85 protein-coding genes, 1 tRNA gene and 2 pseudogenes (2 of these 88 only partly in view) are annotated in these 115343 nt (G+C 40.9%); 46 read left to right on the top strand and 42 right to left on the bottom strand.

All coding sequences use genetic code 11. From position 1 onward, the window contains the following. Positions 1–462 carry the 5' end (the start) of a tRNA epoxyqueuosine(34) reductase QueG gene (queG, locus tag ACN222_RS24675; protein WP_044523338.1) on the bottom strand. 513 nt of this gene lie to the left of the window's left edge, so only the first 462 of its 975 coding nucleotides appear in the window; its start codon is at positions 460–462; the stop codon falls past the left edge of the window. 216 nt (positions 463–678) lie between these two features. Here queG and ACN222_RS24670 point away from each other — a divergent pair, with 216 nt between their 5' ends. Then, positions 679–1194: an orange carotenoid protein N-terminal domain-containing protein gene (locus ACN222_RS24670; protein WP_044522402.1), complete on the top strand. Its 516-nt coding sequence runs from the start codon at positions 679–681 to the stop codon at positions 1192–1194. Between the two features lie 218 nt (positions 1195–1412). After that, positions 1413–1835, top strand: coding sequence for a ketosteroid isomerase family protein (locus tag ACN222_RS24665; protein ID WP_010999066.1), 423 nt, complete (start codon positions 1413–1415; stop codon positions 1833–1835). Positions 1836–1850: 15 nt separating this feature from the next. Here the strand turns inward: ACN222_RS24665 and ACN222_RS24660 are convergent, their stop codons facing one another. The 3 genes from ACN222_RS24660 to ACN222_RS24650 form a co-directional block, all read right to left on the bottom strand. Next, the gene (locus ACN222_RS24660; RefSeq protein WP_010999065.1) at positions 1851–2291 is read right to left on the bottom strand and encodes a hypothetical protein; all 441 of its coding nucleotides are present in this window, start codon (positions 2289–2291) and stop codon (positions 1851–1853) included. Positions 2292–2536: 245 nt separating this feature from the next. Continuing rightward, on the bottom strand, positions 2537–3676 hold the full coding sequence (locus ACN222_RS24655; RefSeq protein ID WP_010999064.1) for an AI-2E family transporter: 1140 nt from the start codon (positions 3674–3676) through the stop codon (positions 2537–2539). A gap of 81 nt (positions 3677–3757) precedes the next feature. After that, entirely contained in the window at positions 3758–3949 is a 192-nt protein-coding gene (locus tag ACN222_RS24650; protein ID WP_084789121.1) for a hypothetical protein, read from the bottom strand. A gap of 180 nt (positions 3950–4129) precedes the next feature. On the opposite strand from ACN222_RS24650, the gene ftsH reads away from it, so the two are divergent. Then, positions 4130–6067 (top strand): ATP-dependent zinc metalloprotease FtsH, encoded by a 1938-nt coding sequence (gene ftsH / locus ACN222_RS24645; protein WP_010999062.1) that lies wholly within the window; start codon positions 4130–4132, stop codon positions 6065–6067. 951 nt (positions 6068–7018) lie between these two features. Beyond that, complete coding sequence (locus ACN222_RS24640; protein WP_010999061.1) at positions 7019–9004, top strand: DUF4114 domain-containing protein; 1986 nt, start codon at positions 7019–7021, stop codon at positions 9002–9004. A 74-nt stretch (positions 9005–9078) separates the two neighbouring features. Here the strand turns inward: ACN222_RS24640 and ACN222_RS24635 are convergent, their stop codons facing one another. Continuing rightward, on the bottom strand, positions 9079–10296 hold the full coding sequence (locus ACN222_RS24635; RefSeq protein WP_010999060.1) for a M20 family metallopeptidase: 1218 nt from the start codon (positions 10294–10296) through the stop codon (positions 9079–9081). A gap of 205 nt (positions 10297–10501) precedes the next feature. Here ACN222_RS24635 and ACN222_RS24630 point away from each other — a divergent pair, with 205 nt between their 5' ends. Beyond that, a complete protein-coding gene (locus ACN222_RS24630; protein WP_010999059.1) occupies positions 10502–11908 on the top strand; it encodes a glycosyltransferase in 1407 nt (468 codons plus the stop codon). 112 nt (positions 11909–12020) lie between these two features. Here the strand turns inward: ACN222_RS24630 and ACN222_RS24625 are convergent, their stop codons facing one another. Continuing rightward, the gene (locus ACN222_RS24625) at positions 12021–13988 is read right to left on the bottom strand and encodes a DNA polymerase III subunit gamma/tau (protein WP_010999058.1); all 1968 of its coding nucleotides are present in this window, start codon (positions 13986–13988) and stop codon (positions 12021–12023) included. Positions 13989–14265: 277 nt separating this feature from the next. Here ACN222_RS24625 and ACN222_RS24620 point away from each other — a divergent pair, with 277 nt between their 5' ends. Continuing rightward, the gene (locus tag ACN222_RS24620; protein WP_010999057.1) at positions 14266–14943 is read left to right on the top strand and encodes a hypothetical protein; all 678 of its coding nucleotides are present in this window, start codon (positions 14266–14268) and stop codon (positions 14941–14943) included. Positions 14944–15268: 325 nt separating this feature from the next. On the opposite strand, the gene ACN222_RS24615 is transcribed toward ACN222_RS24620, so the two are convergent. Then, positions 15269–15688 (bottom strand): DUF3775 domain-containing protein, encoded by a 420-nt coding sequence (locus tag ACN222_RS24615; RefSeq protein WP_010999056.1) that lies wholly within the window; start codon positions 15686–15688, stop codon positions 15269–15271. A 290-nt stretch (positions 15689–15978) separates the two neighbouring features. On the opposite strand from ACN222_RS24615, the gene ACN222_RS24610 reads away from it, so the two are divergent. The 7 genes from ACN222_RS24610 (at position 15979) to ACN222_RS24580 (ending at position 28762) form a co-directional block, all read left to right on the top strand. Continuing rightward, entirely contained in the window at positions 15979–18291 is a 2313-nt protein-coding gene (locus ACN222_RS24610; RefSeq protein WP_010999055.1) for an NACHT domain-containing protein, read from the top strand. A 297-nt stretch (positions 18292–18588) separates the two neighbouring features. After that, entirely contained in the window at positions 18589–19116 is a 528-nt protein-coding gene (locus tag ACN222_RS24605; RefSeq protein WP_044522391.1) for a response regulator, read from the top strand. Continuing rightward, positions 19109–19582 carry a response regulator gene (locus ACN222_RS24600; protein WP_010999053.1) on the top strand — a complete coding sequence of 158 codons (474 nt, stop codon included), beginning with the start codon at positions 19109–19111 and terminating at the stop codon, positions 19580–19582. The genes ACN222_RS24605 and ACN222_RS24600 overlap by 8 nt, the downstream gene beginning before the upstream one ends. Before the next feature lie 373 nt (positions 19583–19955). Continuing rightward, complete coding sequence (locus tag ACN222_RS24595; protein WP_010999052.1) at positions 19956–23777, top strand: CHAT domain-containing protein; 3822 nt, start codon at positions 19956–19958, stop codon at positions 23775–23777. A 283-nt stretch (positions 23778–24060) separates the two neighbouring features. Further along, positions 24061–25083 (top strand): helix-turn-helix transcriptional regulator, encoded by a 1023-nt coding sequence (locus tag ACN222_RS24590; RefSeq protein ID WP_190449741.1) that lies wholly within the window; start codon positions 24061–24063, stop codon positions 25081–25083. 143 nt (positions 25084–25226) lie between these two features. Beyond that, positions 25227–27803 carry a TonB-dependent receptor gene (locus ACN222_RS24585; protein ID WP_010999050.1) on the top strand — a complete coding sequence of 859 codons (2577 nt, stop codon included), beginning with the start codon at positions 25227–25229 and terminating at the stop codon, positions 27801–27803. Then, on the top strand, positions 27803–28762 hold the full coding sequence (locus tag ACN222_RS24580) for an iron-siderophore ABC transporter substrate-binding protein (protein ID WP_010999049.1): 960 nt from the start codon (positions 27803–27805) through the stop codon (positions 28760–28762). Before ACN222_RS24585 ends, ACN222_RS24580 begins: the two co-directional genes overlap by 1 nt. An 85-nt stretch (positions 28763–28847) precedes the next feature. On the opposite strand, the gene dndE is transcribed toward ACN222_RS24580, so the two are convergent. The 5 genes from dndE to ACN222_RS24555 all read right to left on the bottom strand — a co-directional run bounded on the left by dndE (position 28848) and on the right by ACN222_RS24555 (position 32315). Then, the gene (dndE, locus tag ACN222_RS24575; protein ID WP_010999048.1) at positions 28848–29249 is read right to left on the bottom strand and encodes a DNA sulfur modification protein DndE; all 402 of its coding nucleotides are present in this window, start codon (positions 29247–29249) and stop codon (positions 28848–28850) included. Between the two features lie 47 nt (positions 29250–29296). Beyond that, positions 29297–29644, bottom strand: a complete 348-nt coding sequence (locus ACN222_RS24570; protein ID WP_010999047.1) for a type II toxin-antitoxin system PemK/MazF family toxin — start codon at positions 29642–29644, stop codon at positions 29297–29299. A 5-nt stretch (positions 29645–29649) separates the two neighbouring features. Next, positions 29650–29892, bottom strand: coding sequence for a hypothetical protein (locus tag ACN222_RS24565; RefSeq protein ID WP_010999046.1), 243 nt, complete (start codon positions 29890–29892; stop codon positions 29650–29652). A gap of 32 nt (positions 29893–29924) precedes the next feature. Further along, positions 29925–31913: a DNA sulfur modification protein DndD gene (dndD, locus tag ACN222_RS24560; RefSeq protein WP_010999045.1), complete on the bottom strand. Its 1989-nt coding sequence runs from the start codon at positions 31911–31913 to the stop codon at positions 29925–29927. Positions 31914–32060: 147 nt separating this feature from the next. Next, the gene (locus ACN222_RS24555) at positions 32061–32315 is read right to left on the bottom strand and encodes a hypothetical protein (RefSeq protein ID WP_044522388.1); all 255 of its coding nucleotides are present in this window, start codon (positions 32313–32315) and stop codon (positions 32061–32063) included. 123 nt (positions 32316–32438) lie between these two features. On the opposite strand from ACN222_RS24555, the gene ACN222_RS24550 reads away from it, so the two are divergent. Further along, entirely contained in the window at positions 32439–32681 is a 243-nt protein-coding gene (locus tag ACN222_RS24550; protein WP_010999044.1) for a helix-turn-helix domain-containing protein, read from the top strand. On the opposite strand, the gene dndC is transcribed toward ACN222_RS24550, so the two are convergent. After that, positions 32678–34366, bottom strand: a complete 1689-nt coding sequence (gene dndC, locus ACN222_RS24545; protein ID WP_010999043.1) for a DNA phosphorothioation system sulfurtransferase DndC — start codon at positions 34364–34366, stop codon at positions 32678–32680. The genes ACN222_RS24550 and dndC overlap by 4 nt on opposite strands. Before the next feature lie 157 nt (positions 34367–34523). Between dndC and ACN222_RS24540 the strand changes: the two genes are divergently transcribed. Next, on the top strand, positions 34524–36122 hold the full coding sequence (locus tag ACN222_RS24540; protein WP_010999042.1) for a DGQHR domain-containing protein: 1599 nt from the start codon (positions 34524–34526) through the stop codon (positions 36120–36122). Here the strand turns inward: ACN222_RS24540 and ACN222_RS24535 are convergent, their stop codons facing one another. From ACN222_RS24535 to argF, 9 genes are all read right to left on the bottom strand, one after another. Continuing rightward, positions 36123–37064 carry an HNH endonuclease gene (locus ACN222_RS24535; RefSeq protein ID WP_010999041.1) on the bottom strand — a complete coding sequence of 314 codons (942 nt, stop codon included), beginning with the start codon at positions 37062–37064 and terminating at the stop codon, positions 36123–36125. Positions 37065–37077: 13 nt separating this feature from the next. Next, positions 37078–37548 (bottom strand): DNA phosphorothioation-associated protein 4, encoded by a 471-nt coding sequence (locus ACN222_RS24530; protein WP_010999040.1) that lies wholly within the window; start codon positions 37546–37548, stop codon positions 37078–37080. Positions 37549–37656: 108 nt separating this feature from the next. Continuing rightward, entirely contained in the window at positions 37657–38208 is a 552-nt protein-coding gene (locus tag ACN222_RS24525) for a Uma2 family endonuclease (RefSeq protein ID WP_010999039.1), read from the bottom strand. A 65-nt stretch (positions 38209–38273) separates the two neighbouring features. Then, positions 38274–38840: a Uma2 family endonuclease gene (locus ACN222_RS24520; protein ID WP_010999038.1), complete on the bottom strand. Its 567-nt coding sequence runs from the start codon at positions 38838–38840 to the stop codon at positions 38274–38276. Positions 38841–38967: 127 nt separating this feature from the next. Further along, positions 38968–41040 carry an AAA family ATPase gene (locus ACN222_RS24515; RefSeq protein ID WP_010999037.1) on the bottom strand — a complete coding sequence of 691 codons (2073 nt, stop codon included), beginning with the start codon at positions 41038–41040 and terminating at the stop codon, positions 38968–38970. After that, positions 41037–41210: a hypothetical protein gene (locus tag ACN222_RS24510; RefSeq protein ID WP_011318987.1), complete on the bottom strand. Its 174-nt coding sequence runs from the start codon at positions 41208–41210 to the stop codon at positions 41037–41039. The genes ACN222_RS24515 and ACN222_RS24510 overlap by 4 nt, the downstream gene beginning before the upstream one ends. A 327-nt stretch (positions 41211–41537) precedes the next feature. Then, on the bottom strand, positions 41538–43016 hold the full coding sequence (locus ACN222_RS24505) for a DNA phosphorothioation system restriction enzyme (RefSeq protein WP_010999035.1): 1479 nt from the start codon (positions 43014–43016) through the stop codon (positions 41538–41540). A gap of 119 nt (positions 43017–43135) precedes the next feature. After that, positions 43136–43741, bottom strand: a complete 606-nt coding sequence (lexA, locus tag ACN222_RS24500; RefSeq protein ID WP_010999034.1) for a transcriptional repressor LexA — start codon at positions 43739–43741, stop codon at positions 43136–43138. Positions 43742–43887: 146 nt separating this feature from the next. Next, a complete protein-coding gene (gene argF / locus ACN222_RS24495; protein ID WP_010999033.1) occupies positions 43888–44808 on the bottom strand; it encodes an ornithine carbamoyltransferase in 921 nt (306 codons plus the stop codon). Positions 44809–45093: 285 nt separating this feature from the next. On the opposite strand from argF, the gene ACN222_RS24490 reads away from it, so the two are divergent. Continuing rightward, positions 45094–45165 (top strand) — tRNA-Thr (locus ACN222_RS24490). A 144-nt stretch (positions 45166–45309) separates the two neighbouring features. Next, positions 45310–45948 carry a histidine phosphatase family protein gene (locus ACN222_RS24485; RefSeq protein ID WP_010999032.1) on the top strand — a complete coding sequence of 213 codons (639 nt, stop codon included), beginning with the start codon at positions 45310–45312 and terminating at the stop codon, positions 45946–45948. 102 nt (positions 45949–46050) lie between these two features. Here the strand turns inward: ACN222_RS24485 and ACN222_RS24480 are convergent, their stop codons facing one another. Next, positions 46051–47706: a sensor histidine kinase gene (locus ACN222_RS24480; RefSeq protein ID WP_010999031.1), complete on the bottom strand. Its 1656-nt coding sequence runs from the start codon at positions 47704–47706 to the stop codon at positions 46051–46053. A gap of 646 nt (positions 47707–48352) precedes the next feature. Between ACN222_RS24480 and ACN222_RS24475 the strand changes: the two genes are divergently transcribed. The 4 genes and pseudogenes from ACN222_RS24475 (at position 48353) to ACN222_RS24460 (ending at position 55083) form a co-directional block, all read left to right on the top strand. Continuing rightward, the gene (locus tag ACN222_RS24475; protein ID WP_010999030.1) at positions 48353–49057 is read left to right on the top strand and encodes a mobilization protein; all 705 of its coding nucleotides are present in this window, start codon (positions 48353–48355) and stop codon (positions 49055–49057) included. 439 nt (positions 49058–49496) lie between these two features. Continuing rightward, positions 49497–49712, top strand: a complete 216-nt coding sequence (locus ACN222_RS24470) for a hypothetical protein (protein ID WP_010999029.1) — start codon at positions 49497–49499, stop codon at positions 49710–49712. Positions 49713–49916: 204 nt separating this feature from the next. Next, positions 49917–51122 (top strand): glutathione S-transferase family protein, encoded by a 1206-nt coding sequence (locus ACN222_RS24465; RefSeq protein ID WP_010999028.1) that lies wholly within the window; start codon positions 49917–49919, stop codon positions 51120–51122. A gap of 21 nt (positions 51123–51143) precedes the next feature. Beyond that, positions 51144–55083 (top strand): annotated as a pseudogene (locus ACN222_RS24460) (DEAD/DEAH box helicase). A gap of 308 nt (positions 55084–55391) precedes the next feature. Here the strand turns inward: ACN222_RS24460 and ACN222_RS24455 are convergent. Together ACN222_RS24455 and ACN222_RS24450 are read right to left on the bottom strand one after the other, a co-directional pair. Further along, on the bottom strand, positions 55392–55643 hold the full coding sequence (locus ACN222_RS24455; RefSeq protein ID WP_010999025.1) for a hypothetical protein: 252 nt from the start codon (positions 55641–55643) through the stop codon (positions 55392–55394). Positions 55644–55861: 218 nt separating this feature from the next. Continuing rightward, the gene (locus ACN222_RS24450) at positions 55862–56881 is read right to left on the bottom strand and encodes a tRNA-dihydrouridine synthase family protein (protein ID WP_044522386.1); all 1020 of its coding nucleotides are present in this window, start codon (positions 56879–56881) and stop codon (positions 55862–55864) included. A gap of 561 nt (positions 56882–57442) precedes the next feature. Between ACN222_RS24450 and ACN222_RS24445 the strand changes: the two genes are divergently transcribed. The 4 genes from ACN222_RS24445 to ACN222_RS24430 all read left to right on the top strand — a co-directional run bounded on the left by ACN222_RS24445 (position 57443) and on the right by ACN222_RS24430 (position 64174). Beyond that, a complete protein-coding gene (locus ACN222_RS24445; protein ID WP_231865492.1) occupies positions 57443–59851 on the top strand; it encodes an EAL domain-containing protein in 2409 nt (802 codons plus the stop codon). Positions 59852–60457: 606 nt separating this feature from the next. Continuing rightward, positions 60458–62209 (top strand): sensor domain-containing diguanylate cyclase, encoded by a 1752-nt coding sequence (locus tag ACN222_RS24440; RefSeq protein ID WP_044522385.1) that lies wholly within the window; start codon positions 60458–60460, stop codon positions 62207–62209. 22 nt (positions 62210–62231) lie between these two features. After that, positions 62232–63650, top strand: a complete 1419-nt coding sequence (locus tag ACN222_RS24435) for a carotenoid oxygenase family protein (RefSeq protein WP_010999021.1) — start codon at positions 62232–62234, stop codon at positions 63648–63650. Positions 63651–63772: 122 nt separating this feature from the next. Continuing rightward, entirely contained in the window at positions 63773–64174 is a 402-nt protein-coding gene (locus ACN222_RS24430; RefSeq protein ID WP_044522383.1) for a fasciclin domain-containing protein, read from the top strand. 82 nt (positions 64175–64256) lie between these two features. Here the strand turns inward: ACN222_RS24430 and ACN222_RS24425 are convergent, their stop codons facing one another. Then, positions 64257–66287, bottom strand: a complete 2031-nt coding sequence (locus ACN222_RS24425; RefSeq protein WP_010999019.1) for a BamA/OMP85 family outer membrane protein — start codon at positions 66285–66287, stop codon at positions 64257–64259. A 139-nt stretch (positions 66288–66426) separates the two neighbouring features. Between ACN222_RS24425 and ACN222_RS24420 the strand changes: the two genes are divergently transcribed. Then, complete coding sequence (locus ACN222_RS24420) at positions 66427–67797, top strand: lipid-A-disaccharide synthase-related protein (RefSeq protein ID WP_010999018.1); 1371 nt, start codon at positions 66427–66429, stop codon at positions 67795–67797. Positions 67798–67819: 22 nt separating this feature from the next. Here the strand turns inward: ACN222_RS24420 and ACN222_RS24415 are convergent, their stop codons facing one another. The 3 genes from ACN222_RS24415 to ACN222_RS24405 form a co-directional block, all read right to left on the bottom strand. Beyond that, on the bottom strand, positions 67820–70435 hold the full coding sequence (locus tag ACN222_RS24415; protein WP_010999017.1) for a chloride channel protein: 2616 nt from the start codon (positions 70433–70435) through the stop codon (positions 67820–67822). 105 nt (positions 70436–70540) lie between these two features. Further along, positions 70541–71851, bottom strand: coding sequence for a TldD/PmbA family protein (locus ACN222_RS24410; RefSeq protein WP_010999016.1), 1311 nt, complete (start codon positions 71849–71851; stop codon positions 70541–70543). 258 nt (positions 71852–72109) lie between these two features. Further along, complete coding sequence (locus tag ACN222_RS24405) at positions 72110–72970, bottom strand: Tab2/Atab2 family RNA-binding protein (protein WP_010999014.1); 861 nt, start codon at positions 72968–72970, stop codon at positions 72110–72112. 141 nt (positions 72971–73111) lie between these two features. On the opposite strand from ACN222_RS24405, the gene ACN222_RS24400 reads away from it, so the two are divergent. From ACN222_RS24400 to ACN222_RS24375, 6 genes are all read left to right on the top strand, one after another. Then, the gene (locus ACN222_RS24400; RefSeq protein ID WP_010999013.1) at positions 73112–74578 is read left to right on the top strand and encodes an aminotransferase class I/II-fold pyridoxal phosphate-dependent enzyme; all 1467 of its coding nucleotides are present in this window, start codon (positions 73112–73114) and stop codon (positions 74576–74578) included. 170 nt (positions 74579–74748) lie between these two features. Further along, complete coding sequence (locus tag ACN222_RS24395; protein WP_010999012.1) at positions 74749–75207, top strand: DUF3592 domain-containing protein; 459 nt, start codon at positions 74749–74751, stop codon at positions 75205–75207. Positions 75208–75299: 92 nt separating this feature from the next. Continuing rightward, positions 75300–76175 carry a DUF4349 domain-containing protein gene (locus tag ACN222_RS24390; protein ID WP_010999011.1) on the top strand — a complete coding sequence of 292 codons (876 nt, stop codon included), beginning with the start codon at positions 75300–75302 and terminating at the stop codon, positions 76173–76175. Between the two features lie 203 nt (positions 76176–76378). Next, positions 76379–77911, top strand: a complete 1533-nt coding sequence (locus ACN222_RS24385; RefSeq protein ID WP_010999010.1) for a SagB/ThcOx family dehydrogenase — start codon at positions 76379–76381, stop codon at positions 77909–77911. Further along, positions 77865–78047 carry a hypothetical protein gene (locus ACN222_RS24380; RefSeq protein WP_149028801.1) on the top strand — a complete coding sequence of 61 codons (183 nt, stop codon included), beginning with the start codon at positions 77865–77867 and terminating at the stop codon, positions 78045–78047. Before ACN222_RS24385 ends, ACN222_RS24380 begins: the two co-directional genes overlap by 47 nt. Positions 78048–78346: 299 nt before the next feature. Further along, positions 78347–79909 carry an NAD(P)H-quinone oxidoreductase subunit N gene (locus tag ACN222_RS24375; protein ID WP_010999009.1) on the top strand — a complete coding sequence of 521 codons (1563 nt, stop codon included), beginning with the start codon at positions 78347–78349 and terminating at the stop codon, positions 79907–79909. 61 nt (positions 79910–79970) lie between these two features. Here ACN222_RS24375 and ACN222_RS24370 read toward each other — a convergent pair whose 3' ends face one another. From ACN222_RS24370 to ACN222_RS24340, 7 genes are all read right to left on the bottom strand, one after another. After that, positions 79971–80999 carry a sensor histidine kinase gene (locus ACN222_RS24370; protein WP_010999008.1) on the bottom strand — a complete coding sequence of 343 codons (1029 nt, stop codon included), beginning with the start codon at positions 80997–80999 and terminating at the stop codon, positions 79971–79973. 15 nt (positions 81000–81014) lie between these two features. After that, entirely contained in the window at positions 81015–82163 is a 1149-nt protein-coding gene (locus ACN222_RS24365; protein WP_010999007.1) for an FIST signal transduction protein, read from the bottom strand. 248 nt (positions 82164–82411) lie between these two features. Further along, positions 82412–83743 (bottom strand): hybrid sensor histidine kinase/response regulator, encoded by a 1332-nt coding sequence (locus ACN222_RS24360; protein ID WP_010999006.1) that lies wholly within the window; start codon positions 83741–83743, stop codon positions 82412–82414. Positions 83744–84220: 477 nt separating this feature from the next. After that, positions 84221–85444 (bottom strand): hybrid sensor histidine kinase/response regulator, encoded by a 1224-nt coding sequence (locus ACN222_RS24355; RefSeq protein WP_010999005.1) that lies wholly within the window; start codon positions 85442–85444, stop codon positions 84221–84223. Between the two features lie 137 nt (positions 85445–85581). Beyond that, entirely contained in the window at positions 85582–88395 is a 2814-nt protein-coding gene (locus ACN222_RS24350; protein ID WP_126987344.1) for an ATP-binding protein, read from the bottom strand. A 421-nt stretch (positions 88396–88816) separates the two neighbouring features. Then, a complete protein-coding gene (locus ACN222_RS24345) occupies positions 88817–90613 on the bottom strand; it encodes a WD40 repeat domain-containing protein (protein WP_237087541.1) in 1797 nt (598 codons plus the stop codon). 357 nt (positions 90614–90970) lie between these two features. Continuing rightward, positions 90971–91354, bottom strand: coding sequence for a hypothetical protein (locus tag ACN222_RS24340; RefSeq protein WP_010999002.1), 384 nt, complete (start codon positions 91352–91354; stop codon positions 90971–90973). Positions 91355–91645: 291 nt separating this feature from the next. Here ACN222_RS24340 and ACN222_RS24335 point away from each other — a divergent pair, with 291 nt between their 5' ends. From ACN222_RS24335 to ACN222_RS24315, 5 genes are all read left to right on the top strand, one after another. Beyond that, entirely contained in the window at positions 91646–92632 is a 987-nt protein-coding gene (locus ACN222_RS24335; protein WP_010999001.1) for an alpha/beta hydrolase family protein, read from the top strand. A 25-nt stretch (positions 92633–92657) separates the two neighbouring features. Then, positions 92658–93335 carry an SDR family oxidoreductase gene (locus ACN222_RS24330; protein WP_010999000.1) on the top strand — a complete coding sequence of 226 codons (678 nt, stop codon included), beginning with the start codon at positions 92658–92660 and terminating at the stop codon, positions 93333–93335. A gap of 132 nt (positions 93336–93467) precedes the next feature. Next, positions 93468–93779 (top strand): glutaredoxin 3, encoded by a 312-nt coding sequence (gene grxC, locus ACN222_RS24325; RefSeq protein ID WP_010998999.1) that lies wholly within the window; start codon positions 93468–93470, stop codon positions 93777–93779. A 223-nt stretch (positions 93780–94002) separates the two neighbouring features. Beyond that, positions 94003–94446, top strand: a complete 444-nt coding sequence (gene tadA / locus ACN222_RS24320; protein WP_010998998.1) for a tRNA adenosine(34) deaminase TadA — start codon at positions 94003–94005, stop codon at positions 94444–94446. 113 nt (positions 94447–94559) lie between these two features. After that, positions 94560–95423, top strand: a complete 864-nt coding sequence (locus ACN222_RS24315) for a lysophospholipid acyltransferase family protein (RefSeq protein WP_010998997.1) — start codon at positions 94560–94562, stop codon at positions 95421–95423. Here ACN222_RS24315 and ACN222_RS24310 read toward each other — a convergent pair whose 3' ends face one another. Next, positions 95424–97535, bottom strand: coding sequence for a S8 family serine peptidase (locus ACN222_RS24310; protein WP_010998996.1), 2112 nt, complete (start codon positions 97533–97535; stop codon positions 95424–95426). Between the two features lie 175 nt (positions 97536–97710). On the opposite strand from ACN222_RS24310, the gene ACN222_RS24305 reads away from it, so the two are divergent. Then, positions 97711–98289, top strand: coding sequence for a hypothetical protein (locus tag ACN222_RS24305; RefSeq protein ID WP_010998995.1), 579 nt, complete (start codon positions 97711–97713; stop codon positions 98287–98289). 581 nt (positions 98290–98870) lie between these two features. Then, positions 98871–99982 (top strand): IS630-like element IS895 family transposase gene (locus ACN222_RS24300; RefSeq protein WP_096637129.1). Its coding sequence is split into 2 segments (ribosomal slippage): positions 98871–99375 and positions 99375–99982, totalling 1113 coding nucleotides; the frame shifts between segments, so codons are not numbered across the junction. Between the two features lie 86 nt (positions 99983–100068). Here ACN222_RS24300 and psbA read toward each other — a convergent pair. The 3 genes from psbA to ACN222_RS24285 all read right to left on the bottom strand — a co-directional run bounded on the left by psbA (position 100069) and on the right by ACN222_RS24285 (position 106113). Then, entirely contained in the window at positions 100069–101151 is a 1083-nt protein-coding gene (psbA, locus tag ACN222_RS24295; protein ID WP_010998994.1) for a photosystem II q(b) protein, read from the bottom strand. A gap of 373 nt (positions 101152–101524) precedes the next feature. After that, complete coding sequence (locus tag ACN222_RS24290; RefSeq protein ID WP_010998992.1) at positions 101525–103024, bottom strand: MBOAT family O-acyltransferase; 1500 nt, start codon at positions 103022–103024, stop codon at positions 101525–101527. Between the two features lie 89 nt (positions 103025–103113). Continuing rightward, positions 103114–106113 (bottom strand): DUF1574 family protein, encoded by a 3000-nt coding sequence (locus tag ACN222_RS24285; RefSeq protein WP_010998991.1) that lies wholly within the window; start codon positions 106111–106113, stop codon positions 103114–103116. A gap of 216 nt (positions 106114–106329) precedes the next feature. On the opposite strand from ACN222_RS24285, the gene ACN222_RS24280 reads away from it, so the two are divergent. From ACN222_RS24280 to ACN222_RS24250, 7 genes and pseudogenes are all read left to right on the top strand, one after another. Beyond that, positions 106330–106563, top strand: a complete 234-nt coding sequence (locus ACN222_RS24280) for a hypothetical protein (RefSeq protein ID WP_010998990.1) — start codon at positions 106330–106332, stop codon at positions 106561–106563. A gap of 105 nt (positions 106564–106668) precedes the next feature. Then, on the top strand, positions 106669–109749 hold the full coding sequence (gene ppc / locus ACN222_RS24275) for a phosphoenolpyruvate carboxylase (protein WP_010998989.1): 3081 nt from the start codon (positions 106669–106671) through the stop codon (positions 109747–109749). A gap of 68 nt (positions 109750–109817) precedes the next feature. After that, entirely contained in the window at positions 109818–110072 is a 255-nt protein-coding gene (locus ACN222_RS24270; protein WP_010998988.1) for a hypothetical protein, read from the top strand. Between the two features lie 147 nt (positions 110073–110219). Further along, the gene (locus ACN222_RS24265) at positions 110220–111230 is read left to right on the top strand and encodes a hypothetical protein (protein WP_010998987.1); all 1011 of its coding nucleotides are present in this window, start codon (positions 110220–110222) and stop codon (positions 111228–111230) included. 544 nt (positions 111231–111774) lie between these two features. Next, positions 111775–112962, top strand: a complete 1188-nt coding sequence (locus ACN222_RS24260) for a tetratricopeptide repeat protein (protein WP_010998985.1) — start codon at positions 111775–111777, stop codon at positions 112960–112962. 14 nt (positions 112963–112976) lie between these two features. Next, positions 112977–113269: pseudogene (locus ACN222_RS24255) on the top strand (type II toxin-antitoxin system HigB family toxin). Positions 113270–113281: 12 nt separating this feature from the next. Then, on the top strand, positions 113282–113662 hold the full coding sequence (locus ACN222_RS24250; RefSeq protein WP_010998983.1) for a helix-turn-helix domain-containing protein: 381 nt from the start codon (positions 113282–113284) through the stop codon (positions 113660–113662). A 38-nt stretch (positions 113663–113700) separates the two neighbouring features. Here ACN222_RS24250 and ACN222_RS24245 read toward each other — a convergent pair whose 3' ends face one another. After that, entirely contained in the window at positions 113701–114276 is a 576-nt protein-coding gene (locus ACN222_RS24245) for a Uma2 family endonuclease (protein WP_010998982.1), read from the bottom strand. Positions 114277–114439: 163 nt separating this feature from the next. Continuing rightward, on the bottom strand, positions 114440–115343 hold the 3' portion of the coding sequence (locus tag ACN222_RS24240) for a pyridoxal phosphate-dependent aminotransferase (protein WP_010998981.1). It continues 263 nt past the right edge of the window; only the last 904 of its 1167 coding nucleotides appear in the window; the start codon falls outside the window, past its right edge — the gene reads right to left on this strand; the stop codon is at positions 114440–114442.

Below are 115343 nucleotides of genomic sequence, written 5' to 3'. Positions count from 1 at the left end.
ATTTTTCGCTATCCAGCCAATCCCGGCTCGTTGCGCCCATACTTTATCTTGCACTGGCCCGGTATCTGCATAGTAACGAGCTTGAATACCTGGGTCTAATGATTGCAACCAAGTTGTTAGCGCTTTGAGCTTTTTGTGCATCACCTTGTGATAGTCCCTTCCCCAGCCATAGCGAGAGATTTTGGCGTATTCTGCACCCTGGGGACGTTGGTTTGGGGTGTAGTAATTAAGAGCGACGCACACAAGCGATCGCGCTTCTGGCATGATCAAGCTTATATCACTGCGCTTTGGGTTATTCATCCACTCCATATCAGCGTGATAACCCAGCTTTATCCATGCTTGCAGTCTCTCGGTTTCTGTATTTTTACTTTCATTTACAGCAGCAATGCCGACCTTGTGGAAGCCTATCTCTTTGGCCTTTGCTTCTACCACACTGCTGCTAACTATGGAACAGTAGTTCATTTGTATAACCAAATTTTGCCAAAATGGCACCCCTCCCATTATACATAAGTTAGTCAAGACTTAGGTTCAATATTTTCTACTCAATCCATTTGTAAATTTTATTTGCCGATTGTTAAGAAATAATGCAACATAGATGCAAGAGGACAAGCAACCCAGAGTGATGCAAGCCTCCCACTGATTCGCAAAGTATATAAACCCATCGACTGTGGTGCAATCATGACATTCACTTCTGATTCCGCTTCAACCCGTTTTTCCCAAGCTTTCGGTATCCAAACTGGTGATGCTGTTGCTTCTACCATTACTGTATTTCAAGCCCTGAGCATAGACGACCAGTTGGCAGTACTATGGTACGCTTACACCGAAATGGGACGTTCTATTACACCAGCCGCTACAGGTGCAGCTCGTTTACAATTGGCTGAAGGTTTGTTAAACCAAATCAAACAGATGTCTCATGCAGAACAGTTACAAGTAATGCGTGACTTGGCTGCAAAAAATAATACTCAAGTTTCTCGCTCTTACGGTATCCTCAGCAATAATACAAAGTTGGCTTTCTGGTATGAATTATCAGAATTAATGGTTAAAGGTTTCGTTGTACCTGTACCAACAGACTATAAAATCTCTCGTGATGGCTCTCAAGTATTAGAAGCACTGAAGGGATTAGACTTTGGTCAACAAATCACTGTTCTCCGCAAAGTAGTAGCTGATATGGGTGTTGACCCCTTAGCTGATTAACCATCTACCAATATCTTTCCAACCTCAATGTCATACCAGATTTAGTTCCTAGATATTTATTTAGGAACTAAATCTTACTTAAGTAAGAGTGTCTGTTATGGGTAATACATCCCGATAGCAGCTTTTTTTATATTTACTTTTACATTTAAATTCAGGTTTGTAGTCAAGAAATTAGTTTTGACGACCTGAAACTTTATAGTTTACATACGGGAAATTTTATGAAAGCTGCTGAGTCTCTCCCTAATATCCAGATAAAAAGTATTGCAGGAATCACAGAGCCAACGATCTTACAATATTTTGCTACCCTCAACGCTGGAGAATTTGCAGCCACCGCCGCGTTATTTGCTGTTGATGGCGTAATGTATCCACCGTTTGAATCTGGTATTGTGGGGCCAGATGCGATCGCTGCCTACTTACAACAAGAAGCGCAAGGTATCAAAGCTGAACCTCAGCAGGGACTGGCTGAAACCTCAGAAGACGGACACACTCAAGTACAAGTTTCTGGTAAAGCCCAAACTTCTTGGTGTGGTGTAAATGTCTTATGGCTATTTACTCTTAACCAAGAAAAACAGATCATCCACACCCAAATTAAACTCTTAGCTTCTCCCCAAGAGTTACTGGCTTTGCGTCGTGAACAGTAGTCTTGATTAATTACTTTAACTTTGGGTGACAGTTGCGGCTTGTAGAGAACGTAGCAGCATTTTTCTTCCCAATTCAACATCTGATGGCGCACATTGCCAATCGGGGTGCGCTGTCATCAATAAGCTATCCAAAGTCTCTTGATCAAACAAATGCCAAACAGGAGCATTGTTGATTGTAGCTTCTATGGCATAGCAGTTAATTCCAACACAGTGAAGGGTGCAAGCGCTGGCAATTCTCACCAAAGTCATTTTGTCCCCTGGTTGCAAAGCGCGAAACTCCCGGATAGCTTGTCTCAGTTCACTCATCGTAGAAACCATTAACCCAGGCAAAGCTACGGTGAGATTTTTATCTCCATTTACCATAACCCAGTAATGCCGACTGGGGTCTATTCCCTCTAACCAAGGTGATTCATCATCAAGGCGATAGCGTGGTGATAAACAAAACAAAGCTTCCATTGGTATCGGTGAGTTACGACTTTGGTTTTACTTAAAAGGATTTCCCACTACTCTGCATAACACTAAGAATACAAACGTGGCTTTATGCTTTAAATATCTAATAAGTTCTACCTATAAATCAAATAAATTTAGCAAAAGTTATTAACTTACTTAATGTTCCGTAATGTTTGGACGATTAGGAGATAGAACAAAGCGATCGCCTATCATAAAACTAATAAGCGATCGCTTCATATTAGCTGAACTAACTAATCTTCCTGAGACACAGTGTCATCAGTAGGTTTATTAGCTTGCTTATCATCTGACCAATGATCATCTCCTTCAGAATAGTGAGAAACCATGACTAACTCAGACTCTTGTGAGTGGTCATGTCCCCATTCATCTAAAACATCTTTGATTAAGACTTCTTGCACCCAGATTTTGGCGACAACAGTTAGGGGTAATGCTAAGAATAAGCCTAAAAAGCCAAAGAAGGTGACAAAAAATAGCTGGGAAATTAAGGTCACAGCTGGAAGTAATGAGACTTGTTGCGCCATGACTATTGGCGTGATAAAGTTGCTCTCAGCTTGTTGGATAATGAAGTAAAGAATCAAGACCGCAACAACTTTCCACGGACTATCTAAAAGTGCGATCGCCATTGCTGGGACAACACTTAAGGTAGGGCCTAGATTGGGAATCAGATTCAAAAATCCGGCTAAAACGCCTAAAGCTAAGGCTGCTTTTACACCTAAGATTGACAAGCCAACGACACTCATCAGTCCGACTACACCCATCGCAATCACCGCACCTGTTACCCATCCCTCCAAAGAGACTTCGCACTGATCTAAAATTCCATCTACCCGGCGGCGATAAAAGGAAGGGAACAGCCGCACAAATACTTTGCGGTAAGCGATGGGGTCAGCTAGCAACATTCCTGTTAAAACTAGCACTAGCAAGACCTTGAGAACTACTTCCAGTGAGCCGGAAACAATGGCAAAAGAACTCCCCAAGACCCTATTAATAAATGGTTGTGCTTGTTGGATCAGACTATTCAGATCAGGAATGTAAGGGACTAACTGGGCTGGGATGCGCGTTCTCAGTTCGTTAATCCAGGCATTGAAGCGCTCAAATCCTTGGGGAACTCGATAGGTAAGTTCATTAAACTGCTCGGCAAAAGGTGGGACAATCAGCCAGAAAAAACCGACGACAACAGCGAAGAATATAGCCACAGCCAGCATCACCGCCCATCCCCGTTTCATCCCAGAACGTTGGAAGCGTTTGGCCAGCCGATTTAAAGTAGTGGCTAAGACAACTGCGGCAAACATTAGTAGAAGTACTTCCTTAATTTGCCACAATATATATAGAGAAAGAATTAAGGCGATTAAGCCGATCCATTGACCAAGGTTCACAGGCTGACTCCCAGCTGTAGATGTGATGCAAATTACACACAATCCCAGGCTGATTTTAGCAATTGAGCCTGGATTATTTAGTTAACTTTGTTTTTGTGTTTGGAATCGCCAGAAAAGAGCGATCGCCAAAATTATAGTCGGTGACAAAACTAAAATTAGAGCATTGGTTACTGTTGCCGGAATCGGCCACATCGGCGCTACATATTTAATTGAAATTGATATCAAAGCTGAGATTATCAGCAACTTGAGAATAAAACTTAGCTGATTTTCCATATAAGTACGGCAATACACATTTTCAGGCGGGTATCCACTAATTTAAGCGACCCTATCAAATCTTTACAATAGACCTAAGAGTACACAAAAGTTTACCAATATTAGGAACTGGGAAGACGCAGGGAAGCAAAGACAACTGACAACTGACCAATGACTAATTTAAATTGAGGTTACATCAAAATGCCTGTTGAAACTGATAAAAAAAATTCCATTAAACCACCAAGGTTACGGCAATTTGGCGGCAGTTTCCTAATTCTGCTAACTTTGCTGTTATTGCTTAACTTTATTGTTCCCAGTTTTTCTGGCCCTCGCTTGCCACAGGTTCCTTATAGTGAATTTATCGCTCAAGTACAAGCTGGTAAAGTAGACAAGGCGATTGTGGGGGGCGATCGCATTCAATACTCGATCAAAACTCAAACCCCCGATGGTAAAGTCGTTGACCAAGTATTTGCTACCACACCAGTAGCTATTGATTTGGACTTACCAAAGATTCTCCGCAACAATAATGTCGAGTTTGCCGCACCACCACCAGACCAAAACGCCTGGATTGGAACCCTACTAAGTTGGGTAGCACCACCATTAATTTTCTTTGGGATTTGGGCGTTTTTAATTAATCGTCAAGGTGCTGGCCCGGCTGCATTGACAGTTGGGAAAAGCAAAGCCCGGATTTACTCAGAAGGTAGCACAGGGGTGAAATTTCTCGATGTGGCTGGGGTCGATGAAGCCAAGGCGGAATTAGAAGAAATTGTTGATTTCTTGAAGAATGCGACTAAGTACACAAATTTAGGTGCGAAAATTCCTAAAGGTGTTTTGTTAGTCGGCCCTCCGGGGACTGGTAAAACATTATTAGCGAAGGCGATCGCTGGTGAAGCTGGTGTACCATTCTTCAGTATCTCTGGTTCAGAATTTATCGAGTTGTTTGTTGGTGTCGGTGCGGCGCGTGTCCGTGACTTATTTGAGCAAGCCAAAAAACAGGCTCCCTGCATCGTCTTCATCGATGAGTTAGACGCATTAGGTAAATCTCGCGGTGGTGCTGGTGGCTTTGTTGGTGGTAACGACGAACGCGAACAAACCCTCAACCAGTTGCTCACAGAAATGGATGGCTTTGATGCTAATACAGGTGTAATTATCATCGCCGCTACCAACCGTCCCGAAGTTCTAGACCCTGCTTTGCGCCGTCCTGGTCGCTTTGACCGTCAAGTCGTGGTTGATCGCCCTGATAAAATTGGTCGAGAAGCAATTCTCAAAGTCCACGCCAGAAATGTGAAATTAGCTGATGATGTCGATTTAGGTAACATCGCTATCAAAACTCCTGGTTTTGCCGGTGCAGATTTAGCTAACCTCGTCAATGAAGCAGCACTGTTAGCCGCAAGGCAAAATCGCCAAGCTGTTGTGATGGCTGATTTCAACGAAGCTATTGAAAGGTTAGTGGCTGGCTTAGAAAAACGTTCTCGTGTCTTGAATGAAACCGAGAAGAAGACTGTCGCCTATCACGAAGTTGGTCACGCAATTATCGGCGCATTAATGCCCGGTGCTGGTAGAGTTGAGAAAATCTCTGTTGTTCCTCGCGGTGTTGGCGCTTTGGGTTATACAATTCAAATGCCTGAAGAAGACCGCTTTTTGATGATTGAAGATGAAATTCGCGGTCGAATTGCTACTCTGTTGGGTGGACGTTCGGCGGAAGAAACAGTCTTTGGTAAAGTCTCCACTGGTGCAAGTGATGATATTCAAAAAGCCACGGACTTAGCAGAACGCTACGTCACTTTATATGGAATGAGTGACAAATTAGGGCCAGTAGCTTTTGAGAAGATTCAACAACAATTCCTCGAAGGTTACAGTAATCCTCGCCGTTCCATCAGCCCAAAAGTGGCTGAGGAAATCGACCGCGAAGTGAAACAGATTGTGGATAATGCTCACCACATCGCCTTGAGTATCCTGCAAAATAACCGTGACTTGTTGGAAGAAACTGCACAAGAACTTTTGCAAACAGAAATTCTCGAAGGTACTGCACTTAGGGAACGCCTCAGCCAAGCTCAAGCACCAGAAGAACTGCAAGAATGGTTACGGACAGGTAAGATATCGGAAGATAAACCCCTAATGCAAACACTTCTAGTCTAAGAGGTTGTTTTAAAAGTAGTTAGCTGTGATTTTAACCACTCATCGATCCACCTAAGAAAACTTTCTGTTTTCTTTCTCCCTTCTCGTAGTTGCGCCTCCATTGGAGACTCACGTTAATTCAATCAATCATAATCAGTTGCTGAATACATAGAAGAAATCGTTAATTAATTATCTTCTATGTATTCAGTAATTGTCTTTCTATGGTAACTATTGATGGAAATAGATATTTTACAAAAACACCGTATATGTAATATAAGTAGAGCAGCGTAGATAATTAAAAGTTTGTAGTAAGAACTTTATTTCTCTCTGCGAGACGCTCCGCGAACAAAACAAGACTAAAGTCCTTACCACTAACTCAATCCTATTGTTTTTATATTATTTAACATAGTTGTTTTTTTCAAGTCGTTCTACTTAAGCCTCACCAAAAATTCTTTAATGAAACCTCACAGATAATATCGAGATTTCTATAAAATCTTCATTGAAGACATAAATACCAAAAGTTGGTAAAGAATAAACTGAGAGATAGCTTGCCCCATAAAGGCGCAGTGGCTCCCCTACGTGTATTTCAGAAATAGAGTATGAATCCTATAGTAGAATTACGTTCAGCAATTAAATAACTTAAGTTTTACCTAGCCTAATTTATTCTTATAAATACTTAGAAACATATAAATCATTCAATTAATCTCGCCTAATGCTGTGTGTTATCACTTGATTTCTTGTTTTTATTAAGCCTAAAAATGACCATAATCCCTTAAATAAGATATATTTTGCCAATCCAATACTGGATTCTTAAAGAGTGAAAGAAAATACCTGTAAAACCTAGTTACTCAGACAGAAGTTGAGTTACAAATTGATTAAGCGAAACATTTTTGAACTGAATAATACTTCTAAACGCAGAGGTTAATTATTTGTTCACTTAACAAAAATATCTGTATTTTAGGCTGATCAATCATGAATCTTGTAACTCAAAAAGCCATTTTGGGATTAATTACCACTGCTGCATTAACTGGTACACTCGCCTCTATAAAACCAGCAACTGCCACCACTCAAACTACAACTTCTGCCAATGTAAAACCTATTCAAGTAGCTATTAAAGAGGCTCCTGAGGCTATAAAAAAAGCTCAGGAGGCCGCTGATGCACTCAAAAAAGCAGAAGATGATCTCAGTGGTATTATACGATCCACAAACAGAGCAAAAAGTGACGCGAATAGTCGCCTGAATAGAGCCGAACAAGATTTTACCCAAGCGGATGCAGGTTTCCAAACAGCTCAAACAGCATTAAATACTGCAACCAATAATCGCAATAATGCTCAAAACGCATTAAATACTGCAACCAATAATCGCAATAATGCTCAAAACGCATTAAATACTGCAACTAATAATCGCGATAATGCTCAAAACGCACTAAATACCGCAACCAATAATCGCAATAATGCTCAAAACGCACTAAATACCGCAACCAATAATCGCAATAATGCTCAAAACGCACTAAATACCGCAACCAATAATCGCAATAATGCTCAAAACGCACTAAATACCGCAACCAATAATCGCAATAATGCTCAAAACGCACTAAATACCGCAACCAATAATCGCAATAATGCTCAAGCAGAGGTTGACACTGCTACCAGAAATCTAGCTCAAGCTCGAAGAGGAAATTCACAAAAAGCCATTCAAAATGCTATTAACGCTCTAAATCAAGCTAATACTAGATTAAATACAGCCAATACTGCATTGAACACCGCAACCAACAACTTTAATACGGCCAATACTGCATTTAACACTGCAAACAACAACTTTAGTACAGCCAATACTGCATTTAACACCGCAACCAACAACTTTAGTACAGCCAATACTGCATTGAACACCGCAACCAACAACTTTAATACAGCTATAGCTGAACTTGATCAAGCCAATACTAGATTAAATACAGCTAGAAATGATTTCAACACAGCTAACAGCAACTTTAGTAGAACTGGGAATGAGTTGAATACAGCTACGAATAACTTCAATACAGCAAATAATACCTTTAATACAGCAACTACCAATTTCAATAACGCGAGTAGCAGACGCAACACGGCTGAACAAGCCAGAAATCAGGTTAGAGAGGAAACTAGATTAACCATCGAGAACGCTGACAGCATGGTTAGAGATGCTCAAGGCTTGAGAGACCAGGCTAAGTTAGAAGCTGATAACGCTGCTAAGATTTCCCAAGAAGCACAGGAAGCGTCTAAAAAAGCTAATGATTGGAGTACATTAACAAGAAACACAATTCAAGATAGATCACAAGACCAAAATTTCCAGTCTTTGCTTCCCCAGTTTCAAGCATTGGTGCAACGAGAGGGTGTAGAAATTCCCGCAGAACAAATTCAAGCCCAAAAACTAGACTTTTCACAGTTGTTTTTAAAAAATACTCACAATGTGCGAGTTTGGTTTCTCAACGAAGGTGCTGGCTACAGAAACCAATTGGCTTATGAAGCTGTTAAAGGTAATCAGTACAACAATGGAATGATTTTTGAAGACGTTTCTTGTCTAAGTACGCGAAATAAATGCGCCTCAGGTAATTCCGATGGTGTTCTAGATATTGGTGACTTTGTAGACCTGGGTACAATCAGAGGTGGTACACAACTCAACTTCTTACTCAAGGGAGATGGATATAATAACCCTAATGGGCATATCTATGGTGCCGATTCATCACTCAACCCAGATGGCATACAACACATAATGGCTTGGACAGTCGGTGATTATTTAATGATGGGTTTTGAAGATTTATTTAACGGTGGGGACAAAGATTATAATGATGTGATGATTGTTGTTGATTTCGGTAAGAATAATTTCACAACAAGACGAGTACCAGAACCTTCGGCTACATCTGTGATCATGGCTTTAGGGACAGTTGGTATGTTCAAGGTACGTTCCCGTCGCAAAAACAAATAGGTTTGGCAGAGTTCAAAGAATAATTTTTGATGACGAGCGGCAAGTGAGTTAAAACTCTAGCTTGTTGCTTATTTTTATTCATTAAAAAACTTCTCCACACACCGGACAAATATTTCTACACCCATTGCCAAAGCAGTTTCATCAAAATCGAATCGGGGGTGATGGTGGGGATAGGCTAAATCTTTGTCTGGGTTAGCCGAACCGAGGAAGAAATAACAACCAGGAACCTCTTGCAAGAAGAAAGACATATCCTCACCCCCCATAGTTTGACATTCCGGCACGATACCAATGGGAGTTTCGATCAATTCTTCAGCTTGCGATCGCACTAATTCCGCTACGGTAGCATCATTAATGACTGGGGGATACAATTCAGTATATTTGAAGTCATATTTTGCGCCATGACTTTGACAAATACCAGCAATCACTTGCTCAATTCTTTGCGGAAAAAAACCTTGAAACGTAGGATTAAAATACCTGACAGTTCCTTTCATGGTGGCTGTATCGGCAATTACGTTATGTGCTGTTCCCGCATGGAGTGCGCCGACCGTCACTACTGCTGAATCAATGGGGTTGACATTACGCGCGATTATTGTTTGTAGCGCGGTGACAATTTGCGCCGCCACCACCACAGAATCTATAGTTTGATGGGGGATTGCACCATGTCCACCTTTGCCGAAAATTGTGCAGTCAAATAATTCTACCGCCGCCATCAATGCGCCACTGCGGACACCTACAGTTCCCAAAGGCAAATTATTCCACAGGTGCAACCCAATAATGGCATCAACATCAGGATTTTTCAGTACCCCGGCTTCAATCATGGGCTTGGCGCCCCCTGGGCCTTCCTCCGCAGGTTGGAAGATAATTTTTACAGTCCCAGCAAAATTTTGACGATGCTGTTGTAAATAATAAGCTGTGCCGAGTGCGATCGCTGTATGTCCATCATGTCCACAAGCGTGCATCACACCATCATGCTGTGAACAATAAGGTACTTCGTTGAGTTCTTGAATTGGCAAAGCATCCATATCTGCTCGAATTGCCAAGACTTTAGCGCTGGGTTTTTCGCCTTTGATGGTAGCCACTATTCCAGTTTGAGCAATATTTGTTTGATGCTCAATTCCCCATGCTTGTAACTTACTTGAGACAAAGGCAGCCGTGAGTTTTTCTTGAAAACTTAGCTCTGGTTTTTGATGCAGTTGTCGTCGCCATTCAACCAACTGGGGTTGCAATGAACGGATTGCTAACCGCACACGGGATAAGTCAACTGACGCGGGATTGGGAAAGGTGGAAACCATTACGGCTTAGGTAGATAAGGTGGGTGATTTTCCCAGTCTATCGTTATCTTAATAGTTATGGAAAAGGCACAAGCAGGGGGAACAGGATATACTGACCACTGACCCACGACTAACGAATGATAGTGATAAAGGAAGTTACTACTAAGAAATATTAAAATCTCGGTTAAAATAGGGCAGCATTAGCTTTTTTTGGATCAAGTAACTTATGCCAGCGAATTCCTGGCCCGACAACGATTCCTACAAAGAGCTTGATCCACTCAATTCCTTGTTGTCTGACGTATCAACAACAGAGGAATCAGTAGTGGAAACACGGGATTTGTCTCTACCATCCCGGTTTCAAGGACGTAGAGGGAAAGCTGCTCTAGTTTTAACAATCGTCTGGAGTGGCACGATCGCTCTACATTTGGTTTCCTGGGGTTCTATTTTTATACTAGGGTTGACTACCGTTTTAGGTATTCATGCTTTAGGAGTAGTTTTTGCTCGACCCCGCCACTATCAAAAAGAGATTCAGGGTAGTTTACCTTTTGTATCTATATTGGTAGCCGCGAAAAATGAGGAAGCTGTCATTGCTAAATTAGCGAAAAATCTTTGTAATCTGGAATATCCCAACGGGCAATACGAAGTTTGGATAATTGATGATAATAGTACCGATAAAACACCCCATATCCTAGCAGAACTGGCAAAAGAGTACGACAAACTAAAAGTCCTCAGACGTTCAGCCCAAGCTACTGGTGGTAAATCAGGGGCGTTAAATCAGGTTTTACCATTAACTCAAGGTGAAATCATCGCCGTGTTTGATGCTGATGCTCAAGTGGCATCAGATATGCTACTCCATGTAGTACCTTTGTTTCAACGGGAAAAGGTGGGGGCGGTGCAGGTGCGAAAAGCGATCGCCAACGCCAAAGAAAATTTTTGGACAAAGGGGCAAATGGCGGAAATGTCGCTGGATATTTGGTTCCAGCAACAGCGTACAGCCCTGGGAGGAATCGGTGAACTGCGAGGGAATGGTCAATTTGTGCGCCGCCAAGCCTTGGACAGCTGCGGCGGTTGGAATGAAGAAACAATCACTGATGATTTGGATCTAACTTTCCGCCTGCATCTTGACAAATGGGATATTGAATGCTTGTTCTATCCAGCCGTACAGGAAGAAGGCGTAACAACGGCGATCGCTCTTTGGCATCAGCGCAATCGCTGGGCGGAAGGTGGCTATCAGCGCTATTTGGACTATTGGGATTTGATTCTCAAAAACCGCATGGGTACGCGGAAAACTTGGGATATGTTGATGTTCATGCTGACAATGTATATCTTGCCAACAGCAGCAATTCCCGATTTATTAATGGCTCTCACCCGTCATCGTCCGCCAATGCTAGGCCCAGTAACAGGCTTGTCTGTCACGATGTCTGTCGTCGGAATGTTTGCTGGTTTACGGCGCATACGACAAGAACAAAAGTTTCAAGTTCATACCCCCTTTGTTTTGTTACTACAAACAATGCGCGGCACATTATATATGCTGCACTGGTTAGTAGTCATGAGCAGCACCACAGCGCGGATGTCATTCCGACCCAAGCGCTTGAAGTGGGTAAAAACTGTGCATACAGGGACTGGCGAATAGTCCCTACGGGAAATTCAAAATGCAAAATGCAAAATTCAGTTTGGATTTTGCATTTTTTTTGTTAGTTGTCCATAGTCAATTTTCTGTCCCCCTACCCCCTGCTTCCCCTGCCTTATTCATCGTCTAAATCTGATTCCTCTGCCCATTCAGATGTAGCCATTTCTGATAATCCTTCGCCATCGTCGGTAAATCGGATGATTTGCCCATCAAAGAATTTTGCTAGACGTTGGGCAGCGATCGCCACTTCATCGGTTTCCCACTCAAGTAGAGGTGCTTTGTTCTCTGTTGGGGGTGGTGTTTTTGCCCCTCCTGTACTTGGGGAGACGGGTGTAGTTTTTGGATTTGGGGCGGGTGCGGTAGGCTGTGGGGGAGGTGTAGTTGGCTTTTGGTTGCTGTAGGTTGGTGATGGTGGCTGTTGTACGGTGGCAGTACCGTTATGACCATTACCGTTACCGTTGCTGTTACCATTACCATTACCATTGGCTGGCGCTACTTTCCTGACTGTAGAGGTGTTTGATGGGTTACCTCTTTCTAAAGTTACCTGAATTTCACGATTAAAGGTCTGTTGGAAAGCTGCCGTAATCATAGGTAAGTCTGACTTAACTTTGTCATACCACGCAGCTTTGACACCAATACGAGCCACAGCACCTGCAAAATCGATGAGGTAACACATTTGACCCAGTAAGGCGCGTCTGGGGATTTGCTGAATATTACTGAGTACTTGCTGCCAAATTTGAGCAAAGTCATCTTCTGAGGGACTGGGGATTGGGGACTGGGAAGCAGGGGAAGATGTAGCTTTAACTTCCTCTAGGGTAGGGGATGGAATAGATGGGGGTGTGTCGAGGGTTTCTTGGTGGGTGGTGGCTTGTGGGGGTGGAGGCGGAGGTGGGGGTTGTGGAGATGGGTTTTGTGGGGACGCTTTTGGGGAAACTTGCTGTGGTGCTGGGCGCTGGTTGCTTGGTGTCAGGGCTATCGCTGCGGGTTGAATATTGGCGCTTGGTAATAATCCTAGTAATGTCACCTCTAACCATAAACGTGGTTGAGTGGTGTGTTTAATTTGTAGTTCTGCTTCTTGTAAATGTTTCTGCCCTAGCAAGATTGTACTTATGGGCAAAGATTGGGCGGATTCAACTAGTGCTTTCCATGTTTGCTGAGTACAAGCGACTAAATTATGACGATTGGGTGCGGTTTTGGCTATGAGTAAATCGCGGTAGAAGGCGGCTAGGTTTTGCAGAATGGTTAAGGGTTCTCGACCACGATCTAAGATTTGCCTGGTAGAGTCTAATACTAATTCTGGGTTATCTTGGGCGATCGCTGCCAATAAAACTAACAAATCTTGTTCGCTGACTGAACCGACTAAATCCCATACTTGCTCTGGTGTGACTTCGTTGGGTAATAAGGCTAATTGGTCGAGTAAACTTTCCGCATCTCGTAATCCACCTTGGGATAACTGAGCTACTAAGGTAACTGCTTCTAGGGAAATATTAATATTTTCTTTTGAGGCGATCGCACTTAAGTGCTTCACCATCGCCTCTAGTTGAATGCGCCGAAAATCAAATCTTTGACAACGAGAAATAATTGTAGGTAACACTCGTTGGGGATCGGTTGTCGCTAAAACAAAAACTACGTGTCTCGGTGGTTCTTCTAATGTTTTCAGTAGCGCATTGAATGCCGCACTACTGAGCATATGACATTCGTCGATTACATACACTTTATACCGACACTGCACAGGGGCGAATTGGGCTTTTTCAATTAATTCGCGGATATTATCTACACCAGTGTTACTGGCGGCATCAATTTCGATTACGTCCAGGGAGTAGCCTTTGGTGATTCCCTGACAAACATCACAAACGCCACAAGGTTCAGCCGTGGGTTTGTCACTGTTGAGACAGTTGAGGGATTTAGCCAGAATCCGGGCGCTGGAGGTTTTACCTGTACCTCTGGGGCCAGTAAATAGATACGCTGGGGCTATTTTAGCTGTACGGATAGCATTTGTGAGTGTGGTAGCGATCGCCTCTTGCCCCACTAGTTCAGCAAAATTCTTTGGACGATACTTGTGGTGCAGGGGTACGTAAGACATGGGTGAAAAAAGTCAATACCTTCTAGGGTTGATTTGCTAAGTTGTTGTGCTTTAAATTTACTTACACCCAATCATGAGAATTTTTGCCCCCAAAGAGTCTGACCATTTTGAATCGTGAATGAAGTTAAACCATTTTAAACTTTGCCACTCATCTTGTGAGCTGTGGCATACCCTAGAAGAGACTGTGAAATTCACTTACATATATTTACTTGGCTAAGGCAATAGTGCGCTTTGCACCCGCTTTAGGCGGCTACAATCTTAGGGGACACAATAGTAAATGGTACAGCAAATGCTCAGGCGGCTAGTCCAATGGCTTAAAAGCTTTTTTCAAGGCTTGTTTGGTGGGGGTAGGAAACAGACTGCGGTGAAAACTAGTCCTAACGTGACAAAACAACCAGCTCCACCCCTGGGTGATACAGATTTAGAATTTCTGTTCACTGAACTTCTCGAAGGAGTGCATCAGGCGCGGGGCCAGGCTTGGGCTGTAAAGTGGCTGCAAAAAATTGAGCATCGTGTGACAACTGCACAATGGGTAGAGTGGTTAAGGCGTTTTGGCGAAAAATTACTAGCATCCTCCTCACCAAATAATGAATTAGCAGCTCGATTAGTCCAACTGGGAGAATTGGGCGTTGGGGAACTGGGAGATGTTGCCTACGATATTGGGATGCAGGTCTTGAGCCGCAATCAAGGCGAACCAATTTGGGAATATGATGGCCCAGATGGTGATAGTACTGATGTATTATATCCAGAGGAAACTATTTCCGCAACTGAGGAAAACCCAGAAGGAGAATATCAAACGGTTACTCTTGAACAGTTATTTGAGATGCTGCAAGAGGATGAAAACTTACGCCAACAGATTGCAGAACAGCTAGCGATTGAAACAGATGATCCCCAAGTTATTGTAGAAGCACTGATGAATCAATATTATGCGGCTAGTCAGCAAGCTACAGAATGAATTGGGGAAAAGGGTATAGGGGTGTAAGGGTTTCAATCATTTATACCCCTACACCCTTTTCCAAACCCTTGATCTTTCGTTTTCATGCGTAAGTCCTATAAATAAAAGCCACCAAATTAAAAATTCGGTGGTGAACTTAAACCCGCCTTTCTCAAAAGCTTCAGGCGTTTGATGGAGCAGAGGAACAAAGGGAAAAAACCTGTACAAAAACTCTCCACTCCACAAGCGCTCAATTGCAGTTTGTAGTGAAAAATCCCGGTTAAACGCTTGCTTTCTCTAGTCGCAGCATTACACCACAGCCTTCCTCCTACCTTTCTGGATAAATTTAATTGTTCCAGAGGTGATGATTTATTTTTTCTAGCCCGGAGCGAAGATACTTTGCTAGGAAAGATTTTTCGATAATATAGCTTGTTGCATAGTTGTCAGGTATGAGATGTACTGCTTGTGCAATTAAATTTTGAAAGTCTTCTGGTTGTTTGCAGGAAGCATATTGACCAAGCCATATCAGAGCTATCACTTGACCTTTTTCTTCTGGAGAAAATCCGTCTATATATTTATGTAGTACTCTAGCTGATGTTCTTCCAGTTGTTTCAAATTCTTCTAAATAATTAGACAATTTGTCTATAAAAGTTTCTGGAATATTTACTTCCCCAGATGGTTGATCTGATTGCTTTGAATAATAAATTAGTTCAGTCAACTCAATGATTTTATTTACTTTATTAAGTAATAAAAAATTTATATTCATCTTCAAACTCAAGTCTTAATGAAGAAGGACAAATATAGAGAAGCTTTTAGTCTGTACTTCATAGAGCATGACAGATGAATGTTTGAGATTATGTATTGTTAAAAGTTTGAAATGTATAAAATTAATGTATAACGTTTGAATTTGTCACAAAAGTTAAAAATTTTTAAAGGAATTCTGATACTTTTGTATGATTTTAAGTGAGTAGAATGGTAGAAACACAGAAAAAAATGTAAGGTTGTATATATTAATAAAAGTTTAAGTTTGTAATTTGAGGAGCAGGGTTTTGCCTTATGGTCAAGCGATCGCTCCAAGCATCACAGTTAGGAATACAACAGGCAAAAACAGCGTTTGCGCGTAAGGGGTGGACTCAAGAAAATTTAGCCATTGAAGTCAACTTAAAAACTCGACAGCCAATTTGGCGATTTTTTAGTGGTCGTCCAGTTGAACGTCTGACCTTTATTGAAATTTGTTCGGTTTTAGAATTGAATTGGCGGGAGATTGCTGCTAACCCACCAGCAGAATTTGGCGAACGAGAGGAAATAGCCCAGCCCTCTGTCTTGGATATCGATAGATTAGTGCAGCAAGTGCGATCGCAACGCTTTGACAAGATTCAATACCAGTGTGGTATTTTGCAATTATTGGACATCAGCCATCCTGTGGCGATCGATGACATATATATAGATGTGAATATTTTGGAGTTAATTGCTAGTCAACAGTATTTAGAAATTACTGATTTGCAGAACCTCGACCCCAAAGAATTTGATCGCTTTGGCTTAGGTGAAGTATCCCAAAAACAAATACCCAGTATGCAGGCGGTTGAAACATACTCCAAGCTCAGGGTACTAGGTAAACCGGGGGTAGGTAAAACTACTTTTTTACAACATCTCGCCATTCAGTCTAACCAAAATACATTTGCAGCTCATCAGGTGCCAATCTTCATCACACTGAGGAATTTTGCGGAAGAATCTAAAGTCACCCACGAGTTCAGCCTATTAAACTATATCCGCCAGGAGTTTATCACATCGGGAATTTCCGATCCCACAGTTATAGAAACCTTGCTGAATGCAGGTAGAGTGTTACTTTTGCTTGATGGCATGGATGAAGTCCTCAACCAACAAAGCAATGCTGTCTTAAGTGAAATTCGGCGATTTTCCGATAAATATCACAAAAATCAGTTTGTCGCAACTTGTCGAACAGCCTCTCAAAAACTTGTACTCAGAGGCTTTACCGATGTTGAAATTGCCCCATTTACCTTAGAACAAATCATCGCCTTCGCTCAAAAATGGTTTGTCGCCTTTACCAAGACTAATACTGAAGATGGTCAGGCACAATCTGTTGAGTTTATCGAGAAACTAGAGTTAGATGAAAACTGGCAATTTCGCCAACTCGTTGTTACACCCCTGTTTCTGCATCTTGCCTGCTGGGTGTTTCATAGTCAAGAAAAATTCCCCATTAAACGCACGGACTTTTATAAGCAAGGTTTAGACCTGCTGTTGGGTAAATGGGATGAAGCCAGGGGTATAGAACGGGATGAAGTTTACCGAGGGTTTTTGTTACCACAAAAGCTCAAGTTATTGAGTCAAATTGCCGCCGCGACATTTGAGAAAGGTCAATACTTTTTTGAACAACGTGTTGTTGAGCAATACATTGCTGACTATATTCAGAATCTCAGTCATTTACCGATGGATGGAGAGGAACTGCAAATAGAAAGCGAAGCAGCGCTCAAAGCAATCGAAGCTCAACATGGGTTACTAGCAGAAAGAGCTAGGGGAATTTTCTCTTTTTCTTATCTGGCGTTTCAAGAATATTTTACGGCTAGAAAAATAGTTGCTAGTCATAACCTACAAGCTTTAGAGCAAGCCTTAGGAGGATTGGTTAGTCATATCACCGACCCCCACTGGCGCGAAATCTTTTTGTTGACAGCTACCATGCTCCGGAGTGCAGACGGCTTGGTACAGTTGATGAAGCAACAGATTGATGCACTAGTCGCCCAAGACCCTTATCTACAAGAGTTTTTGACTTGGGCTAGCCAAAAATCTCGTACTATTCCCACTCAAACCAAAGATGCGACAGTTCGCGCTTTTTACCTGGCCTTGAGTCGGACTCCTCATATATCTTCTCACTTTGCCCTAGCCAGCAGCCTCGACCAAGGGATGTTTTTGGATGCAGCATTAGATGACCTGCTGTTAGAGTGTGCAATTGATGGGAACCAGGACTTTGCCCACTTCCACACCTGTGGAGATGCGCTCTCGAACATTTTGGGTATTGTTCTAGATGTTGGACTTCATAAATCCCTGGAAAAACTTGCTGAACAGTTGCCGAATTCTCGTCAAAATCAACAACGGTTTCGGCTATGGTTGCAGACTAGTTATTCAGCCTGGGCTGAACAATTAAAGATCACGATTACTAATTATCGCAATATTAATCATCAGTGGCAATTTAGCCCAGAGCAGCAGCAAGTACTACAGCGCTATTACGATGCCAATCAATTACTACTCGATTGTCTGCATAGCAACTGTGAAGTGACTGCTGCTATCAGACAGGAAATTGAAGCCACCTTATTATTGCCTCAAAAAGAACTTGAGGATAGGGAATGGCAATAGGGAACATAAAGAACTTCGTGAACGCTCAGTCAAAGGCTGAAGCTCATGGGCAACGGGTGTTATCTATCTGGAAGTACTAAAAATACACATGAGTTTGAATAAGTTTTGTGTTGTAGTTAATCAACTAATTCACGAAATCAAACAGTACCAAATCATAGTACAAGAAGTAGATATTTCCTCTGCATGATTCAAGTGATATTTACTACTTTTGATTTCGCCACCTACTGATTTACCACCTTTGTGATTACGTTTTTTTATTTCCTTTGGCTAGTGGAAATCCTAATTGCAGGTTTTGTTATGAATCCAAATACTGCTTCTACTTTTAATGTTGGGATACTCAAAGGTGTGCAGATACTCATTGTAGATAATGATATTGATAGTGGAGTGCTATATACGCTTTTGCTCAAAGATGTTGGGGCAACTGTAATCACAACAAATTCTATTAAGGAAGCATTAAAAATCTTGATTCGCTTTGTCCCTCACATTGTCATTTGTGAAATCAGATTCTTAGGTGAAAGCATTTACATTTTACTAAATAAATTGATGGCAATGGAAGCAGGTAGTAGGAATCATATTCCCATTATTGTAACTTCAACCTGTATCAAAGGGACTATTGAGGAAATTCCAGAGATAGAGTTTGAAGGATATTTAATCAAACCTATTGACCTAGATAAATTAATTGTCCTGATACAGAATTTATTACCATTTGGTAGTAATCATTTATTTACTGACGTACTACAACACTCATTTATTAATGACATGGTAGTAGCAGATAGCTCATTAACAGGAATGCAAATCTCATCTTTGAACAAAGATCATGAATAACATACTTGTGTCAAATTGCCCTAAGAATACGCATTTTATAGACGATATTAGAGACTTAAATGTTTTCAAAGAATTAACAATTTTGATGGTGGATGATGATGAGAATATGCGGTTTTTAATTGCTGAGATTTTTGAAATCTATGGAACTAAGGTGATGACAGCAACTAATCCCTTAGAAGCATTTGAGTTAATTAGAAAAATCAAACTTGATCTGTTGATTAGCGACATTAATATGCCAGAAAGAAATGGCTATTGGTTAATCCAACAAGTCAGAACGCTGACAGATTCAAAAAATAGAGAAATTCCGGCGATCGCTTTTACTGGGGATGCTGGACTTAACATACAGAAAAAGGCTATTGCTGCTGGATTTCAAACGTGTATCTGCAAGACTTCAACCATAGAGCAATTAGTCACAGAAATAACAAAACTGCTGAAGCCTAGCTGGAAATTAAGGCGTGAGGAATAACGAGAAAAATCTTGATTCCCACAATAATTATTTACACCGACCTACCTATGTGTATTGCCAACCGTATCATGGTTACTGTAGAGACAATAGACCGACATTAACGGGTGTTGCTTACCAGCAAATGACTGCGAATATCGGCAAATGCGGACAAAAACCATTGGCAGAGGTAGGGAAACATTGTTAAGAATATTTAATATTAATTCTCAAACATAGGATTTGTAGGGGCGTACAGCTAGCTGTACGCCCCTTCTACACATAAATATGAAAAACTCTATTAATTTTAGTGGATTTCACGTAAATCATGAATTATCATGAGTTGTTCAACACAGCGATCGCTACAATCTAGGGTAAATAAAATTTAAGAGTATGGCAAATGCTCACTCGGCTATTTCAGTGGCTTAAAACTTTTGACAAACACCCTGTTGATGATCCACAAACTGATTATTTCCAGGGTGTCAAGGAACAGGTGGCAGAAGAACCACCTGAGCTAACTAATGGGGATCTAGAACTGTTGTTTAATCAGTTGCTGCAAGGTGTGAATCAAGGGCGGGGGCAGCAGTGGGCGATTAGGTATTTGCAACGGATGGAAGACCGCATTAGTGTTGAGCGCTGGATAGATTGGTTGTTGGTATTTGGGGAAAAATTACTGATGTCACCTGCACCAAATCATCATTTAGGTAAACAAATGGTGACTTTGGGTGAACTGGGGATTGGCAAGGTGGGAGAGCTTTCTTATGATATTGGCATCCGTTTACTAGACAGGGAATTCATAGAAATAAATGACGTGAATGAGGAGACAAAAGCACCATCAACTACAGTTCCCGAAACTAGCGATAATCTTCCAGATTCGCCAGGACAGGAATTAATCCGCCATCTCGGAGATTTATTATGGGAGTCAAGGGAAGCAGAAACGGCTACTACCCAAGCAAAATTAGAGATTGTTGATGAAGATACAATCACAAGCTTGCAAGAACTGAGTTGGGAATATCACGCAGTCCCCACTGCCTCAGTCGATGAAGATACAATCGAAAATTTGCAGGAATTGAATTGGGAATATCACATAGCTCCCACTGAATTAGTGGATGACAACATCATCGAAAATCCACCAGAACTTAGCTGGCAAGAGCAAACAGCCCCAACTGATGTAGTTGATGCCACTACAAACTTACAAGAACTAAGTTGGGAATATCAACAAGCAGAATTTACAGCACCACCTTTACTGATGCCGGCCCAAGAAGATGTCATCAGTAACTTAAGCGAACTGGTATTAGATTATCGAGAACAAAACTCAGCAGCCATAGTCTCAACCCAAAGTAATTGGGATGAGTCTTTAGTCAATTTAGACCCCAATGTTGCTTACACTTTGGATGAGTTAATGGTGCGGTTGGATCAAAGTGCCAATTTAGTCCAACAATTGGCGGCAAATTTGACCGTGCAGACTAACCAGCAGCCACCAGCTATTATCAATGAACACTCAAATGCTTTTGTCAAGGCACAAGAATTATTTTACCAAGGGTTGCAGCAAGCTAAACAAGGTGATTTGTTAGGGGCGATCGCTAATTATGAGCAAGCCATTCAATTAAACCCCAGTTCCTATGAATACTGGTTTAATCGCGGTTTAACTTTATTCCATTTAGAAAGGTTTGTGGAAGCGATCGCCTCCTATGACCAAGCGATTGAAATTAAACCCGATTACTACAAGGCTTGGTATAACCGGGGTGGGACTTTGGGGCAGTTAGGACTGTATGAGGAAGCGGTGGCCTCACTCAAACAAGCGATTAGTATTCAGCCTGATATGCCAGGGGCTTGGTCTAGTAAAGGTTGGGCAGAATTGAAGTTGGGGCAAATTGGGGAAGCTATTGCGAGTTACGATGAAGCCCTACTTTTATCACCGGAAGACCAAGAAAATTGGTATTACCGAGGTATTGCCTTAGGTGTAGATGAACAATACGAAGCGGCCATAGATTCCTACGATAAAGCTTTAGAGATTCAACCAGATTTCCATGAGGTGTGGATTGACCGGGGTGTAGTTCTATTTAATTTAGGACAATGGTCGGAAGCGATCGCCTCATGGGATCAAGCTTTATCAATTCAGGCAGATTTTTACTTAGCTTGGTATAACCGGGGTGTAGCTTTAGAAAATTTAGGTCGTCGTGCAGAAGCGATCGCCTCTTATAAGCAAGCGATAGAAATTAAGCCAGATTTTCACCTCGCCTGGTACAACCAAGCTGTGGCGCTATTTTATTTAGAACGATTTTTAGAAGCGATCGTTTGTTATGACAATGCTTTGCAAATCAAGCTGGACTATTGGGAAGCTTGGATTGGTCGTGGGACGGCTATTGGTAATTTAAATGAGACAGACACACCACTAAATTTATTGACTACCATAGCTGCCGATAATTCCACCTTAAAGCAGGCTGGCTATGAAGGTAAATTAGCTAGTTATCAGGAAGGTTTAAAACATATTCGCCCAGACACCCACCCAGAAGGTTGGGGAAGATTACATCTGGCGATCGCTAATAGCTATTATGAACAAGGTAAAAAATATTCTACATCCCGTAACTATTGGCGCAAAGCTGTAACCGAGTACAATCAAGCCCTATTAACCCTCACAAGTGCAGGTTTTCCTCAGTTACATTTAGAAGTTCTCCAATCTCTTGTGAAAGCATTGCTAGGACTGGGACAAACAACACAAGCACAAGAATTTCAGCAACGCGGCTCAAGGTTATTACAACAATTCCTGAGTGAACCAACTCGCACCGCAGAAATTAAAAAACAACTGGCACTTAAATTTGCGGGGTTCGGACAATTAGCCGTTGACGTAGCTGTAGAATATGGTGATTTGGTAGAAGCTTGGGAAATAGCAGAACAGGGCAAAAATGCTTGTTTAACCTGGCTGTTATGTGGTTGGAACGCAGATATTCAAGCACTAAATTATCGTGCAGTTCAACAATTACTGAATCCCCACACCGCAATTATTTACTGGCATATTAGCCCAGTCGCCTTACACACCTTTATTATCAAAGACCAAGCCCCCTCACCAATTCTTGTTTTTACACCAGTCCAAGATTTAGGGGCAATTAACGCCACACCTCTGCAAGATTTACCTCTACCCGAAGCTACCAGACGACTAATTGCTTTTGAAAATTGGTTAGAAGATTGGCAGCAAAACTATCAAGATTATCATCAACAAGCCCAAGACCAACAAAGCAAAAGTAATCATCCTTGGCGGTTGGAGATGGAACACAAGCTATTGCAGCTAAAAGAGATTCTGGAAATTGACACCATTCAACAAGAACTGGAAGATATTACTCAACTAATTTTGGTTCCCCATCGTGATTTATTTAGAGTGCCTCTTCATTGCTTGTTTCAAATCTCTAACTCCCCAGAAACAATACCAATTGCAGATATCGCCTATCTTCCAAATATTCAAATAGCTTTATCAGGAAAACAAGCCAATATTGGCCAATTTGTCAATCAAACATTATTGAGTGTTGAATATCCTGATAATACAGCTTACCCGACCTTGAGATTTGCTAACCTGGAAGCCGAAGTTGTGAGCCAGATGTTTAACAATCGTCAACGGCTCCAAGGTGGAGAAGCTACTAAAAATAATTTTGAAGATGCCTTCTTTAGCAATTATAGTGTGTTGCATTTTGCAGGTCAGGCAATTAATAGGTTAACAGATCCGCAAAGATCAGAATTAGCCCTAGCAGGTGAAGATAAATTCACCTTGGCAGAAATCTGTGAAACAAATTTATCAACTTATAACTTAGTAACTCTCTCCACTTGTGAAACTGTAACTAACACTAACCAAGTAACTACCAGTGAATATGTAGATTTAGTCAGTGCATTTTTCTACAAAGGTGTTTCTCAAGTAGTTAGCACTCTCTGGACTGTAGAATCATCAGCCAGCGCTTTAGTCATCATTGAGTTTTACCGCCGACTACAGTTAGTAGAATCAGCAAGTACAGCTTTGGCTGAAGCTACAGGTTGGCTGAGAGAATTAACGGCATCGGAATTAACACAGTGGTATGAAGATTTACTCAACAACCTTGACCCGCAAGAGTTAAAGCTTAGAGCTTATTTAGCAACGCATTTGTATAGAATTAGCAAAATGCCTGCTGATAAAAATCTATATTCTCATCCTTATTATTGGGCAGCTTTTACAATTACTGGCAATCCTAATAAGTAGGTGGGTGTGAATATTTATCATTTGGATTAGGTTCCGTCGAACATCACGTTGCCTTAGCAGTAAAATCGTGTCCTTTAAAGTATATTTTATAGCATCTGGTCTACTTACCTGTTGCTTCTGTTGATTTACTAAGGTAATTAGCGTATATTTATTGATAATAATTACTATTTGTTTATCCAAGCTGTTACTAGTTTGGAAGAGCGTTTCGGCACAATGTTCTTGACCCAAGAATATCTGGCAATTCTAACTATCGTATCTGCTTAAAATTCCTAGATCATTAAAGATGTATATATTCACTGAAAAACAATATGACGAACTATGGGAAGAAAGTATCAAAACCAACGGCAAACTATTATTAAACCATGATGGCTTTGATGAAATTTACCAATTGGAAAATAAGTTTTTTAGTGAATTAACTTACACAGTTGAGCTACGTCCAGGATTGACATTAATTGTAGCCGATGCAAGACAGCATCAAAACTTAAAATATTGGAGTATTCACGCTCATCCTTACCCATTAATTTCTAAATTTCATCTCTCTGGTAATTGTCGGACAGTTACCCCAGTAATGAAAGAGATTCCTGATGATTATATTGAGCAGGTAGGCAAAAACTATTTATTTTACTTACCTAACGTAGATGAAATTCACGATTTTACAGCAGCAGAGACAATTCTATTTATCACCATCCAGATAGATATGGAAGTATTTAAAAATTTTAGTCAAGATTTTGCATCTTTACCTGCTCCTTTACAATCATTAATCAATAAAAATTATTTGCCAAGGTTTCATTACACTGTCGGAGAAATCACACCAGTGATGTTTATGGTATTGCAGCAACTCCTTAAACCTCCGTTTCAAGGAATGATGAAACGGATGTATTTAGAAAGTAAAGTTTTAGAATTATTAGCACTGCAATTAAGTCAGTTTTCCCATCACGAACCAGCGATGACAGCAGTGGCAAATTTACGACCTGTAGATATTGAAAAAGCCTACCATGCTAGAGATATTATCATGCGTCAGTCCGAAAATCCACCATCGTTGTTGGAGCTAGCGCAATTAGTTGGTTTAGGCGATCGCAAACTGCGTTACTGTTTTCGAGAAGTGTTTGGGACTACGGTATTTGGTTATTTACATGATTACCGTATGGAGCAAGCAAAAATGATGTTAGCTGGTAGTAAAATACAAGTTGCGGAAGTAGCGAATGCTGTCGGCTATTCACATTTAGGTTATTTTGCCAAGGCTTTTAAGCAGAAATTTGGAGTTTCACCTAAAGAATTTCAATTTGGCAAAAAACAATTGAGTTAATATCATCAAAATTTTAAAGTTTTTGTGACAAGCCGCTTCAGTGACAAAAAAATGCAGCTCTACAGATAGACGGAACTATCGCAAACCTCGTAATCTAACTCTACTGAGGTAATTGAGAATTTTTATCTATTGGTGTAGGAGTTATGCAAAAATCTTTAGTGGCTTTTGGGTTATGGCATAGGCAACTATGGATTGTAGCTTTAGTATTACTTGCGTCTCAACCTGCTGCGGCTAATACAAAGTCAGAAAATGATCAACTTAACGCAACTAAGGCGCAATTGTTGGTACAAGCACCAACTAATTCTCCTGGGGAGGCGATCGCTATTACGGGAGTAAAAGCCAATTCCACAGATAAAGGTGTGGAGGTAATTTTAGAGACAACCCAAGGGGATAAACTGCAAGTCACCAATCGCAGTACAGGTAATAATTTTATTGTCGATATCACTGGCGGACAATTACAACTAGTCAATGGCGATGCTTTCACGTTTAAATCTGAAAAACCAATAGCGGGAATCACAGAGATAAATGCGACAAATATTGACAGTAATACTGTGCGGGTAACGGTGGTAGGAGAAACAGCTTTACCGGCGGTGGAGTTATTTGATGGAGACGAAGGATTAATTGTTGCTGTGACATCTGCAAAAGTCGCAATGCAACCACCAGAAACACCAGCAATTCCAGAGCAACCAGCAGCACAGCCAGATGAACCAATTGAGTTGGTGGTGACGGGAGAGCAAGATCAATATCGAGTACCAGCAGCTTCAGTGGGAACTAGAACCGATACACCACTACGGGATATTCCCCAATCAATTCAGGTTGTTCCCCGACAAGTTCTCCAAGAGCAACGAGCCACACGCTTAGGTGATGCGTTGAGAAATGTGAGTGGTGTTAACCCTACCAGAGGATCTGGGGACAGAGCAGATTCTTTTACAATTCGCGGCTTTGAGATTTTTAGTGGTAACGTCTTAAATAATGGGTTACCCGATCGCACATTGACGGAAACTAGAGATTTATACAATGTAGAAAGGGTAGAAGTTCTCAAAGGCCCAGCTTCCGTATTATATGGTTTAGGCAACCCAGGCGGCACAGTAAATATAGTCACTAAACAGCCCCTAGCTAACCCCTTTTATAATATAGAAGCCACAGTGGGAAACTATGATTTATATCGAGGTGGTATTGATTTTTCCGGGCCTTTAAATGATTCCAAAACACTTCTATATCGTCTCAATCTTGCCTATCAGAATTCTGGCAGTTACATTGATTTTGTTGGTAATCGGTCATTCTTTATTGCACCTGTAATTAGTGCAGCACTCGGCAAAAATACAACCTTGACTTTTGAGGGTGAATACTCCCAGAAAACCATTGATTCTCGGACAGTTGTTGTCTTACCAGCCGTTGGTACAGTGTTACCTGGGCCAGATGGTCGTCGGATTCCGCGTAATCGCACAGTCTATGAACCAGAAGGCGATACTCAAATCGAAACCACCCGATTAGGGTATCGCTTAGAGCATCGATTTAGCGAGAATTGGTCATTACGAAATGATTTTCGCGTCACCTTTGAGCATAATGCTGATAACAATCAAGCGTTCTTTCTTGGTCTTGACGCTGATAATCGCACTGCCAATCGTAGCACTTATAGTTCAGAAAGTGATTCTAATATCTATAACCTAACAACAGATATATCGGGACGCTTTTTTACTGGCTCAATTGAACATCAGTTATTGTTTGGTGTCAATATGAGCCGATTTGATAACTTTAACAATTTTGGCATCGATTTAGCAGAATTAACCCCACTTGATATTTATAATCCTGTCTATCGTCAGCCAATTGTTGGTCGAATTGATGCAGTCTATGAAGATAATTCTCGTTTGACAGATACGCTGGGTATCTATATTCAAGACCAGATTAAATTTGCTGAAAACTTCCAACTGTTGTTAGGTGGTAGGTTTGATTTATTTACACAAAAGAATAAAAATTTTTTAGATAATACCACTGAAATTCAAGCGGGTGATGCCTTTACACCTCGCGTGGGTATTGTTTATAAACCCATTTCCGCCATTTCATTGTACGCTAGTTACAGTCAGTCTTTTAACCCCACAGAAGGTAGATCGGCGGATGGGAATCTATTTCAACCAGAACGGGGTACTCAGTATGAAGTTGGTGTCAAAGCCGATTTGAATGACCGAATTTCCAGCACTCTTTCCCTTTATAGGTTGACACGTTCCAACCTTTTAACTACAGATCCCAATAATTCCCGCTTTTCTATTCAAACGGGTGAACAACGTAGTCAAGGAATTGAATTTGATATTGCTGGAGAAATATTACCAGGATGGAAAATTTTTGCTGGCTATGCCTACACGGATGCAGAAATTGTTGAAGATAATACTTACACGTCTGGTAATCGTTTAACTAATGTTCCTGAACATAGCTTTAATATCTGGACAACTTACGAAATTTCATCAGGAGATTTCAGAGGATTGGGGTTTGGTTTAGGACTATTTTATATTGGCGATCGTGCGGGAGATTTAGACAATTCCTTTGAAGTACCCAGCTACCTCCGTACCGATGCGAGTATTTTTTACCGCCGAGATAGACTCAGATTTGCATTGAACATGAAAAACATCTTTGATACAGACTATTTCGTCTCTGTTACCAATAGAGATTTCGTGTTGCGAGGCGATCCATTCACCATCTCAGGTACAATTTCTTGGGATTTTTAATGCGTAATTCCAAATTTTTACTATTCCTGCTGACAATAGTTGTGGTTTTAGCGATCGCAGCTTGTAACCACAACATACCCCAGTCAGCAAAAAGCCAAATAGCCACAAGAACCGTTAGCAATACTTTAGGTGAAGTGAAAGTTCCCCTAAAACCGCAGCGAGTTGTTGTCTTAGAAGAAAATATAGTTCTCGATTCTGTACTGGCGTTGGGGATAAAGCCAGTTGGTGTGGCGTATTGTCGGGAATGTGAGGAAAAATTTCGAGGTATACCCAGTGATTTACTTGCTGATGTTCCAGTGGTAGGAAACATTGGAACTCAGCCTTCCCTAGAAAAAATTCTCAGTTTAAAACCAGATTTGATTTTGGGGTTAACTTGGCTCAAGAGTTCTTACAAACTGCTTTCCAGCATCGCACCTACTGTACTAGTTGATTTTACTACTATGTACGATTTTAAAGAAAGACTACGATATGTAGCCCAGGTGTTAGGAAAGAGCGATCGCGCCGAAGAACTCCTGACTCAGTATCAAAATCGCATTCAAAAACTACGACAGCAATTAGGAAAACAATTAGAAACAAAAACAATATCTGTAATTTATCTTGCAGGTTCAGCAGATATTTTCTATAGCTACAGACCAGATTTTATTACTTATGGGCAAATTCTGAGTGACGTTGGATTACAACTAATTCAGAAAAATCAAAAACAACTAGAGTTAACTTTAAGTATTGAAGTTTTACCCAAATACGATGCAGATATTTTATTTATTATGACAGAACATTTGAGTCAAGATTTTAAATCTGCAAATCCCGACTTTTTATCTTTCCTACAAAAGCCTATTTGGTCAAAACTGAAAGCTGTTCAGAATAAGCAAGTGTACAGGGTAAATTGGACTGTCGGGGGGGCGATGGGAGCTAATAGAATAATTGATGACCTCTACAAATATCTGGTCAACACACCTTAAATTATCACCAAAGGGCGATCGCCTGGAAGATTCAGAGCATCATATTTCGAGTCAACCAGTGCGACGGCTACATCAATGTCAATCACTAACTCATATCATTTTTATCTTTGATTGCTAGCTCAATTAAGTCTTCAATTTTCTTGATATTTGGGTCGCCTGCTAAGTAACCGATACCACGATGTAAATGTAGGCGGAACTGGGTTGCTAAAGTTTCTTTATCTGTGGAATAGCCATCATTATGACAGCGTTGCTTCAGGGCGAGGAGGAGAACATCTGAGATTTCGCCGCCAAAAACGCGCCATGTCATTTCGACGTTGCTATCTTGGGGAATGGGGACAGGGGAAGGTGGAGTGGTTTCGGCGAGAGAACGACAAAAAGCCCAACGACAGAGGATATTCCATTGGTCTATTTTAGTATTGCGGCGGAGTTTTAATAATTGGTCTTTAGCAGTTTGCGAGAGTTTAATTCTTTCGATGGGCGATTCCATAGTCTTTGTTAATAATTAAGTTTTACAGAAATTAAGATGGTTTTTGGTCATAACCCCAAACAGTAGCGAACAGCAGTTTCAACCTCCAGCATTTTGGATGCTGAAAGCTTACCTGATGGGTCAGTGGGAAAGCGGTTGGGGTCTAAAGAACGAATTTGAAAACATAGGAATACTGTTTCTATAACTAACCCACTGTCACTTGGTGAAACCCGAATATTAGTTGGATAATCGCGCTTAATATTTGTGCCTTTTGTCCCTACAACTACAGTAATAACTAAAGGTAATTGATTGATAGCATCTGTAGATAAAACTAAAACAGGTCTTGCTCCCGCCTGTTCTCTACCATGTACTGGATTAAGATTGACAAAATAAATTTGTCCTCTTTCGATGCTCACAGTTTTTATAAACCATCCATTTCTGTAGAATTAAATTCGTGATTAATCAAACTAATTTCTGTCTGCACTTCCAAATCATTAGCCATTGCTGCTAGTTGTTCATTCATATATTGCATATCAGTAAATTTATCTGATGTTTGTTTCCTTGTTTGCACTTGCTTGGTAATGCGTTCTAACAGCCATTCTAGTTCTGCTAATGACAGCGTACGTATATCACGCTCTATAGCTTGTAAATGTGGTGATAGCATAAATTACTATTTGCTCAACTTTACGGCAATATCTACCAAAAATATTGATTTTCTACTATCTTTGTTTGACGAGTAGCTGAATTATATTTTAAAAGATATTCACGGGCGATCGCCTCATTACTCCTTAGTGTTTCTACTTCCTTTTTCCCGATTTCAGTATCGGTAGATAGGCGAATTACTTGATGGCTGGCGGCAGGAAAGTACTTTTCTACTAGGTTTTGGCGGTGGGAGGAGTCAAGTCTACCGAGGGGTGTATCGATAGCTACAGGTAAACGCAGACCAGAGACTTTGGCTAATCCCCAGAGAAAGGCGATCGCTAGTAGTTGTTTTTCCCCTGCTGACAGGCGATGTTTGGGAACAGGTTTACCATTGAAATCAAACAGAGATAAGGCAAAGGTTTTAGTATCAATAGTCAGGCGATATACTAAATCTGATTTATGCAGTAGATAGAGGAAACAATTTTTTACTTCTTCCTCTAGTTTGTTGAGTTTTCGTAGAGTTAATTTTTCCCGAAAAACCTTCAGTGTTTCTTGAACTTTAGCGGCTGAAGTAATAATGTGTCCTCTATTTTTAGTATCAATATTTTTATCAGTATATTCTTTCAATTCCTTCTTTGTTCGTTCAATAGAGTCTGCTAATTCTGATGAAATACGACGAGTTGTTTCAAAATTAGCCTTAGCTTGAACGACTTGATTTTGTGCTGCTTCTACAGTTTCGCGTAGCTTTTGATAAGCTTCTGGTTCTGCTGCTGTCTGCACCTGTCTAGCTAAGACAATCAACTCTTCTTCTATACTTTTGAGATTAGTTAATTGCTGCCTGGCTAAAATTTGAGCATTTTGTAAATAATATCTGGTATTATCTAACTGACTTAAACTTTCTTCATCAGCTAATAACCAAGGTGCTTCTGCTTGGGCGTAACCTGTATATAAATTATCCACATCTTCCACTAAAAAAGATTGGATTTTATCTACCTGTTCAGAACCAATTGCTAATTCACTTAACCATTGCAATAAGCGTTTATCTCGCTCAAGTAAAACATCTCTAGCTAATTGTATCTGTTGATAGCGAAATTCCTTTGCTCCCTGAGTTTGTAATTGACTCAATAAATTAGGAATTAACGCCAAAGGTAAAACCTCAGCCGCTAATTCACACATTGACTGTCTAATATTCTCGGCGGCGCTAGATTTTTCCTTTTGTTGTTGTTCTAGCTGATTGCGTTCGGCAGCAATCTTACCACCTTCAGAAACAAATTTATCTAAAGCTTCTCGCTGTATAGTTTCTAACTCTTCAATTTCATTTTTAAAAGTTACTAACTTTTCCTCTATAACTTGATAATCTTCTTGCTGTGATTTTAACCTCTGCTCAATTTCTTCCAGTTCAGCTAAATCTTTAGTTTCAGCCAGTTCCTTACGTTTGCGATTGACCAAAATTTCTAAATCAACAGCTAATCTGTCCGCCAATTCTAAACCCAACAATCCACGAATAGCTTCAATCACAATTTGTGGTGGTGTCTCTTGTTCTGCCAGTTCTTTAACTTGTTCCCCATCAAATAAAAATAAATTAGAAATACCCAAAGGGAGAAGATTTTCTATATAGTCATCCCAGATATTCACCAGAGAATCCACAGGCCAGGTGTCATCATCACCTAAAATCCCTAGTGCATCCTTACCATCTTTAGGGTTTTTTTCCCAAGTTCGCACAATCCGATATTTTATCGGTTTATCATCTTCAATATGTTCAAAAAGCAATTCAACCCGCGTTTTTTCCGTAGGATTAGCTTGACTATTAACGCATTGAGTTAAGAAATCACCATAACTTAAATTGCCACGGGTAGAACATTGGGCGCGTTGTCCATATAAAGCCAGGCGGATAGAGTCCATGAGTGTGGTTTTTCCACCTCCATTCATCCCCCCTAATAGAATAATTGGGTGAGGATTGTCTTCACTTCTGGGGTCAAGATTGATTACTTGTCTCCCAGAATAGGGGCCAAAGTTTTGTAGAACGAGTTCGAGAAATATCATTAATTTATGTTCAACCCACAGTGATGGGTTTAGTATGTATAACTGCAATTTTTATCTCTGTATCTCTGTAGGTTAGAAATCATTTTCACCACGGAAACACAGAGAAGTAAGGTTAGGTTGGCATTGCCCACGTTACCACTTTTTAAGTTAAGTCATCGCAATATGCCTTGTTAATATACTCATCACTTCACCAGGGTTAGAACTAGGTAACAAAGGACTCCATTCGTTAACTTGAGCAAAACCCAGTTTGTAGAGTGTGAGAATTGTGTTGTTGACACCTGTTTTGGTTCCGAAAATTACTACTTTTACAGACTCTCTGGCTGGTGTCGTTTCTGTTGATTCATCCGATGAAACAAGGGGTGTAGGAGTTAGAAAGGTATCTGCCAAGAAGCTTTTAGTCATTGGGATTCAGATGTTTTCCTAAATAAAACGTATTGTCCCTTATAAGGGACATAAGTATATTACACCTTTTGTCGCTTATACGGCACATTTACTTAGTCATAGGCCTTTGACACAATCAGAGGCATGGGAAAAGCAGGAAAGGCGCTGAAACAGGTGTTAGAAATCTACGGCATCAGCCAAAACAAGTTAGCGGTAACAATGGGAACTGGGCGCTCCAATGTTCATCGTTGGGTAAATGAGATAATGGACCCTGTAGCTGATGCAGTGCTGGAAATTCGGGATGCGCTGAAGAAAATTAATCCAGCCGCAGCAGAGGAGTTTATCAGGTTGTACTTGGGAGATGGTGACGACGATGAACCAGCTTAAGGCTTTGTCTCTTTATTTTTGAATTTCTTATTTGCCCAAGCTTTCGCCTTAGCACCTGATTTTGTGGTACTGGTTTCATCACTTGGTGTATTAGGTGCGTTTGTCATTAAATCAGGCGCGCTAAAGTCTGCTAAAGTTAACTGCTTGACTTTTTCAATATCACCTTGTTCAACTGCTGTTTTCAAATCTCGTTTTAAATGAGCATTTTTAACTGCTTCATCCTTAGAACGAGAACTGGTAGCAAAACATTTTTCTAAAGTTTCGTAGATTCCCACACGACGAGACATTTTCCGATACTGGCGTTCTGTGTCCAAAAGTTTCGCCATCAGTTCCAGGTGCATACCATCACCTGCACAGATTTCTTCTAATACAGACCATTCATCGCTACCTAGTAAACTCAGGTCTGCACCAGGACGCGGGTCTTTGAATTCTTCACCAGTTATCTCTTGATAAATGCGGGGTAAGCTGTCATCAAATTCGTGTTTTTCTTCTAACCAAATACGGCGAATTTCGCTCAGTTCTTCTAGAGATATCAAAGTAATATCGCGCATATTTTCTGGTGCTGTGCGGCGAATGTAGGTTTGTGCTTCTAATAATCGTTTTAACCAATATTCGCGCGAATCTTTAGTATAAGGCCCATAAATTGGCTCAACGCGAGTTTCTCCATCCTTATGGCGCTCAACTAGTTGAACCTCCCCGCGAAGACGGCGAAAGTCTCTTTTATCTTGGTCATTCTCATTATCTAATTCATTACGGATATCTAATAGAGGCTGCATCCATTCTTTTTCTTCATCATTCTGAATCATCGCCTCCATCGATTTATCTTTATTAACAATTGTACAAACCCAGCATCCAAACCGAGAATCGCCACAACTAGGGGTAGAAGTATCAACAACTAAGGGGCATTCATTATCGGCTGTTGCTCCTCTATACATAGAAAATAAATCTTTATTGTTGTAACCCCAAGGATTTTGCCACTGATTAAGATAAATCCAAACTTCATCTGTACGCCAATCTTCTAGAGGACTATAAATAAAAGAATTTGGTAGGCTGGCGCTATTGTATAGTAAGGATTTAGATGAAATTAAATTAGAATTGAGACGTTCCCTGAGACTGCCTGCTTGATGTTTTTCCATCGAGATAGCACGTTTTACACTTTCATTTTTGCGCGTACCTAAAACAAGAATGACTTCCCCTTTGGCTCTGACTACATCACGAATAAATCGGTTAGAGGGATGAATTTTTAGGCGGTCTGTACACCAACGAAATTTTCCTTTTGGCGCTGGATAACCTTTACCAATCAAGCTCACCCAGAAAGTTTCTTTTATCTCTGGCTGTAGTAAATGGGGTTCAACTGGCATTCCTTGTTTTTTAGCAGCCACAGTCATTTCTTTGAGAGAATTTCGTACCCAAGTAGCAACAATAGGATTCTCTACTAGGGTATCTGTGGTGATAACGTATATTGTTTTGTTCCGCCTTTCTGGCGGTAGAGATGATATGGCATTCCAAACGAGCTGTAAAGTAGCAGTGCTGTCTTTTCCACCTGAATAACCAACAACCCAAGGTATCGCATCTAAACAATACAATTCTTGAATTTCAGTAGTCAGAGCTTGGATATACTCCACTAACTCTGCTACAGTACGTTTTTGCTGACCTTTATTTTCTGGCTGTTGTGTTGTACTCATTGCTTCCTACCTGTGAACATTCGGGCGTTACCGCGTTTTTTCTGACCCAACGAATGGAATGCGCGGGTTGCCAAAAAGTTTTTAAAAACTGATTAACTAGTATCTAACTTTTTGGAAAATATAGCTACACTACAAGACTAAGTTTTTAAAAATTAATATGAGAGATACCGCATCTGACCCAACTGCTGATATTGCTAGAGATTACTTAGAGCGAGAAGACAAGGAAAAACAGGTACTAGCTTTACTTTTGGACAAGTTTTTACAGAAAGAAGACCAAATTCTCGTTCAAAAAACCGAGATGGGGGGTATAGAGGCTTATATCGGGTCTGTCACGCTGGAATGGTTTGCAGGTAGGGTTCACTTTGCCTCTGGTCTACCTCTGCTGCAAAAAAAGTATAATGCAGAGACTGATAACGTCGAAATTGACGCGGATAGTATTGACGAAATCCAACAGCGTCCCCTTGACTGGTCACGTCAAGCGCCACTTGTTCAGTATTTAGCAGCTAGAAAAAATCATAAGTTTCCACCAGTCCTAGTGGTAATTAATCAGTCTTGGGTAGATAAGCACAAAGCTGATGAGTGGGATAGTGAAGGATGTGCGAGAAAGTCTACTACTGATTTTACACCCCTGGATCAAGATGGTAAGGTCGGCTTGCTCAATGTGTCTGAGGATAACGTCAGCATTTACGCATTAGATGGACAACATCGATTAATGGGAGTGCAGGGGTTGATAGAGTTAATCAAAACTGGCAAACTCCAGCGATACAAAAAGGATAAAACGGCTGATGATAGTTTTATCACGGTGTCAGATTTGCTAGAGCAGTATCAAGTAGACCCTGATTATTTACAAAGTTTACCCAAAGAAAAAATAGGTATTGAGTTCATTTGTGCGGTGAATGCTGGGGAGACTCGCACCGAAGCAAGGCGAAGGGTAAGGTCAGTTTTTGTCCATGTTAACTTAATGGCTGCACCGTTAACTAAAGGTCAGTTAGCACAGCTAAACGAAGATGATGGTTTTGCAATTGTGGCGCGAAAAATTGCAGTTACTCATCCGCTTTTGGAACAAAAACCAAATCGTAACCCCCGCGTTAATTGGAATAGTGCAACAGTTGCAGCAAATTCCACAGTTTTGACAACTTTGCAAGCATTGCAAGATATGTCAGAAAGATACTTGGGTCAAAAATTCCCACACTGGAAACCTTTTGAGAAAGGTTTAATTCCTATGCGTCCAGAAGATGAGGAAATTGAGGAGGGAATTGCAGAATTCACCAAACTCTTTGATAACTTGGCAAGCTTACCTAGTTATAAGATTTTGGAACACGAAGATACACCTATTTTAAGACGCTTCAGTTTTGAAAAGGGCGGTGGTGAAGCAAATATACTTTTTCGTCCTGTAGCACAAGTGGCTTTAGCGCAAGCTTTAGGATTTTTAGTTTTTAAAAAAGGTTTGTCTGTAGCCAGCATTTTTAAAAAGTTACGCAAGTTTGACCAGCAAGGGGGTTTTACTGGTATGGAATACCCCCAATCTCTGTGGTATGGGGTATTGTATGACCCTAATAAAAAGCGAGTGCAGGTTTCAGGAAAGGAATTGGCGACGAAGTTATTAATTTATATCCTTGGCGGAATTCAAGATTCTATGGAACGTGCTGAACTTCGTAAAGCTTTGGCTAATGCTAGGACTGTAGAAAATAAAACAATTGGGTTTAATGGTGAGTTAGTTGAACCAAAGGAGGTAGGGCTTCCGCCCGTCTTGTAACTACGCTTGAAATACATTTTGGCGATGCCATTGCAGGGATTCTAACTCTGGTAAATATTGCTCCTGATTTGGTAGGAGTAGTCTTTCGCCATGAAAATCTTTCATGGGTTTACTGTGGGGGGATATTTCTTGTAATTCTTTGCTAACAATGATTTTATACTGCTCATCCACAGTAAACCAACCACGATCAAAAGCCCAGTGGTGATTTTTGCAAAGAGCAATACCATTATGGATTCTACTGTCATAGAATTGTGCAAATGGTTTGATGTGTGCGCCATCCACAATATTTTGATTTATGGCTTTAGTCACTCTTAAACCACAAAATGCACATTTGTAGTCATAAACGCGAACAATAGTTTTTCGGAAAAAAGCATTTCTAATAATTGCTTTTCTACAACCCCATTTTGGATTATTGTCTAAGTTTATTGAGCCAGATGATGTTTCTGTAGCTAAGTCAGCATCTTGAAAAGATTGATTAATTTGTAACATCTCTTCAAGTTCATCCTGTTGTTCTTGAAAAAACGTTGTTACCAGTGCATCAATTAATTCTTGTCTGGGAGACTCATCTTGTAAAAAATTGAATAGTTCTTTATCAAGATAAGCATATTCAACAGCTTCTTTCAGCTTATTAGTTGTTTTTGGTTGTAATCCATTAAATTCGGGCTTAAATACTAAGTGCCAAAACCCATCACTCTGTAAATGAAAGAACGGATAGTGTAAACCACCTTTATAAGATTCAGAACCTAAGATACTCCAATAACGAGTAAATGTTTGAATTAATTCTTCAGAAACTCGAATTTGATTATCAGTAATAAGTCCTTGGGTAATCAAATCAATTACCGTTAAAACTAAAATTGGTTTATATTGAGCATTACCACGCTTGCGAGTACTACTTACATTTAACTGAGAAAATGACTGGCAATAATAATCTAGATTTTTCATATATTAATTTGAATTAGGGTAAGAATTTACTTAAATCAAATTCTTCTTCTAATGTTTCTTTATTATCTCTCTCGGAAATTAAAAATAAGAGAATCCGTTCTGAATAATCAACGGAACCACGTAATTCATTTTCTAATATTGCTAGTCCTCCGTTGGCATATTCTTCAAATATTTCGGTACGTTTATCTTCATACTCTTCTTCTCTGGAAGAAATTATTTCTATATCATGTGTTTCATTGACGGCTAATAATTTAATGATTAGCTCATGTCCTAATGATGCAAAATTTTCTTGGGGAATAGGGGAAGGTTCCCTTTTAGTCGTTTCACCAAGCGGAACTCGCTTTTTATATTTAACGCCCAATGCGGCTGCAAATACCATAACTTCTACATAGGTATGAAAAGGCCCGGTTGTGTCTTTTGATGCTAAAAGCGATTTCACCAACTCAGCCTTATCTTTAGCAACCCTGATTCTGTTTGCAGCCATGACTTGAATATCTACTTTGTTGCTATTTTAACCGAAGGGTACGCGTGTTACCTCTTATATGTTTATACCAAGTAAAAGAGCGATGGGTTGCGTCTACGCCCACACAGTCTACATAAACAAATTATCTACTGGCATAAACCATCCTGGTAATGCAGGTTCAGCTTCTGCTACTTCACCACGATGATAAACCTGCGTTTGTTCTGGGTTGTCAGCACGATACACTCTAATCACTTCCTCTTTGAGTACATCTACGTCCCACACTACCAAAGTACCAGCCGCAAAATAATCACGACGTTTTTTTGCCATTTCTTCCTCGGCTTTATCCCCATAATCATTTTCACTTCTCACTTCAACCGCAAACACAGGCGCACCATTCAGAAACTTTCCGCCTGTAGGTTGTCCACGATAAAACGCAGCATCAGGACTTAACGAACGTCGATGAGGAAGATTAATCAAGAAACCAACATTATCGGGCAAAGCGTAACCGCTTTTTGTCAGACGTTCATAGTCCCGCAGACTTGCATAAATTTCACCCCCAGCACGTCCTGGTAAAAATCCAGTTGGAGACATCAACACTAATTTTTCATTGACAATTTCTGCTTTACAATTGTCAGGTAAGCTGTACAATTCTTCAATATTCGCCTCAGTTTTGATATTCATCAACCACCTAATAAGAAGTGCAGATAATTTTAATCTAACAATCTCTCCTCATTTCTGCGTAAAAATTAACCCAAAAATACATCCTCATAAACCAGAGATATGGGAAAGCGAAAATCAACACTCTGCAAATAAACCTCATTTCCCTCTTCGTAAGAATACAACTCCCAAATACCATTTTCATTTAATCGAAAACAATCTAAATTGATTTTTTCTGCATCAATTAGGACGTATTCTTTTAAGGTTTGAATGCGGCGATATTGCTTAAATTTAGCACCTCGGTCGTAAGCTTCCGTACTTGGAGATAAAACTTCGACAATTAGACAAGGATACTGAAGAAATTTAGTGGCTTGTTTATCTCTTTCATCACAACTCACAACAACATCAGGGTAATGAAACGACATACCCTCAGATACTGCTACTTTCGCGTCAGACATAAAAGCACGACAGGAACCACCGCGTACATGGCTTTTTAATGCTGAGGCTAAGTTTAAAGCAATAGTAGTGTGAGGAAGAGTTCCCCCAGTCATGGCGAAAACTTCACCATTGACATACTCATATTTAATATCTTGGCGTTCTTCCCATTCCAGATATTCTTGAGGAGACATATAATTCCGGTCTGGACTTGCAACCATAACCAACTCCTTTTTTTCAAATGCACTAATAAAAACTCTCCGCGCTCCTCCGCGTTTAAAAACAATAATTATGCACCCATCTTCACGAAGAATCGCTATAAATAACCTCTCAAAATTGTGCTGAATATCACCACTCCCTCTCTACCACTATCACCTCAGTATATTCAAACTCATTCGGGCTTTGTTTCACCAAAGGAAATCTTCCCCCACTCAATTCAATATAATCTTGTTCACAATCTGGCTTAGAAGAGTAGTAAGTCAGCACGTATTCCCTACCAATTCTATCTGTCATCTCTGTTTCCACTTCTCCCCGCCATTGAGTTTTTGTTACTAACACTATCAACTGATTAGCCAACTCAGGTAATGTTTGAGCAATGCGCCGACGATAGGTTTCATCTAAACTCCCAAATGGTGAGTCCATGACGATGGGAAAAGTACTGCTATCAGGTACCGTTAAGATTTTGCGTTTTTCGCTCCAGTCTCTGACTTTATCAATAATACTGGCAATAAAAGATAAACTGAGAATTTGGTTTTCACCAGTAGAGGCTGCAACTGATGCTTCCATCCCTGATGTACTTTCTACCAGAGTTAACTCATATTTATCGCTAATTTTAGGTACATAAGGCGTAAAAGATACGGAGTTAAATATCTCTTGCAAGCGCTTTTCTAATTGCAGTCGAAACTGATTTTCTTGCCGATTTCTGACTTCTGTTAAGCGTTCAATTGCGTCTTGTGTGGCGTTAATCCGTCTTTGAGCTAATAACTGCTTTTCTTCATTGAGCTTTTGTTTAGCAATTTGTTTAACTAAAGCATCAATATCAGCCTGTACATGAGAAATTTCTTGCTGATTTGCACCTTGTTCTCTATTTAATTCATCAATTTTACTTTCAATCTCATCTAACCGCTTTTGTAAACTGCTAATTTCTTCGTTAGCGTCTTTGCGTAAGCGTTCTTGAATAGTTTCTAATTCATTTTCAACTTGAGATATATTTTGACGTAACTGATTGATTCTCGCTTGTTCCTTATCAACTTCTTCCCAAAATGCGATCGCTTGCTTATCGATTTCGTCTACTTGGGCGCTCATACGAATTGCTGTTTCTTCTACAGCCGAGGAACCTGCTTGATTTAACCAGAGACTCACATTTGTGTGAGCATGATTACCTTCATGTAAGTCTGCACCACAAATACAGCGTTGGGATTTTAATAATTCATGAATAAATTCCCGCGAAATTCCCGCAGTTAATTCACCTTGTTGCTTAAGTTGATTGATGATCGTCCGAAATTGGGCTGTAGTATCTGACAATAATACTGTGTAACCCCGTGCGGAAATAATCTTTTTTAGTGCTTCTCTAGTTTGTCTGAGGCTTTCTTGATTTGAGTTTTTTTGATTTTCTAATTCTTGTCGTCTCTGTTGCAATTCCTTAGCAGCACTCAGTTCTTGTAAACGGTTACCTGTTTCTTTCTTAAAGGTTTGCTGATATTCTAATTCTTGCTTAATTTCTGTTTGTCTGGTGTGAATGCGTTCAATCTCTTGTTCTAGTTTCTCTTGTTCACGCAAAAGCTGCTTAATCTCGGAATCCCCAATTGCTTTTAACTCATTTTCTAAACTTTTTTTAGCTTCACCCAAATGTCTGATAGAACGGTTAATTACTTCCACACCCAAAAAGATTTTAGTAGCTTCAGCAATTTCCGCTTTTTTATCAGAACGCACGATTTCTTCTATGCGTTCGCCGTCAAAGAAAAAGTATTGATGTAAACTAACTGGTAAAATCTGCCCAATGATTTCTTCTGGTTGCTGGCTTGGGTAATACCATCTACCATCATCCCCAGCTACCTGCATGAGTAATTCTGTTTTACCTATGGCAAAGTCGGTTTTATTTTTATAGCCTTTACACTGGCGTTTGACGTTGTAGCGTTTACCTTCGTGTTCCCAGTTAATCTCTACCCAACATTCTACAGCTTGTCCAAGTTTAGCTTCGGCGATCGCTCGTTTATTAACTAGTTGTTCTATCGAGGCAAAAGCTGCACTAAACTTCTCATATAATACCCACGTAAAGGCATTAAGTAAACTAGTTTTACCTGAGCCATTATTCCCATGAATTATCGTAGTGTTGAGAACATCTCCCCCAGCGATAACTATCTCCGGTGTTCTGCCATAAAAAGAGCGAAAATTGCATAGTTTAATTGAAGTCAGCTTCATTGCACCGCTTCCTTCACAATTGTCAAAATATCATCATTGATTGGGCTATTGCTTTTTTTATCTAGTCTGTTTTTTTCCAAATGCCATACCCGTTCAATAATTTGCCGTACCTCCGGCGGTGCATTAATAATTGGCTCCTGAACATCATCAATATTTTGCTCTTGAGACATCTTCATTGGGCAATAGGTTATGCTTTATTTTAGCCCCCTGCATCGTTGATTTCACCTCAGTAAAGCCACTATTACTCTTATCTTTAATTTAGGCGGATTATGCTCGGAAGATTTTAAATGTTTTTGATAAAAATGACCGTATTTCCGTGCTGTTTACTGATATACTTAATTACATAAATTCAATATTGATCATGATGGATTTTTTGTCGTTTTAAAAATTTCACTCACATTCCATTATAATCAATATTATTCTCGCATATTGACTACAAATATTTTCAGCCAGTGAACAAAATTTTACAAAATTAACAATAGAAGAATGAGTAATGACTAAACATCCAATAACCCATATCGCTTTTGTAAATCCAGCAACTTGATGCGAGCTTCTCCAGCATTATCAGCTAAATCGGCAAACTCCACAAAGCGCCGCAACTCTTTTCTTAACAAATTGCGTTCAACTTCTATGGTTTCCCTATCCAAATCTGGTGGTAAAACAATCATGTCGTAGATAGTCGCCCTTTCCTTACTAGGATGAGGACGTAAAACCCTACCCCGTCGCTGAATAAACTGACGAGGATTACCAGAACTTGATAAAATCACGGCAGTTTGAATTGCCGGAATATCCACCCCTTCATCTAAACAGCGAATTGCCACCAAACCTTGTAATGCGCCACTTTCAAATTGACGACGTAAAACTTCTCTTTCTTGTAAAGATGTTTGCGCTGTGTATGTACTTACCTTATACCCTAATTCTCCGCCCAGAATTTTCGCCACAGTTTTGAGTTGATGGAGTGATGAACGCTGTCCTGTTTCTAATGAACCATCACTACAATAAAAAAGTGTGTGAGTGGTTTCCCGGCGAGTAGCCATTAATTGACGTAAAGCTTTGAGTTTATTTGCTGCTGCACCAATTAATCTAGCGCGTTGCATTAATAAAGGCTTTAAATCTTCGTTGTCTTCAAAATTAGGTGATTCGCCATTATTCCGTTCTCTATATAATAGCGATCGCCCGATGCGTTTAGTTAGTTTCAAGTAAGCAATACTTTCAGCCTCAGTTAACTCTACTAAGATGGGATAATATAGATAATGCACCAAAGCACCTTGAGCGATCGCATCCCGTAAAGTAAACTCTGGTTGTAAAACTGGGCCGAAGTAATCAAATAAAGATTGCGTACCACCATCATCAAAATATCTTTCTGGTGTCGCCGATAAAGCCAGTCGCAAACCCACCCGCCGGGGTAAACTTTCCTCTAACTTAGGTGCGCCTAAATTATGGGCTTCATCACCAATAATTAAAGTCTTAGCCGGAAAATACTTGAGTTGTGACTGGAACCCATCCCCAATTAACGTGGAATTGGTAGTAATCACAGTCACAAAGCCTTGAGAACCAGAACGCAGATTGTAAAGTTGGGTAGAAAGTTGACTTTGCCAACTGCGTAAATTCTCAAAGGCTAATATCGGTTGTAAATTAAACTTCTCGCATTCTCGCGCCCATTGTGTCACCAAATGACGATAGGGACACACCACCAACAACACCTGTAAGCTAATCTGCTGGTATAACTCGCAAGTAATCGCCAGTGCAGTTATAGTTTTCCCGCTACCAGTCGCCATCTTCAGCGTTCCTCGGCCATTGTTCGCAAACCAGTTAGTCATAGCTTGACGCTGATACTGGCGCAACTGCACAGATAACGGCATTCTAGGACACCCTGGTAATGGCTGAGTCTGATAACTACCTTGACTTTCCCTGACAAATGGTAATTTGAGCCGGAAAGCAGGAAATTGCTGCACTGGTGCTTGCTTCAGGTACATAATACCAATTCAAAATTCAAAATTCAAAATTTCTAGGGATTGAACATTGACAAGATGAGAAGGATGAGGGAAACAAGGTAGGTGAAATTCTTCCCCATCTCCCCCCAGTCTCCAGTCATTCACATATAACCGCGCCACACACCAACCAGAGAACCTTGCACCTCTACCTGTATGGCTGCAACTTCAATGGGGTTATATTTGGGGTTGGCTGGTTTAAGAGTGATGCGATCGCCACTTCGATAAAAACGTTTTAATGTATTACCATAACCATCCACTCTGGCAGCGACGATAGTACCATTTTTTAATTGATCTGGTTCGGGAACTGGGCGCAAAAATACCAAATCCCCATCGGTAATTAAATCTTCAATCATGCTGTCACCAGTTACCCGCAAAGCATAAGTTTGAGCAGGTAAAACGAAATTAGAAAAGTCGATATGCTCGACAGCATCAGTGAATGGTTCTATTAAACCACCTGCGGCGATCGCTCCCAAAACCGGCACACCTTGCTTAATAGGTTGTAAAACTCGAATTGTTCGGGCTTTACCTTCAGTCCATTCAATGTATCCTTTCGTGCGTAAATGTTCTAAACGACTTTGGATAGGTGCAGGTGATTTTAAATTCATCGCCTGCATCATCTGACGAATTGAGGGCGAATGCTGGTGAATACGGATATATTCTGCCAGCCATTCATAAAGTTCTTGTTGCGCTTCTGTTAGGCGTTCCATAAAATAATAGGGAGGATAAATATAAATGTCCCTAGAACATTAGTACTACAAAATATCTCTAATAACAAGATAAAAATAAAAATTTAAAAGGCAAAAGAAACATAAGTTACTGTTCTTTTGCCTTTTTATTTTCGACCTTTAACCGTTCACTCTGCCCCTAAGATACTAGCAAGCAAAGCTTTTTGAACGTGCAATCGATTTTCCGCTTGTTGCCAAACTCGTGATTGAGAACCTTCGATTACTTCTTCTGTAATCTCTTCACCACGATGGGCTGGTAAGCAATGTAAAACAATTGCATTTGGTTCAGCCAGACTTAATAACTGCTCAGAAATTTGATAAGGTTGGAAAATAGGAAAGCGATCGTCTGCTTCTGCTTCTTGTCCCATACTCGCCCAAACATCAGTGTAAAGTACCGATGCACCTTTGGTTGCTAAGTCTGGGTCATTAGTTAGGAGGATTTCCGTTTTCCCATCAGCTATTGCTTGTGCTTGTGCGACAACTTGCGGATTTGGTTCATATCCGCTAGGAGTGGCAATTCTCACATTCATCCCCGCCAAAGCACAGCCAAGCATCAAAGAATTGGCGACATTATTGCCATCACCAACATAGGTCAAAGTTAGCCCAGAAATTGAGTCAAAACATTCTTGCACAGTTAATAAATCCGCTAATATCTGGCAAGGATGTTCTAAATCAGTGAGTGCATTAATTACAGGAATTTTCGCATACTCAGCAAAAGTTGCTAACTCCTGCTGTTCAAAAGTGCGAATTGCCAAAACATCCAAATATCGCTCTAATACTCGTGCAGTATCTTGTACTGGTTCTCCCCGACTAACTTGAGTCACATTCGGATTGAGATCAATTACTTGTCCACCCAGTTGGTACATCGCCACAGTAAAACTGACTCGTGTCCGAGTTGAAGCCTTAGAAAATAACAAACCCAATACTTTATTACACCGCAACTTCAACTGTTGCGATTTCAATTGGGTCGCCAATTGCAGAAGTTCCTGAAGTTCTGTAGGAGTCAAGTCTGCCAGACTTAACAAATCTCGTCCTAACAATGCTGCCATGCTTGTTATCTGTTAAATAACAATTATAAATCTCTCTTCCTTTACCCAGTCAAGCAAAAAACTACAGTTACCCTGAACAAAAAGAACCCCCTCACCTACCCGTAAGGAGTTGATGAGGAATTACCCATTTCTGTGTTTTTTGGTAGGTAAATTCACAAGGAGGGCTTCTTTTCCTCTTGCCAATCCCCTTCCACCAAGCCAAATTAAGTTGCTCTAGAGGTAGACAAATAAATTACTTGTGATATAATTAAAAATCGGTAAGTGCGTTAAAGCAATTACTGAGTTGCCAGCATAGCACAGTGGTAGTGCATCCGACTTGTAATCGGAAGGTCGTCGGTTCAAATCCGACTGCTGGCTTTAACAAAATAATGTCGCAAAAGCTGTTGTACATTAAAAGTTTGTGGTTGATTGACTTTTTTGGTTGATTACTTTGTCCGGCTGTTACATACTCAATTGTGAGATTGATGGTAGTTTATTTTTGCACAGACTCCTTTATCCCATATGACACTCAATTTATATTTACTGCGACATGGAGAAACTACTTTTAGTCAAAGTGGTAATTTCTGCGGTAAAACTGATGCAGACTTGACCTCTGAAGGGGTGCAGATGGCAGAGAGTTTTGCCGATGTTTATCAAAAACTGAAATGGGAAGCGGTTTATGCTAGCCCGATGAAGCGCACAATTGCCACAGCCAAACCATTTTGTGATGCAATTGGTATGGAAATGCGGTTGCGTGACGGACTTAGAGAAGGTAGTTACGGCGAATGGGAAACCAAAAGTAAATCCTTTGCCCAAGAGAATTACGCCCAAAACTATGTAAAATGGTTGACAGAACCCGCTTGGAATGCACCAATAGGTGGAGAAACGGCGGTAGATATTGCAAACCGTTCTATGCCTGTAATTGCGGAAATTCAGGAAAAATATCCCCAAGGTAATGTCTTAGTAGTTTCCCATAAAGCCACGATTCGGATTATGCTTTGCAGCTTACTAGGAATTGATTTGGGACGCTATCGCTATCGGGTGAATATTTTGGTCGCGTCGGTAAGTATGGTAAAATTTGACGTTAATGGCCCTTTATTAGAAATATTAGGCGATCGCCATCATATACCCGATCATATTCGCTCTCGTCCGGGAACATAACAGTCTCTACTAGTAGTTTGCCCAGAAATTATCAGACTTGTCCGAAAACTCCAAAGCCCAGGGACACCTATTTCTAGTGCGACAATTTTTAAATAGCGACATCTAATTCGTGAATCTAGATAAATTCTGAATAATAGGAATTTCAATCACAAATTCTGTACCTTGTTCTTCAATAGAATTACAATACAGCTTTCCAGTATGCTTCTCCACAATAATCTGGTAACTAATTGATAATCCTATACCCGTACCTTTACCTAGTGGCTTAGTGGTAAAAAATGGGTTAAACAATTTGTCACGAATATTTTCTGGAATACCTATACCATTATCAATAATCCGAATTTGTATCCAAGATTCATCAATTTGATGAGTGCAAATCCGAATCATAGAAGGGCTATTCTTCATTCCATCATCTGTGCGTTGCCAATTATATTCATGTAAAGCATCTATGGCATTAACAAGAATATTCATAAATACCTGATTGAGTAAACCAGGATAACATTCAACCAATGGTAATGAAGCATATTCTTTGATGAGCAAAATTTCTGGATGTTTGTCTATAGCTATCAATCGGTGAGATAGAATCATCAAAGTGCTATCAATTCCTTCATGAATATCGACTGATTTAATTTCGGCTTCGTCAAGTCGAGAAAAATTACGTAGGGATTTAACAATTTTCTCAACTCTATCAGTGCCATATTCTATAGAGTTGAGGATCTTGATAAAATCTTCTTGGATAAATTCTAAATCGATATCGTTAATTTGTGCTTGGAGAATATCAGGCGGTTGGGTATAATACTCTTGGTAACTCTGGATTAGATTTAATAAATCCTGAGAATATTCTTTGACATAACTAACGTTGTTTTTAACAAAAGTAATCGGATTATTTATTTCATGGGCAATACCAGCCACCATCTCACCCAAAGATGACATTTTTTCAGTTTGAATTAGTTGAAGTTGCGTTTGTTGTAGTTCTTGTAATGTTTGGGTTAGTTGATCATTTTTATATCGCAACTCTCTTGCCCTTTTTTCTACGCGCATCTCTAATTCATGATTGAGATCCCTTAGTGTTATTTGAGCTATTTTACTGGTTCTTAAATAATTTTTTAATAAACGTAATACCAATAACCATGAAGGTATAAGAAAAGCCAAGCTAGTAACTGAGCCACCAATTGACCATAATAAATATATTTTATATTTTAAAATTCTTTCATCTATCAGTGTAGCGATCGCTTGATTTATTTTATTAACACCCGATGCGTACTTTCGTTTCTCCGATTCATATTTTGAGCTTAATAAAAGTGACCTCGCCGCTAATGATTGACCTTTTCTTACTAAATCAAAAGACTGATATTCCATCTCCACTAAACGTTTATTCGCCAAATCAGTTTCCTTAGCATCTTGATTATTATAAACTTCGGGCGCAAGTTGAATAGATTCTTTAATTACTGCATCTAATAAAGGTTCAAATTGACGATATCTTCTTTCCCACATAGAATTAGCTGTAACAGCATTCATGCGTGCTGACATTGTCAGAACTTCATCATAATAAGTAATTTTTTCACTAAGACTCTGTAGTCTTAATTCATTTTTGATAATACTATTGAAATCATTGTAAGCTTGCCAAGTAACCCATGTTTGTGGCAAAAATAATACGAGAGTTAGTACCACTGTGATAGTAATTAACTGAGATGGCAGCAGTTTAAATGGGAGACGCAGCAATTTTAAAAATATTGATTTAATATCTAGCTTCTGAAACATAGTGAGACTATATATTAATTTTCGTAAAATACTTAATCTAGATTAATAATTGGTAAATATCTGAATCTGATTTGATTCCTAAAAATACAAGATTTAATAGTACATGAGAACTATATTGAGTTAAAATCCGCATAACCCAATGGAAAATTTTTTCGACCTATTTTGATCATGTTATCTGAATCAGGCTACGTTAGCGATCGCATAACCTAGAAAAGCTTTGATGATCGTACTTTAATTTTGGCGAACACGCTACAAATAGCTAATTTTAGACAAAAATCAAACCAAATGTTTATATTTTCTATGTACATACTTGTCCTCCGTGTTTTCTCTCAACTTTGACAAGGAAAAAGTAAAACCAAGGAAGTGCAAGAAATGGAAATCAGAAGGGATAGTGAAGTTATGTTACACAGATGAGCTAAATCCTGAATTTGAGATTGCCTCAGGCTCAACTATAGACACTATGATATGGTGGGCATTGCCTAGCATACAGATACTTCGATTTGTTCAAGAATCAAATCGGATTCTTATACTAAGCTATAACGTCAGCTCAAGATGATATTTGCATTGTGCGGCAAATTTTTGGTCAACATTAACCCTGATAAAATCAGGAAATCAATACTAGGTTTAAAGATAAAGAGGTGCAACTATGCCAACAATTCATTTGATAGATGGAGAAAAGGGAGGGGTGGGAAAGTCTTTAGTAGCTAGAACAATGATTCAGTATTGTCTGGATAATAATATGCCATTTGTACCTGTAGAAACCGATAGGTCAAATCCAGATGTAGCTGGAGTATACAAAAGTATATGTCAGTATGCAGTATTTACAGAGGATGAAAGGCACGCAGATAAGGCGGATAAAATCTTTGAGATAGCAATGAATAAAACGGTGATTGCTAATCTTGCAGCACAATCTCATAGAGCAGTTAAGGGATGGATTGAGAAGAATCATTTAATTGAACTGGGAGAGTCTCAAGGGGTAGATTTTTGTAAGTGGTTTGTGTCAACAGGGGGGTATGACAGTCTCAATCTATTTAAGCAGTCTGTAAATAGTTATGGTGGCAAAGTTCCTCATATATTAGTGAAAAATCTCGGCCTATGCGATGACTGGGAACACGTAAACTCAGATGCAACAATCCAAGAGGTAGTAAAAAAATATAATGTTAAGGCTATAGATTTTCCCAAACTTGCGTATAAAGAAAGAAATATAATAGACCAGCATAGATTAACGTTTGCAGATGCACGAGAGTATAAAGAATTTGGCATCATCAGCAAACAGAGAGTGGTAAATTTTCTCAAGCTTGCCTATGCTTCTTTTGAAACCGTGGGTATTTGGTATGAAGAAGTTAAATGATGGAGCAACACAAGTAATCAATATCTGTTTCCCTTAAATCACGGCAATTCGTGAAATCCTCTCCACTCAGGGAGGATTTTTTTGTGCAGGGATTTTTATCTACACATCAGAAATTTAAGATTTATTACTTAAGAGAATTTGCTCATGGTAAAAATACCAATTATCAATGCTTTCATTAGTTTGGGACGGAAATACAGTAGATTTACTGAGATATTTTATTCCGTATTCAGATAAACTCTATTAACTCTAAGTTATTACTTACTTAGTTTTACATACTACTGCTCTTTCTGAAATTGCCTAATCATTGCACCTACTCGTTAGGTGCATTTGTTTTGTCAGTGACTTACGCAAGGCACATAAGTAGTCTTTGAAAAATTTGGGCGTTGCTGATTAGTTTTTCAACGCAAAGGTACACGAAGGTTAGCGCCAAGTTACGCAGATGTTCTCTAAAGATTATTTGCCATATTCCAGAATTATCAAAAATTGGGGTGAAACCCAACAAAACCAAGGATTTTTCGTGTTGGGTTACTCTACGAGAAGGCTGCGCCTACGTTCCTCAACCCAACCTACTCGTAAATTTATCAACGCCTTCACAATCAAGGATTATGAATTTTTATTTAACGAGAGTAATAGAAGAGCGTTAGGCAGTATTTAACTTCTTGACAAATGTAACGGTAGAACTATGCAAGGATCTTTGTTGCTGGCTGAATTTTAGTTGTGTCTTAAATCTTAGTAGCATGATAGTATTTTACAGCCAAGTCCCGACATGATCACCACAAATACTCAGTTGTGCCACTTAAGATTAAATGTGAGTATTTGTGAGCAATAGTGAGCAAATGAATAACTAGCTACTAACCCTATGACTATCGCACCCTTAAGCTGGCAAGAACTAGAAACCCTCACGGACTATCAAATAGATACTGTTAATGGTCTTACCAACGCTAAAGCAAGGTTGCGTTTGTTTGGTCAGCCCGAATCTGAGGTACGGGTAACGTTGTACCGCGATAACCATGCTTGGTGTCCTTACTGTCAAAAAGTTTGGTTATGGCTAGAGGAAAAACAGATCCCCTACCGCATCGAAAAAGTGACAATGTTCTGCTATGGAGAGAAAGAAAGTTGGTACAAACGTAAGGTACCATCAGGTATGCTCCCGGCGATTGAGCTAGATGGACGGATTATTAAGGAAAGCGATGACATTTTGATCGCTTTGGAAAAAGTTTTTGGGCCGTTGAGCCAAGGAATGGAAGACCGCACGGTGATTCCTCTACGGCAATTAGAACGACTTTTATTTAGAGCTTGGTGCGCTTGGCTGTGCTATCCAGTAATTTCTCCTCAACAAGAAAAACGCAACCGAGAACAATTTATCACAGTGGTGGCTAAGGTCGAGGAGGCTCTAGGTCTTACCCCAAGCCCTTATTTTCTAGATAGCTTCGGCATCGTTGATGTCATTTTTACGCCTTATGTAGAACGAATGAATGCGAGTCTTTACTACTACAAGGGCTACTCACTGCGAGAGGAAAACCCTCGCTTAAACGCATGGTTTGCGGCAATGGAAAGCCGACCGACCTACTGCGGTACCCAGAGCGACTTCCACACCCATGTACATGATTTGCCGCCCCAGATGGGGGGGTGCTGGGAAAACGGCGAAACTCAGATGCTGATCAATAAAGCGCGGGTGGATCATGGTCCTTGGTTCGGGCTACCAGATGTTACTTATCCAGAACCGGAAAACTCCCGCATGGAAGCGCTTCAACGAACTATCGAACACCGGATTAATATTATCCGAGTCAACCCCTTAGATGATAAATTGTTTGATCAAGCCCTACGTTGTGCTTTAACACACATGATGACAGGGGTTGACTGTGTACCTCCATCGGGATCTGATGTCGCTCTACGATACTTGCGCGATCGCATTAGTGTACCGCGAGATATGTCCATTTACGCAGCCAAGCGATTGAGGGAATCGCTGGAGAGAACCGCAGCCCTTGTGGGTGATGGGCAGCCAGAACCAATTCCCACTAAACATCGACTAGATCAAAACCCGTCTAACTTTGTCAGAAATTGACACTTAAAGACCTGAACTAATATGACTGATTTTGCATCTAATTCTTCCCAAATACAAACAAAACTACTTGCTAAGAAATATTTTGAGTTACACCCTTGCGTACAAAAAATTATCCAATTGTTTGCGGTAATTTATGCACCCATAGACAAAAATTCCTTCATCAGTTGTCTTAGTAAAACAGGCGCGTTAGATGAAAATAATAGACCTTGGGTTACTAAAACCCTCAGTTCGCAAATTGATAAATTGGTAAAATCAGGCTTATTAGTACAGGAAAGTAGGTTAGGCCCTGAATGTCATCCGTTACTCACAGAAATTGCAACTCGTCATGCTGTACAAACCGGACAGTTTGAAATCCAAGTTATGGCAGTTGAGGAAAAGCTACCCATACGGAAGCACTGGCAAAACGAATCTCGGATGTTCCAAAGCTTAAACCAGTGTATCAGAGAAATCCGCATAGGTTTTTACCGTAAAGACCCAGATTTTATTAATAAGCAAATTGAAGACTACCAGAAATACAGTTATAGCCAAGAAAAATTAGCCATAGAAAAGATATTAGAGCAGATATGCAATAATCCATTTGACGCAGATTGGCTGCATACCCTACCGCAAGGATTATTTGAAAGCTGCATATCTAGTATCCTGCTCAATGCCACATTAAAATTGTCTGCGTCCGAAGATGCCTTTATGCTGCTGGAAGCAGAATGCTCTACAGATGGAGAACATCGCTCAGATTATCTGCACTTGATTTTAACAGAGCAATTGCTGTTACGGGGTTGTAGCCAAGAAGCACAAGAGAGCCTGGAGCAGATATCTGATGAATATCAAAATAACGCTGCTGTTTATTGGGGTTGGTTGTGTTTTCAGATATCATCAGCGAGATCTCTCTGGGGGGCGGGGGGGGGCGGGGGGGGAGCGGGGAAGGGCGGCGCGGCGGAACGGCAAATATATTTCAATACTATAGGCGGCTTATTTTTCATCCTAGCACTGTTAAAAGATGGTTCAGCACAACGCCTGCGGGAAGCAGAAGAGTATGCCAATTTAATTGCGCGTCAATCAGAGCATTGGCTGAATTTTATTTATGCCAGGCTGAAAATGGTGTTGCAAGTTCACCTTGGTGATATTACCCAAAAACAATTTGTAGTCAGTTCGCATATTTCTTCCGTGGAAGAAGAAAATAGCTTACAAACATTGTTTTGTTCATTATGTCTTTACTGGATGGATGCGGATAGTGCCAAAAAACGCTTACCGAATTTATTAGAGCCATTATATAGGCGATCGCTCGCCTCCGGTCACCACTGGTTGGCAATGGAAACGGCAGAACTCCTCTCTCGGCTCAAACCCAGTAGTAATTATGATCAACATTAATTACATCACACCCCAAGATATGCGGGTATGTAGTTGTATTGAGACATACGGCGATGGTTCCTATTATGGCAAAGTTGAGTATATGTTCAACGAAAAAGCCATCTGTGCCTTAATTGGACACCCGTTAGTTTTTTGGGAAGATACCCCCAATGTGCGTGTAGAAATAGTCAAAGGAGAACCGGAACTACTAGTCAAAAAAGAAAAACTTGGTCGTCTCACCTTGGAATTTTCTCCCAAGTTACCACCATCACAGAATATTCTGAATATTAAAGAAACTCCAACCCGTATTAAAGTCATTGAAATTACTAGTGAACATCGACGGATTACAGAGATCCTTGGTAAAGATAATAAATTAAATGTGCCGGCGATCGCCGAAAAACAAGTTTTGGCAGCCATTAATGCTGTCTCAGGCATCGTCACCGTGCATTCTGACATCGGTGGCGGCTCAGAAGGTGCAGAAGAAGTACCCGCCCAAACGCTCCCCCATATTCACCTCTTACCTGCCAATACGGGCTTGAAAGTCACCCTTTTATCCCGCCCCTTTGCCCAAGGAGGCCCCTACTACCGTCCTGGTGCTGGTGGTGAGACTGTCATTGCCGAAATTGACGGCAAGCGTCTGCAAACCAGACGCAATCTGCCGGAAGAGAAGCAACTAGCCAAAAACGCTGTAGCCGCCTGTCCTAGCTTGACTCGCACGGAAGAACGAGATGGGGAATGGCTGATAGAAGACCCAGAGGAATGTTTAGAATTGCTGCTAGAATTGCAAGCATTGGGAAGCAGCGTAGTCATGGCATGGCCAGAAGGCGAAAAACTGCGTGTTAGCCACCAAGCAGACCTGAAAGACTTTAATTTATCAATTCAACGTCAACAAGACTGGTTTGCGGCTACTGGTGAGTTGAAATTGAATCAAGACCTCGTGCTGGATATGCAGCAACTCCTAGCACTATTGGAGAAAACCCCCAGCCGTTTTATTCCCCTTGGTGATGGTCAATTTCTGGCTTTAACTCAAGCTTTTCGCAAACGCTTGGATGAATTGCGGTTGTTTTCAGAAAAACACAGTAAAGGTATCCGGTTTCACCCACTGGCAACATTAGGGTTAGAGGATTTTGTCGATGAGGTGGGTAAGGTAAAAACAGATAAACACTGGAAAACACATATCCAGCGTCTCCAGGAGATGAAAAACCTCCAACCCGAATTACCATCTACATTTGGGGCGGAACTACGTGACTATCAAATGGATGGCTTCTGTTGGCTGGCGCGGCTAGCTCATTGGGGTGTAGGCGCTTGTTTGGCAGACCAAATGGGACTCGGTAAGACGGTGCAAGCCTTGGCTGTTATCCTGAGAAACGCCCATGAGGGGCCAAGCCTCATTATTGCCCCCACGTCTGTGTGCATGAATTGGGTAAGTGAAGCCCAGAAGTTTGCCCCAACCTTGAATATTATTCAATTTACTGGTGCTAACCGCCAAAAATTACTGGATGGTTTACAACCCTTGGATATGTTGGTATGTAGTTATGGTTTATTGCAGCAAGAAGAAGTAGCGCAAATGCTCTCTGGGGTACAGTGGCAAACCATTGTTTTAGATGAAGCCCAGGCAATCAAAAATATGACCACTAAACGTTCCCAGGCTGCCATGAACCTAAAAGCTAATTTTAAGTTGCTGACTACTGGGACTCCCATTGAAAATCATCTAGGTGAGTTGTGGAATTTGTTCCGCTTTATTAATCCTGGGTTATTGGGTTCTTTTGAAAGCTTCAATCAACGCTTTGCTATCCCCATTGAAAAATATCAGGATAAACAAGCACGTAATAAACTCAAAAAACTGATTCAACCATTTCTGTTACGACGAACAAAAAATCAGGTGCTAGAAGAGTTACCTTCCCGCACCGAAATTTTACTTCATGTGGAGTTGAGTCGGGAGGAAAAGGCATTCTATGAAGCATTGCGTCGTCAAGCGATATCTAAACTCAGCGACAGTAATGCAGAAGCCGGAAATAAACACTTGCAAGTTTTAGCTGAGATTATGAAACTGCGTCGTGCTTGCTGTAATCCCAGCCTCGTTATGCCTGACACTGAATTATCCAGTTCCAAGTTGCAACTTTTTGGTGAGGTACTAGGTGAACTGCTGGAAAATCGTCATAAGGCATTAGTGTTTAGTCAATTTGTTGACCATCTGCACATTATCCGAAATTACTTGGATAAGCAAGGTATTAATTATCAATACTTAGATGGCAGCACTTCCGTGTCCGAGCGCAAAAAACGGGTGGATGCGTTCCAAGCAGGGAACGGCGATGTCTTTCTCATTAGCCTCAAAGCTGGAGGTACAGGACTCAATTTAACTGCCGCCGATTATGTCATCCATACAGACCCCTGGTGGAATCCCGCCGTGGAAGACCAAGCCTCAGACCGCGCCCATCGCATTGGGCAACAACGCCCGGTGACAATTTATCGCTTAGTAGCAAAGGATACTATTGAAGAAAAAATTGTAGAATTGCATCACCACAAGCGAGATTTGGCAGATAGCCTTTTAGAAGGTGCTGATATGAGTGGCAAGATATCAACAGAAGCTTTGTTACAGTTGATTAGTGAAGGGTAAGCTTGATCAGCATTCGCTTGTTTGATGTTTCTAGGGCTTCTGAAAGCTTCCATCTCAGATGTTAGGTAAAATTTACCATTTTCCGGCGTTGCTGATTATTGGGATGATTTTTGTCGGGCTACGCCCCGCTAACGCTAACACGCATTCGCCGCTAGGCGTTCCGCTTGCGGTAGGCGCAAAGACGCATTCGCTGAAAGCGTTCCCGTTCGCGTTAGCGTCTCCGTACCCTACGGGAAGCAAGCTACGCGCAGCGTCTCCGACAGGAGAAGGAGAAGGGTAGAGTCGATATTCTGCTTTGTACAAAAGTCTCAATTCATCCCGCATTTATGCAACGCCGCAATGTCGACAAGATATGCGTTATCATCTTGTTTGGGTATAATCTGCAACTGTTCTCCTTTTGTGGTCTCTAAGATAATCTCTAACCCTTTATCTATAGAATTAATCTCGACCCCCGTTACCTCCACAATTTCTTGATTGGCAATCAGCGATCGCACCAACATCTCTGCATTCTGTAACGGATACTGGAAATCACTCCCTCGCAGGATTTCCCTAGCCTGCACGGGTATTTTCTGTTGTATAGCTGTCGCCAGTAGTGTTAGGACATCAATAGATCATACAACCTAGACACAAAAAGACTTTTCACCCAGTCCCCAGTCCCCAGTCCCCAATACCCAGTCCCTAGCTATATATTTATCTCAGAATGCTGTATTTCCTTTGTTGTTTAGACATCAATTAACCCTTGCTGAGTGGGGAGAATTACCTTCACGGCGGGGCGTAATTATACACCTGAGTAAGGTGCTAGTGCTAAAGTTTGCGTCAGATCACTAAGCAGAAAGCGATCGCAGAGGTTAAACATTTCTAACTCAGTCTGCGTACGTCGCATCAGTCGCAGGAACTGACCTTCAGCATCAACACTCAGGGCAATATAATTGAGGAACATTTTCAGGTAGCCTACGCGCGATCGCTCTGGCATAGTTGCGGCTGTAGGGGTTTGCCATAAACGATCAATATAGTTGCGTACCTCAACTAAAGGAACAGGCGTGATCGTCTCTCCTTGTAAAGCCTGGCGAATTTGATTAAATAACCAAGGATTTCCAATTGCCCAGCGTCCCACCATCACCCCCGCCGCACCTGTTCGCTCAAGCACTTCTAGGGCAGTTGTCGCGGAGTGAATATTGCCATTAGCAAGTACTGGACAATCAACCCGTCTCACCGCTTCCGCAATCAAATCATATTTCACTGCCCCGTGGTACATATCTTTCACTGTGCGACCATGCAAACTCAGCAAATCAATGTTGTGGCGATTGACGATATCGAGAATTTCGTAAAAGGTGTCTGTGTTTTCAAAGCCTACGCGCATCTTGACCGTCAAAGGGCGATCGTTCACTGCTTGGCGTAGTTCTTCCAAAATCTGCTCCACTTTAGCTGGTGAGAGCAGCAATCCACCCCCGACATTTTTACGATAGATTCTCGGTGCTGGACAGCCCATATTCAAATCGACTCCAGCGATATTATAGCCGCAGAGTTCCTTAGCGGTTCTCACTAAGTCAGGAATGCTTTCCCCAATCATTTGGGCAAAAACAGGGCGACCCGTATCGTTTTCGGTAATGGCTGAAAGAATACCGCGATTGAGGCGTGAGGTATCATTCACGCGAAAATACTCCGTAAAGAAGTAGTCAGGGCTGCCATAGTGGGCAATGACCTTCATAAACCAGAGGTTTGTCACATCCTGCATGGGTGCAAGAGCGGTAAGGGGTAGGTCTTTCTGAAGCGATTGGGGAAGCGATACCTGGGACATACATACACATTCCAGCGATCGACAAAACATAACTGTATCAATAAATGGTTACTGTGGTTCCAGTTTTTTGTCTACCAATTAGACAGGAAGTTTGATTTTAGTCTTCGAGTTAGCAAAACAATGAGAATTTCGATGAAAAAATACTTTTCGTATGTAAACCGGACGAAAAAACTAACCCTTTAACTCTAGCGATGGTAACACCAGTTTTTGCCGTAAACATTTTACTCTAACATTTTAATATCAAGCAAACAACATCCCTAAAGGGGTGTCTATTTAATTCATCTGTAATATATAATACTTCACTTAGATATAAATTAATAACTTATGTCTGTTTACAAGCCTACGTGAGCTAGTAGGTTTTGTTTGATTTTACTGTCATCATTAAATACTACTAAGATTCAAATAAAAATTCTTGAAAAGAAAATATTGAATTAACTGCGACATCTTATCATATATTTTTATTTGATTTTATTAAATAATTACTTTTTAAAATAGGCACGAAAAATGAACTGGTCTATTTACAAAAAAAATACCAATATTTTTGTAGTAGCAGTAATAATCATGTTTATTATTGGTGTTGCCTCTTATCTCAGCCTACTGGAGTACAGAAAAAACGCTCAGTCAGTAATACACACCCGTGAAGTACTCGAAAAAACTCAAGAATTAATAGCCCACGTAAGTGATGCCGAAACTGGACAACGAGGTTATCTCCTCACGGGTAAACCCGCATATCTAGAGCCTTATCATAGGGCAACTGATGAGATTGGTCAAAAAGTAAAACTTTTAAGCCAATTGACTGTAGATAACCCCAGCCAACAAGAACGAATAACTACCCTTAAGCCTTTAATTAGTAGAAAATTAACTCTGCTGGAACAGACAATTAAATTAAGGAATGATGAGAAGTTAGAAGCTGCTTTAAAAATAGTTCAAACGGATGAAGGACAGCAGCTGATGGATAAAATTCGGCTGGTTATTAAAGCTATAGAAAATGAAGAAAATAATTTATTGCAACAGCGTTCAATACAAACAAGCGACAGTGCTTATCGCACTACCTGGCTGACTATTTCCTGTAGCATAGTAGCTGCTAGTTTAGTTAGTTCAGCAAATATTATTATTAATCAAGAACTTACTAAACGCCGACGCATAGAAAAATCCCTCCAACAAGCTCATGATCAATTAGAAAATAAAGTTAAAGAGCGCACCTCTGAAATTATCAAAACCCACGATAAACTAAAATCTGAAATCCATGAACATAAACAGACTTTAGAGACATTAGCCCATAGTCAAAAACAATTCAAAGCTGTAGTAGAGAACACACCGGATATCATTGTCAGGTTTAATCCTCAATTGTGTTATGTTTACGTCAATCCCGCTATTGAGAAAGTTACAGGGATATTAGCCCAAAAATTCATCGGTAAGACTAACGTAGAGTTGAATCTACCACAAGAAATTTGTCGAATATGGGATTATAAACTCCAGCGAGTTTTCAAAACTGGGCAACAGACTGAGTTTGAAAGCAATTTACCTACATCCTGGGGGACAAAATATTACCATACTCGTCTTGTTCCTGAGTTAGCTAAAGATAGTTCAGTAGAATTTGTTTTAAGTATCGCTCGTGACATTACTGCTCTCAAGCAAGCAGAAGCGAAATTAATTCATGATGCTTTTCATGATTCACTAACTGGACTGCCAAATCGTGCCTTATTTGTGGAAAGGTTGGAGCGATCGCTAGCAGTAGTAAAACGTCATCCAGACTACAGATTTGCTGTTCTATTCCTCGATGTGGATCGTTTTAAAGTTGTCAACGATAGTCTTGGTCACATGATTGGCGATCAATTGTTAAATGCGCTGGCACGCAGGTTAGAAATGTGCCTGCGTGCTGGAGATACAGTTGCCCGTATAGGAGGAGATGAGTTCACGATCTTATTAGATGATCTCAAAGACTTAAATGATGTAACAAATGTAGTTAACAGAATAAATATGTCTTTGACAGGAGCCTTCAACCTCAGTGGACACGAAGTATTTAGTACTATCAGCATTGGTATCACTTTAAGCACAAATACTTATAATCTAGCTGAGGAGCTTATCCGTGATGCCGACATTGCAATGTACCGTGCTAAAGCATTAGGAAAAGCCCGCCATGAAATCTTTGATTTTAGTATGTACAGCCAAGCTGCCCAGCTACTACAGTTAGAAATGGATTTACGACGGGCAGTTGAACGCCAAGAGTTTCAGGTTCATTATCAACCAATTGTTTCCCTAGAAACCTACAAAATTATCGGTTTCGAGGCTCTTGTACGCTGGCAACATCCTCAACATGGGCTTGTTTCTCCAGAAAGGTTTATTTCATTAGCAGAAGAAACTGGGCTGATTGTGCCGATTGGTTATTGGGTGTTACGCGAAGCTTGTCGTCAAATGCGGGCTTGGCAATTGGAATTTACTACTCATCCACCCTTAACCATCAGTGTCAATATTTCTAGTAAACAGTTTTCCCAACCCAATTTGATTGAGGAAATTCGCAAAATTCTGCAAGATACGGGTTTAGAAGCCAGTAGTCTCAAGTTGGAGATTACGGAAACCGTACTAATGGAGAACCATGAATCAGCCACTGCTATGCTTTTGCAATTGCAGCAGATGAATATTCAGTTACACCTAGATGATTTTGGCATAGGTTATTCATCTTTGAGTTACCTGCACCGGTTTCCCTCTAGTGCATTGAAGATTGATCGTTCATTTGTCATCAACCTTGGTGCTGATGAAAAAAACTTAGAAATTGTTCAGGCGATTATTTCCTTAGCACTTAGTCTAAATATAGATGTCATAGCAGAGGGTGTAGAAACAATGGAGCAATTAAGACAGTTGCAAATAAAAAAATGCAAACACGCACAAGGATACATTTTCTCCCAGCCACTGGATAGCCAGTCGGTAGATACATTAATCGCATCAAGCTTGCCCTTTAAGCTCAATTAATCCCTGTTAGCTTCGTCTGATTTGATAAAATCTCTCTAGATATAGTTATCGAAACAATCGGGTCTAAAACCTCGCATTTTAAGGCGAAAAGTTTTTGGATCGAGGCATAAATCCCCGTTACAAAAACAGCATTCAGCATAGCTGCCTCCTGCCTTCGTTAAATTATCAGTACAATGGCAGATTGAAAAAAATGAATAAAATGCAATCTCAATATATATGTTGAATTACGTGCAGAAGTTCATCATTCATTAAAATAGAAATTAAAATAGATGAGTCGAATAATAAAAAAGTATTTCATCAATTCAAGGTGATTGCTAAGAGGTTATTTATAAAGTAAAAATCAAATTTCTGTAGGGGAGTCAGTGCGTTGCGGATGTTTCCTCCGTTGTAACAACTGGTGTTGTTTTAGGCACGGATTTCGATATTATTAGTCATAAAAAAATGAATTTAAGCGCTTAATGAAACGTGTTATGTAGCAGTGCGTTAGGCTGAAGCCATAACACAACGGTAATAAAGCGGAAAGAATATCTACACCGCGTTTTGCCTCCCCTACTTAATATTTACTTTATAAATAATCTCTAATAGTATTGCTATCTTAAGTGACTAATGAAAATTATCTACTGGAATTTTATAATCGCTCATGGCATTACTGCATTTTCATACTTTGGCATCCCCATAGTAATAGCGGTTTTATTTGGCAAAACTAAAGCAACTGTCCCTTCTAAATTCTGGCTAGCCTTTTTCTTATCAGGCGCATTCGTACTATTTTGTGGATTTCATCACTTTTTGGCGATTTTTGAGCAGCATATGCCAGTGTCCTCCCTGCACTTAGGCATACTCAATATTATGGCGTTTATCTCTTTATCTACATTATTGTGCCTGATGCCAACCGCTTATCAAATTGTAGAGTTGATTGCCAAATTTCAAGGAGATGCCCGCGAGCTTCAGCGCAGCCAGCAGATGCAACAGCTATTTTTAGATCAAGGCCCATTTGGAGCTTATATCAAAGATGAGCAATCTAGAGTGCTTTACTACAACAAAGAAATCCAGTCTAGATTTTTGGTGGGGCCAATTGAATGGCTAGGTAAAACAGATAGTGAATTCTTGCCAGATCCAGAACAAGGGCGGCTGGTAATGGTAAATGATCAACTCGTTTTGAAAACTCTACGCCCATTGAAGTTGATTGAAGAAGTCAAGACACCAGGTAATGAGAAACCATATTACTGGCTATCTTTTAAATTTCCGTTTAGTGACCATGTTACGGGAGAGCGTCGCATCGGAGGCATTAGCATAGATATTACAGAATCGGTAGAAGCGCAACGAGTGATCGCGGATTTGAGTCGGCAGTTAGAAGAAAAAACACTAATATTAGAAGCAAAAAATCAGCAAGTTACATATTTGTCAGATATGGTGAATATGCTCTATACTTGCGAGTCTGAAGATGAAGTATATCAAGTGGTATCTTTAACTTTTACTAAGCTTTTTCCTAGCGTGAGTGGTTGTATCAACATAATTGCTAATTCCAAGAATTATGTTGAGATGAGAACTTTTTGGGGAAGCGAAAAAAAGAGTAAAGAGGTATTTTCACAATCAGAGTGTTGGGCATTACGGAGAGGTAAATTAAACCTGTTATCACCTCATAACCCAGGACTGATGTGCAGTCATTTAATACATCCTGTTAATGGTACACATTTGTGTGTTCCATTGTTAGGACAAATTGAAGTAGTTGGGTTTTTACACATTCATGCCCTGGAAGAAATCGGCTCAGAAGAACAACAAATTGCTGAGATAATTGCTAGATATTTAGCTTTTGCGCTCAACAATCTCTTAATGAAACAACGTCTAACCCATGACAATTTGCGGGACGGGTTAACTCAACTATTCAACCCTAGCTATATGCAAACCATAACAGATCAGAGGCTAGCAGAAGCTGAACGGTTGGGACAATTTCTTGGCATTGTTTTTCTGGATATTGATAACTTTAAATCTTACAACTCTCGCTATGGTCATTTAACTGCCAACATTGCTCTCAAGGCATTAGCAAAACTACTTTTAACATCTATTCGCTCTTTTGACATTCCTTGCAGATGGGGTGGTGACGAATTTGTGATTGTGATACCTAATGTTACGATGGAGACACTGATTGAGCGAGTAGAGCAACTAAGAGCAGATATTGCTCAAATGCAGTTCAAGGATGGTGATCAGATCCTTGAAAGTATCACCGCAACTTTTGGCATAGCTATATCAGAGCCTGGGATTACTGTTAAGGATTTATTGAGTCGAGCAAATCAGGCAATGCTTGAGGCCAAGCGAACAAAAAAGAATCAGGTTGTTGCATACAGAAACGCCGATAATTAAATCTCTTAAGTTAGCAACTTATATGCAGATAGTTGATAAAAGGTCAAATAAGAAAGCCTGGGCAAGTGCATTAACTGAACCAGCAAAAGAATTTCCGCTTACTCAGTTAACCATTATCTCTGGTAACATCCCTGAAGGATTACGGGGTACACTCTACCGCAACGGACCTGCACGGTTAGAACGGGGAGGGATGCTTGCAGGACACTGGTTTGATGGCGATGGAGCAATTTTGGCTGTCAATTTTACCGATGGAGGTGTTCATGCAACTTACCGCTATGTACAGACTGTTGGCTATCAAGTGGAAAACACCGCCGATAAATTTCTGTACGGCAACTATGGGATGACTGCACCAGGCCCCGTTTGGAATCAATGGCGCAAACCAATTAAAAATGCTGCCAATACTTCAGTCCTAGCATTACCAGATAAACTTTTGGCATTGTGGGAAGGTGGAAGACCTTACGCTTTAGATTTACAGACTTTAGAAACCTGGGGCGAAGATAATTTAGGTGGCTTAACTAATGGATTAACTTATTCTGCCCACTATAAGCAAGACCCCCAGACCAAAGAAATTTTTAATTTTGGTATTAGCTTGGGGTTAAATGCCAAGTTGAATGTTTACAAAAGTGACTCTACAGGTAAAATTATCCAAAAATCTGCATACTCCCTAGATGGTCTCCCACTCATACATGATTTTGTTTTAGCAGGAAAGTATTTAATATTTTTTATTTCCCCTGTGCGGTTGAATATGTTGCCTGTATTGTTGGGGACTAGCAACTATAGTGATTCTATGCAGTGGCGACCAGAATTAGGGACTCAGATTTTAGTTATTGACCGTGAAAGTTTATCTTTAGTGAGTCGAGGGGAAACAGAGCCTTGGTATCAGTGGCATTTTGCTAACGGTTATGTAGATGCTAGTGGTGCAGTCATTGTGGATATTGCCCGTTACAAAGATTTTCAAACTAACCAATATCTCAAAGAAGTAGCTACTGGTCAGACTCACACACCTGCTCCAAGTACACTGTCACGGGTCAATTTACATCCCCAATCTGGTAAAGTAGCCGCAATTGAACAACTGTTAGATAGACATTGTGAATTTCCTCATGTGCCACGGCAAAACGTCGGTCAAGCATCTCGATATACCTATATGTCAGGATTCCGTCAAGGCACAGATATCAGCCAAGAACTATTAAACACGATCGCCTGCTTTGACCACAAGACACAAACCTTCATCGAAGCCTACCCAGGAGAAAACTGCTATCCTTCCGAACCCATACTTGCGGACAATTGGGTGTTAACAGTGGTGTACGACGGCAATTCTCACAGTAGTCAAGTTTGGATATATGATAGCGATCGCCTCCATGAAGAACCAATCTGCAAACTAGAATTACCCAAAGTCATCCCCCACAGTTTCCACGGGACATGGAAATCAGAGAAGAGATAAGCTTGAGTAAGCTTCAAAATAGTTTTGGCTCACTCAAATTAAGTACATCTCTAAAGATAGATACAATTCTTCATGAAAAAGTTTACTTTTGTATCTAGATGTACAGAAACTTATCAAAACCCATGGCTGACATTGTTGACACTGCTGTAAATGCTGGTTCCTTTAACACTTTAGTTGCTGCGGTTAAGGCTGCTGGGCTAGTAGATACACTCAAAGGTGTTGGTCCATTCACAGTTTTTGCTCCTACCGATGAAGCATTTGCTAAACTACCACAAGGTACCGTAGATGCTTTGCTAAAAGACATTCCCAAGCTTAAGAAAATCCTGACTTATCATGTTGTTTCGGGTAAAGTCCTAGCAGCTGATGTAGTTAAGCTGAAGTCAGCCACTACTGTACAGGGTTCAGATGTAAAAATCGACGCATCTAATGGTGTCCAAATCAATGATGCTAAAGTTGCGACTCCCGATGTTGCTGCTGATAACGGTGTTATTCACGTAATTGATACGGTGTTGATTCCTGCGTAAGCAAGGGTTTGCATAAATAACACACACATTTTTGGGGCAGCGATTAACTACGGTCGCTGCCCCATCAATTTATAATTAATGTTTAAAATCTTTGCCCTATTCCTAAATGTACTCGACTTTCCCCTTGGTCGTTAATGCCGTAGTCGGCGCGAATTAGGCCTAAGGGGGAGTCTACACGTATCCCTGCACCATAACCAAAGCCAGAACCGGGTTTACCGCGCACACCAGCCGGATTTCCGAGAACGGTGTCCCCAGAACCTAAGTCTGAGGCGAAGTCAGCGAACAGCACACCCCCGACTATTGGCACTATGGGAAAGCGGTATTCAGCTGAAGCTAATACATAACTACGACCACTACCGACATTTCCCGCGTCGTAGCCACGGACGGAGTTAGAACCACCTAAGTTAAATGTTTCATAGGGTGGTAAGTTACCCAGGACTGTACCAGCCTGCACGTTCAAGGCGAAGACCTGGGGTGTTTGACTGTTGAAGATATTTACGGGTACATACTGGCTGTAATCGGCTTTGAGGCGATTCATGGAAATGTTACCCTGACCGATGGGTACAGATTGTTCTGTACTGACGCGGACGACAGAACCTTGGGTAGGGTTGATGGGGTTATCTCGTTGGTCTTTGGTGGCGCTAAAAGATACAGTAGTTAAGTCATCAACACCAGTTCCACTGACAGATAAGGGATTTCCTTGGGCATCGGTGGGAGTGATATTACCTTGGCGATCGCGGATGCTGGTACGGCTATAATTAAACCCTAGAGAAGCATTCCAACCATCAATGGGTCGTTGTAAGCTGATACCTGTACCAACCTTACCTTCCCGCACTTTATCGCCATTGGCTAACTTAATCTCATCGTCAAAGGTTTCGGAAATTTCTCGCCGCCGGAAAGCATTGACTGTATAACCTAAGCGATCGCTATTTGTGTCACGATAGGGACTAATAAATTTAGTATCAAACTGCAAATCAGTCCTACTCAACCCCACATTCGCCAGTAAAGTATCATTCTTCCCGCCGATATTTTGGTCTTGATAGTTCAACGTACCCATCAATCCCACATCACCGTTATAACTACCACCCAAGTTAATTGCCCGCGCCCCATTTTCCTTGAGTTCGTAAATCATATCCAGTTTTGTGGCATCTCCAGCAAAGGCCACATTCACACTTTGAAATAAGCCTGTACGATACAATTGCTGTACATCTTGCTTGACTATATTTTCTTGGAAGACTTGTCCTGGCTGGAGTTTGAGTTGTTGTCGCAGAAAATCGGGTTTAGTCCTTCCCCCTACAGGATTACCATTACTATCAATGGTTTTTCCGTCATCGTTGACAAAGCGGAACTTGATATCACTCACCAAACCTTCCGCTACATTGATATTCAGAATACCTTGACGGTTGGGTTCAATTGATAACACCCGCGCCAAATTATAACCATTATCGGCATACCATTGATTAACTTGTGCTACTGCTTGCTTGAGGCCTTCCGGGCTGATGGGTTTGCCGATTTGGGACTGAAAACGTGGCTGGGCTACTGAGTAAGTTAATGCTTTTGCACCGGTGAGTTGGAGCGATCGCACAATTACAGGCTGCACCTGATACACTACATTCAATCCAGATGGAGTAGTGCGACTATTAACATTAGCACTAGCAAATAAGCCAGTTTCTAAAATTGCCGCTACATCCCTTTGTAACTGAGTTTGGCTGGTATCTCCACCAGTTTGAGTTTTAATTACTTGGCGAATAATCTCCTGTAACTCTGGTGTTGCACCGACTATCTGCACATCGGTAGCTGTCACCACTAACTCGTTTACCGTTGTTGCAGGCTTGGGCGCAGGAGGAACAACTGGCCGGGGTGTAGAGGGAAGGACAACGGGAGAATTTTGAGCTATGACTCTAGATTTAGTAGAAAATTGGGGAGTAACTTCGGTTTCCGGTGGTGTCACATTCCCTAACTGTACAGGCGTTTCCTCTACAACAGGAATTACCAAGTTCTCATTTTGTTTAGATGGAGTCGAGGCTGTATGAGGTGCAGCTATAGCTTGTTGAGTAGCATTGCTAGCCACCAGAGTAGTTAAAGTCAGTAAGGCAGCAGAAGAAATACGCATAAAAATTCAAAATGCAAAATTTAAAATTTATGAGACTGGAAACTGATTGTGTAATTCTTATATGGATATATAACTTACTTCCACCTAGTGGAATTACGAATTACTTAACTAGACCGCTAACTTTGATATTTTGTTTCTTATGAGTGATGTGTCCCGTTTATCTCTAGCTTCTAATTCACCAATGGCAACTTCTCGGTTGCAATTATTGGTATTAAGTAATGGTCATGGGGAAGATGTGATAGCTGTCCGCATTTTGCAGGCGTTATTGCAACAAGCAAATCCACCAGATATTTATGCTTTACCTTTGGTAGGTGAAGGACTGGCTTACCAGAATTTAAATATCCCCCTGATTGGTGCAGTGCGTACCATGCCTTCCGGTGGTTTTATCTACATGGATGGGCGACAATTGGCGCGGGATGTACGCGGGGGTTTAGTGCAGCTTACTTGGAGTCAAATTCAAGCGGTGCGGCGTTGGGTAAGTTCCCAAAAAAAATTAGGTAACAATAACGCCATTCTCGCGGTAGGCGATATTGTCCCTTTATTGTTTGCCTTTATCAGTGGGGCTAATTACGCTTTTGTGGGAACGGCGAAATCAGAATACTACGTGCGGGATGAAGTCGGATTATTACCAAGGAAATCAAAAGCAGCTCGTTGGGAAAACTTTTCTGGTTCAATTTATCATCCGTGGGAACGGTGGTTGATGAGTCGTCGCCGTTGTCGCGCGGTGTTTCCTAGAGACGGATTGACTACGCAAACCCTGAAAAATTGGCCGATTCCCGCTTTTGATGTGGGCAATCCTATGATGGACGGTCTAGAACCAAAAGTGTCACCACAATTATTTTACATGGCCAATGCTCGCTATCAAGAGATGGACAGACCACTGGTAATTACCTTGCTTCCTGGTTCTCGTCCACCAGAGGCTTATCAAAATTGGCAAATAATTATGACTAGTGTTTCTGCATTAATGGGGAGTTTTCAAGAACGCGATACATTTTTACCCAGTTCTGGCAGCGTGGTATTTCTAGGGGCGATCGCTTCTGGTTTAGACTTGAATATACTTGCCCAAACTGTACAATCCCAAGGTTGGCGACCCCACGCAGATTTACCCCTACCTCTGCAAGATAGCAATGCTTTGATATTTAAACAACGCAATGCTTATTTAATTTTGACTCAACAATCATATAACGAATGTTTGCATTGGGGTGATGTAGCGATCGCAATGGCTGGTACAGCTACAGAACAGTTTATCGGTTTAGGTAAACCTGCGATCGCTATTCCTGGCCAGGGGCCACAATATAACCCTGGTTTTGCCGAAGCCCAAAGCCGACTGTTAGGCTTATCTCTGATTTTAGTCGAAGAAGCAGCACAAGTGGCTCCAGTTGTGCGATCGCTTTTCACCAATCCTGACAGCCTACACATCATCAGAGAAAACGGAGTCCGCCGCATGGGTAAACCAGGTGCAGCACGGCGCATTGCTGAATGTTTGCTAGAAAAGTTTGGTAATTGGTGATTTTTGGCTAAAGCTATCAGCTTCAACTCTCAATTGCTCCCCTTACCAAAATCACGGTACTATCGACACCAGAAGCGATCGCCTCTGGAATATTACCTTGAATAGCCTGTTGTAATAAGCCCTCACGGGAAGCGCCTAAAACCACCACATCATAACCTTCAGTTTCCACTAGCTTAATCACACCTTCGACTACTGAATCAGCTTGTACTGGCGCAGCAATTACAGTACTAGATAGTTGGCGGCGACGCATCAATTGACGAATGGCTTGTTCTAAAACTGTCATATCTGGTCTAAATTCCCAAGGTTTAAACACCCTTGTCAACCGAATTTGTGGGTCATCGCTTAAAGTCACTAAAGCTGGTAACAGTTTAATTGCTATCCTGGCGTTGGGGCCACCAGCCATTGGTACTAGCCAGCGATTGAATTGGGGATTGGAGATTGGGTATTGGGTATTGGGGATTGGGAATGGGGAACTACCTAACTTCACCAGCACTACGTCACAGGTGGCTTGGCGGATGATGGTATCTACAACGTTGCCAAAAATCCTGCCTGGGGTGGATGTGCTACCTTTCCATCCCATGAGAATTAAGTCTATGTGTCGGTCTTTAATGGTTTCTAAAATTGCATGAGCAGGATCATGGGCGACTCTAATTTGGGTATGTAGGGGAATGCGCCATTTTTTGGCTAAGACTTCGGCTTGTCTCAGAAGACGGCGACTTTTGGCGGTTCTCACCGTGGTTTCCGATGGGGAACTGTGGCGGGAAACCAGCATTACTTGTACACACTCTATTTCATAATGGCGATCGCGGGCAATGGCGGCTGCCATTTTTAATAAAGTCGCGGCGGTTTCTGGGTTGGCGACTGGTACTAGTATTCTACCTCTGCCTGTGTTGGGACTTCGCGTTTGGTAAACTACATAGGATGGTTCTGGCTGGGGCCCTGGGTTGGGATTTTCGCAGTTGAGACGGTCTGCTTCTACCCGAATGATATCTGCACGGGTAATAATCCCGATCAGTTTTTGCCCTTCTACAACTGGTAAGCGACTGATTTGATAGCGGTCTAATAAATATAAAACATTACTCAAGGTATGTATGGGTGTGACTGTCATAGGATTGGCTGTCATAATTTCCCTGAGGTGAGGATTATTCTCTAGACTGCGACTGAGGCTTTTAGTTAAATCTGATTGAGTAATAATCCCGACTAATTTGTTATCTTCTACTACTGGGAAGCCGCGATGGTGGGAACTAGCAAAGGCTTGCTTGGCTTCTTCTAAAGTTATCTCTGCATCTAGAGTTTCTACCCGTTGCTGCATCACATCTTTTGCAGTCATTTGGCTTAATATCCCCTCTACCGACATCTGTTTAGTGAGGGTAATGCCATTTAAAAGTAATAATTTCTCATACAGTGAACCAGGTACTACTTTGTCTGCTACTAAGTAAGCCGTCACAGACACTATCATCAAAGGCAACACTAGGTTAAAGTCTGTGGTCATTTCAAAGACAATCACAATAGCGGTGATTGGGACTTTAGAAACCGCACTAAAAAAACCACCCATTCCCGCTAAGGCATAGGTAACAGGAGAACCATCCCCCGTGATTTGATACTCTAATACGCCCACCAAATGCCCTAAAGCCGAACCTAAAATTAGGCTAGGCGCAAATAAACCTCCGGGTGCGCCAGAACCAAATGCGACTAAAGTTAGGATAAACTGAGCAATAAAAGCGATCGCTGCAAAGGATGGGTTTAAATCACCAGTGATTACATATTCCCTTAAACCAGCGTTATCCCGAAAAGACTCAGGCAACAGCGATACGACAATCCCCGATACCAAACCAGCCAAGGCTACCCGCAGAGGTAAGCTAATATGCAGATTCCGGTAAAACTGGAGGCTGAAAATCAACCCGCGATTAAATAATGCACCCAGTAACCCTGCTAAGACACCCAACAGCAAAAAGAAGGGAATTTCTGGAAAAGAAAAGCCACTAGAGTAGGAAAGTAATTCTATGTTTAAATTTAGACTACGACCACCCAATAGCCGGGAAACTACCCCACCAATAAATGAAGCGATAATGGCAGTTCCCAGAGTCAGCCCTGATAAATCTTGAAGTAATTCCTCAATAATAAATAAGACCCCGGCAATAGGGGCATTAAAAGCAGCCGCCAAACCTGCACCCGCACCAGCCGCAATCATTTGCCGCCGATGGTCGGGAGAAGTGGGAACCAAGCGACTCATCCCCGCCGCTAAACCTGCCCCCACTTGGACTGTCGGCCCTTGTCTTCCTAATGTCAGCCCTGAACCCAAAGCCAGAATAGCACTCAGTAGCTTAACTATTGCTACTCGCCAAGACAATTTCATCGGTATATTTGCTAGAGTAGCTTTGACTTGTGGAATACCACTACCCGCCGCCTCTGGTGCTAATCTTTGCACCATCAGCCCAGCCAAATACCCAAAGCTCAAACCAATGATTGGTAAAACTACCCATGCCGGCAAAATATGAGAACTATGAACCCGCCATGCACCTAATAATCCCGAACAGACCTTGAGGAATACCGCAGATAATGCAGCTAAAACCCCAATAACACAAGCTTCTGCGATCGCTAAACCCCGTCTAGGCTGCAACCAACTGCGAAAGTACATAGTACTAATTTAGTTATTGGTCAGAGACGCGATTAATCGCGTCTGTACAATTGTCCATAGTCAATTTCTTCCCCCTGCTCCCTGCCCCCCTGCTTCCCCTGCCTCCTAATTATTCCTCCCAGTTGTCGATAGTCCTTCGACTATTAAAGACGGAGTATAACAAGAACCGTTCCAATCAGCATCACTGCCTAATTCCACTTGCTTGAGGGCTGTATAAACATTGCCTGCGACCATTGTATCTTTGACACGACCGATTACTTGACCTTTCTGGACTCGATAGCCTAATTCGATATTGATCGAAAAGTCGCCAGAGATCCCAGCGCTACCACCGAGCATTTGGTCTACAATCAAGCCATCATCCATGTTTTGGATCAGGTCTTTGAGGGACTTGGAACCAGGCTTAATCAAGAAGTTAAATAAGCCAGGGGTGGGATAACTGCCTAAACCGGGGCGGAAGCCATTGCCAGTGGTGCCGTTACCTAGTTGCCGTCCGGTGGTGCGATCGCAATAATAATTTTGTAATATGCCTTTTTCGATAAATACCAAAGATTTGGTCGGAGTACCTTCATCATCAAACGGGCAACTATAAGGCCCGGCTTGGGGGTCTTGGTAAAGGGTAAGGCTGGGAGCGATTACTTGTTTACCCACACGTTCTGCCCAAGGGGAAGCTGCTTCTAGTACACGTTTGCCATTCAACGCTGCTTGCGCTGTACCCCAAAGCATATCCGCCGCTTTGGAAGTAAATAAAACTGGGACACGACCGTTTGGAGGTGGGACGTTTTCTTTAGCCCAAACCAGTCTTTGTAAAATTTGATAAGCTAGTTTTTCGGGATCTAAGTAATCGCGCTGAGTCTGTCCGTCAGATACACTTAAAAAATCATCGCCGCGAACCCATTCGGCGGACATATAGCAACTGAGGGTAGTATCGCTGTAGTAGCAATCTAGACCCTGGGTGTTGACAAGTCTAGTCGTTTCCACATCACATTCCCAGTCACTATTACAGAGGACATCGGGATAATTATCGCGGATGAGAGCGATCGCTTCTTTGCCCCAACCAACTAAAACTTCTACAGATACAGCCTCACCCAAATCTGGGTAGGATGGCTGAAAGTTGCTAACCAATTCCACTGGTTCTGATTGGTTCAGTTCGCTCAAAGCAAGAGCGCGTTCTACCATTGCTCCTGGTTCTACCGAACCATAAGCTACCGTGAGTCCTGGGCGGCCTTTGCGCCATAGTCGCAGTGCCGTACCTTCAGATTGGCTGGTTTCTAGCTGTTTGAGTCGGTTAGCCTCAAAAAATACCGGACGAGAAAGCGATCGCGACTGATACACTTCAGCCGTTTCCGCTCCCGATTTAAGAGCTAGTTCCAGCAGCTGTTCTGCGAGTGTATCTTGTGACAAATTTTCAGAACCCATGACCCTCGGTGAATGGTGGACTTTGGATTTTGAACTGGCAGTACACGCAGATCATTATCCCAAATCATTGGTGACTATCCGCGTAGATTTCAGACGGACGCAGATAATTATCCCAAATCATTGGTCTTTATCACCATTTAAAAGGAATGGGGATTGGGGACTGGGGATTGGGGACTGGGGACTGGGGACTGGGGACTGGGGAAAAAGATAGACAATCCATATCTCTCTCATCCCCTACACCCCCACACCCTTACACCCTTACACCCCTAACTCTTGTAACAGCCAAAATCCAGCAAAAGATTCTGCCTCTGGGTTTGACTGCACACCGATAAAATGTACACCATTGGCTTTTTGTTTGGCTTCCTCGAAACCTCTAGCTTCTTGTACAGTAGTGGGATTTTTGATATTTGCTAAAATCCAACTTTCCGTAGCACCAGTTTCTAAGACTAATCTCATTCCTTGGCTGGTATCTACTCTCAAAAATGCCAGCTCCAAACCAGACATCCAGCCTGCTATCGGCAAAGCTCTAGGGGAGAAAATCAACACCCCAGGAATGCGGGTTTCAGGCGATACCTGGACAAAATCTAATGGAAATGCCTCACTAAAACCAATTTCCCAGTCTGGCATTTCTGCTAAATCCGCAGCTGATAAAGAGACAAACACCCATTGTTGTCCTTCCAACGCATCAGGTAAGCGTTGCGGTAAAGGGCTGTCTAAACGCACTGAGGGAGTCGTTACCCCTTGATAACCAGGTTCTTGGGGATAAACTTCTTCCATGCGCTGCTTCAGCCATTGATTGAGTGCCAAAGTGCGCCGGCTCGGCAAAGCTGGAATACCTGCATCTTCGCAAGCCTTAACGATCATATTATTCATTTGGCGACGGAAAAAGCGGATTTTGATTGGTGCTTTCCCCGCCTTGCTAATTGCCTCTTGAATGGCTGTCCTTAACCAAGCTGAATTGACTTCAGTACTGGGACAATATTGTGCATAGCGAAATAAGGAATCCGTCTTTGTGCGAATATCTAAGGGACTTTCACAAATTACAACTTCCCAAACTTTTTTCTGATTTTCGTCCAAAATTGGACGGGAGTAAAAATCTAATTCCCAAATACTGCCCATGTTCTGCCGTATAAATCTGGCGAGTTTATATTTTGCTTATATTCTCACTCTACCAAGATTGGTCATTGGTCAGTTGTCAGTTGTCAGTTGTTAGTAGTTTTCTAATTCCCCTGCTTCTTCCTGCTCCCAACCTCCTTACCAATGCTTGATCAAAACCAAACACCACTAATAGAATCTATAAAAGCTTGTACTGCTCGACATCATGCAGCGTTTTATACTCCTGGGCATAAGCAGGGGAGGGGGATTGCTCAACCTTTGGCTGATTTGTTGGGTAAAGCGGTATTTAGTGCTGATTTGACGGAGTTGGCTGATTTAGATAATTTATCTGCGCCCCAAGGAGTGATTCAGGAAGCCCAACAATTAGCGGCGGCGGCGTTTGGTGCCTCACAGACATGGTTTTTGGTCAATGGTTCTACTTGCGGTGTCGAGGCGGCAATTCTGGCTACTTGTAGACCGGGGGATAAAATTATTTTGCCTCGGAATGTACATTCATCGGCGATCGCTGGTTTAATTCTCTCTGGTGCTATCCCGATTTTTATTTATCCTGAATATGACCCAGTTTTAGATATCGCCCATAGCATCACGCCTGAGGCTGTAAAAGCAGCTTTGCAACAACATCCTGATGCTAAAGCGGTGTTGACAGTTTACCCTACATATTACGGTGTATGTGGGGATTTAGAGGCGATCGCCCAAGTCACCCACCACTACAATATTCCTTTACTAGTAGATGAAGCCCACGGCGCACACTTCGCTTTTCACCCAGAATTACCCACCTCGGCCTTAGCCGCAGGTGCAGATTTAACTGTACAGTCGATTCACAAGGTACTGGGTGCAATGACGCAAGCTTCAATGCTTCACATCCAAGGTGACAGAATAAATGCGGTTCGAGTTAGTCAGGCTTTGCAGCTGCTACAGTCTACTAGCCCCAGTTATGTACTTCTAGCTTCCCTGGATGCGGCTCGTCAACAAATGGCTTTGTCTGGTAAACAGTTAATGTCCCGTACCTTACAACTAGCGAATGAAGCCAGAGAAAGAATTAGTCAAATTCCTGGCTTATCAGTTTTACAGCCTCCTACCAAGACACCATCACCAGGGTTTACAACTTTGGATAAAACACGCTTAACTGTGACTGTTTCCGGCTTGGGTTTAACGGGTTTTGCGGCGGAAGAAATTTTAGATGAACAACTGGGGGTAACGGCTGAATTTGCTACGTTGCAACATCTCACCTTTATTATTAGCTTGGGAAACACAGCTACTGATATTGAGCAGTTAGTCCAAGGTTTCACAACTTTAGCAGAAACAACACTGCCTACTAAGGCATTAGTCAACCCAAAAGTTAATAGTAATCTGGAATATTTTTCAGAAATTTCTCCCCGTGATGCCTTTTTTGCCGATAGTGAAACGTTATCCATCGAACAGGCGTGCGATGGCATTTGTGCAGAAATTGTCTGTCCTTATCCCCCAGGAATCCCCGTCCTTATGCCAGGAGAAGTTATCACAAAACCCGCCATTGAATATTTGCAACATATCCAAAGTTTAGGCGGATTCATTACTGGTTGTGCCGATACTAGTCTGAATACTTTAAAAGTTTTAGTCAATAGTCATTAGTTTTACACCTCCATACACTCTTCCCAGTTGCTTGTATTGCTCGAAAGTCTTCATCTTAATTCACGTAATTTGCTATTAATTTTCTGTAAGTTAAATAGTCAGTATTAGCGAAGCATTCAGACGATGCCAGATAGTTTAATGGAATCTATTGTTGTGATATTGTCAAACCCATGAATTTAAAATTTCGCCAAATTACCTTTGAAGATACATTTAGTGGCATTCTTGGTCTGGTGATTGGATTTGTGTTTATTGGGGGCGGTTTTTTGGTAGGTAATCAAGTCACCCAGGAACGTGCAACACTAACACAAACACAGGGTAAGGTAGTAGATAGCCTCCGTCGTCGTGAACGCGATAGTAAGGATAAGCAAAAAGAAACCTATGCGCCTGTAGTTGAGTTTTCAGCCAAAGGCGATCGCATTCGTTTCACTGGCGATTATCGATCTTACCGTTCCAGTAACGGTAAAATAGTAGCAGTACGTTATGACCCCAAGCGACCAACGACTACTGCGCGTGTAGTGGATTCCTATGAAGGCTTGATACCTTGGATCAGTTTTGGTATGGGTGGGTTAAGTCTCATCTCTGGTCTACGCCAGATTTCCCCTATATATTTGTCTTTAGGGGACGAGTAACACTAGATACGTTACATAAAATGCAACAATCCCAGGTTTAGGTTTTATGCTCAGTAATACTTGTGATTAATCCAACTATCTGGGGTTAGATTATGCAAAAGTCTATTCAATTACCACGTAAGTCCTGTTTATTTATCACTGCGCTAGTAGGGGGAGTGATTTTTACAAGTTGCGCCTCTGCACCCCAGTCTACAAATCAAGCATCAGCACCTGTTCCTGTTTCTGCTTCTGAGCTTGCTGATAATGTGGCACAAAAGGCGGTAGCTGCACCCATACCCCGTTCCCGTCCCCAATTAATTAAAAAAGCGGCCATAACTCTAATTGTCACCTCGGTAGATAAAAGTATTGATACTGTTACGCAAATTGTTAATCGTCAGCAGGGAGACTTAATCGGCTTAAATGAACAACAACCCACAAAGGGAAATACCCGTCATACTGCCTCAATACAGCTAAGAGTACCGCAGAACTTACTGGAACCAACAATAGAAGAGTTAGCTAAATTAGGCACAGTAGAAAATCGTAAAATTACGGCGGAAGACGTGGGCAATCAATTGGTTGATTTCCAAGCCAGATTAACTAATCTCCGCAAAACTGAAGCGAATCTGCAAAAAATTATGGATCGGGCCGGTTCTGTCAGAGATGTACTCAGTGTTGCTCAAGAACTTAGCAATGTTAGACAATCTATCGAACAAATTGATGCTCAATTGAAAAACTTACAAAATCAAGTCGCCTATTCCACTATTACGCTTAATCTCAAAGCAGCCGTCGCTAGTACTAGTCCTCAACTGGCTGTAAATTCGCAAATACAAGAAACTTGGAATAAATCTACTTATTCCCTGGGAAATTTTACGGTTGGGCTGCTCAAATTGGGTATTTGGTTAATAGTGTACAGTCCCTATTGGTTAATTTTGTCTGCTGGGGTCTACGGCTTCTACCGTTGGCGGCGTAATCATTTAGCTAGTCATTAGTCATTAGTCAGTTGTCAGCTGTCAGTTGTCAATAGTCCATCGTTATTCTTCTTCGCTCCCCCTGCTCCCTGCCCCCATGCCTCCTGCCCCTGCCTCCTTAAACAATAGTAATTCTGAGGAATAATGTGCTGATTAGACTGAAATAATGGTACTGATGAATGCCAAGATCAAAATGAGGATGTCGTAAGGGTATTGAAAGTACTATGCCAGAAATACACCAGTCAATTGCTCAACATTATCACGAACGTACTAAATATGACCCTGATACGATCGCCTCTAAAAGTCAGAGGTTAGATTGGGCTAAACAGCCAGTGCCGTTTAAGGAGTATAAAATCGGTTCTGCTATTGACCTCAAACCCTACTTACAAGAAACACCAGAGGTATTTGTCAATGATGCCAATGGTCAATGGTGGCAAAGGCTGTCGCGGTTACTGTTTCGCAGTTATGGGCTGACTGCCAGAATGCCTTCTATGGGGAATACGGTATATTTACGTGCTGCACCTAGCGCGGGGGGGTTATATCCGGCGGAGGTGTATGTGGTTTCCCGTGGTACGCCTCTACTATCACCGGGGCTTTATAACTACCAATGTCGGACTCATTCCCTGATGCACTACTGGGAAAGTGATATTTGGCAAAGTTTGCAAGAGGCTTGTTTCTGGCATCCTGCTTTAGAAAGTACTCAATTAGCCATTATTGTGACGGCTGTTTTCTATCGTTCGGCGTGGCGCTATGAAGACCGGGCTTATCGTCGCATTTGTTTAGATACAGGACACCTGTTAGGAAATATTGAGTTAGGTGCTGCTATCACTGATTATCGTCCCCACTTGATTGGTGGTTTCATTGATGAAGCGGTTAATGATTTACTATACATTGATCCGCTACAGGAAGGAGCGATCGCTGTTTTACCTCTGGCAGATTTATTAGATATCCAGCAAAATTTATCCCCAGGATGTACATCTCTCCCCTCAGCTACAGAAACTAATTATCCCCAAGTTCCTGATGGTGAATTGCTCAAATATTTTCATCGTCATACTCAAATTTCGGCTAGTATCACTGGCAAGCTGAATTTACCAACGGTCGTACAAGAAAGATCCTTGGAGGATAAATACAATTTTCCTTTCTGCTTGAAAATCTCCACTGTCTCCGCACCCATATACTGGGGAGAAAATCTGTCAGATTTGGAAATCACCATGCACAAGCGACGTTCTACCCGTGCTTATAATGGTGAGGAATTGACCTTTGATGAACTAAAAGCTTTACTTGATTTTACTTATCAACCCCAAAATTATATTGATCAAAGTCTAGATAATTCTCCAGATTATTTTGATTTAAATTTAATTGAAACTTTTATCGCGGTCTGCGGAGTCCAAGGACTGGAGGCTGGTTGTTACTATTACGCGCCTAAGGCTCAAGAATTAAGGCAAATCCGGTTTAAAAACTTCCGGCGAGAGTTACACTTTCTCTGTTTGGGACAGGAACTAGGCCGAGATGCTGCCGCCGTAATTTTTCATACATCTGATCTTAAATCTGCGATCGCTCAATATGGCGATCGCGTTTATCGTTACTTACACATGGATGCCGGACATTTGGGACAACGCTTGAATTTAGCGGCTATCCAACTCAACTTAGGTGTCAGTGGTATTGGTGGTTTTTTTGATGATCAAGTCAATGAAGTACTGGGTATTCCCAATGATGAGGCAGTTATTTATATTACAACATTGGGACGACCTAGATAAATCAATTCAAAATACCCTACGGGAACGGCAAGGGCGAACAAAATTCAAAATACCCTACGGGAAGGCTTCTCTACGAGACGCTACCGCGAACGCCAACAAAATTAAAGACAGCCACCCACAAGGGGCATTAGCGTAGCGGGATGCAAGTCCGGTTTTAAACCTCACTTTTTTTCATCAATTCTCTCTACCAACTTCCCCTGCTTTTTCTCAATTCATGCTACTAAGTTACGAATGCTACACCTAAGCATAATTTCATCTAATGGTATGTATAGTAACAGTGCGTAACGGAAAGCTATGACGCTACCAATGAGCAGTTTTTAGCCAAAAGCGAGCATAAACTAAAAGCTAAAAAGATAAATGCAACTTTGGTCAGGAACAATAGATAGAATGAACAAAGTTAGCCTTGATGTCTAATCGCCAAAACCTATATATCTCATGGATTTTGCTAATCTTGCAGCCCAGTTAAATGCTGGAACAATTTTGCCAGAGGGAATTGTAATTGTCACCCTCATGGGGGTTTTGATTGTTGATTTGATTTTAGGGCGTACATCCTCACGCTGGATAGGATATCTGGCGATCGCAGGCTTACTCGCGGCGATCGTCGCCCTGTATTTTCAATGGGATGCTACCAATCCCATCTCTTTTACTGGCGCGTTTATCGGTGATGACCTCAGCATCATCTTTCGCGGTATCATCGCCCTGTCTGCCGTTGTTACCATCTTGATGTCAATTCGCTATGTTGAGCAGAGTGGAACTGCTTTAGCGGAATTCATCGCTATTTTGTTAACTGCGACTTTGGGCGGGATGTTTGTCTCTGGGGCTAGTGAGTTGGTGATGATCTTCATCTCCCTAGAAACCTTAAGTATCTCCTCGTATTTGTTAACAGGTTATACCAAGCGTGACCCCCGCTCTAATGAAGCGGCGCTGAAATACTTGTTAATTGGCGCTTCCAGCACAGCAGTATTCTTGTATGGCGTTTCACTGCTATACGGTCTATCTGGTGGACAAACAGAACTGAATGCGATCGCTAATGGAATTATTACAGCTAACGTTGGTCAATCACTAGGTGCAGTTATTGCCCTGGTTTTTGTCATAGCGGGTATTGGCTTTAAGATTTCCGCCGCACCTTTCCACCAATGGACACCAGACGTATATGAAGGCGCTCCCACCCCAGTGATTGCCTTTTTATCCGTTGGTTCTAAGGCAGCAGGCTTTGCCCTCGCTATCCGTCTGTTAACTACAGTTTTCCCCTTCGTCGCCGAAGAGTGGAAGTTTGTGTTCACAGCTTTGGCCGTCCTCAGCATGATTTTGGGTAACGTTGTCGCCCTAGCCCAAACCAGCATGAAACGGATGCTGGCTTATTCATCCATTGCCCAAGCCGGGTTTGTGATGATTGGCTTGATTGCTGGAACTGATGCCGGATATGCCAGCATGATCTTTTACTTGCTGGTTTACCTATTCATGAATCTGTGCGGTTTTACCTGCATCATTCTGTTCTCCCTGCGGACAGGAACCGACCAAATTGCCGAATACTCTGGGTTATATCAAAAAGACCCACTCCTCACACTAGGTTTGAGTATCTCCCTGCTTTCATTGGGCGGTATTCCTCCACTAGCTGGGTTTTTTGGCAAAATTTACTTATTCTGGGCTGGTTGGCAAGCAGGTCTTTACTGGTTGGTCTTACTAGGCTTAGTAACCAGTGTTATCTCCATCTACTACTACATTCGCGTAGTCAAAATGATGGTGGTCAAAGAACCCCAAGAAATGTCCGATGTAGTCAAAAATTACCCCGAAATACGTTGGAATTTACCTGGATTTAGACCATTGCAAGTGGGTTTAGTGTTGACTTTGATTGCTACCTCTGTAGCAGGAATTTTATCTAATCCACTCTTTACTTTGGCAAATAATTCTGTTGCCAATACTGCAATTCTGCAAGCCACAAAAGTTGTCAGTACTCAGGTAAGTGCTATTCCTGCTGAGAAACCAGACGGTTTGTAAGCTCTATCTCAAATCTATACTATCCCCGATTTTTCCCAAAATTCGGGGATATTTTTTTAACCTATTCAATAGGAAGAGTAATAATAAATTCCGAACCCTCACCTGGAACTGAATTAACTTCCAGTGTTCCACCATGTTTTTGGACAATAATTTGTTGAGCGATCGCTAACCCTAATCCTGTACCTTTACCAACAGGTTTAGTAGTAAATGAATGTTCAAATATTTTTGATTTTAATTCATTTGATATACCGAAACCATTATCTTTAACCTGAATTAAAATAGAGTTAGCGAATAAACTAGTGATAATTGTAATTTGATTATTTTTTTGCTCAATCTCCGCAAAACTCAACCCAAAATTAGACTCTTCTAACGCATCTATAGCATTAGCCAAAAGATTCATAAATACCTGATTTAATTGACCTGGAAAACATTTAATTAAAGGAATATCTGCGTATTTTTTAACTACTTGAATTTGTGGACGGTCTGGAACAGCCTTTAAACGATGTTGGAGAATACAGAGAGTGCTGTCAATTCCTTCATGAATATTAAAAAGCAATTTATATTCTGCATCTGTTCGGGAAAAAGTCCGTAAACTATTACTAAGCTTGCTAATACGATCAGTTCCTTCTTTCATTGAGGAAATAAGTTTAGGTAAATCCTCACGCACATATTCATAATCAATTGCTGCCATTGCTGCCTGGATTTCTGGGCATGGTTTGGGGTAATATTGCTGATACAGGTCAAGCAGACGGAATAATTCATGAATATACTCAAATGCTGGATTCAGATTCCCCATGATAAATCCCACAGGATTATTAATTTCGTGGGCTACATCGGCAACCATACTACCTAAAGCAGACATTTTATCCTGCATTGTCTGAAGATTAAACAAAGTCGTCTCTAATTCATGCCTCCTTTCTTCTAACTGAATTTTTGATTGCTTCAATTCATTAATTACATTCTTCAGCAAAGTCTCTTTTTTGCTATTTGTTTCCTCTAGCCTAACTCTATCAACCTCTGAACGAATTAATTTTTTTTGGAGGATTCTATTAGCTTTTTCCAGCCTCTGGATTTCTTGTTCACAATTCATACAATCCTTAAATTATTAACGAGTTCCTAAAATTAAAGTGACAAAAGTTTCATTATGAAAGTGTGTTTCACCTGTTGGTTGTATAGGTGAAATTTCCCCATTACAATAAAAACCACAGCATGGTAAATCCTTACTAAGAATATTTTTAGTATTTAGATATTCTTGTTGAGCTTGTGTACCTAGTAGTTGTCTTCGAGCTACACAAGAGAAAAAGAGAACACCTGCTGGTTCGGTTCCTGGGTAATTCTTGAAGGCTGTCATAAATGATGCTTGAGAAGCAGCCAAAATATCATCCTTACCTGCTTCAGCCATGTTAATACTTGCTTGTTCGGGAATATCCGCAAAGAAAGTAATACTACCTGATTGTTCATCATAGGCGATCGGCGCTCTCAGATAAAAACTCGTTTCATCATGAGTAAACACGGCTAAAGGATATTCCATTGAAGGCGGAAGCTGACCTAAATAATGTCGATAAAATTCTAAAGCTGGTTGACCATCAATCTCATAGACTATATTTTTATCTACTTTGGTGACTTTGCTGGTTTTACCAATGGGGAACCAACCACTGGCGATACCGTGGGAAAATAAAACCTGACCACAAAAGAGCAGAATTGGTACAGCGTCGCTCAAGACTTCTGTTTTAAAGAATTGGTGGGTGTTTTGATATACTGATTGATCAGCTGCTAAACCCCCGAAAATGGGAAATTTTTCTCCTAAAGCCAATTTTAAGCCATCTAAGATGGACACACCACTAGTTGTGAGACTTTCTGGATGGGTTAAACATAACTGAGGTTCGGTTGTGCTTTTGGCTTTGGCTTTTTGTACAGCTTCTTGAGTCGCCGCAATTGGATTGTGTGAAACCTGATATCCCACACCTGCAAGAATTTCAATTTCATCCGAGCAGAATAGCATTAAAGTTATTGAGTCTTGCTGAAATTCTAGCAGTGAAGAAATTTCTCCATCTGTGGTTCCACCAATCAACTCAATACCCGGAAAAGCCTGATTAATATTTTCCAGAATTAGGGAATGATCAAAATCAATAGCTGCAAATAAAATTCCCGCTTGAGGATTATTTCCTTGAAGAGAATCTTTTGATTGCTGAAGAATTTCTTTAACTGCTGATAGAGAATCTGGGTCGTTGCTGTGGGCTACTACTATTTTCATCGTCGTTTTACTCTGTAAAACACTAATCCCTACAGCAATATAGTTCCCTAGTTTTCTGAATAAATTTGCAAATCACATAAATTAGCGATGAATTCATACTAAATTGTTCATGAATTTATGATAAGTTGTACTGTGAACAAAGATTAATTTATCAATTATTTAAGGATGATAGAAAACATCCTGGCTTTGATTAACTTTTACCCAAATACATAATTAGCTAGAGAAATTAAGTTTGACAACTGACATAGTTATTCAATAGGGATGTTAATAATAAATTCTGAGCCTCTTCCTGGTTCTGAATTTACCTCAAGTTTCCCGCCATGTTTTTGAATGATAATTTGCCGAGAAATTGATAATCCTAAACCTGTACCTTTACCCACGGGTTTAGTAGTAAACAAATTATCAAATATTCTTTCTTTAATTTGATGTGGCATTCCTATGCCATTATCTTGAATTTTAATTAAAGCATGACTTTGATCTTCACTCAGCATTGTCTGAATGATGATTTTTGGAGTCTCAGCCATTAGTTTTTGATTATCAGTTACTGCACTATCTATTATTGAAGAATATTTATGACTAAATGATTCCTCCAAGGCATCAATGGCATTAGCTAAAATATTCATGAACACCTGATTTAATTGCCCAGGAAAGCAGTTAACTTGAGGTATAACACCATAATCTCGTTTAATTTCAATATCAGGATGATTTTCAGACCCTTTCAATCGATGTTTGAGTATTAAAATAGTGCTATCAATTCCTTCATGAATATCAAACTGAATTTTTTTCTCTGTGTCTGATCTGGAAAAAATACGTAGACTCCTGCTAATATCTCGGATGCGCTGAATCCCTTCTTTCATAGAAAAAATTAAATTGGGTAAGTCAGAGCGCACATAAGCTAAATCCATCTCACTGATTTCGTCTTGAATTTCTTGTACAGGATGGGGATAGTAACTTTGATATAAATTAATCAGCTTATTCATATTTTCAAAATATGTTAAAGCGTGACCTAAATTGCCATAAATACAACTGACTGGGTTATTAATTTCATGAGCTAATCCTGTTACTAATTGTCCAAGAACAGACATTTTTTCTTGTTGTACAAGTTGGAGTTGATAATCTTGTAGGTCTTTTAATGCTTGATTTAATTCCGCCGTACGTTCAGTAACTCGTTTTTCTAAATTTTTATTCAGGCTTCTTAGTTGCAAATGGGAAGAGATACGAGCTAATACTTCCGCTTTATGGAATGGCTTAGTAATGTAATCAACTGCACCTAAACTTAAGGCTTCTACTTTACTATTTGTATCGGTAATTGCTGTCATGAAAATCACGGGAATGTCGTGAGTTTCTGGCTGAATTTTCAAGTTTTTACAGGTTTCAAATCCATCCATTATTGGCATCATGACATCCAGCAGAATTAAATCTGGCACTCTAATTTGTATCTGTTCGAGTGCTTTTTTTCCATCAACTGCGGTGGCTACTTCAAAACCTGCGCCAATCAATGCTTCAGAGATAATTTCGAGATTGGTTAGGGTATCATCTACGATTAAAATAAAGCTAGTTTCGGTTGATGTATCAAGCATTTGATTTGAACTCGCGGATTTTATAGTGATTCACTGCCAATGGAATACAAGACTATTTATAAAGTAAGTCTTGAGTGTGTTCATCGCTTAAATTATTATTCCCCTGACCAATCATGTCTACATACGTTCCTGGCACAATACCAGTTGCTACAACAGAGACAAGCTCCCCAGCATAAATGTTATTCTTGCTTTATAAATAACCTATAAGATTATGATTCCCAGAAATTGTAATAGAGCAACAGCCACAACCAATAATTGTTATAACATCAATATATAGTAGTCCAGGTTGATTTATGTTGGACTCATCTGTATGAGAGTTCATGACTAGATTGAGTTAAAGAATCATAAAGATAAAATATAGGTACAGAAATCAAGCTGTCATGGCTCCTAAATACTTTTCTGCTGAAGCAGCAATTACTACCTGATTATTTTTTCCAAACAGATAGTAAAGTATTATTACCGTAAAAATAGCTAACATTAATATCTAATCACTTGCTGAATGGGAATAGTGATTAAAAATTGGGTACCTTTTCCCGGAGTAGATTGTACCTGTAGAGTACCCCCATGTTTTTCGACTATAATCTCATGAGCGATCGCCAATCCTAAACCTGTACCTTTACCTAAAGGCTTGGTAGTGAAAAATTGCTCAAAAATGCGCTGTTGTACTTCTAGAGGAATACCAACACCATTATCTGTAATTTCAATTAATACTGATTTTTGGTCATCCGTGACTTTTGTCCGAATTCCAATTGTCAATGTATCAGTTCTTTCTCTATTAATTACTGACTCCTCTAATGCCTCAATGGCATTAGCCAGCAAATTCATGAATACTTGGTTAAGTTTTCCAGAATAGCACTCCACCAAAGGGATATCACCATATTCCTTAATAATATTAATTGTTGAATCTGTAGGCAAAATTTTGAGGCGGTGACTTAAAATTATGAGTGTACTATCAATACCTTCATGTAAGTTAAACAGTTGAAATTCTAGATCTTCCAATCGAGAGAATAAACGCAGCGATCGCACGATTTTCTCCACTCTCTCAGTCCCCATTTGCATCGAAGATAATAGATGTGGTAAATCTTGTTTAATAAACTCTAATTCAATACTTTTGGAGAATTCTTGAATTTCGGGACTTGGGTTAGCTGTATGATTCTCATACAATTTTAATAAATTTAATAAGTCTCCAACATAATTTTGAGCGTGGGCTAAATTCCCATAAACAAAATTAACTGGATTATTAATTTCATGGGCAATTCCTGCTACCAATTGACCCAAAGAAGACATTTTCTCCTCTTGTGCTAGCTTTAATTGAGTCCGCCGCAATTCTAAATGGACATTGATTCTCGCTAAAACTTCTTCATATTCAATAGGTTTAGTAATATAGTCAACTGCTCCAATTTGCAACCCTTTGACTTTATTTACTGTATCAGATAGAGCCGTCATGAAAATTACGGGAATGTCCTTGGTTTTGGGATTGGCCTTTAGGTGGCGGCAAGTTTCAAATCCATCCATACCAGGCATCATGACATCTAATAAAATCAAATTTGGTAATGTTTCTTGTACTTTTGCTAACGCGCTTAGACCATTTTTAGCAACAGAGACTCGAAAACCAGCCTGATTGAGAATGTCAAACAAAACCTTGATGTTAGTCGGGATATCATCTACAATTAAGACTGAGTTATTTATGGGACTGCTCATCTAATTATCCTGTGAAACATCATAGTTTTAGATTCATCTTTATTTAATAACTTTCCTGAAAAAAATACATTTTTATTGTCTTAAACATAAATATGTATAATAAATTTTTGGTGTTATTAGTGAAGGATTTATCAATATCAATATGATAGATGAGGTTGAATCATAGAAACAATTGCCTCATCTTCAAACTCTGCTATTAATTCTGAAACTTTAACGGTAAAACGCGTATATTTTTTATCTAATTGCTGAATCCTGGTGATTTCTTCTTGGATACCAACTACATAACCAGCTTTAGCAGCTTGATATAAATTAACCAATTCCGTAGGAGGGGGAAATATAATTTCTTCTATAGATGAAATTTTAGCTGAGGAATCATCATTAGGTGAGTAAATCCATTTTAAAGATAAATAAGTTTGTAACATATTAAATAGGTCTTCAACCTTTACAGGTTTCGCTAAAAAATCATCATAACCAGCTTCTTGACTTTGCTGACGAGTATATTCAGATACACTAGCTGACGAAGCAATTATCACCAACTTTGCAAATTCTACTTGCGATCGCATCATTGTTGTCGCCTGCAAGTTATTTATTTCCGGCATGGCGATATCAGCAATAATTAAATCGGGATGTTCAGCTTTTATCTTATCTAAACTCTCTTGTAAATTACTAACCTCAGTTAACTTAAACCCTAAGGATGATAATAAATTGGCGAAAATATCACGTTTTTCCCAACTACTATCAATAATTAAGATACTTTTTGTCTTCCCTTCATAGCCAATAATATTTTTTTGACTTTCAACTGATAAAGAGATTTTCCCAGTATCAATTATAGGTAAATCTAAATCAAACCAAAACTTAGTTCCTTTACCATATACACTCTCAACTTTAATATCACTACCCATCAATTCTAGAATTTGACTACTAATTGCTAGTCCTAAACCTGTTCCTTCTGATTTATGTAAATTATCTCCTACTTGCTCAAAGGGCAAAAATATTTTTTTGAGTTGTTCATCTGTCATCCCAATACCTGTATCTTCAATTTGGAATCTCAGTTGATGAACTGGCAGTATCTGATTTGTATTGGTAATTAATTTTGTACCTGTACAGGCAACTACTTCTACATCAAAAGTGACTGTACCATTATCCGTAAACTTAATAGCGTTACTCAGAATATTAATTAATACCTGGCGTATCCGTTTCTCATCAGCAAAAGTTTTAGAAGGAATATAATCATTAAATTGATATTTAAAACTAATTCCTTTTTGCTCTACTTTAATATGGCACATCTCACAAACGCCGAGCAATAATCTTCCCAGATCAAATTCCTGAGGATAGAGTTCTAATTTTTTAGCTTCAATTTTGGCAATATCTAAAATATCATTAATTAAGGTCAGCAAATGAGAGCCACACTCATAAATGGTGTTCAAACCTTGCATTTGCTCGTCATTAGTATTTGAATCAAGTTGCAAAATTTGTGCATAGCCAAGAATACCATTTAGTGGGGTGCGTAATTCATGGCTCATATTAGCCAAGAATTCGCTTTTTGCACGGTTAGCAGCATCAGCCACTTCTTTAGCTGCTGTGATTTCCGCCGTTCGTTCCGCAACTCTATTTTCTAATTCTTGATTGGTTTTTTCTAATTCTGCGAAACTATCACGTAGTTGTCCTGCCATTTGATTAAAAGATGTGGCAAGCGTACTCAATTCTTTTAAGCCAGAAACCCTCACCTCTTGGTCAAGGTTACCAGAAGCGATCGCACTACTAGCTTGAGTTAACTGCACAATAGGACGAGCAATCCAACGGGAAGTATATACACCCATTGCCGTCGCTATGATCAGCGCCCACAAACAAAGTAAAATAGTTGTGCGATTGTTGGTATTGATTTGTCCCATAAAGTCGCTCTCAGGAACAACGACAATCACTAACCAATCCAAACCTAATTTATCGTTCCAAGGTCTTACTTGCACAAAATGTCTTTCATGTTGTAGTTGCAATACAGTCTGTTGATAACTCTTAACGTTTTTTAGTTGACCGAATTTTTGTTGCAGATAATCCGTTGTTTCTCGAAGTAAATAATTTTGACTCTGGTGTGCCGATAGCCTTTGTGCTTTGCCACTTATCACTTTGTATGGTGCTTCACTAGTAGAAGAAGCAACGATCATTCCAGAGCGTTCTAAAATAAATATTTGTCCTGTTTGTCCGACTTTCAAATTGGCTAAAAAGCTGTTAATTTGTGATAGTATTAAGTCAACACTAATCACACCAAAAAATTTATTATTATTGTCATTGATCGGATAACTTGCAGATATAGATAAAACTTCTGGTTTATCTTCCCATGAATAAATCTGACTCCAGACAGGTTTACCTGCCTTAACTGCATCTGCATACCAAGCTTCTACATGAGGATCATAATCTTTAACTGCTATTAATTGCTGGCGATCGCCTTGATTATTGGTAGTATAAACATACAGTTTGCCAATCCCATTTTTTTGGGAAACTTCATTAATTAAGAGTCCACCTTTATCTAAGCGTTCAACTCCAATAAATTCTCCTTGGAGATTAGCAAAACTAATATAACCAACATTAAATACCTGCATTTGCTGCCAGAAATAACGTCCTGTAGTCTGAAAATTTTCCAGATTCAGCATTCCTAAATTGGTAGCATCCACATTGATTTGATTAATCTGGAGAGGGGCTGCTAAGTAACTATCAAGATGTTGATCAACTAACCCATTCACTTTCACAATTAGCTGGTCAGCGAGTTCATTTACTGCCTTTTGTCCATTTTTAAAAGAGAGATAACCTACAAGACTTACTGCTGTGAAAATTTGCAGCACAAAAGGAACAACCAAAATCAAGCGCAAAGGTAGCTTTTGAGCAGTTTGAACACTAGAACGAATCATAGTTTTAATTTGGCGCTGCAAAGAAGGCTTCGTGTTACTCACTGGCATTATTTTGCCCATTCCTCCAGCTGCAATATCAAAATGCTATTTATCCTTAAATCTGCCAAGTACCTCTTCAAAACCATTATCCGCAGTGGGGTGTAACATCATCGCACCCGAAATATTTAGGTGATAACTCGTCTTACTCTCAAGTTTATGCACTTATTTGTTCTAAAATATCACAATAATAACTTGATATTGACAGCTTTTGATTATGGGAGTGTGTATCAGTTGTTTTCGCATCTGCTGGCTGAATACCCCGTATCTGCATGAGCGATTTTTACACATCAAAAACCACTGGCAAAAACATTATTTAAAGATATGCCAAAAAACAACGCTAATTTGATTAGCGCTGTTGAGTGGCTCTAGAAACATAAAAAATGCAGGAAAAGAAACAAATAACTATTGACTGTTGACCAATGATACCTCATTAACTTCTTTGCCAAAGTTTAATTGTCTTATCCAAACTGCCACTGACTAACATCTCACCGGATGTAGTGAAAGTTAGCGCTGTGACGATATCAGTGTGACCTGTAAACGTAGCTAATAACTCGCCTGTTTCCAGATGCCACAACTTGATGGTTTGATCAGAACTACCACTAGCGATAATTTGTTCATCAGGACTTAAAGCGATCGCATACACTTTATCTGTATGACCTTTGAGGGTGCGGATTAATCTCCCAGTCGCCAAGTGCCAAATTTTAATCGTCTGATCCCAACTGCCACTAATCAGTAGTTGACCATCTTTACTCATTGCTAAAGACCGCACGATATGACCATGACCCATCAGGGTATGTAACGGTTGTGCATCCTTGAGATTTTTGCCGAACCAGGAACCAGAAGTTTGCCAAACTTTGATTTTGCGATAGCTCCCTGTAACTAAAGTTTGTCCATCTCTGCTCAAAACTAGAGAATGGGCAGCCGTATCATCTAAAGACAAAATAGCTTTGACCTGACGGTGCATCAAATCCCAAAACAAGATTCTTCTATCATCGCCACCAGTTGCTAGCATCTGTCCATCGGGAGTAAAAGCCGCACACCGCACAATCCCATTGTGTTTGTGCAGAATATCAATTAAATCCAGTGCGCCTGTGTGCCAAATCTTAATAGTGGAGTCTGCACCGCCACTCACCAACATTTGCCCATCGGCACTAAAAGCCAGAGAATTTACTTCATCTACTAACCCAGAGACAATCCAAGGATATTCCGACAAAGTATCGATTAATTCACCTTGGCTTAAGTCCCAGAGTTTTGTCTCTCCCCGACTCCCACTAGCTAACATCGGCAAACCATTTTCACACCCAGAACTAAAAGACAAGCAATTAATTCCTCTCATGTGTCCTCTTAATGTCTGCCAACATTCCCAATCACCAATAATTTCTTTGCGGGGATGTTCTGAGGGTACAGTTTGAATCGTTTCTGGTATCGTCCTCTCAATTACTACCGGCAGAAAATCTAGTTTCGCCTCTTTTTTTGCAGTGAGTGATTCTAAATACCAACTTAATCCACCTGCATATAACAAATGGCTGGGGGTGAAATATAGCTTTGGTTCAGTTACTGCGATGTGACTAGTAGGTAAAAAGCCAGCTACTACAGCTTGCTTTTCATAACCAAGTTTACCTGTGGATGGATAAAATAAACACAGAAAAATTAATACTTGGTGATTTTTCAAATCTTCTTGAGTAACTGACCACTTAATTTTATCTTTCTTAATACCATTAAAACTTTCTCCATCTGCTACATAAACTTGCACGCTGATTTTTGGGTTATCTGCTAACAAATAAGTAAATTTGCTTTCACCGCGCAAATTGCCTTCATCATCAAGTACCATGTTTTTCACAGTATCCTGGGGCAACTTTTTCAGTAACTTACCCAAACGTTCAACGATGAGGCGATCAACAATTTGTTCTCGCAAGAAATAATCTTCTGCTTGCTGCTGGAAGTGGATAGGGAAAGGAATCGTCCAGTCAGGCGGTTCTGGATATTCAGGCGGGATGGGAGGCGGATTTTTAGCAAGGATTTCAGCTTGTCGGCGAGAAACTTCCTGAATTTTGGCAAATGGCTCCCCCCAAAATGCCATAATTTCGCTGTGGCAACCTTTCACTTGACTTTCCAACAACGACAGATCGTAAGTCTTCGGTTTTTTCACACGGAGAAGGAAGTCAGCTTGTTGAGCTTTGAGTAAGCTAATCCAATCCATCTGCATTCCTGTGGCACAATTTTGCATACTTAAGGTAAGTTATACCAATGCAATTAATCAAGTTTATAACTTCTAGTTAATTAAAAATTCCGTAATCCTCGCAGTCTAATAGAACACAATCATAGGCGAAATTCGCAGAGAGTATCCTTATTAATAGGATTTTTAGCCTTGATTGCTTGATATGACTGAGATAGGAATAATTTCCATGAAGTCCATCAATTCTAACTAACCTTAACCAAAAGATACTGTTGCCCTAGAACAGTTCTATTTCTAAAGAAGAGTATGATTTAACTGGGTTTTGAGATAGGGACAACTAAGCAGAAATTGTTTCAGGTTAATTAAACTTCATCGCAGATCAAGGCTAAATCAGATGTATTGTTGATGTTAAGCTTTGTTTTTTGGTGTAGTAACTTGAGTCATGACACCAGAAGGATTATCAGCATCTAAACGCTGAATTTTTGCGTGTAAGTCAGAGTCATCACTGCTAACAATAGTTTCTAGATTGGCAATTCTTTGTTCTAATAGTTCTACCCCTTGATTAGAGAAGTAGTGAGGTTTTGATTTTTTCTCATCAGCACGCCATATAGCAAAAGTCCCAGCCGTTGCACCTCCTAGAGCAGCCAAAGGAATGATAGCACCACTCCGAGTTACAGCCGAAAGAGGTATACAAAGCGCGAGCATACCAACTGTAAGCCCCCAAATCTTTGTAGTAGCGGCTACTCTAATATCTTGAGACGCATCAATATATTCTGGCGATCGCTTACCCATAACTCACCTACGATGAATTACTTATTAGAGTGGCATAATTACTGAAAAAAATCTCTCCCACAATCGGGCTAAGTATAATTACTCTAGGTATTAAAATTCAGGAGTCTGAGACTAGTATTGTTTACTCAGTGATCCTCAACCCAGGCTATCTTCTGAAGGTAGAGTGGCAAATCTTTGTTTTAACAACATACCTTTTACCGATTTATTAGCACAAAGACTAACTGCATACTGAATTCGTAATCAATCCTATCAAAAACCCAGTTTTGCTTAGGTAAATACGAATCACAAATTATGCAGACTGTGCAAGCTTTATTGACCGCAGCTAAAGTTGATGGCGCTAAATCTCCTTACGATACTATCCACATCAAAGTTCTCTATCCTGCAAAAAATACAGATAGTAATTTAGAAAAAAGTTGGGGAATGTTACCGATTGATACGGCACAAGCCCCGCTCCCAGTGATGATTTTCTTTAATGGCTTTAACTGCGATGCCCAAAAATATCAATGGTTGGGTATAGAACTAGCCCAAACCGGACTAGTGGTAGTGATGTTTAACTGGGTTGGAGAAAGTCTTCCAGGACTGGTTAGCTTCACCCCTGGGTTTGAAATAGAAAAGCGAAAGCGGGAATTCTATGGTACTGCTCCCACCGCTTCAGCTTTGCCAGCAATACTAACCACACTAGCGCAGTTACAGCGTGAAGGTATTTTAGCTGGAACACTTGACCTAGAGAAAATTATCTTAGGTGGACACTCCGAAGGCGGTAGAGTGGCAATGGAGAATGCTAACCCCAACTTTTTCCCCCAAGTTGTAGCATCATTTGCCTACGGCTCACATACCGCCGGTGCAGTTATGTTGGGATATAAACCTAATACAATCTTGCCATTACCAGATACCCTGCCCCGACTGGTAATTGGTGGAACCCATGATGGAGTGATTGCCAGCAGTAGCTCTCACTTTGGTTTAAATACAAAAGATGCTACCACCCCAGTCATTCGTACCTTCCAAGAAGCAATTATGGGAGGACACGAGAACAGCTATTTACTAATTTTGCGAGGAGCAAATCATTTTTCCATCGTCGATATAGTTGACTCAACCTTAGCTCTACCCTTTAAAGACATTCCTGCCACTCAACCCCAAGAGCATTTTCGTTTATTGCTAGCCACAATCATCCATTTATTTATTGATGCTCATGTGCGCCACCAACCAGAAGCCTTCCAAAAGCTTGAGCAATTACTAATTGTCACTAATCCTTTGATACAATCCTTTGAGCGTAAGTGATTAGTTTTAATTTATTACAAATCATATGACAAACTCATCCCATATTTTTTTAGTTGGTGCTAGTCGCGGCGTTGGGAGAGAAATTGCCAACTACTTAAGGAGCCAAAATTTCCAAGTTACAGCACTTTTGAGAAATGAAACATCTCGTGCTGAACTAGAAGCAATAGGTGTTCAAGTTGTTTTGGGCGATGCTTTAAATGCCGGCGATGTAGAGCGGGCAATTTTAACCGATGTGCCTATCCATACCGTTATTAGCACCCTCGGTGGTCTACCCACAGACGCAGAAAAACCAGATTACCCTGGAAACAAGAATCTCATTGATGCGGCGCTCAAAGCCGGAGCGCAAAAATTTATCCTTGTCACTTCTATTGGTACAGGAAATAGTGTAGAAGCTCTTTCTCCCCAAGTGTTGGCAGTATTGGGGCCAGTTTTAGTAGAAAAAGATAAAGCCGAACAGCATTTAATTGCTAGTGGACTAACTTATACAATCATCCGTCCTGGAGGACTAAAATCAGAGCCATCCACAGGAAACGGCATATTAACTGAAGATACTAGAATTATAGGTAGTATCCATCGCGCTGATGTGGCACAGTTAGTTATACAGTGTTTAAAATCCGAGCGTGCTAATAATAAAATATTGTCAGCCGTAGACAAGGATCTGTTATTTACCAAAACAGATTTTATAGAGTTTAGTTTGGATTAACAAAAACGATAGATTCGACTTTAAGGATTGGTAATGGGTGATGGGTAATAGGTCATAATTTATTCCCAGTTCCCTATTACAAAATCTAGGAATTTGAGTTGAAAATTGTCCAAAAGCCGTGAAATAAAAGCTATGTCGAACTTATTTAATCAACTTTTCGGACGTTCTCCAGCAAAAATTAAAGCCAACGTAGAGATATACACTTGGCAAACCTGCCCCTACTGCATTCGTGCCAAATTGTTACTGTGGTGGAAAGGCGTACAATTTACAGAATATAAAATTGATGGCGACGAAGCAGCTAGAGCTAATATGGCAGAACGCGCCAACGGTCGTCGCACAGTACCGCAAATTTTCATCAATAACCAACACATCGGCGGTTGTGACGATCTTTATGAGCTAGATACAAAAGGTCAACTTGATCCCCTGCTAGTACAGCCAGCGTAATTAAGTAGGTCGGCGTAAATAATTATTGTTGGGATAAGGCAGGGAGCAGGGGGAGAAATATTTTCAGTGTTCTTTACTTTCATTCACACAGTTTGGTTTTATTGCACCGACTTACTTAAGTACTGAGGATACAATTATTTAATTTTGTATTTAATTTTGAATTTTGAATTTTGAATTGCCCACAGGAGTTGACTACCCCGAATATCTCATATACCGCCAATGGATGAGTCATGCCCTAGAACTAGCAAAGGTGGCAGGAGAGGCGGGTGAGATTCCCGTTGGCGCGGTAATTACTGATGCTAGTGGTCATTTGATAGCGGAAGGAGAAAATCGCAAGGAGCGAGACCAAGACCCAACAGCTCATGCGGAGATTGTGGCATTGAGGGCGGCTACTAAAATTTTACAAACTTGGCGACTCCATGAATGCACTTTGTACGTTACCCTAGAGCCTTGCCCAATGTGTGCTGGCGCTATCATACACTCGCGGTTAGGAAAGCTTGTCTATGGGGTGGACGATACCAAAACTGGCGCGATTCGGACTGTTTTAAATATTCCTGACAGTGCGGCTTCTAATCACCGCTTACAAGTTATCGGAGGTATTCTAGAATCAGCCTGTCGCCAGCATTTGCAAAACTGGTTTGTGAATCGACGGTTGCAAAACAAGTAACGGACAGACGTAAAACTGTCCAGCTGCTATGACACAAGTCACGGAAGAAAATCTACGGTGGAACTACGTCAATATCACACCCTACTTTTACCGGACAATTCGCAGCTACCAACATGATCGAATTTTTCTCTGTGTCTGATACTCACCAAACACAACCAACAAATAGGCTCGTCCATCCTCAGGTAGCTGTGACTACTTCGCGGGTTTCCCCTTGGTTGAGTCCTGTATTGTATTTTGTTGGTAATTATTTCTTACTACCATCATTTTTTGGGCGCATTTCCATTACTGGACAGGAAAATATTCCCAAGACAGGCCCTGTGATTTTGGCTCCAACTCATCGAGCCAGGTGGGATTCATTGCTCCTACCTTACGCAACCGGGCGTTACGTTACCGGTCGGGATTTAAAATTTATGGTGACTAAGACTGAATGTCGAGGTTTGCAAGGTTGGTTTGTACGGCGTATGGGTGGCTTTCCTATAGATACTCAACACCCTGCCGTTTCTACTCTACGCCACGCGGTAGAATTACTCCAACAAGGACAAATGTTAGTCATTTATCCAGAGGGCAATATTTTTCGGGATGGTAAATTGCATCCGCTCAAGTCAGGAATTTCCCGTCTAGCTTTAAGCGCGGAATCTAGTCACCCGGGATTGGGGGTGAAAATATTGCCCATTAGCATTAATTACAGTCAGCCTTATCCTTGTTGGGGTACAGATGTGAGTATTCACATTGGTTCGCCAATTAATGTCCAAGATTACACCAAGGGTAAAGTGAAGCAAAACGCTAAACGCCTTACAGAAGATTTAGCTAGGGATTTACAAAGCTTAAGTAATCCAGAACTAGCCTTCAGTCATCATGATGCCGCAGAAGTTAGCACTTCTCCCATAGTAAGCGTCAGCGACTCGACTGAGCGCTCGCCGAACGTCCGAGGGGGAGCAACGAGCAGGAAAAGAGAATTATTGACTATTGACTATTAACTAAATCCCTAATGTTAATTCCCAACTGTTGAGTCTGCCGATGTCTTGGGGTGAGTAGTCAATTATCCATAACTGCCAATTGCCTGTGGCTGATTGTGAGAGTAACTGTTTCAGGATAGGATGCGATCGCACTCCATAAGTTATTTGTAAATCAGTCCGATTTCCTAAGGTACGATTTTGCAATAGCACCTGCTGGTTATTAGGAGCGATTAAATAAATTTCTATATCGCCTAAAAAATCGTGAGTTAAATTAACGCCAACTTGAATATCTTTAACGCTGCTGCCATCGGCAACGGCGATTGTGCTTTTGATTCCTTGGATATTATTATCAGGAATCTCTAATCGATTAGAATTACTAAGTTTTACTTGTTTACTAGCATCTGATAGCGTGGTTCGTTGTTGGAATGCTACTTGTACTGCCCTAGCAGCATTGACCTTACCATAACCAAACCACTGAGAATAACCATTTTCATCATATTTGCCTTCACTTAACCCTAGTTGGGGGTCGGGGTCAGGGTCTACGATTTTATCTGCTGTTGTTTCTAAAATTCGTTTGACTTGTTGGGCTGTCAAATCGGGATTAACTGATAAAACTAGGGCTGCTACCCCCGCAACTACAGGTGTGGCGCTGGAAGTACCGCCAAAGTTACTAGTGAAGTTACCAGGGTCATAACCTGCGGCTCCTACTATATCGGTTGTGAGCATTCCTAACCCACTTAAGTTAGTTTTGATGCTTGGTTGCGTATACAAAAACCCCTTTTCTGGAAAAGACATTCCCGGTGAGGCATTGTTACTAGGCGCACATAGGGAAATGTTCAATCCCCAATTACTATAGGCGGCCTTTTTACTCATACTAGTAGATGCAGCGATCGTCATCACATCAGGATGTACGCCAAAACCATTTAACCAATCTGTCACACCTTGTAGAACATTACCCGGCCAATCTTGTTCATAAATAGCGCCACTAACTGGACGGTTGGCGTTACCAGCCGCGAATAGCACTACGCAACCTTTTCCATTACGTCCACGGGTAGCTGCCCTGGTAATAGCAGCCCGTTGACGCAATGATAAGGGGAAATACACAGCAGAAGCCCCCCAACTACAAGAAATCACACTGGCTCCTTTTTCCATAGCCCAGTTGAATATCTGCTCAATAGATTCGTCATCTAAAAAGCCAGTGGTACGAATGGGCATTAATGCACAACCAGGAGCAACTCCAACAATTCCTGCACCGTTTTCTTCTGCTAAGGCAATACCAGCACAAGCAGTACCATGACTGCGTTCTTTTTCACTAGGTAAAGGTAAAAAGTCATTTTCCCGCAAGTCTCTAGGGGCAACAATCTTACCACTACCTTGAAAATCTGGGTGATTTAAATCAAAGGAGTCATCCACCACAGCCACCACGACAGAACGGACACCGCGTGTAATGTCCCAAGCTTGTTCTACGGCGATATGGGAACTGGCAACCAATTCATTACCACCGTTGTGGTTGAGATACCATTGTTGGGGATAAAGGTTGTCGCTGGGTTTATAGTGGGTTTCCGTTTGTATTAACACATTCGGTTCAGCCGCCAAAACTTCTGGGATGCTTTGTAATTGATTAGCAATTTTGACGGGATTTTCTGTAGCTTGTTTGCTAACCAAAAATACAAACGCATTGGGTAAACCGGGAATTGGCTTGTCTTCAACTAGGTTGAATTGAGAGGCTATGAGGGTAATTTTGACAGCATCTAACTTAGGCGCAAACTGAATTGTAATTTGGTCGCTGAGATAAACAAATGTCCCAGGATTATCCTTAACGGTATAAGCATGACTAGCAAAAGCGACATTTTGGTTAGCGCGGGCTTGAGCGATCGCCTCCTCTATTTGGTTGGGCGCAACCTGGTATAGTTCTAATTGAGCTTGGGTAATACTGCTATGCCAAATACCCCAACTAATCTGAGATAATTGTTGCACAGGAAAATCGGTGACAAAACGGATGGTGAAGCGGTCTAAGGCCTTTTCGAGTATCAATTCTTCTCCACCCCGTTGCAAAACTAATCCTAAGTTGATTGCACCTGTGGTTGAAAAATCAGAAGGGTTATTTCGTTGATTACCGTAGGTATCGTTCATAGTAGCGATTATGGTTAATGCACGGGTTAGGGGAACTCAATTAAACCGATTTTCTGTCTAAATCAAAGAGACTCAGTACTTAGCTTCGCTTTGTTAAAAACGCAAACAGAGTTAAGATACCCGAAGTTTCCCTATATTGATCTGTTTCTTAATAGTTGTTGCACAAATTGATCCCATGAACTTCGCGGAACCTGCTTCTGTAATTCGTTTGACTTCCCTCTCGGTGATAGCAGCCCTTGGTCTGCTTGCACCTGTGAATGCTCAAAACCCACAGCCTATTGACCCCAATAGTCCAAATAACCTGCGTCCTACAGCTCAAAATAACAGCGTGTTGAGCATCGAAGGTGGAGAACGTTTAATGAAAGAAGCAGAACAAGCGGTTGCTGCTCAAAACTATACCTTAGCTGCCAAAAAACTCCAAGAAGCACGTCAGGTATATAATCAGTTATCGAATTTTTATCAAGATTTAAACTCTAGTTTTTCGGGAATTGACAATAGAGTTTCTGATTCTCAACGTCAAAGAGCTTTATTAACAGCTCAAAAGCGAGATGAAGCAACCTATCAGTTAGCATTGGTACATCGCGCCCAAAACCAGGCAGAATTGGCCGTACCCTTATTGGTGCAAATTATTAGAAGTCAAAATCCAACGCGAGATTTAGGGAAGAAAGCTTATCAGCAGTTGTTTGAGTTAGGTTTTGTTGATGCACCTTTTCCCCGACAAGGTGGTAATCCAGCATCCTCATCACAGAAATAAATAATTAAGTTCCTATTGTATTTCTATTGCTCCCCTCCTGCTTGTTGGCTGTGACAAAGTGCCAAAATGGTAGGATGGGATTTTTTATATCTATTACCAATTTTAAAAATTTTTGCAACACATAATATAGCTGTTGACGGTTGACGGTTGACAGACTTGAAAGCCTTTTATTGTCCTAATCTATCTGGCTACGGCTATATATCTAAAGGAATTACATTTGATTATTGTTGGCGTAGGGTGGGCAATGCCCACCGTATCATTGTTGTGGTGGGCATTGCCCACCCTAAATATGTATATTTAAGAAATTAAATACGGCTCTCCCAGAGTGGTTATGATAAATTAATAATAAAAACAGGCTAAGACTCCTGTTATAGCAAGGTTGTAGTAATACAAAATTAAAGTTTTAATAAAAATACGCTTTATTTATTCGAATTCCATGCTATGTAATAATTTAAGCTGGTATTAAGTATTAATTTAACATAGCTAGTCTAGGAGAGCCTTAAATACTATAGGAATCCTATTTGATTTGTGAACAAGACCAAGAGATAATACGGAGAGGGATAAAAGTCTAATAGTAAACAATGAAAAGTCAGCATTTACAAGCTACTACACTTGCGGGGGAAGTATCGCAGCAATATTTAAAAGAGGAAACTGCACTGAATGCGATTGCTGAATTACAAGATTTTATAGATATGTGTCCAGATGCGCGTGAAGTAAGGAAAGCATTGGCAGTCAAGCTAGTTTATCAAGGTTACTTGTATGATGAAATCCAAAAAATTTTAGACGTATCGCGAGGGTCAATCACAGGCTGGAAGCAAGCCTATGAAGAAACTGGAATTGACGGACTGCGACTAAACTACAAAGGGAGAAAGAGCTATCTGAATGCTAAACAACTCCAAGAGGTGTTGAGCTGGCTACAAACAAAAGATTGTTGGGAGCTTGGGGAACTAGAGTATCAACTAGCTTTTGAGTATGACGTAGTTTATGAGTCAAAGCAAAGCTACTACGACTTGTTCTCCGAAGCAGGAATCAGTTGGAAGAAAACCACAAAGGTAAATCCGAAAGCCGATGAGAATGCTGTTGCAGAAAAAAAAAAGAGATTGAAACATTGCTGGCAAATAACCGAGAAGAAATCGAAACAGGAAAGTTAAGAGTATTGTTAATTGATGAGTGTCATTTAATGTGGGGAGATTTAAGTGGTTATGTATGGGGAAAAAGTGACCAAGAAATCGCAGTCCCAGTTGTCAACGAGCGAGATAAGCAGACATACTATGGGGCAGTTGACTATCTCCTTGGAGAATTAGTTCTCAAAGCTTATGATGCTGGAAACTCAAAAAATACTATCAACTACCTAGAATACTTACTAGCTAACTCTCCCGACCAGCGATTACTAATTTTTTGGGATGGGGCTAGCTACCACCGTTCCAAGGAAATTAGAGGTTTCTTGGACTCTGTTAATCAAAGCTTACCAACCGAGCAATGGAAAATACACTGTGTCCGTTTTGCCCCTAATTGCCCAGTACAAAATCCGATAGAGGATATTTGGTTACAAGCCAAAACATGGGTTAGACGTTTTTGTGCTTTAATTCCTTCATTTTCACATTTAAAGTGGATATTTGAGTGGTTTATTAGACACACTACCTTTGATTTTGACACTCTACAGATGTACGGAACTTATTCAAAAATCAAATAGGATTCCTATAGCCCTATATAGCGACTAAAAAAGCGCTCTTCCATGCAAATTGGAAGGGCGCTTTTTTAGTTAACTAAAACTGAAGATTAACCGTTGATAGCAGGAGCGGTTAACGCAACAGGAGCAACTTCACCAGCAGCTAAGTCTAGAGGGAAGTTGTGAGCGTTACGCTCGTGCATTACTTCCATACCCAAGTTAGCGCGGTTGATGATGTCAGCCCAGGTATTGATTACACGACCTTGTGAGTCGATGATGGATTGGTTGAAGTTAAAACCGTTCAAGTTGAACGCCATTGTGCTTACGCCCAACGCGGTAAACCAGATACCGATTACAGGCCATGCAGCTAGGAAGAAGTGCAGTTGGCGGCTGTTGTTAAAGGAAGCGTATTGGAAGATCAAACGACCGAAGTAGCCGTGCGCTGCAACGATGTTGTAGGTTTCTTCTTCTTGACCGAATTTGTAACCGTAGTTCTGAGATTCGATTTCGGTTGTTTCACGAACCAAGGAGGAAGTTACCAAAGAACCGTGCATTGCAGAGAACAAGGAACCACCGAATACACCAGCTACACCCAACATGTGGAAGGGGTGCATCAGGATGTTGTGTTCTGCTTGGAACACGATCATGAAGTTGAAGGTGCCGGAGATACCCAAGGGCATACCATCAGAGAAGGAACCTTGTCCGATGGGGTAGATCAAGAATACTGCTGTAGCAGATGCCAAAGGTGCAGAGTAAGCTACGCAGATCCAAGGACGCATACCTAAACGGTAAGACAATTCCCACTGACGACCGAGGTAGCAAGCGCATCCGATCAAGAAGTGGAAAATTACCAATTGGTAAGGGCCACCGTTGTACAACCACTCATCTAAGGAAGCTGCTTCCCAGATGGGGTAGAAGTGCAAACCAATAGCGTTGGAGGAAGGAACAACTGCACCAGAGATGATGTTGTTTCCGTAGATCAAGGAACCTGCTACTGGTTCACGGATACCATCAATGTCTACTGGAGGTGCAGCAACGAAAGCGATGATGAAGCAGACGGTAGCGGCTAGCAGGGTAGGAATCATCAACACGCCGAACCAACCAACATAAATGCGGTTTTCGGTGCTGGTGATCCATGTGCAGAACCGTTCCCATACGTTAGCGCTACTACGCTGTTGTAAGGTTGTGGTCATTTTTTTATGATTGCTTTGGATTTGTGCAGATTAATTCAGACGCTTTTTTTAGACTTGCGCCTGTCTCATAAAATTTACATGAATTCACGCAAATTTACTAGACTAAAAACCCATGAATTAATAATTCTTAATGTTAATTATTCCCCCTATCTTTGGGAATCCTTGTATTTCCTTGGTTTGAAAGTTAATCAACTATAGATATCAGTAAGCTTGTGAGATTAAATCAACATTTATTAATTAATGTAAACCAATATATTGAGTAATGTAAAGCAATAGCAGCTGATTTTTTTAGTAAGAAGCTCAAGTCCTTTATTGGGACTAAATTATTGACTATAAATCTTTACTTATTTACGCCGTTTTATTGAGAAAACTATTAAAAATCAAAGTAAATATAAGGAAGGCTGCCTTCAGGGGCGAATAACCAAACAGCGTAGAGGCATAGAGGTACAAAGACGAGTTTGAGAGGCCAGTTTAGCTCTAGTTTCAGCTTGCCTTTGAAGGCATAGGTTATACCCATGAGAGTAAATAAAGCCAGAAGGATGGCAGAAACTTGAGATTGGCTAGTATTTAAGGCTTCTATGTAGACCTTTTGTGCAAATTGGGCATCCGCAGAGTGACCCCAGAGGCGCTGAATAACTAGAGAAGATTCTGGCAGATTAGGCAGACGGAACCAAATCCAAGAAGTGAAAACCATCCATTGAGTTAATAGCCAAGCCACAACTACCCCTAAAGGATTTTGCCAGAATAGCTCTAACTTTTCGTAGCGATCGCTCATCAAATCGGTCAGTCGATGAACCACTAAAGCTAAACCATGATACATCCCCCAAACCACGAAGCCCCAGGCGGAACCGTGCCAAATCCCGGCGATTAGCATAATCAAGAACAAATTCCCGCAGGTACGAGTTAAACCTTGACGAGAACCACCCAAAGGAAAGTAGACATAATTCCGCAACCAATCGCCTAAAGTCATGTGCCAACGCCGCCAAAATTCGGCAATGCTGGTGGTGAAATAGGGAAAATCAAAGTTTTCTGGTAGCACTAAACCAAATAGCAAGGCAGTACCACGGGCGATATCTACGTAACCATTAAAATCCAAATACAACTGCAAACCATAAGCGAAAGTAGCTAGCCAAAGATCAGTACTACCAGCCCGTGGCAAATTACCGAAACACAAATCCACAAAAATTCCTAGCCTGTCTGCCAAAATCCCTTTTTTGACAGCACCCCTAGCAATTAACCATAATGCCTCTGATACCCTATCAGCAGTGGGCAACTCTAATGTATTGAATTGATTTGCTAGGTTGTGATAGCGGGTAATTGGGCCAGAAATTAATTTCGCAAAAAATAATTTATAGGTAGCGAATTGGAGAAAATTATTAGTTGCAGGCGCACCACGATAAACATCTATTAAATAAGCAATACATTCAAATGTAAAAAATGAAATTCCTAAAGGTGCAATGATTTTCCAAGATGATTCTGATGGGTTAACGGGGAAATCAAAAATTAACTGCAAGAAACTATTAATATACTTAAATCCGAGTAATAATAGAACATTTAAGACCACACCTAGCCACAATAAGTTTAGCCGTTTACGGTTCCAATCCACTTGAGCAAATTGCCATTCTTCATTAGAAATTTGCCAGTTGAGGTTATGTTGTCCTGGTGAGGTATTTTTACCAATTTCTCGCCCTAAGCGGAAGTTAATAAATGTGAGTGTTAATAACAGTGGTATGTATTGGATACTCAGGGACGAGTAAAACACCAGGCTAGCAATCAATAAAGTCCACAACCGCAGTTTTTGACGACCTACAGACCAATAAATTCCTAACGTACTTAACAAGAAAAGCCCATACAAAATAGATATAAAGTTCATGGTTTAGTCAGTTGTCGGTTGTCAGTTGTTGGTTGTCGTTAGTCCGTAGTTATTCTTCTTTGCTTCCCCTACACCCCCCTGCCCCTCTTCTACTTCGTTGGCCAGGAAATCATCGGGTCATTTGCTAGTTTTTTGGATACTTCATAAGCACCAAAACGATTAAGGTGGCTGGGGTCTGAAAAATAATCATTGGCTTTTGTCCACAGTTCGCTTAAATCTCGATAGATAAAGTTAGGATTTGTGGCTAAAGCTAACATATATTGCTGAAATTCTTGCTCATATTTTTTACGTACTGGGTCTAAATATTCTGCTGTCAGAGGCATATTGACAAAGACTAAAGAAATATTTTGCGATTGGGTAAATTGCAAAACATCTCGGAAGGCGGCATCTTGTATACCACCTACTTGAAATGATTTATAATCATTGTCGTAATTACCTGTAACTTTAGGATGTTTTTGATAGTATCTAGCTGGATGAAAGCGCACAGATAAAGCTAGGAAACCATCAAAATCAACAGCTTGCAAATTATTACTATCTTCGGCATTATCTACTGTGGACTGTGTTGGTGATGTGGCTTCTGGTAACTTGCTACTAAATATAGGTAAAGACGCTAGTTTATTTTGCAATAATGTTTTGACTTGTTCGCGGTTTTGATAGGTGACAGAAACAGCCGCCAAACCTTGGTTTAACCACAAATTTACAGCTTGATAGCTATTCATTTCTGGCTTGGGTGGTTTTTTCACCTCTTCAGTCGGCTTTTCAGGAGTTTTTGCTGATTCATCGCTACTGGAGGCTGTCTGGGCTTTCTGCAAAATATCTTGATAGCCTGGGGAATTAGCGATCGCTCTAAATGTTAAATCCTCTCGTCCACTATTAAACGCACGGGAACCATCAGCCCAAATAATAATTTTTGGTAGTTCCGATGGTTGCAAAACTTGGCGAACCACAAAGTCTACAACTTGGGCGGTGGCTCCGTTAATGCCAAAGTTAAATACATCTACTTTGGGATAACCTTGCAGTGCTAAAGCTTTAGATAAAGCCATCGGATCAACTCCCCTCAGGGCGCGGGAGGAACCAATAATCAACACATCCGGCGCTTTACCGTTTCTGGCGATGCGTTGTTTATATAAAGCCAATTGCTCATCTAATTGCCTCACATTAAAGCTGGGCATTTGCGATCGCGCTGCCAATAAAATAGCTGTGGCTGTGCCTTTTTCTCTTAGTGGTGCGGCTTTTAAGTTTCTGGATTGATTATCATCTTGAGTGAAGCCAGAAGGATTGAATACACCTCCCCTCTGCTGAGAACTGGTGGTGAAAAATGCTGTTCTCTGATTTTGGTTATTTTCATAGTCAGATATTGGCTCAGAGGGTGATGGTTGGGAGATACTAGCCGCCTGAGTTGTACTGGGCATAGTGCGAGTTACAATCACACCTAAAATCCAATCTGTTTGCAGGGTGAGCAATAAGCCCAAAGTACCCCAAACTAAAGCAACCTTGACTCCTTGGTTATCAGTAAATTGGTTTGTCGGCTGACCGCTTTCGGTAAATAACTGGGTGTTAAGAAACCACTTTCTCAGCGTGGTAGTTGTGGTTGTTACCCAATCTCGCGCCACTTCCGAGACAAAATTTTGGACTTCCTCTGTGGTGACCTCAGAACGTAAAATTGGTTCGTCGTCTTCTTTGGTAATGAGTTCGTTGACGTATTCGGAAGTAGCGGCAAATTCTGGGGTGGCTTCGGGAACTAAGCGCTGGCGGTGGACTAAATCTACACCATAATGCCAAAAGGGTTCCTTATTACCCGCACGACGACCATAAACCCGCACGCCAGCAGTCCCCGCCAAATTTAATTGACGCAAAAACTGGATAACTTTTGGTGCTACTTGTTTGCGGCTGGGACAAACAGGTGCATCACACATGATGTGGAGTAAATCCCCTTTCCGCAGCAAGAGTACCCGCAGACCGCCTGTTTTTAACTTGCGGTCTAAGTCTGGGTTGAGGAGGCGTTCTAGGAGGAAAATAATTGCAGGTTCATCACCAGTAATAGCTAAGTCAAAAGCGGAGGTAGCCAAGGCTGGATGTTCACTGGCGGGTAACTTCAGCCAATCAATCCATTCTGGCTGTTTGTCATTGATTTTCTGCCCGTAAACCGTAGCCGCGAGGATACCTTGGGGGGCGATCGCTTCTAGTTGGGAGGAAATTTTCTCGACGCAAGTTGTCTTGTCTGGTGCTGGGGAATCTGGCGATGAATTAGCAGTTGGTTCACAAAATATATGTAGGGTGGATTCCTGCAAGGAAACCTGCACAGTTACAAGTAACTCTGATAATGCGGCCGTGAGTAGACGGGCGATCGCTTGCACATCTCCCCACCTAGCCCATTCCTTCAGCATCACCTCCGGTGGTGTCAAGTCAATCCTTAACAACCAATCAGGGTTTGTCTCACCACTAACTTGAGAAACAATAACAGCATCCCGGTAGCCAGCCAACTTCAATTGGCGTAATTTCTGGGCTACGGGTTCGGCTAATAATGAAGGGTCAGGACTATAAGCAGACTGGCAAAATATCCACAGGCGATTAAATACATCAGAATTACCATCTTCAGGCTGATGCTGCTTCACTTGCACCTGCACCGCCACACCCATCGCACTCAAGGTTTCGCTGAGATAACGGGCTATGGCGTTGGCATCGCCTCGACGTGCCAAACTCTCATTAGAGAGAATCATTGCCCCACCAGGGGCTTTAGCTGCGTCTTCTAGCAGGGCTTGTTCCACCTGTTCCAGATGGCGTTCCAACTGGTTTAAGTGGACTTTGTGACACCATTGGGGGCGGTACTCCCCTTTTTTTCGCCCGTAGACAAATACTTGGTATATTGAGGGTTGTTCGTTGCTGGTGAGGACATCTAAATCTGTTTGCTGTAGCGCATGAAGCAAATCAGAGAGAGTGCGCCAGCGTTGAGGACATTCTAAACCTTCACAAAGAATATGAAGGTCATTTCCCCGTAACCGGACTTTCACCCCGAAAGTATTTATCCCCGTTGCTTGGCTGACCCATTGCAATAAGGATTGCTGGCTATCTAGTAGGACTGTTTTCATGGGCAGTTAACTTTACAAGAAGCGAATGTTGGGGGGTAGTGCCTGCACTTGTAAACTAAAACCATAGGTCTATCACATTTTGAAGTTTTCTGTTAACAATTTCGTTACCATCTCGGCTTGCTAAATAGGACAAGATAGTCTTATACAGTTACAAGTCATACAGATTTTGAGTTTTGCGTTTTATTCTACTCGCTGGCTAATCATTAAGGACAAGCAATGCCTCCTATTACCCAACAGTCCACACCAACCCCCGGATTAAATTTGGTTTTGTTTAGCATTCCCCAATCTCTCCTCTTAGAAATAGGTACAGCGTCTATACTACTGCTGCTGACCACTGGACAAGTCACCGTAAAAGCCCTGGAATCCTTAGGCCAAGCCAGTGAAGAATTATTTCGCGGCGATCGCCTGCCTATTTTACCCTTCCCTGATGACGATGAATCAACCAATTAAAGTTTAAAAATATACTTCAAAAATATGCTCACATAAGTAGATAAGAGCATAAGTTACCAAAAATCAATCTGTTAAACAGTAATTGGCTTTACAAGAGAAGCAAGTATGGGTTCTGTTTTATACTCTTTATCTGAATCTGCTAATTTATATCCAGCATCGGAATTATTCTTGCGTCATCGTCTCCAAATAGTAGAAGAACTGTGGGAGTCGGTACTGCGGCAAGAATGCGGCCAAAATATGGTGGATTTGTTACGGCAGTTGCGTGATTTGTGTTCACCAGAAGGGCAAGCCACAAAAGACCAAGCAGTTTCTGCTGTCAAGTTAATTGAACAGTTGAATATTAATGAAGCCATTCGGGCAGCTAGGGCTTTTGCTTTGTATTTTCAGCTGATCAACATCATAGAGCAGGAATATGAGCAAAGGCAGCAATTAACTCGCTATTCTGACTTAGAAGCGGAAACAGCACCCCTAAATGGTTCCGAAAACATTACCTCATCCTCTAACCACAACGAAGATGATGTTATTTTCAACCGGGGTTTAGGGACTGATTTCTTAGGAAAAAATTGGACTAATCGTGGACAAGGGAAACAAAAAGGTACTTTTGCAGCGTTATTTCCCTTATTGTCTAAATTGAATGTCCCACCCCAACAAATTCAACGCCTGATTTCCCAACTAGATGTCCGTTTGGTATTCACTGCCCACCCAACGGAAATTGTCCGCCACACCATTCGGGACAAACAACGGCAAGTAGTAGATTTGTTGCAACAACTCGATGAGGTGGAAAATCGAGCTAAGGACGGCGGCGGCTATCCTTGGGAAGCGGGGGAAATTCGGGAAAAATTGCTAGAAGAAATTCGCTTGTGGTGGCGTACAGACGAACTCCACCAGTTTAAGCCCACTGTGCTGGATGAAGTGGATTATGCTTTGCATTACTTCCAAGAAGTTTTATTTGATGGGATTCCCCAACTGTATAAGCGTTTCAAATACGCCCTAAATCAAACTTTCTCCTGGTTAGAACCACCAAGCAAAGATTTCTGTTCCTTTGGTTCTTGGGTAGGTTCAGACAGAGATGGTAATCCATCGGTAACACCGGAAATTACCTGGCAGACAGCTTGTTATCAGCGCAAAATGGTGCTGGAAAGATATATCAAGTCTGTCACCCAATTGATTGAATTATTAAGTATCTCCATGCACTGGAGTGACGTTTTACCAGACTTATTGGAATCCTTGGAGTTAGATCAGTCCCAGTTAAGTGAAGTATACGATGCTCTGGCGCTGAGATATCGCCAAGAACCCTATCGTCTCAAACTAGCTTACGTCCTCAAGCGCCTGGAAAATACCCGCGATCGCAATTTAGCTTTATATAAAGGTGAAACCCCCACAAATGAAGATAGCCCCATGTATCGTTCGGGGTCGGAATTTTTGGCGGAACTGCGATTAATTCAGCATAACTTGACGGAAACAGGTTTAAGCTGCCGAGAATTGGATAATTTGATCTGTCAAGTGGAAATTTTTGACTTTAACCTGACAAAATTAGACATCCGTCAAGAATCCACCAGACATTCGGACGCGTTAAACGAGATTCTCGACTATCTCCAATTATTACCCCAGCCATACAACGACCTCTCCGAAGAACAGCGAGTTGCTTGGCTAACAACCGAACTGCAAACCCGTCGCCCATTAATTTCGTCAGAACTACCATTCTCTGACAAAACTAATGATGTCATTAAAACTTTCCGCGTAGTGCGATCGCTCCAACAAGAATTTGGCATTAATATCTGCCAAACTTACATCATTAGTATGTGTCGTCAAGTCAGCGATGTCTTAGAAGTTTTGCTTCTAGCCAAAGAAGCCAGACTTTTTGACCCAGCGATCGCCGTCGGTACAATTCAGGTTGTACCATTATTTGAGACTGTCGAAGATTTACAACGTTCTCGCAGCGTCATGCGACAGTTATTTGAATTACCTCTATACCGCGCTTTGCTAGCTGGTGGTTACAAAAATACCGAAGTAAAAGTACCGAATACTGAGCTAACACCCCAATCCCCAGCCCCCAGTCCCCAGTCCGTACTCACCCCCGACTTACAAGAAGTCATGCTGGGATATTCCGACAGCAACAAAGACTCCGGCTTCTTGAGTAGCAATTGGGAAATTCATAAAGCCCAAAAATCATTACAGCAAATCGCCGAAGAATATGGCGTAAATTTGCGGATTTTCCACGGGCGCGGCGGTTCTGTAGGACGAGGCGGCGGCCCAGCCCACGAGGCGATTTTGGCTCAACCAGGACACAGCATCAACGGGCGGATTAAAATTACCGAACAAGGGGAAGTATTAGCCTCCAAGTACTCCTTGCTAGATTTAGCCCTGTACAACTTGGAAACCATCACCACGGCGGTGATTCAAGCCAGCCTCCTGCGAACTGGGTTTGATGATATCGAACCTTGGAACGAAATTATGGAAGAATTAGCAGCGCGATCGCGGCAACATTATCGTGGTTTAATTTACGAACAGCCTGATTTCATTGACTTTTTCCACCAAGTCACACCCATTGAAGAAATCAGTCAACTACAAATTAGTTCTCGTCCCGCCCGTCGTCCTTCTGGTAAGAAAGATTTAAGCAGTCTCCGCGCCATTCCTTGGGTATTTAGCTGGACACAAACACGATTCTTACTACCTTCTTGGTACGGTGTCGGTACAGCTTTACAAGAATTTTTCAACGAAGAACCAGAAGAACATCTCAAATTGATGCGCTACTTTTATGTCAAGTGGCCTTTCTTCAAGATGGTGATTTCTAAAGTAGAAATGACCTTGGCGAAAGTAGATATGCAAATGGCTGGTCACTACGTACAAGAATTGTCTGACCCTGAAGACAAACCCCGGTTTGAGAAAGTATTTGAGCAAATCGCCAACGAATATTATCTCACCAGAGATTTAGTCTTAAAAATCACCGACCACGGTCGGCTTTTAGATGGTGATCCTGTACTCCAGCGTTCTGTACAGTTACGCAATGGTACAATCGTCCCACTAGGGTTTATCCAAGTTTCCCTCCTCAAGCGCCTACGCCAGTCCAAAAATAATACTGCAACCTCTGGTGTCATTCACTCTCGTTACAGTAAGGGAGAATTATTGCGCGGCGCACTGTTAACCATTAATGGTATTGCCGCAGGGATGAGAAATACAGGTTGATTTGTGAGTTGTCAGTAGTTAGTGGTCAGTGGTAAAACACATACAACTGACAACTGACAACCGAACAAATGGTCAAAAATAAAATCTTAATCTGTACTGTTCTAGCACTATCATCAGGATTTTTCGGCGGGAATATTGGCAGTCAAATCACCTTAATGTTGCATAGTCAGAGGTGTCAAAATCAACATTGGGGCATAAAAGAATTATGTAACGTTTGGATAACTCCAGGAGCAGCTTGGCAAGGTAGTACAGCTGGAGTTTGGACAGGTACAATCTTAGGTGCGTTTGCTGGCGGTTTGATCATCAGGCAAAATCGCTCTTAAGTGGTTTTTCTCAGTAATTATTCTAGAGATAAGGTAGTATTTTCTTGCTAGCTTCATATTGAATTGATTCATCAAGTTCAATATGATTACTATAGACGCTCCAACTTCTGACGCTTACACTTGTGGCGCTGAAATAAGAGCGATTTTATGCAACTACCGAGAATTGTTTTCAGATGTTTGGCTGGATTAACTACCCTGGTATCAATTATTGGAGCCAAACCAGTAATAGCATCTACGACTACCCTAATTAATGAGAACTTCAGTCATCTAAGAAATTGGAAAGACTTAAGTAAAAGCATCACTTGGGGTGGTCATCCAGTTGGTACTTCTGCTTTTCAAATTTTTGATATTGGCGGTGGTAATAAAGCTGTGGGTATTGCTGATGGTACAACCCATAGCGCTGCTAATACCTTGATTAATGGCTTAAGTAGCAATTACACCACTCTTACAGGCTTAAAAGGATTTTCTGCTTTAGACTGGCAATTTCCTCAACCGATTAATCATGCTACTCGCGTAGTTACCGTGGAGTTTCGCGTTAAATGGATGCAGTTGAGTAATACTAGTTCTGGTGAAGGGGGACGATTTTTAGTTATCCTGAATCACAACTATCCGACAGGTGGACTAAATCTTACTCCTAACAGTAAATACCATGACTTCAGTACACCTAACGTATGGGCGCAACCAGCCTACCATGCCCGTATTCGCTCTGGAAATAATGCGGCTTCTTTCGCTATGCTCCAATACGGTGGGGGAATGTCTGCATCGGGAGAGTACGAAAAATTTGATGCAAATAATGATAATATTCCTGACTGGTGGTTACCTGGGTTTATCCAAAGTGCTGGCGGTGGTGTTCCAGGTCAAGGTTCCCCCTTTCCTGCTAGTAGCTGGTCGCGTTCAGCTATTGGGTTAGCCTCGACTAATTGGCAGACTTTTCGCTATATAGTCACGCCAAATACACAAGAACTATGGCGCGATGCTAATGGAAGTGGTAATTTTACTCGTGAGGCGATCATGTTTTTACCGCAGAGTAGTACTGCTCCTTTTTATCAATACTTCACTCAATTGTCTGGTCTAAGACTTTACTGGCGGGCTGCTGGTATCACAAAAGGTCAGGTATTAGTAGATAGATTAAAAGTCACGGTGAACACAATACCGTGAACCTCATCTGAATTGTATTATACAAGTCTGTCTCCGTGGTTAAAGGAACACCAAAAAATAAACTATTGCAAATTAAAGGTTAGTAGGGTGCGTCAGTATCAATGATTGCATGGTACAGCGAAGTTTTCTCGCACTGACGCACCCTACATTGTGGATATTTTTTTATCTGCAAGTCCCTCGCTTTGAGAATGGGTAATAGTCCAATTACCAATTACCAAATTCTTCATACTCTTGTGGGTGAGGAATTTTAAGCAACGCCAAAAAATGCTTCTCTCAAGCAGAACTTCATCGCCACAGTATTTGTAACGAATCATTAACTATCACCAGTTAATTTCATCCAGTATTGTGAATAAAATATGTAGATGATGTGTAGGTGATATGTATTTGCTATAACAAATCTCAAATTGATACCTTTATGAGCGAATTTTGCTCTCAGCTAATTAGTCAAAATCTTACTACATCATTCCTAGTATTTGTCAATACAAATACTAGGAATGATGTGATGATTGAGAAAATAAATGAAAAACTATAATGATTCGCCAATATGAAACTTAGTCTATGTATGATTGTCAAAAATGAGGCGGCAATACTGCCAAAATGTTTGAGTAGTGTCGTGAATGTAGTAAATGAAATTGTAGTTTTAGATACAGGTTCTCAAGATGGTACTCCCCATATTGCCAGACAATTTGGGGCTGAGGTTTATGATTTTGTTTGGTGTAACGATTTCAGCATAGCCCGCAATACTGCCTTAAAATATGTTACTGGTGATTGGGTATTAGTTTTAGATGCTGATGAAACTCTTACACCAGGAATTGTCCCACATTTAAAAAATGCGATCGCCAGTGAAGAGTACTTACTTGTCAATCTAGTACGTCAAGAAGTTGGTGCAGAACAATCTCCCTACTCTCTAGTGTCGCGCCTATTTCGCAACCATCCAGCAATTCGCTTTGAGCGTCCCTACCATGCGTTAGTAGATGATAGCGTCTCCGCAATTCTCCAGAAAGAACCCCAATGGCAAATTGGTTATTTACAAGGAGTGGCGATTCTTCATGCAGGTTATCAAAAAAGTGCGATCGCGCAAAATAACAAATACGCCAAAGCCCAAACTACAATGGAAGGGTTTCTCGCCACCCATCCCCATGATCCCTATGTTTGCAGTAAATTAGGGGCGTTATATGTAGAGACGGGGAAGATTGACAAAGGAATGGAGTTATTAAAGCGCGGTATTAATGCTTGTCAAGAAGAGTACGAAATTTTGTATGAACTCCACTATCATTTAGGCATTGCTTACAATCGTTTGAAGAATCCCCAACAGGCAATTACTCACTACCAAACTGCCATCAAATTACCAATTTACCCCATGCTCAAGTTAGGAGCATATAACAATTTAGGTAGTTTATTGAAAGCCTCTGGAGATTTAAATGGGGCAAAAAAAACCTATGAAACTGCTTTAAAAATTGACTCTAATTTTGCCACAGGACATTATAACTTGGGGATGATCTGCAAAGCAATGGGCTTATTTACGGAGGCGATCGCCTGTTATCAAAAAGCCATTAAATTAAAACCAAGCTATGCCGAAGCTTATCAAAATTTAGGGGTAGTACAGTTAAAAGTCGGCAATGTCCCAGCCAGTATTACAGCTTTTAAAAATGCCATTATCCTACATGAACAAGACAACCCAGAAGAAGCAATGAGGCTGCGTCAAGGCTTGCGAGAAATGGGCTTAGTTTAGGAAATACTAGTATTATGCGAATCATTGCCCGCAGCACATTACGAAAGTTTTGGGAAGCGTACCCGACGCTGAACAGCCATTAAAAGCTTGGTTTGATGAAGCGTCTCGTGCAGAATGGGATAGTCCAGCAGATATTAAAAGCACCTATCGTAATGCTAGTATTATTGCGAATAATCGAGTGGTTTTTAATATCAAAGGCAATGATTACCGCTTAATTGTTCACATCCGTTATGACATTGGAATTATTTTTATTCGTTTTCTGGGAACACATAAAGAATACGATAACGTAGATGCAACAAGTATTTGAGGCAGTAATATTATGCTGGAACCCCGTCCGATTCGTAATGAAGCTGATTATCGTGCGGCGCTTGATGAAATTGCAAGATTGTTCGATTCAGAATTAAATACACCAGAGTCTGACAGGTTGGAAGTATTAACTACACTTGTGGAAGCCTACGAACAAAAACATTACCAAATTGCAGCACCAGATCCTATTGAAGCAATCTTATATTATCTTGAATCCCGTGGGTTATCTGTAAATGATTTAGAGCCTGTCATTGGCAGCAAAACAGAAATTAGCAACATTTTACATCGTAGACAGGCGTTAACTTTGGAAATAATTCGGCGTTTACATCAACAATTGGGGATTCCAGCAGAGGTTTTAATTCAACCATACTCCTTGATGGAAAATTCAGCTTGATTCCGTGAATGCGTGTTAGTTATTAGTTGTTAATGTTATTACCAAATTCGTTGCAGATTGAGTATAAACCCAGGTAATACATCTTCACCCGAAAGAGTTTGAGGTAATGTTAAAATCTCTACCTCTTGTTCTGGGCGATAAATTTCTACTTCTTGCCTTTTGCGGTTAATCAACCAACCTAATCGACATCCGTTTGACCTGTATTCAAACATTTTTTCTTGAACTTTCTTTAAACTGTCAGATGGTGACATTATTTCAATGACAAAATCAGGACATAGAGGAATGAATTTTTCTCTTTGTTCTTTAGTTAACGCTTCCCAACGAGACTTTTCTACCCAAGAAACATCAGGAGAACGATCAGCACCGTTGGGTAAAGTAAATCCGGTAGATGAATCAAAAACTTCGCCCCCATGATTTATTTCATTCCAGGATGCTACTTGCAGAATTAAATTAACATTACTTCTCCCTGTTTCTCCTCCTGTTGGTGGCATTATAATTAATTCTCCTTGGGCATTGCGTTCTAATTTTAAATCTGGATTCTCTACACACAACTGATAAAACTGTTCTCTTGTCAATTTAATGACAGAATCGAGATTTAATGTAAGCGCTGTCATAGGAATATTTTCCGCTTTTATTCGCTGACTAGACTATAAATCTATATTCATTATGTTCCACACCACAATAAAACTTCCAAATATTTAGGGTAGGCAAGATGCCCACCCTATAAGAAGATGTATGATATTTTTGACTTGACAGTAGTTGACACCCGATGATTCACTAAATGCGAGAACGGACAAACTTCTCTAACCGATCCAAACCTTTCTCAATTGTTGCCAAATCAGTAGCGTAGGAAAGGCGGATGTTGTCATCAGCACCAAAAGCTATCCCTGGAATTACTGCAACCTTGTGTTCTTCAATTAAAGCATCACAAAATTCGAGGGATTTCAAGCCAGTTTTGCTGATATCTGGAAACAGATAAAATGCACCGTCTGGTTTTGCAGTACTCAAGCCGGGGATGGCGTTGAGTCGATCTAGCATTACCTGACGACGTTTAGCGAAGGCTTGGCGCATTTCTTCCACACAATCTTGGGAATCTTCCAAAGCAGCGATCGCTCCATATTGAGCAAAGGTACATACATTTGATGTACTATGCCCTTGAATGGAACTAGCAGCCTTGATAATGTCCACTGGCCCGGCTAGATAGCCCAAACGCCACCCCGTCATAGAATAAGCTTTCGCAAAGCCATTACTAATCAACGTGCGGTTAAAAATTTCCTTCCCTAGCGAACCGATGCTGATATGCTGTGCGCCATCGTAGAGAATTTTTTCGTAAATCTCATCAGACACAACATAGATATCTGCATCAACTACTACCTGAGCCAAAGCTTTGATTTCCTCTGGTGTGTACACCATCCCTGTGGGGTTAGATGGGGAGTTGAGGACAAATAGCTTGGTTTTGGGGGTAATAGCTTTTCGCAGTTGTTCGGGGGTGATTTTATAACCAGTGGAAGCATCTGTGGGGACAATTACCGATTTCCCACCTACCAGAGTCACCATTTCGGGATAACTCAACCAATAGGGAGCCGGGATAATCACCTCATCACCTGGATCAATCAGCGCCACAATCAAGTTGTAAAGCGAATGCTTACCGCCATTAGTGACAATGACATTCTCTGGTTTG

The sequence above is a fragment of the Anabaena sp. FACHB-595 genome, assembly GCF_048568275.1.
Taxonomy (GTDB): domain Bacteria; phylum Cyanobacteriota; class Cyanobacteriia; order Cyanobacteriales; family Nostocaceae; genus Trichormus.
The sequence above is the reverse complement of the archived record's forward strand: the minus strand, read 5'-3'. Positions and strand labels throughout refer to the sequence as shown.

Coding starts and splice junctions, on each gene's coding strand:
- ACN222_RS24670 (WP_044522402.1), top strand. CDS start 679: ATGACATTCACTTCTGATTCCGCTTCAACCCGTTTTTCCCAAGCTTTC.
- ACN222_RS24665 (WP_010999066.1), top strand. CDS start 1,413: ATGAAAGCTGCTGAGTCTCTCCCTAATATCCAGATAAAAAGTATTGCA.
- ACN222_RS24660 (WP_010999065.1), bottom strand. CDS start 2,291: ATGGAAGCTTTGTTTTGTTTATCACCACGCTATCGCCTTGATGATGAA.
- ACN222_RS24650 (WP_084789121.1), bottom strand. CDS start 3,949: ATGGAAAATCAGCTAAGTTTTATTCTCAAGTTGCTGATAATCTCAGCT.
- ftsH (WP_010999062.1), top strand. CDS start 4,130: ATGCCTGTTGAAACTGATAAAAAAAATTCCATTAAACCACCAAGGTTA.
- ACN222_RS24640 (WP_010999061.1), top strand. CDS start 7,019: ATGAATCTTGTAACTCAAAAAGCCATTTTGGGATTAATTACCACTGCT.
- ACN222_RS24635 (WP_010999060.1), bottom strand. CDS start 10,296: ATGGTTTCCACCTTTCCCAATCCCGCGTCAGTTGACTTATCCCGTGTG.
- ACN222_RS24630 (WP_010999059.1), top strand. CDS start 10,502: ATGCCAGCGAATTCCTGGCCCGACAACGATTCCTACAAAGAGCTTGAT.
- ACN222_RS24625 (WP_010999058.1), bottom strand. CDS start 13,988: ATGTCTTACGTACCCCTGCACCACAAGTATCGTCCAAAGAATTTTGCT.
- ACN222_RS24620 (WP_010999057.1), top strand. CDS start 14,266: ATGGTACAGCAAATGCTCAGGCGGCTAGTCCAATGGCTTAAAAGCTTT.
- ACN222_RS24615 (WP_010999056.1), bottom strand. CDS start 15,688: ATGAATATAAATTTTTTATTACTTAATAAAGTAAATAAAATCATTGAG.
- ACN222_RS24610 (WP_010999055.1), top strand. CDS start 15,979: ATGGTCAAGCGATCGCTCCAAGCATCACAGTTAGGAATACAACAGGCA.
- ACN222_RS24605 (WP_044522391.1), top strand. CDS start 18,589: ATGAATCCAAATACTGCTTCTACTTTTAATGTTGGGATACTCAAAGGT.
- ACN222_RS24600 (WP_010999053.1), top strand. CDS start 19,109: ATGAATAACATACTTGTGTCAAATTGCCCTAAGAATACGCATTTTATA.
- ACN222_RS24595 (WP_010999052.1), top strand. CDS start 19,956: ATGCTCACTCGGCTATTTCAGTGGCTTAAAACTTTTGACAAACACCCT.
- ACN222_RS24590 (WP_190449741.1), top strand. CDS start 24,061: ATGTATATATTCACTGAAAAACAATATGACGAACTATGGGAAGAAAGT.
- ACN222_RS24585 (WP_010999050.1), top strand. CDS start 25,227: ATGCAAAAATCTTTAGTGGCTTTTGGGTTATGGCATAGGCAACTATGG.
- ACN222_RS24580 (WP_010999049.1), top strand. CDS start 27,803: ATGCGTAATTCCAAATTTTTACTATTCCTGCTGACAATAGTTGTGGTT.
- dndE (WP_010999048.1), bottom strand. CDS start 29,249: ATGGAATCGCCCATCGAAAGAATTAAACTCTCGCAAACTGCTAAAGAC.
- ACN222_RS24565 (WP_010999046.1), bottom strand. CDS start 29,892: ATGCTATCACCACATTTACAAGCTATAGAGCGTGATATACGTACGCTG.
- dndD (WP_010999045.1), bottom strand. CDS start 31,913: ATGATATTTCTCGAACTCGTTCTACAAAACTTTGGCCCCTATTCTGGG.
- ACN222_RS24555 (WP_044522388.1), bottom strand. CDS start 32,315: ATGACTAAAAGCTTCTTGGCAGATACCTTTCTAACTCCTACACCCCTT.
- ACN222_RS24550 (WP_010999044.1), top strand. CDS start 32,439: ATGGGAAAAGCAGGAAAGGCGCTGAAACAGGTGTTAGAAATCTACGGC.
- dndC (WP_010999043.1), bottom strand. CDS start 34,366: ATGAGTACAACACAACAGCCAGAAAATAAAGGTCAGCAAAAACGTACT.
- ACN222_RS24540 (WP_010999042.1), top strand. CDS start 34,524: ATGAGAGATACCGCATCTGACCCAACTGCTGATATTGCTAGAGATTAC.
- ACN222_RS24535 (WP_010999041.1), bottom strand. CDS start 37,064: ATGAAAAATCTAGATTATTATTGCCAGTCATTTTCTCAGTTAAATGTA.
- ACN222_RS24530 (WP_010999040.1), bottom strand. CDS start 37,548: ATGGCTGCAAACAGAATCAGGGTTGCTAAAGATAAGGCTGAGTTGGTG.
- ACN222_RS24525 (WP_010999039.1), bottom strand. CDS start 38,208: ATGAATATCAAAACTGAGGCGAATATTGAAGAATTGTACAGCTTACCT.
- ACN222_RS24520 (WP_010999038.1), bottom strand. CDS start 38,840: ATGGTTGCAAGTCCAGACCGGAATTATATGTCTCCTCAAGAATATCTG.
- ACN222_RS24515 (WP_010999037.1), bottom strand. CDS start 41,040: ATGAAGCTGACTTCAATTAAACTATGCAATTTTCGCTCTTTTTATGGC.
- ACN222_RS24510 (WP_011318987.1), bottom strand. CDS start 41,210: ATGTCTCAAGAGCAAAATATTGATGATGTTCAGGAGCCAATTATTAAT.
- ACN222_RS24505 (WP_010999035.1), bottom strand. CDS start 43,016: ATGTACCTGAAGCAAGCACCAGTGCAGCAATTTCCTGCTTTCCGGCTC.
- lexA (WP_010999034.1), bottom strand. CDS start 43,741: ATGGAACGCCTAACAGAAGCGCAACAAGAACTTTATGAATGGCTGGCA.
- argF (WP_010999033.1), bottom strand. CDS start 44,808: ATGGCAGCATTGTTAGGACGAGATTTGTTAAGTCTGGCAGACTTGACT.
- ACN222_RS24485 (WP_010999032.1), top strand. CDS start 45,310: ATGACACTCAATTTATATTTACTGCGACATGGAGAAACTACTTTTAGT.
- ACN222_RS24480 (WP_010999031.1), bottom strand. CDS start 47,706: ATGTTTCAGAAGCTAGATATTAAATCAATATTTTTAAAATTGCTGCGT.
- ACN222_RS24475 (WP_010999030.1), top strand. CDS start 48,353: ATGCCAACAATTCATTTGATAGATGGAGAAAAGGGAGGGGTGGGAAAG.
- ACN222_RS24470 (WP_010999029.1), top strand. CDS start 49,497: ATGTTCTCTAAAGATTATTTGCCATATTCCAGAATTATCAAAAATTGG.
- ACN222_RS24465 (WP_010999028.1), top strand. CDS start 49,917: ATGACTATCGCACCCTTAAGCTGGCAAGAACTAGAAACCCTCACGGAC.
- ACN222_RS24450 (WP_044522386.1), bottom strand. CDS start 56,881: ATGTCCCAGGTATCGCTTCCCCAATCGCTTCAGAAAGACCTACCCCTT.
- ACN222_RS24445 (WP_231865492.1), top strand. CDS start 57,443: ATGTTTATTATTGGTGTTGCCTCTTATCTCAGCCTACTGGAGTACAGA.
- ACN222_RS24440 (WP_044522385.1), top strand. CDS start 60,458: ATGAAAATTATCTACTGGAATTTTATAATCGCTCATGGCATTACTGCA.
- ACN222_RS24435 (WP_010999021.1), top strand. CDS start 62,232: ATGCAGATAGTTGATAAAAGGTCAAATAAGAAAGCCTGGGCAAGTGCA.
- ACN222_RS24430 (WP_044522383.1), top strand. CDS start 63,773: ATGGCTGACATTGTTGACACTGCTGTAAATGCTGGTTCCTTTAACACT.
- ACN222_RS24425 (WP_010999019.1), bottom strand. CDS start 66,287: ATGCGTATTTCTTCTGCTGCCTTACTGACTTTAACTACTCTGGTGGCT.
- ACN222_RS24420 (WP_010999018.1), top strand. CDS start 66,427: ATGAGTGATGTGTCCCGTTTATCTCTAGCTTCTAATTCACCAATGGCA.
- ACN222_RS24415 (WP_010999017.1), bottom strand. CDS start 70,435: ATGTACTTTCGCAGTTGGTTGCAGCCTAGACGGGGTTTAGCGATCGCA.
- ACN222_RS24410 (WP_010999016.1), bottom strand. CDS start 71,851: ATGGGTTCTGAAAATTTGTCACAAGATACACTCGCAGAACAGCTGCTG.
- ACN222_RS24405 (WP_010999014.1), bottom strand. CDS start 72,970: ATGGGCAGTATTTGGGAATTAGATTTTTACTCCCGTCCAATTTTGGAC.
- ACN222_RS24400 (WP_010999013.1), top strand. CDS start 73,112: ATGCTTGATCAAAACCAAACACCACTAATAGAATCTATAAAAGCTTGT.
- ACN222_RS24395 (WP_010999012.1), top strand. CDS start 74,749: ATGAATTTAAAATTTCGCCAAATTACCTTTGAAGATACATTTAGTGGC.
- ACN222_RS24390 (WP_010999011.1), top strand. CDS start 75,300: ATGCAAAAGTCTATTCAATTACCACGTAAGTCCTGTTTATTTATCACT.
- ACN222_RS24385 (WP_010999010.1), top strand. CDS start 76,379: ATGCCAGAAATACACCAGTCAATTGCTCAACATTATCACGAACGTACT.
- ACN222_RS24380 (WP_149028801.1), top strand. CDS start 77,865: ATGATGAGGCAGTTATTTATATTACAACATTGGGACGACCTAGATAAA.
- ACN222_RS24375 (WP_010999009.1), top strand. CDS start 78,347: ATGGATTTTGCTAATCTTGCAGCCCAGTTAAATGCTGGAACAATTTTG.
- ACN222_RS24370 (WP_010999008.1), bottom strand. CDS start 80,999: ATGAATTGTGAACAAGAAATCCAGAGGCTGGAAAAAGCTAATAGAATC.
- ACN222_RS24365 (WP_010999007.1), bottom strand. CDS start 82,163: ATGAAAATAGTAGTAGCCCACAGCAACGACCCAGATTCTCTATCAGCA.
- ACN222_RS24360 (WP_010999006.1), bottom strand. CDS start 83,743: ATGCTTGATACATCAACCGAAACTAGCTTTATTTTAATCGTAGATGAT.
- ACN222_RS24355 (WP_010999005.1), bottom strand. CDS start 85,444: ATGAGCAGTCCCATAAATAACTCAGTCTTAATTGTAGATGATATCCCG.
- ACN222_RS24350 (WP_126987344.1), bottom strand. CDS start 88,395: ATGCCAGTGAGTAACACGAAGCCTTCTTTGCAGCGCCAAATTAAAACT.
- ACN222_RS24345 (WP_237087541.1), bottom strand. CDS start 90,613: ATGCAAAATTGTGCCACAGGAATGCAGATGGATTGGATTAGCTTACTC.
- ACN222_RS24340 (WP_010999002.1), bottom strand. CDS start 91,354: ATGGGTAAGCGATCGCCAGAATATATTGATGCGTCTCAAGATATTAGA.
- ACN222_RS24335 (WP_010999001.1), top strand. CDS start 91,646: ATGCAGACTGTGCAAGCTTTATTGACCGCAGCTAAAGTTGATGGCGCT.
- ACN222_RS24330 (WP_010999000.1), top strand. CDS start 92,658: ATGACAAACTCATCCCATATTTTTTTAGTTGGTGCTAGTCGCGGCGTT.
- grxC (WP_010998999.1), top strand. CDS start 93,468: ATGTCGAACTTATTTAATCAACTTTTCGGACGTTCTCCAGCAAAAATT.
- tadA (WP_010998998.1), top strand. CDS start 94,003: ATGAGTCATGCCCTAGAACTAGCAAAGGTGGCAGGAGAGGCGGGTGAG.
- ACN222_RS24315 (WP_010998997.1), top strand. CDS start 94,560: ATGATCGAATTTTTCTCTGTGTCTGATACTCACCAAACACAACCAACA.
- ACN222_RS24310 (WP_010998996.1), bottom strand. CDS start 97,535: ATGAACGATACCTACGGTAATCAACGAAATAACCCTTCTGATTTTTCA.
- ACN222_RS24305 (WP_010998995.1), top strand. CDS start 97,711: ATGAACTTCGCGGAACCTGCTTCTGTAATTCGTTTGACTTCCCTCTCG.
- psbA (WP_010998994.1), bottom strand. CDS start 101,151: ATGACCACAACCTTACAACAGCGTAGTAGCGCTAACGTATGGGAACGG.
- ACN222_RS24290 (WP_010998992.1), bottom strand. CDS start 103,024: ATGAACTTTATATCTATTTTGTATGGGCTTTTCTTGTTAAGTACGTTA.
- ACN222_RS24285 (WP_010998991.1), bottom strand. CDS start 106,113: ATGAAAACAGTCCTACTAGATAGCCAGCAATCCTTATTGCAATGGGTC.
- ACN222_RS24280 (WP_010998990.1), top strand. CDS start 106,330: ATGCCTCCTATTACCCAACAGTCCACACCAACCCCCGGATTAAATTTG.
- ppc (WP_010998989.1), top strand. CDS start 106,669: ATGGGTTCTGTTTTATACTCTTTATCTGAATCTGCTAATTTATATCCA.
- ACN222_RS24270 (WP_010998988.1), top strand. CDS start 109,818: ATGGTCAAAAATAAAATCTTAATCTGTACTGTTCTAGCACTATCATCA.
- ACN222_RS24265 (WP_010998987.1), top strand. CDS start 110,220: ATGCAACTACCGAGAATTGTTTTCAGATGTTTGGCTGGATTAACTACC.
- ACN222_RS24260 (WP_010998985.1), top strand. CDS start 111,775: ATGAAACTTAGTCTATGTATGATTGTCAAAAATGAGGCGGCAATACTG.
- ACN222_RS24250 (WP_010998983.1), top strand. CDS start 113,282: ATGCTGGAACCCCGTCCGATTCGTAATGAAGCTGATTATCGTGCGGCG.
- ACN222_RS24245 (WP_010998982.1), bottom strand. CDS start 114,276: ATGACAGCGCTTACATTAAATCTCGATTCTGTCATTAAATTGACAAGA.